Source organism: Acidovorax soli, assembly GCF_014207955.1.
Classification (GTDB): domain Bacteria; phylum Pseudomonadota; class Gammaproteobacteria; order Burkholderiales; family Burkholderiaceae_C; genus Acidovorax; species Acidovorax soli_A.
In genome coordinates this window covers 281,490-380,466 of sequence record NZ_JACHLK010000006.1, presented here as the reverse complement: position 1 = coordinate 380,466, position 98,977 = coordinate 281,490, and the positions used below count along the sequence as shown (strand labels likewise).

The following is a 98,977-nucleotide window of genomic DNA, read 5'->3' as shown; positions in this document are numbered from 1 at the left end:
GACGACACCCCCATCGTGCGCGGCTCGGCCAAGCTGGCCCTGGAAGGCGACAAGGGCAAGCTGGGCGAAGAAGCCATCATGAAGCTGGCTGAAGCCCTGGACACCTACATCCCCACGCCAGAGCGCGCAGTGGACGGCTCCTTCCTGATGCCTGTGGAAGACGTGTTCTCGATCTCCGGCCGCGGCACCGTGGTGACCGGCCGTATCGAGCGCGGCGTGATCAAGGTCGGCGAAGAAATCGAAATCGTCGGTATCAAGGACACCGCCAAGACCACCTGCACGGGCGTGGAAATGTTCCGCAAGCTGTTGGACCAAGGCCAGGCTGGCGACAACGTCGGTCTGCTGCTGCGCGGCACCAAGCGCGAAGACGTGGAACGCGGCCAAGTGCTGTGCAAGCCCGGCTCGATCAAGCCCCACACCCACTTCACGGCTGAAGTGTATGTGCTGAGCAAGGACGAAGGCGGCCGCCACACGCCGTTCTTCAACAACTACCGTCCTCAGTTCTACTTCCGCACGACCGACGTCACCGGCGCGATCGAGCTGCCAGCGGACAAGGAAATGGTCATGCCAGGCGACAACGTGTCGATCACCGTCAAGCTGATCAACCCCATCGCCATGGAAGAAGGTCTGCGCTTCGCCATCCGTGAAGGCGGTCGTACCGTCGGCGCCGGCGTCGTGGCCAAGATCATCGCCTAATAGCGTTACAGGGGTATAGCTCAATTGGCAGAGCGTCGGTCTCCAAAACCGAAGGTTGTAGGTTCGATTCCTACTGCCCCTGCCACCTGAAAAGTGGCACCCAGCAAGCCCGCCAGAACCTGGCGGGCTTCGGCGTCTTGGGCGACGCCGCGAATCGGATCAGGAAACAATACACATGGCCACTTCCCAGGTTGAAACCGTCAATACCGGTGCAGACAAAGCCAAGCTTGCCGCTGTGGCCGCATTGGTCATTGCATCGGTGGCTGGCTTTTACCTGCTGAGCAAGCAGGGTGCGATCGCCCAATGGGCGGCATTGATCGTTGGACTGGTTGCCGCGGCTGCCGTGTTCCTGGTGTCCGAGCCAGGCCGGCAGTTTGTCGCGTTTGCACGCGAAGCCTGGCGCGAAGTGAAGAAGGTCGTCTGGCCCACGCGCAAGGAAACCTTGCAGATGACGGCCTACGTGTTTGCGTTCGTTGTCATCATGGCGCTCTTCCTGTGGTTCACCGACAAGACCCTCGAGTGGGTTCTGTACGATCTGATCTTGGGCTGGAGGAAGTAAGTGATGACTGACAATTCTGTGGACACCTCCGGATCCGAAGCCCTGGCCCCCGCTGCATCGGGCAATCCCGATCTGCGCTGGTACATCGTCCATGCCTACTCGGGCATGGAGAAGGCGGTCGAGCGCAACATCGTGGAGCGCATCAGCCGCTCGGGCATGGAGTCCAAGTTCGGCCGCATCCTGGTGCCGACCGAAGAAGTCGTGGAAATGAAGAACGGCCAGCGCAAGACCACCGAGCGCCGCCTGTTCCCCGGCTATGTCTTCGTCGAAATGGTCATGGACGACGATACCTGGCACCTGGTGAAGCACACCAACAAGGTCACGGGTTTCGTGGGCGGTGCCAAGAACCGTCCCGCCCCCATCTCGGAAGACGAAGTCCAGAAGATCGTCAGCCAGATGCAGGAAGGCACGGACAAGCCGCGCCACAAGATCGAATTCATGGTGGGCGAGCTGGTCCGCGTGAAGGAAGGCCCGTTCACCGACTTCAACGGCTCCGTCGAAGAGGTGAACTACGAGAAGAGCCGTGTGCGGGTGTCCGTCATGATCTTCGGCCGCTCCACCCCGGTGGAACTCGAATTCGGCCAGGTCGAGAAGACCTGAGCCTGCCATTTGTTTTTGGATGCCGCACCTTTCGGCTCGGTGCGGATGAAAGTGTTGTGAGTCGTTAACCCCGGGGAGCTCAAGCCGCAAGGCCTGGGCGTCATCACCCGCAAGGAGTAAAGCATGGCGAAGAAAATCGTCGGCTTCATCAAGCTGCAAGTTCCAGCTGGTAAGGCCAATCCATCCCCACCAATCGGTCCCGCACTGGGCCAGCGTGGCCTCAACATCATGGAGTTCTGCAAGGCATTCAATGCGCAGACCCAGGGTGTCGAGCCAGGCCTGCCACTGCCCGTGGTCATCACGGCTTTTGCAGACAAGAGCTTCACCTTCATCATCAAGACGCCGCCCGCGACGACCCTGATCAAGAAGGCCATCAAGCTCGAGAAGGGTTCCTCGAACGCTCTCAAGACCAAGGTCGGCAAGATCACGCGCGAACAGCTCGAAGAAATCGCCAAGACCAAGCTGAAGGACATGAACGCTGCCAACGTCGACGCCGCTGTGCGCACGCTGGCTGGCTCCGCCCGCTCGATGGGCGTGACGGTGGAGGGTTTGTAAGATGGCCAAGCTGACCAAGAAGCAAAAAGCCCTGCAAGGCAAGGTTGACAGCACCAAGCTGTACGCATTCGCCGAAGCAGTTGCGATCGTGAAGGAAGCCGCTACGGCCAAGTTCGACGAATCCATCGACGTGGCCGTTCAGCTGGGCATCGATGCCAAGAAGTCCGACCAGGTGGTTCGTGGCGCCGTGGTGCTGCCCAACGGTACCGGCAAGACGACCCGCGTGGCCGTGTTCGCCCAAGGCGCCAAGGCAGAAGAAGCCAAGGCTGCTGGCGCCGACGTGGTGGGTATGGACGACCTGGCCGCACAGGTCAAGGCCGGTGACATGCCTTTCGACGTGGTGATCGCTGCCCCTGACGCGATGCGCGTCGTCGGTACGCTGGGCCAGATCCTGGGCCCACGCGGCCTGATGCCCAACCCCAAGGTGGGCACCGTGACGCCTGACGTCGCTACGGCTGTGAAGAACGCCAAGGCAGGTCAAGTGCAGTTCCGCGTGGACAAGGCCGGTATCGTGCACAGCACGATCGGTCGCCGTTCGTTCGACAACGAGAAGCTGCAAGGCAACCTGGCTGCACTGATCGAAGCCCTGAACAAGGCCAAGCCTGCTACCAGCAAGGGCCTGTACCTGCGCAAGGTGGCTGTGTCCTCCACGATGGGCCTGGGCGTCCGCGTGGACACGCAAACCATCGCAGCGTAATTGCAAGAAATCTTCGGGCCGGCCTTCGGGTGGGCCCGATGTGGTGGGCTGGGGCTGCTTCGGCAGACCTGGGCCATCCAAGACCGTTGGTGTGCGAGCCGGTCGCACTTAAAGCCAGACAAGGTGCCAACGCAGATGGCGATCCCGCTGCAGATGGAAAATTTTCCTAAACAGTTGGTCGCTGCAACAAGAGCGCGCACGAGGCCATCGCCGAGTGCGCATTTTAAGGAGTAGACCTTGAGTCTTAATCGCAGTGAGAAAGAAGCGGTCATCAATGAAGTGACCAGCCTCGCCGCAAAAGCTCAAACGCTTGTGATCGCGGAATACCGCGGCATCACGGTCGCCGACATGACCAAACTGCGCGTCGAAGCCCGCAGCAAGGGTGTGAGCCTGAGTGTTCTGAAGAACACCCTGGCCCGCCGTGCTGTGGCAGGCAGCGCGTTTGACGTGGTGGCTGACCAGATGACCGGTCCGCTGATCTATGGCTTCTCCGAAGACGCTGTGGCCGCCGCCAAGGTGGTGGCCGATTTCGCGAAGACCAACGACAAGCTGGTCATTCGCGGTGGCGCTTTCGGTGGCAAGGCCCTGGATGTCAACGGCGTGAAGCAACTGGCCAACATTCCTTCCAAGGAAGTGCTGCTGGCCCAGATTTGTGGCTTGCTTATGTCCCCCATGTCGCGTACGGCCGTTGTGCTGGGCGCACTGGCGGCGAAAAAAGGCGAAGGCGCAGCCCCTGTGGCCGCCGAACCTGCAGCGGCTTGATGGCCGGGCAGATAACCAACACAATTGTTAGGAAATAAAAATGGCATTCGATAAAGACGCATTTTTGACCGCTCTGGACAGCATGACGGTTCTGGAACTCAATGACCTGGTGAAGGCCATTGAAGAGAAGTTTGGCGTGAGCGCTGCAGCCATGGCTGCTCCTGCTGCCGGCGGCGGCGGTGGCGCTGCTGCAGCTGCTGAAGAGAAGACGGAATTCAACGTGGTGCTGACCGATGCCGGCGCCAACAAGGTGTCCGTCATCAAGGCAGTGCGCGAAATCACCGGCCTGGGCCTGAAGGAAGCCAAGGACCTGGTGGACGGCGCTCCAAAGAACGTCAAGGAAGGCATTGCCAAGGCCGACGCCGAAGCTGCCGTCAAGAAGCTGGTGGAAGCCGGTGCCAAGGCTGAACTGAAGTAATTCGGTCCCTTGCAAGGGCTGGAGCGCTCCTCGCGGGCCTCCAGCCTTTGGCGCTTTCAGAGCGCACCCGAAAGCCGCATTCCCGTAGCGGTTTTCGAGTGTCTTCTGACAACCCCGACAGCAGAAGATACCTTGGTTCGGGTGATGTGCAACGCATCGCCGTCCGCCATGGTTGGTAGTGGCCAACCGCCAAGCCCGCAAGGAGGAGAGCCTTTGCGGGTCAGTCGTCGAAGACCCAGGACTCATGTCTTTGCCCGGAGATCTCATGGCCTATTCCTATACCGAACGCAAGCGAATCCGCAAAAGTTTCGGCAGCCGCGACAGCGTGCTGGAAGTCCCTTATCTGCTGCAGATGCAGAAGGACGCATACACCGCTTTCCTGCAGGCAGACAAAGCACCCCAGAAACGGACCATCGAAGGCCTGCAGGCGGCCTTTGACGCAGCTTTCCCCATCGTCTCCCACAACGGCTTTGTGGAGATGAAGTTCATCGAGTACAACCTGGCCAAGCCCGCCTTCGACGTGCGCGAGTGCCAGACCCGGGGCCTGACCTTCGCCTCGGCCGTGCGCGCCAAGGTGCAGCTGATCATCTATGACCGCGAGTCCTCCACTTCGCAGTCCAAGGTGGTCAAGGAAGTGAAGGAACAAGAGGTCTACATGGGCGAAGTGCCCCTGATGACCGAGAAGGGCTCCTTCATCATCAACGGCACGGAGCGCGTGATCGTTTCGCAGCTGCACCGCTCGCCTGGCGTGTTCTTCGAGCACGACAAGGGCAAGACGCACAGCTCGGGCAAGCTGCTGTTCTCCGCACGCATCATCCCCTACCGTGGCTCCTGGCTGGACTTCGAATTCGACCCGAAGGACATCCTGTACTTCCGCGTGGACCGTCGCCGCAAGATGCCGGTCACGATCCTGCTCAAGGCCATCGGCCTGAACCCCGAGTCCATCCTCGCGAACTTCTTCGTGAACGACAACTTCCGCATCATGGACAGTGGTGCGCAGATGGAGTTCGTGCCTGAGCGCCTGCGCGGCGAAGTGGCGCGTTTCGACATCACCGACAAGTCGGGCAAGGTCGTGGTCGCCAAGGACAAGCGCGTCACCGCGCGCCACACCCGTGAACTAGAGCAGTCGGGCACCACGCACATCAGCGTGCCCGAAGACTTCCTGATCGGCCGCGTCGTGGCCCGCAACATCGTCGACACGGACACCGGCGAGATCATCGCCAAGGCCAACGACGAGCTGACCGAAGCGCTGCTCAAGAAGCTGCGCGTGGCCGGCATCCAGGACGTGCAGTGCATCTACACCAACGAACTCGACCAGGGCGCGTACATGTCGCAGACCCTGCGCATCGACGAAACGGTGGACGAGTTCGCTGCGCGCGTGGCCATCTACCGCATGATGCGCCCCGGCGAGCCGCCAACGGAAGACGCTGTGCAGGCCCTGTTCCAGCGCCTGTTCTACAACCCCGACACGTACGACCTGTCGCGCGTGGGCCGCATGAAGTTCAACGCCAAGATCGGCCGCGACGAATCCACCGGCCCGATGGTGCTGTCCAACGAAGACATCCTGGCCGTGGTCAAGATCCTGGTGGACCTGCGCAACGGCAACGGCGAAGTCGATGACATCGACCACCTGGGCAACCGCCGCGTGCGCTGCGTGGGCGAACTGGCCGAAAACCAGTACCGCACCGGCCTGGCACGTATCGAGAAGGCCGTGAAGGAACGTCTGGGCCAGGCCGAGCAAGAGCCGCTCATGCCCCATGACTTGATCAACAGCAAGCCGATCTCGGCCGCCCTGAAGGAATTCTTCGGCGCCTCGCAGCTGTCGCAGTTCATGGACCAGACCAACCCGCTGGCCGAAATCACGCACAAACGCCGTGTGTCCGCACTGGGCCCGGGCGGTCTGACCCGCGAACGCGCCGGCTTCGAAGTGCGTGACGTGCACGTGACCCACTACGGCCGCGTCTGCCCTATCGAAACGCCTGAAGGCCCGAACATCGGCCTGATCAACTCGCTGGCCCTGTACGCCCGCCTGAACGAGTACGGTTTCATCGAAACCCCGTACCGCCGCGTGGTGGACGGCCAGGTGACGAACGATATCGACTACCTGTCGGCCATCGAAGAAGGCAAGTACGTGATCGCGCAGGCCAACGCCGTGCTCGACAAGGACGGCCGCCTGTCCGGTGACCTGGTGTCGGCCCGTGAAAAGGGTGAATCCATCCTGTGCGGTGCCGATCGCGTGCAGTACATGGACGTGTCGCCCGCGCAGATCGTGTCGGTCGCTGCCTCGCTGGTTCCGTTCCTGGAGCACGACGATGCGAACCGCGCACTGATGGGCGCCAACATGTCGCGCCAGGCCGTGCCCGTGCTGCGTCCCGAGAAGCCCCTGGTGGGCACGGGCATCGAGCGCGTGGCCGCTGTCGACTCCGGCACCGTGGTCACGGCCAACCGTGGCGGCGTGGTGGACTATGTCGACGCGACCCGCATCGTGGTGCGCGTGAACGACGCCGAAGCCGTTGCCGGTGAAGTGGGTGTGGACATCTACAACCTCATCAAGTACCAGCGTTCCAACCAGAACACCAACATCCACCAGCGCCCCATCGTCAAGAAGGGCGACATGCTGGTCAAGGGTGACGTGATCGCCGACGGCGCATCGACGGACTTTGGCGAAATCGCCATCGGCCAGAACATGCTGATCGCCTTCATGCCCTGGAACGGCTACAACTTCGAAGACTCGATCCTGATCTCCGAACGCGTGGTGGCCGAAGACCGCTACACCTCGATCCACATCGAGGAACTGGTGGTGATGGCCCGCGACACGAAGCTGGGCGCCGAAGAAATCACGCGCGACATCCCGAACCTGTCGGAGCAGCAGCTGAACCGCCTGGACGAGTCCGGCATCATCTACGTGGGTGCCGAAGTGCAGCCCGGCGATACGCTGGTCGGCAAGGTCACGCCCAAGGGCGAGACCACCCTCACGCCTGAAGAGAAGCTGCTGCGCGCCATCTTCGGCGAGAAGGCTTCCGACGTGAAGGACACCTCGCTGCGTGTGGACCAGGGCTCGCAAGGCACCGTGATCGACGTGCAGGTGTTCACCCGCGAAGGCATCCAGCGCGACAAGCGCGCCCAGCAGATCATCGACGATGAACTCAAGCGCTTCCGCCTGGACCTGAACGACCAGCTGCGCATTGTCGAGGCCGACGCCTTCGACCGTATCGAGAAGCTGCTCAACGGCCGCGTGGCCAATGGCGGCCCGCAGAAGCTGGCCAAGGGCACGAAGATCGACAAGGCCTACCTGGCCTCGGTGGAGAAGTTCCACTGGTTCGACATCCGCCCCGCGGAAGACGAAGTCGCGACCCAGCTCGAATCCATCAAGAACGCCCTGGAGCAGACGCGCCACAGCTTCGACCTGGCTTTCGAGGAAAAGCGCAAGAAGCTCACGCAAGGCGACGAACTGCCAGCCGGCGTGCTCAAGATGGTCAAGGTCTACCTGGCCGTCAAGCGCCGCCTGCAGCCTGGTGACAAGATGGCCGGCCGCCACGGCAACAAGGGTGTGGTGTCCAAGATCGTTCCGGTCGAAGACATGCCCTACATGGCCGACGGCACCCCTGCCGACATCGTGCTCAACCCGCTGGGCGTGCCTTCGCGGATGAACATCGGCCAGGTGCTGGAAGTCCACCTGGGCTGGGCCGGCAAGGGCATTGGCCAGCGCATCGGCGACATGCTGCAGCAGGAAGCCAAGGCGAGCGAGCTGCGCACCTTCTTCGAAGAGGTGTACAACTCGCGCGGCCGCAAGGAAGACCTGTCGCAGCTGACGGACGACGACCTGATGTCCATGGCGCAGCACCTGACGGCCGGCGTGCCGTACGCGACCCCCGTGTTCGATGGTGCTTCGGAAGAAGAAATCATGGACATGCTCAAGCTGGCCTACCCGGACGACCTGGCCGCACGCAAGGGCCTCACGCCCACGCGCACCCAGGCCTACCTGCACGATGGCCGCACCGGTGACCGCTTCGAGCGCCCCACCACCATCGGCTACATGCACTACCTGAAGCTGCACCATTTGGTGGACGACAAGATGCACGCGCGCTCCACGGGTCCGTACTCCCTGGTCACGCAGCAGCCGCTGGGCGGCAAGGCCCAGTTCGGTGGCCAGCGTTTCGGGGAAATGGAAGTCTGGGCGCTGGAGGCCTACGGCGCCGCCTATGTGCTGCAGGAAATGCTTACCGTCAAGTCCGACGACGTGGTGGGCCGTACCAAGGTGTACGAGTCCATCGTCAAGGGCGAACACGCCATCGAAGCCGGCATGCCGGAATCGTTCAATGTGCTGGTCAAGGAAATCCGTTCGCTGGGCCTGGACATCGAGCTGGAACGCTCCTAAGCGGAAAAGGAAAGAGTCACTATGAAATCGCTACTCGACCTGTTCAAGCAATTCACGCCGGATGAGCACTTCGATGCCATCCGCATCGGCATGGCTTCGCCCGAGAAGATCCGTTCGTGGTCTTTCGGCGAGGTGAAGAAGCCCGAGACCATCAACTACCGCACGTTCAAGCCCGAGCGCGACGGCCTGTTCTGCGCCAAGATCTTCGGCCCCATCAAGGACTACGAATGCCTGTGCGGCAAGTACAAGCGCTTGAAGCACCGCGGCGTGATCTGCGAGAAGTGCGGCGTTGAAGTCACGCAGACCAAGGTGCGCCGCGAGCGCATGGGCCACATCGACCTGGCTGCTCCCTGCGCGCACATCTGGTTCCTGAAGTCGCTGCCATCGCGCCTGGGCCTGGTGCTGGACATGACGCTGCGCGACATCGAGCGCGTGCTGTACTTCGAAGCCTACGTGGTGACCGACCCCGGCATGACTCCGCTGAAGAAGTTCAGCATCATGTCCGAGGACGACTACGACGCCAAGCGCAAGGAATACGGCGATGAGTTCATCGCCAAGATGGGCGCCGAAGGCATCAAGGACCTGCTCGAATCCATCGACATCGACCTGTCGATCGAGAAGCTGCGCGGCGACCTGACCGGCTCCGAAGTCAAGGTCAAGAAGAACGCCAAGCGCCTGAAGGTGCTGGAAGCGTTCAAGAAGTCGGGCATCAAGCCCGAGTGGATGGTGCTGGAAGTGCTGCCCGTGCTGCCACCGGACCTGCGTCCGCTGGTGCCGCTGGACGGCGGCCGCTTCGCGACCTCCGACCTGAACGATCTGTACCGCCGCGTCATCAACCGCAACTCGCGTCTGCGCCGCCTGCTGGAGCTCAAGGCCCCTGAAATCATCGCGCGCAACGAAAAGCGCATGCTGCAGGAAGCCGTCGACTCGCTGCTGGACAACGGCCGCCGTGGCAAGGCCATGACGGGCGCCAACAAGCGCGCCCTGAAGTCGCTGGCCGACATGATCAAGGGCAAGTCCGGCCGTTTCCGCCAGAACCTGCTGGGCAAGCGCGTGGACTACTCGGGTCGTTCCGTGATCACCGTGGGCCCTACGCTCAAGCTGCACCAGTGCGGCCTGCCCAAGCTGATGGCCCTGGAGCTGTTCAAGCCCTTCATCTTCTCGCGCCTGGAAGCCATGGGCATCGCGACGACGATCAAGGCTGCCAAGAAGGAAGTCGAATCCGGCACGCCGGTGGTGTGGGACATCCTGGAAGAGGTCATCAAGGAACACCCGGTGATGCTCAACCGTGCGCCTACGCTGCACCGCCTGGGCATCCAGGCGTTCGAGCCCATCCTGATCGAAGGCAAGGCCATCCAGCTGCACCCCCTCGTCTGCGCGGCCTTCAACGCCGACTTCGACGGTGACCAGATGGCTGTCCACGTCCCGCTGTCGGTGGAAGCGCAGATGGAAGCCCGCACGCTGATGCTGGCCTCCAACAACGTGCTGTTCCCCGCCTCGGGCGAGCCCTCCATCGTTCCTTCGCAGGACGTGGTGCTGGGTCTGTACTACGCCACCCGCGATCGCATCAACGGCAAGGGCGAAGGCCTGATCTTCGCCGACACCGGCGAAGTGCAGCGCGCCTTCGACGCGGGCGAAGTCGAGCTGGCCACGCGCATCAACGTGCGCCTGACCGAGTGGACCAAGAACAAGGAAACCGGCGAGTTCGTGCCCGAGACCAAGATGGTGGAAACCACCACCGGCCGTGCCCTGCTGTCCGAGATCCTGCCCAAGGGCCTTCCGTTCGCCAACATCAACAAGGCGCTCAAGAAGAAGGAAATCTCCAAGCTCATCAACGTTTCCTTCCGCAAGTGCGGTCTCAAGGAAACGGTGGTGTTCGCCGACAAGCTGCTGCAAAACGGTTTCCGCCTGGCCACGCGCGCCGGCATCTCCATCTGCATCGACGACATGCTGGTGCCACCGCAGAAGGTCGGCATCATCGAGCGCTCCGAGAAGGAAGTGAAGGAGATCGAGCAGCAGTACGTCTCGGGTCTGGTGACCTCGGGCGAGCGCTACAACAAGGTGGTGGACATCTGGGGCAAGGCCGGCGACGAAGTGTCCAAGGTGATGATGGCCCAGCTGTCCAAGCAGAAGGTCACGGACCGCCACGGCAAGGAAGTGGACCAGGAGTCCTTCAACTCCATCTACATGATGGCCGACTCCGGTGCCCGCGGCTCTGCCGCCCAGATCCGCCAGGTGGCCGGCATGCGCGGCCTGATGGCCAAGCCAGACGGCTCGATCATCGAGACGCCCATTACCGCGAACTTCCGCGAAGGCCTGAACGTGCTGGAGTACTTCATCTCCACCCACGGTGCCCGTAAGGGTCTGGCCGACACGGCGCTGAAGACGGCCAACTCCGGCTACCTGACGCGCCGCCTGGTGGACGTGACGCAGGATCTGGTCGTGACCGAAGAGGATTGCAACACCGCCAATGGTTCGCTGATGCGCGCCATCGTCGAAGGCGGTGAAGTGATCGAATCGCTGCGCGACCGTATCCTGGGCCGCACCGCTGCCGAAGACGTGCTGCACCCCGAAACCCGCAAGGTGCTGGTGCCTGCCGGCGTGATGCTGGAAGAAGACCTCATCGAGGAAATCGAAGCCGCTGGCGTGGACGAAGTGAAGGTGCGCACCGCCCTGACCTGCGAGACCCGCTACGGCCTGTGCGCCAAGTGCTATGGCCGCGACCTGGGCCGCGGTGGCCTGATCAACCTCGGCGAAGCCGTGGGTGTGATCGCCGCCCAGTCCATCGGCGAACCCGGCACGCAGCTGACCATGCGTACTTTCCACATCGGTGGTGCCGCATCGCGCGCCGCCATCGCCTCGAGCGTGGAAGCCAAGTCCAACGGCGTGATCGGCTTCAACGCCACGATGCGCTACGTGAGCAACACCAAGGGCGAGCTGGTGGTGATTGCACGTTCGGGTGAAATCATCATCCACGACGAGCATGGCCGCGAGCGCGAGCGCCACAAGGTGCCGTACGGTGCCCTGCTGACGGTGAAGGCCGACCAGTCCATCAAGGCTGGCACCATCCTGGCCAACTGGGATCCGCTGACCCGCCCGATCATCACCGAGTTCGCCGGCCAGGTGAAGTTCGAGAACGTCGAGGAAGGCCTCACGGTTGCCAAGCAGCTGGACGAAGTGACCGGTCTGTCCACCCTGGTGGTGATCGACCCCAAGCGCCGCGGCGCTGCCAAGGTCGTGCGCCCGCAGGTCAAGCTGATCGATGCGCAGAACAATGAAGTGAAGATCCCTGGTACCGACCACTCGGTGACCATCGGCTTCCAGATCGGCTCGCTGATCCAGGTGCGTGATGGCCAGGACGTGGGCCCCGGCGAAGTGCTGGCGCGTATTCCGGTCGAAGGCCAGAAGACCCGCGACATTACCGGCGGTCTGCCCCGCGTGGCCGAGCTGTTCGAGGCCCGTACCCCGAAGGACAAGGGCACGCTGGCCGAGATGACCGGCACCGTGTCGTTCGGCAAGGAAACCAAGGGCAAGGTCCGTCTGCAGATCACCGACCCCGAAGGCCATGTGTTCGAAGAACTCGTGCCCAAGGAAAAGAACATCCTGGTGCACGAAGGCCAGGTGGTGAACAAGGGCGAGTCCATCGTCGACGGCCCGGCCGATCCGCAGGACATCCTGCGCCTGCTGGGCATCGAAGAGCTGTCGCGCTACATCGTCGATGAAGTGCAGGACGTGTACCGCTTGCAGGGCGTGAAGATCAACGACAAGCACATCGAGGTGATCGTTCGCCAGATGCTGCGCCGCGTCGTGGTCGAGAACGTCGGTGAGTCGAACTACATCGCTGGCGAGCAGGTCGAGCGCTCCGAGATCCTCAACACCAACGAGGCACTGCAGGCCGAGGGCAAGATCCCCGCGACCTACAGCAACCTGCTGCTGGGTATCACGAAGGCATCGCTGTCGACCGACTCGTTCATCTCGGCGGCGTCCTTCCAGGAAACCACCCGCGTGCTCACCGAGGCTGCCATCATGGGCAAGCGCGACGAGCTGCGTGGCCTGAAGGAAAACGTCATCGTGGGTCGCCTGATCCCTGCCGGTACCGGCCTGGCCTACCACCAGGCGCGCAAGGCCAAGGACGCCATGGACGACGCCGAGCGCCGCGCCATCGCCGAAGCCGAAGCCGCTGAAATGGCGGCCTCGTCGACGGACGATGCCACCGAGGTCGAAGGCAGCACCACCACCGCCACGGACACGTCCGCAGACTGACGCCCCCGTGGCACCGGACAAGGCCCCAGCGATGCAGCAATGCGCGGCGCATGGGGACCTGGTTCGGTGCAGGCCCGGGCCCGAAAACGCTCCCGCCCTGTCTTCGGACAGGCCGGGAGCGTTTTTATTGGAGCGCTGCCGGTGCGCTGCGCTTGTTCTCCTCCGTTTTCTTTTTCCGGCCACGGGTTGCGCCTGCAGCGCCAACCCGTGGCAATGTGTATGTGGTCTTCGCCCCTTTTCTGGATTTTTGTCGCCATCATGCTGTTCTGGGCCCTGGGGGCCTACAACCGCCTGACACGGCTGCGCTCCTCCGTGGTCCAGGCCTTCGGGGCCGTGGATGCCCACCTGGTGCGCCTGATTGCCCTGCTCGGTGAGTTCGACGCGGTCCAGGGCCACAGTGCGGCCCCTGCGGCAGCGGCGGGTGGCGCTGCGGACAGCAGCGAGCCGCCCACTCCGCTGCTGGATCCGGCCAAGGTCGCGGCCCTGCGCGGTGCCACCACCCAGATGGGGGCTTCGCTGGCCGTGGCGCGCTCGCAGCCCCTGCAGCGCGACGCCCTGGCCGCGCTGACCGCCGCGCGCAGCGTGCTCGACGCCACCTGGCGCAGCGTGGTGACCGAGGCCGATGGCCCGGGGGCCCGGGAGATGGTGGCGCCCTGGTCCATCCGCTGGGAAGAGCACCACGCGCAGATCGATCTGGCGGTGCAGGTGATCAACCATGCCGCCGAGCAGCACGATGCCGCCATCCACCAGTTTCCGGCCCGCTTGCTCGCCTGGGTCTTTGGATTCAAGGCGGCCAAGGGCTTGTGATCCCTCGCCTTTTTCCGGTTTCCTCCCACTGATAGCCAGACACCGCGCTCCGGGCGCGGCGACCCCAAGGTTCCCACCACCATGAAACCAGCACGACCCCAACCCGCTGCGCCCGACAAGCGGCGCCCTGGCGCCGACCGCAATGCCGTGCAGCCCGCTGCCAGCGGCGGCGCACCCCAGGTGGCGCTGTGGCAGCAGCTCATCGCGGTGGCCGGCGTGCTCCAGGCGATCCGCGGTGGCGCCTCGGGCACGGCGGCGCTGGACGCGGTCGGCGCGGCGCTGCGCCCAGGCGTGCAGGCCCTGCTGTTCCAGGTGCTGCGCAACCTGGGGCGCGCCGAGGCGCTGCGGCGCCAGTTGGCCAAGCGGCCGCCGCCGCCCGATGCGGACGCCCTGCTGTGCACCGCGCTGGCGCTGTGCTGGCGTGCCGACGAGGCCGCCTACGAGCCGTTCACCCTCGTCAACCAGGCGGTGGAAGCGGCCAAGCGCCACCCGGCCACGCGCGCCCAGTCTTCGTTCATCAATGCCTGCCTGCGGCGTTTTCTGCGCGAAAGCGATGCCCTGGTGGCGGCCACCGATGCCGATCCCGTGGCGCGCTGGAACCACCCGCTGTGGTGGATCAAGCGCCTGCAAAAGGACCATCCCGCGCAGTGGGAGCAGATCCTGCACGCCAACAACACCCATGCCCCGATGGCGCTGCGCGTGAACCGGCTGCGGGGGAGCCAGGCGCAGTACCACCAGGAACTGGCCGAGATGGGCGCTGCTGCCGAGCTGGCCGGCGCCGACGGCCTGGTGCTGCAGCGGCCGCTGCCGGTGCAGGCGCTGCCTGGTTTTGCACAGGGCCGGGTGTCGGTGCAGGACATGGCGGCCCAGCAGGCGGCCCCGCTGCTGCTGCAGGGCATGGACCGCACGCGCAGCCTCAGGGTGCTGGATGCCTGCGCCGCGCCCGGCGGCAAGACCGCCCACCTGCTGGAGATGGCCGGGGAGGGCGCCCCCCTGCAGGTGACCGCCCTGGAGATCGACCCCTCGCGGGCTGAGCGCATCCACCAGACCCTTTCGCGCCTGGGCCTGTCTGCCCAGGTGCTGGTGGCCGACGCCGCCCGGCCCGAGACCTGGTGGCCCACGGCCAGCGGCGGGGCGCTGTTCGATGCCATTCTGCTCGATGCGCCCTGCACCGCCTCCGGCATCGTGCGCCGCCACCCGGACGTGCGCTGGCTGCGCCGCGAGACCGACATCGCCCAACTGGCGGCCCTGCAAAAGCAGCTCTTGGCCACCCTGTGGCCACTGCTTGTGCCCGGCGGGCGGCTGCTGTACTGCACCTGCTCCGTCTTCCGTGCGGAGGGCGACGCGCAGGTGCAAACGTTTCTTGCACACAACACCGATGCACATTTGCTCCCCTCGCCCGGGCATTTAATCCCCCGCGCAGCGGACAAGCAGGGGGCTGTCCCGGACAATCGAATCGGTGATCACGACGGATTTTTTTACGCACTGTTGCAAAAATCGGCCGACTGAGCGCTTGGCAGCTCGTTGGGTGTGGATTGGTGCGCTTTTGATGCTGATCACCCTGCTGGCATGGCCGGTGGCGGCCCGATCAGAGACCAGCCGGGGCGAAGTGGCCGAATTGCGGCTGCAGCGCCTGGACGACGGGATCTACCTGAGCACCAGCCTGGAGTTCGACCTGCCCGAGCTGGCCGAGGACGCACTGCGCAAGGGCATTCCCATGTACTTCGTGATGGAGGCGCAGGTGATGCGTGACCGCTGGTACTGGTCCGACCGCCTGGTTGCCGAGGCCACGCGCTACCTGCGGCTGAGCTACCAGCCCCTGACCCGGCGCTGGCGCCTGAGCACCTCGGCATCGCCCATCACCAACACCGGCGTGGGCGTGGCCCTGGTGGGCCAGAATTTCGACGACCTGGAGGATGCGCTGTCTGCAATGCAGCGCGTTTCGCGCTGGAAGATCGCAGAAGCCGCCGCAATCGATACCGATGCAGGCCATTCGATACAGTTTCGTTTCAGGCTCGACATGTCGCAGCTGCCCCGCCCGTTCCAGATCGGCGCGGTGGGTCGCTCGGGCTGGAACCTGCTGGTCTCGCGCTCCGGGCGCCTCGCCCTGCCGGAAGGCGCCAAGTGAGCCCCTCGGGCCCGGCGGCGCCTACGTCGGCTTCGGCCCATCTGGCGGCGCGCCAGTCCCGCGCCGTGCGCTGGGCCGTGGGGGTGGGCGCGGCCATCATGTCCGCCATCGGGCTGGTGCTGCTCTTTTTGCTGACCCTGGCCACCAACAACCGCGCGCTCTACGAGCGCAACTACGCCTGGCTGTTCGGCGTGAACGTGCTGGTGGCCCTGCTGCTGCTCGCGGTGCTGGGCTGGGTGGCGGTGCGCCTGTGGCTGCGCCTGCGCCGGGGCCGCTTCGGCAGCCGCCTGCTGGTGAAGTTGGCGGCCATCTTTGCGCTGGTCGGCCTGGTGCCTGGCGTGCTGATCTATGTGGTGTCCTATCAGTTCGTGACCCGTTCCATCGAAAGCTGGTTCGACGTGAAGGTCGAGGGGGCACTGTCCGCCGGGGTGAACCTGGCGCGCGTCTCGCTCGATGCCCTGGCGACCGACATGGCCTCCAAGACTCGCGCCGCCAGTGCCCAGGTGGCGCAGGTCCCTGACGCTTCCGCCGGGGTGGTGCTCGAGCGCATCCGCGACCAGTTGGGGGCCACCGACGTCATCTTGTGGAACGGTGCTGGGCAGGCGGTGGCCAGCGCCGGCCAGTCGCGCTTCAGCCTGAACCCCGAGCGACCCGGCGTGCCGCTGCTGCGCACCGTGCGCCAGCAGCGTGCGCTGGCGCAGATCGAGGGACTGGACGATATTGCCGACCCTGTCGCCGTGCAGAACGCACGGGTGAAGATCATCGCCCTGGTCAGCAGCCCCACCGTGGGCCTGCTGGCCGAGCCGCGCTACCTGCAGGCCACGCTGATGCTGCCGCCGGCCCTGGTGGAGAACGCCATCGCCGTGCAGGAAGCCAACCGCGAGTACCAGGAGCGCGCCCTGGCGCGCGGTGGCCTGCGGCGCATGTATGTGGGCACGCTCACGCTGAGCCTGTTCCTGGCCGTCTTCGGCGCCGTGCTGCTCGCCGTGCTGCTGGGCAACCAGTTGGTGCGACCGCTGCTGGTGCTGGCCGAGGGGGTGCGTGAGGTGGCTGCCGGCAACCTGAGCCCCAAGGCCGCCCTGCAGGGCAAGGACGAGCTCGGGGGCCTGACGCGTTCGTTCGCGCTCATGACCCAGCAGTTGGCCGATGCCCGGGGCGCCGTGGAGCAGAGCATGAGCGAGGTGGACGCGGCGCGCGCCAACCTGCAGACCATCCTGGACAACCTCACCGCTGGCGTGATGGTGCTCGACGGGGCGGGCACGATCCGCTCATCCAACCCCGGGGCCACACGCATCCTGCGCGCGCCCATGGCTGCATACGAAGGGCAGGCCTTGGCCGAGGTGCCGGGCCTGGCGGACTTTGCCGCCGCTGTGCAAAAGCAGTTTGCCGCCTTTCTGGGCGAGCGTGACCACCATGGCCTGGACCACTGGCAGCATCCGTTCGAGCTGCACGCCTCGCTTGCCGGGGCCGGACAGCACGCGACCAGCATCATTGCGCGGGGCGCCGAGCTCCCGGATTCGACCCGACTGTTGGTTTTTGACGACATTTCCGAGATCGTTTCTGCGCAGCGTGCGCAGGCCTGGGGAGAGGTCGCGCGCCGCCTTGCGCATGAGATCAAGAACCCCCTGACGCCCATCCAGCTGTCGGCCGAACGGTTGGAAATGAAGCTCACCGGCAAGGTCGGCGCGACCGAACAGGCGGTGCTCGCCAAGTCGGTCCGGACCATCGTCGAGCAGGTCGATGCCATGAAGCGCCTGGTCAACGAATTCCGTGATTACGCCCGCCTGCCGGCGGCCGAGTTGCACGCGCTGGACATCAATGCACTGGTGGCCGATGTACTCCATCTGTATGGCGAGGAAAATGCCACGGTCCCCGTGAAAGCTGAGCTGGACGCGCGTTGCCCGGCGATTGCAGGCGATGCGCAGCAACTGCGCCAGGTGGTGCACAACCTGCTGCAAAACGCACAGGACGCGACCGAACAGGCGCGCGCAGCCGGTGGCGAGAACCTGTCGCCCGTGCGCATCACCACCCGCTGGAGCGAGTCGTCGGGGCGTGTGCGGCTCACGGTTTCGGACAGCGGCAGCGGCTTTCCCGCACACATCCTGCAGCGCGCTTTCGAGCCCTATGTCACCACCAAACCGCGTGGCACCGGCCTGGGTCTGGCAGTGGTGAAAAAGATCGCGGACGAGCACGGAGCCCGCATCGACCTGTCCAACCGTGTGGAAGATGGCGTGGTGCGGGGCGCCCAAGTGTCGTTATCATTCGCCACTGAACCAGCGGTGGCGGCATAACAACACCGCCCCGCAGTACCTCCCAAGGCGTTTTCACACACATGGCAAACATTCTGGTGGTCGACGATGAGCTCGGCATTCGCGACCTGCTGTCCGAAATCCTGAACGACGAAGGCCACAGCGTGGACCTCGCAGAGAACGCGACGCAAGCCCGTGCTGCGCGTGCAGGCAGCAGCTATGACCTGGTGCTGCTCGACATCTGGATGCCCGATACCGATGGTGTGTCGCTGCTCAAGGAGTGGGCCACCGGCGGTGTGCTGACCATGCCCGTCATCATGATGAGCGGCCACGCCACCATCGACACGGCGGTGGAGGCCACCCGCATCGGCGCCTTCTCGTTTCTGGAAAAGCCCATCACCCTGCAAAAGCTGCTCAAGGCGGTGGAGCAGGGCCTGGCGCGCAACGCCGCACACCATGCTGCACCCGTGGCCGCCGTGCAGGCGCCGGCCGCTGCGCCAGCCGACGCTCCGTTCACCCAGGTGCCCGTGATCACGGCCCTGTCCGGCGTGGAAACCGGCCCGCATTCGCACCAGGGTTTCGATCTGGACCGCCCGCTGCGCGAGGCGCGCGACGGTTTCGAGAAAGCCTACTTCGAATTCCACCTGGCCCGCGAAGGCGGCTCCATGACCCGCGTGGCCGAAAAGACCGGCCTGGAGCGCACCCACCTGTACCGCAAGCTGCGCCAGCTGGGCGTGGACCTGGGCCGCGGCAAGCGCGCCTGAAAAAAATTGATCCACAATCTTTTTAGGGCCAATTTTCTGGCTATAATTTGAGGCTCAGGCCCGGTAGCTCAGTCGGTAGAGCAGAGGATTGAAAATCCTTGTGTCGGTGGTTCGATTCCGCCCCAGGCCACCAAATCGCAATGCCCCAGTATCTTCAACGGTGCTGGGGCGTTTTGCATTCAGGGGGCGGTTCCACTGGACGGCTGGGTGGCCCATTTCCTAAGATGGCTGCTGTGCACACACCGCCATCCTCCGATCTATCCCCCTTTCCGCAGCCTCTGGCTGCTGCCTTGGCGCAGGCGCTCGGACTGCCGCTGTTCGAATCTCCCTGGCACATGCCCCAGTACCCCGAAGGTGCCGTGGGGCGATGGCGCATGCAGCGTGGCCGCGTGGGCCTGGACCGCGGCTACCACAGTGGTTCCTGTGTCTCCGCGGATTCCGCCGTGCTGCTGCGCCAAGGCGTCGGCGATCGCTGGGAGACCTGGATGTCGCTCTCCCCCTTTGAAATCGAGAGCCAGGAACTGGCCTGCCGCCACGCGCATGGGAGCACGGTCGTGATGGGCCTGGGCCTGGGCATGGGCTGGACGACGGCCAACATGGCGCTGCAGCCTGCCGTGTGCAAGGTCACGGTGGTGGAGCGCGACGCCGAGGTGCTGGAGCTCTTCGACCAGTGCCAGGTGCTCGCGGGCCTGCCGGAGTCGGCTGCCAGCAAGGTCGATCTCGTGCAGGCCGATGCCCTGGAATGGAAGCCGCCGATGGGCGCGCCAGCAATCGATTTCCTGTTTGCCGACATCTGGCTGGATATCGCCGAGCCACGCACGCTGGCCGACGTGCAGCGCATGCAGTCGAACGTGCAGGCCAAACAGGTGTACTTCTGGGGGCAGGAGCTGGTGCTGGGCGCCTTGGCGCGCCAACAGGCGCAGCCGTCCGATGGCCTGTGCTGGACGCAGGCGCTGGAGTGGGCGGTACGTGGCACGGGCCTGCCGTTGCTGCAGCAACCGGCCGCGGGCCATGCAGACTTTGTCGCCCGGGTGCTGCAGTGGCGCGAAAGGTCCGCGCCTTTGCCTTGAGGGCGGGGGGCCTTCGAAAAAATTCTCTTCAGGCAGTTGACGAAATAGTAAAGACTATTTACATTCACTTCCATCGCGGTTGGAACCGCAGCCTGCTTATTCAGACCGACTGACCTTCTCACCAGGATTGACCATGAACGCCATCGCCACCCTCACCAGCCGCCGACCCGCACCGGGCCGCGCGCTCGTGCGCGTCGCTGCGATGGCCCCGTGTGCGGTCTTGCGCCTGCTGCCCTGTCTGGCGGCTGATTTGTGTGCACATGACCACGATGAGGATCGTTGGCCACCGGGTGGAGGGCGCGCCGCATAGGCGCATTGATTCCCTTCCAAGCTCTCTTCGCAGAGGCCCGGGCACCGCAAGGTTCCGGGCCTTTTTGTTTTGTTTTTGGTTTTTCAGTGTCTGCGGTGATCGTGCTGCAGGCCATCGATGTTCTTTCACAAGCTGCTGCGGGGCCTTGCCGGACATGACACCGGCGCAGTGCCCCCCGCTTGAGCAGAAAAACCATTTCGGGTGTGTCTTCGCGCCACCGCCAGGGAAGGGCCGCGTGGACGGTCTGGCGGGATGTGCAGGGGATCGCGATCCCCCTGTGCAGCGATGTCGACGGGGCGAGCGCAGGCCGCGCGTGGCCCATCGCGTGAGGGCACAACCGAAATGGAGGACTGTTTGTTTTCTTGGTGATCCAAGCCCCGGTGACGGAACTGGCATACGTGTCTGCCTTAGAAGCGGAATTCTGGGAGTTCGGCTCTCCCCTGGGGCACCAACTAATTTTTGCTGGGTGTACTGTCAATCTGGTAGACGGCCTGCCTTGGACGCAGGAGGCTGCAGGTTCAAATCCTGCCACCCAGACCAGCATTTTTGTTCCGCTAACTCAGTGGCCAGAGTGTCTCCCTGTCAGGGCGAACAGGCCCCAGGAAGCCAGGGGTTCGACTCCCCTGCGGAACGCCATTTTCATTTCCCGCGTTAGCTCAATGGATCAGAGCACTTGCCTACGAAGCAAGGGGTTGCACGTTCGAGTCGTGCACGTGGGGCCAGTTTCCAGTGCCTGCTTTGCAGGCACCCCAGGGTGCGGTAGCAAAGCGACCATGCAGCGGATTGCAAATCCGCAGACACCGGTTTGAATCCGGTCCGCACCTCCAGTTCGTTGTGTTCCTTTTCTCTCATGGTGCGCGTAGCTCAATGGCAGAGCTGCGGGTTGTGATCCCGCCGACGACGGTTCGATTCCGTTCGTGCACCCCATTTCCTTTGCCTCTCTCCATGGCGCAATGGGCAGACGCACCAGTCTCAAACCCTGGGGCCTTCGGGCATGTCCGTTCGAGTCGGACTGGAGAGACCACCATGGCCGCGGCAAAGACACCCTGCCGCGAGTCCGGTGAAAAAGCGGCGCCTGGGCAGCGACGTGGGCGCTGCTCTACGATGGCCGCTGTTCACCCCGCGACACTCCGGTGAACGATGGCGCCTCTGCCGTGGTCCCATGCCCCGGCGCCAGCCAGCCCCCTGGATCCATGGTCCCCGGCACCGCCCGGGCCCATGGCCTCCAGGCTGCCCGCCACCGATCTTTGCTGCCATCGCTCAGGCGCCCCCGCTGGCGCCGGAGTGTCCTCTTCGCCTTGTTTGCAAAAGGACACCATGCCAGTTTCTGTGCCTTCCCATCCGGTCTTGTCCCATCCCCCGATGTCGCCCGAGCAGCGCCATGCCATGGACCTGCTGCTCACCCGGCACTCGCCCTGGCCGCTGGTCGAGCCGGCGCCCGATGCCGCGGCGTTGGACCTGGTGTTCGCGGCCGCCATGCGGGCGCCCGACCATGGGCAACTGCGGCCCTGGCGCTTCGTCCTTGTGCGCGGCGATGCGCGCCTGGTGCTGGGCCAGGTGTTTGCACGGGCGGCCCGGGCGCGCGACCCCTACGACGATGGTGAGCGCTTTCGCGCCAAGGCCGTGGCGGCGCCCCTGCTGGTGGCGCTGGTCGCGCAGGTCAAGGCGCCGCACAAGGTGCCCGAGAGCGAGCAGGTGTTGGCCACGGGGGCTGCCGTGATGAACATGCTCAACGCCCTGCACATCCTCGGGTATGGCGGCTTCTGGGCCACCGGGGTCAATGCATACGACGACAACGTGAAGGCAGCTCTCGGCCTGGGTGCGGGCGACCGCCTGCTGGGATTCCTTTACATGGGTACCCCCAAGGACCGCTTGCAGCCACCCGAGCGGCAGGACGCTGCGGGCTTTGTCCGGGAGTGGGTGCCGCAGTCCTGAGCCAGGGATCAGGTTCTTCCTGCCTCCGACGCCTCAGGCTGCGGCCATGCAGGCTGAGCCTCGGCGCGTGGCCATGCGCACGGCGAGCGCGGCCAGGCTGGTGGTCGTCGCCAGCAGCGTGACGGCCATCCAGCCCCAAGCGGCCAGCAGCAGGCTGCCCAGGGCGGCACCGGTTGCCATGCCGATGAACATGCCCGTCATCAACACGGCGTTGAGCCGGCTGCGCGCACCCGGATCGATGCCGTAGACCATGGTCTGGTGGGAGATCAGCGCCGCCTGCACGCCCAGGTCGAAGCCGATGGTGCACAGCACCAGCAGGCACAGCTGGGCGGTGGGGGGGATCCAGGGGGCTGCGGCCATGGCAGCGAAGGACAAGGCGGCCACGCCGGCGCCCCAACGGACCACCCGCTCCGGGCCTGTGCGGTCGGCCAGCCGGCCGGCAAGGGGCGCAGCCAGTGCGCCGGCCGCGCCGGCCAGGCCAAACGCGCCCGCTGCGGTACTGCCCAGGTGGAAGGGCGCGCCGTGCAGCATGACGGCCAGGGTGGACCAGAAGGCGCTGAAGCCCACCGACAGCAGGCCCTGGGCCAGGGCAGCTCGCCGCAGCGTGGCATGCTGCCGCCACAGTGTGGCCAGCGAAGCCAGGAGCTGGCCATAGGGCAGGGTGGTGGTGGCAGGAAAGCGCGGCAGGCTGCGCCAGGTGGCCACCGCGATGGCCGATACCGCCACGGCCGCGGCCAGGAACATGCCGCGCCAGCTGAAGTGCTCGGCCACGAAACCGCTCACCACGCGCGACAGCAAAATGCCCAGCAGCAGGCCGGTCATCACCATGCCCACCACCTTGCCGCGGTGTGCTGTGGGTGCCAGCGTGGCGGCGGCGGGCACGATGTCCTGCGCCATGGTGGCTGTGATGCCGATGGCCAGGCTGGCGGCCAGCAGCACGCCGATGGAGGGCGCCAGTGCCGCCAGCAGCAAGGCGGCCACCAAGGCCGCGGCCTTGGCCACGATGATGCGGCGCCGGTCAAAGCGGTCCCCCAGGGGCGCCAGCAGCAGGATGCCCAGCGCATAACCCAGCTGCGTCAGGGTGGGAACCTGGCCCACGGCCTGGGCAGAGGCGCCGAGGTCCGCGCCCAGCACGCCCAGCATGGGCTGGCTGTAGTACAGCGACGCCACCCCGAGGCCGGCCCCGGTGGCGAGCAGCAGCACCCGCGATGTGGGGAGTTGCACCTCCCCCGAAGAAAATCTTGCGATATCCGCTTCATGTATGACAGACATGGTGTTAACCCTTGGTTGAAAGCATGGCTGCCAGTGTGATCCGGCATCTATTGGCTTGGTAGTACCATCAGATGCAGATTAAATATGCGTCAAACGTATGATCGGTGATCCATCCAACGAGGCGGCTTCCTTCCGGGCTGATGAGTCTCTGCCCGTGGAGGGGCTCGGGCGCGCGCCGGGAAACCGGCTCCAGCTCATGGAGACCTTTGTCCACATCGTCGAGGCCGGCAGCCTTTCGGCTGCTGCAGCGCAGATGCATGCCACCCAGCCCACGGTGAGCCGCCGGCTGCAGGCGCTGGAGCAGTCGCTGGGGGTGCGCCTGCTGCAGCGTTCCACCCACACCATGCGCCTCACGGTGGACGGGGAGCGCTGCTACCGCCGTGCCAAGGAGCTGCTGGCCAGTTGGGCCGCGTTCGAGGCCGACCTGCGCGGTGCGCAGCAGGAGCCCGAGGGGACGCTGCGTGTGGCCATGCCCCATGCCTTCGGGCAGGAGATGTTCGTCGGGGCGCTGGCGCAGTTTCTGCGCAGCAACCCGCGCGTCTCGGTGGAGTGGCTGCTGCAGGACGATGTGCGCGACTTCATCGGTGCCGGCATCGACTGCGCCATCCAGGTGGGCGAGCCCGCCGACCCGGCCGTGGTGGCCATCCGCCTGGCCGAGGTGCCGCGCATCGTGGTCGGGGCGGCCTCTCTGCCCGGGGCGGGCAGCGCCGAAGATCCCGAGGATCTGGCCGCACTGCCCTGGCTGGCACTGCAAACCTACTACCGCAACGAGCTGGTGCTCACCCACCGGGTGACAGGTGAAGCGCGCCGCATCGCCCTGCGCCCGCGCATGGCCACCGACAGCCTGTATGCCTTGCGCAGCGCGGCCCGGCTGGGGCTGGGCGCCGGAGCCGGTTCGGCCTGGCTGCTCTCGCAGGATGTGGCCGAGGGGCACCTGGTGCACCTGGCCCCCCAATGGCAGCCTGCGCCGCTGCCGGTGTACCTGATCTATCCGTACGCAAGCTTCTACCCTGTGCGCCTGCTGCGCTTTGTCGCCACCATGCGCGAGGCCGTGCCGGCCATGGTGGCGTCGGGGCCGTTGGCCTGAAAGCTGGAGGCCTTCCGGTCCGTGGCACAATCCCGCTCCCCTTGCGCGGGCGCAGCCCCTTCACGGTGGCCTGCCCGGCCTGCCGATCCCCTTCGCGCTGCCTGCCGGCGCCCGTTGTTTTCTTCTTTCCCTCGCTCCCTGATCTTCCCCATGCCCCTCCTGCAGGACACCACGCTTGGCATCGACTTCGGCACCTCCAACTCGGCCATGGGCGTGCGCGAGGGGCGCGGGCCCGCGCGCATGATCGCCCTGGAGGGCACGGGGGTGACCTTGCCCACGGCGCTGTTCTTCAACGCCGAGGACCACAGCACCCATTTCGGCCGTGATGCCGTGGGCCAGTACCTGGCCGGTACCGAGGGGCGCCTGATGCGCTCGCTCAAGAGCCTGCTGGGCAGTGCCTTGCTGGAGGAAAAGACGGCCGTGCATGGCCAGCTCGTCAGCTACCAGGACATCATCGGCCTGTTCCTGCGCATGCTGGCGAGCAAGGCCACGGCCGACCTGGGTGGCATGCCTGGCCGTGTGGTGATGGGTCGGCCCGTGCATTTCGTCGACGGTGATCCGGAGCGTGACCAGTTGGCCGAAGACTCGCTGCGCAAGGCGGCGCTCGATGCGGGTTTCGAGCAGGTGTCCTTCCAGTTCGAGCCCATGGCGGCCGCCCTCGACTACGAACAGCGCATCACCCAGGAATCGCTGGTGCTGGTGGTGGACATCGGCGGCGGCACCTCGGACTTCACCCTGGTGCGCCTGGGCCCCGAGCGCCTGGCGCGCGGCGGCGACCGCGCGGCCGATGTGCTGGCCACGACCGGCGTGCATGTGGGTGGCACCGATTTCGACCGCCGCCTGAGCCTGGAGCTGCTGATGCCCATGCTGGGCTTTCGCCACATCGGGCCGAGCGGGCGCGAGGTCCCCAACCGGGTGTTCTTCGACCTGTCGACCTGGCACCTGATCCAGTGGCTGTATGCGCCCAAGGCGCTGCGCGATGCGCAGAACCTGCGCACCGACTACGCCGACCAGCGCCTGCATGCGCGGCTGATGACCGTGCTTCAGGAGCGCCTGGGCCACCGCATGGCCAACACCGTGGAGCAGGCCAAGATTGCGGCATCCCTGTCGCAGGCCCCTGCGTCCATGGACCTGGGCTGGATCGAACCTGCGCTGGAATCGGCCGTCACGCCCGAAGGGCTTTCTCAGCACCTGGCCGGACCGCTCGAACAGGTCGTGGCTTGCGCGCAGGAGTGCGTGCAGCTGGCTGGTTTGGCATCGCGCGGGCCGGACGCCATCTACCTCACGGGGGGCTCTTCGGCATTGCGACCCCTGCGGGAAGCGCTGCGCCGGGCTTTTCCCGACACGCCCCAGGTCGAGGGTGATCTGTTCGGTGGCGTGGCGGCAGGGCTGGCTGTTTCGGGGCGCTGAACAAGCGGGCGTCAGTCGCCCTGCGGCTCGCCCTTTTTCCAGGCCAGGGCCGTGTCGTACAGCACATTGCGCGATGCACCGGTGATCTCTGCCGCCAGGCGCACGGCGGTCTTGAGCGGCAGTTCGGCCAGCAGCAGGCGCAGCACGCGCAGGCTCTCGCCATCGTCGCCCGCCACGGGCACCGGGTGCAGCAGCACCACGAATTCACCGCGTGAGCGCTGGGGCGCGCCCTCCAGCCAGGCGGTGAGCGCCTGCGCGGGCTGGGTCACCACCTCTTCAAACTGCTTGGTCAGCTCGCGCGCCAGGGTCACCGGGCGCTCGCCCAGCACCGCCAGGGCCTGTGCGAGCTCGCCAATGCGGTGGGGGGCTTCCAGAAGCACCACGCAGCGCGGCTCGCCGGCCAGCTGGCCGATGGCGCTGGCCCGCTCGGCATTCTTCACCGGCAGGAAGCCCGCGAAGACGAAGCCGCCATGCTCGGCGCTGTGCGCCACCGCGCCCGCTGCACTCAGTGCGGTGGTGATGCTGCTGGCGCCCGGCAGGGGCAGGGTGCGCAGGCCGGCGGCCTGCACCGTGGCCACGAGGCGGGCGCCGGGGTCGCTCACGCCGGGGGTGCCGGCATCGCTCACGTAGGCCACACGCTGGCCTTCGTGCAGGCGCTGCACCACGTTCTGCGCCGCCTCGGCCTCGTTGTGCTGGTGCACGGCCAGCAGCTGCGAAGCGTTCTTGTCGATGCCATAGGCGCGCAGCAGCGACTGGGTGTGGCGCGTGTCCTCGCAGGCCACGGTGTCGGCCTGCTGCAGCACGTGCAGGGCGCGCAGCGTGATGTCGGCCAGGTTGCCGATGGGCGTGGCCACCACGTACAAGGCCCCCTGCGGATAATGCTGCGCAGACGCCGCATCGCGTGCGGCATCGAGGGCGGAAGCGAAAGAGGCGCTCAATGAAATTCCTTGGAAGATGGCTGGCCGCGGACAAGCCCACGCCCGCCGCAGTGGGCAACAACACCACCCGGCAGCAGGGTGCACTGGCGGAAGACCGTGCGCTGGCGCACCTGCAGGCTGCCGGATTGCGCCTGCTCACGCGCAATTATCGGACGCCTGGGCGCGGCGGGGGCGAGATCGACCTGGTGATGTGCGAGCGCGATGGCACCACCGTTTTCGTGGAGGTGCGCAGCCGTGCCAGCCAGGCCTTTGGCGGGGCTGGGGCGAGCATCGGCGCTGCCAAGCAGCAGCGCATCGTGCTGGCGGCACGGCACTACCTGATGCGCCTGGCCTCACCGCCACCGTGCCGCTTTGACGTCGTGCTGGTCGAGGAGGCCCAGGTGCAGTGGCTCAAGGCAGCCTTCGACGCGCAATGATCTGCAAAGTTCAAACCCACCCCCGGGGCGCAACCCTCGGTGCAGCCTAAACCCTTTGCTACAAAATTCGGGGCAAAAGCTGTAACACGCGGCGGGTATCATCGGACCTCCATGCTTGAGCAACGCATCCAACAGCACTTCATCGACAGCGCCGACCTGAAATACCAGGCGGCCCAGACCCTGAGCACCCCCATTGCCGCGGCAGTGCAGGCCATGCTGGCCTGCGTCACCAGCGGCGGCAAGGTACTGGCCTGCGGCAATGGCGCCTCGGCCGCCGAGGCGCAGCAGTTCGCCGCCTTCTGCGTGGCCGGCTTCGAGCGCGAACGCCCCGAACTGGCCGCCATGGCCCTCACGGCCGACAGCACCCTGCTGACGGCGGGGCCAGGGGGCGCCCAGGACCCCGGTTCCCAGCAATTTGCCCGCCAGGTGCGGGCCTTGGGCCAGGCGGGCGACCTGCTGCTGGCCCTGTCGGTCAGCGGCAACGATGCCAACCTGCTGGCCGCGACCGAGGCAGCGCACGAGCGCGACATGACCGTGGTGGTGCTCACCGGCCGCAACGGGGGGCAGCTGGGTGCCGTGCTGCGCGAAACCGATGTGCTGATCAGCGTGCCGCATGACCGCGCCGCCCGCGTGCGCGAAGTCCACGCCCTGGTGCTGCATTGCCTGTGCGACGGCGTGGATGCCCAGTTACTTGGTGAACAGGAGATACCGCTATGAAGCAAACCGTGAACCGCACCCTCTGCACGGCCCTGGCCGCTGCCGCCCTGGCAACCGGCCTGTCGGCCTGCGCCCCGCTGATCGTCGGGGGGGCCGTGGTGGGCAGCATGATGGCCGTGGACCGCCGCACGGCGGGCACCCAGGTCGAGGACGAAGGCATCGAGCTGCGCGCCGCCAACCGCATCCGTGAAGCGCTGGGCGACCGCGCCCATGTGAACGTGACCAGCTACAACCGCCAGGCCCTGCTGACCGGCGAGGTGGCCAATGCCCAGGACCGCGAGACCATCGAACGCATCGTGACCGGTGTGGAAAACGTGCGCTCGGTGGTCAACGACCTGGCCGTCATGCCCGCCACCTCCCTGGGCCAGCGCTCCAACGACACCGTGATCACCGGCAAGGTGCGCGCCAGCTTCGTGGACGCGGCCGATATCTCGGCCAATGCCTTCAAGGTCGTGACCGAGCGCAACATCGTCTACCTCATGGGCCGCGTCACCCAGCGCGAAGCCGGCCGCGCCACCGAGATCTCGCGCGGCGTGAGCGGCGTGAGCAAAGTCGTGCGCGTCTTCGAGATCGTCACCGAAGAGGAACTGCGCCGCATCGCCCCCACCCCGGCGCCCGTCACCACCGACGCCGCCCCCGCCCGCAGCCTTTGAAACTGGCGCTGCCCAAACCAGCGCCCCCGTGCAAGGGCCGCCCCGCCGCACCGGGGGCGTCCCCCCTCAGGGGGGATGGCGCGAAGCGCCTCAGGGGGGAGCCTATTTCAAGCGTTTGATAAGGCTGGAAGTATCCCAGCGATTGCCGCCCATGCGTTGCACATCGGCATAGAACTGGTCCACCAGTGCGGTGACGGGCACGCGCGAGCCGTTGCGGCGGGCCTCGTCGAGCACCAGGCCCAGGTCCTTGCGCATCCAGTCCACGGCAAAGCCGAAGTCGAAATGGTCCTCGACCATGGTCTTGCCGCGGTTGTCCATCTGCCAGCTCTGCGCGGCGCCCTTGCCGATCACCTCCAGCACCTGCTTCATGTCCAGGCCCGCGTTCTGGCCAAAGGCCACGGCCTCGGACAGGCCTTGCACCAGACCGGCGATGCAGATCTGGTTGACCATCTTGGCCAACTGGCCGGCACCGCTGGCGCCCAGCAGGGTGAAGGCGCGCGAGAACGCCAGGGCCACGGGCCGGGCCGCGTCGAAGGCCGCGGCATCGCCACCGCACATCACCGTGAGCTGGCCGTTCTGCGCACCGGCCTGGCCACCGGAGACGGGGGCATCGACAAAGTGCAGGCCGGCGGCCTGCGCCGCGGCGTAGAGCTCGCGCGCCACTTCGGCCGATGCCGTGGTGTGGTCCACGAACACCGCGCCGGCCTTCATACCTGCGAAGGCGCCGTCGGCACCGAGGGTGACCGAGCGCAGGTCGTCATCATTGCCCACGCAGCAGAAAACGAAGTCAGCGCCCGCTGCGGCCTCGCGCGGTGTGGCCGCGTGGCGCGGTGCCTTGCTGGCGGCAAACTCCTCGCACCAGGCGGCGGACTTGGCGGCCGTGCGGTTGTAGACGGTGACCTCGTGGCCAGCCAGGGCCAGGTGGCCGGCCATGGGGTAGCCCATGACGCCCAGGCCCAGGAAGGCGACCTTGCGCGAGGGGGTGGCGTCGTAGCTGCGGGGATTGGTGTTTGGCATGTCGGTGTCTTCCCAAAGAAAAAAAGCCCGCCCAGAAGGGCGGGCGAGAGTGTGTGCAGTGTGCGCGGTCGGTGCGGGGCTCAGACGATCGCGAAGTGCTCGGTGCCCTGGGCCAGATCGGGCGACTTGGCGCGTTGGCTGTTGAGCTTGATCTGCAGGCGCAGGTCGTTGAGCGAGTCGGCGTTGCGCAGCGCGTCTTCGTAGCTGATCAGGTTGGCCTCGTAGGCATCGAACAGCGCCTGGTCGAAGGTCTGCATGCCCAGGTTGCGGCTCTTCTTCATGATTTCCTTGATCTCATGGACATCGCCCTTGAAGATCAGGTCCGAGATCAGCGGGGTGTTGAGCATGATCTCCACGGCCGCCGCGCGGCCCTTGCCGTCCTGCTTGGGGATCAGGCGCTGCGAGACCAGCGCGCGCAGGTTCAGCGACAGGTCCATCAGCAGCTGGGCGCGGCGCTCCTCGGGGAAGAAGTTGATGATGCGGTCCAGCGCCTGGTTGGCACTGTTGGCGTGCAGCGTGGCCAGGCACAAGTGGCCGGTCTCGGCAAAGGCCACAGCATGTTCCATGGTCTCGCGGTCGCGGATTTCCCCCATCAGGATGACGTCGGGCGCCTGGCGCAGTGTGTTCTTGAGGGCGGCTTCCCAGGTGTCGGTATCGAGGCCCACCTCGCGCTGCGTGACCACGCAGTTCTTGTGCGGGTGCACGAATTCGATCGGGTCTTCCACCGTGATGATGTGGCCGAAGGAATTTTCGTTGCGCCAGTCCACCATGGCGGCCAGCGTGGTCGACTTGCCCGAACCCGTGGCACCCACCAGGATGCACAGGCCGCGCTTGGTCATGGTGACCTCCTTGAGCACCTGGGGGACCCCCAGGCCGTCGATGGTGGGCAGGGTGAGCGGAATCGTCCGCAGCACCATGCCGACCTTGCCCTGCTGCACGAAGGCATTCACCCGGAAGCGGCCGATGCCGGCGGGCGAGATCGCGAAGTTGCACTCCTTGGTGCGCTCGAAGTCCGCCACCTGCTTGTCGCTCATCACCGCGCGCGCCAGCGTGAGCGTGTGGGTGGTGGTCAGCGGTTGCGGCGACACCTTGGTCACCTTGCCATCGACCTTGATGGCGGGTGGAAAGTCTGCCGTGATGAACAAGTCGCTGCCATTGCGGCTGACCATCAGCTTGAGCAGGTCGTTGATGAATTTACTGGCCTGATCGCGTTCCATCAGAATTTCTCCCTTGCGGTCCTTGTCTGCCGGACGGTCATTGTCATTTCTGGTTGCCGTCGCTCAGGCGGGCACTCACCACGCGCAGGCGCAACGACAGTTTGCGGGCCAGCAGCGCAATCAGGCTGGCGGCGAGCTGCGGGTCCTTGGACATCATGTCGTCCATGGCTTCGGCGCTCAGCACCGCAATCTCGCAGTCGGTGAGCGTGGTGCAGGCGGAAAAGCGGATACCGCTGTCCAGCAGCGACATTTCTCCCAGGATGTCCCCGGGCCGCGTTTCGGCCAGGCGCAGGTGTTCGCCCCAGGGCTGCACGCGGTCCACGGCGATGGTGCCGGTGAGCAGCACCACCATGAAGTTGCCGTATTCGTCCTGGCGGATCACGTCGCGGTTGGAGGGAATCGCGGCAAATTCGAAAAAGCGCTCCATGCGCTCCACGGCGTCCTTGTCCAGGTGAGCCATGTACTTGTCCTTGGCCCACAGCCCCTGCAGCAGCTTGCCGCCGCGGCTCGTGGGCAGGCGCTTGGCCCCCACCTCCACGGCGCGGGCCTCCCAGGGCACCAGCATGGAGTCGTCGACGCCCTGGCCGGCAAAGGCCGTGGAGAACAGTACGGAATCGCTGCTCTCCTCGGCCGGCTTGTTGCCGATCGACTTCATGCGCAGAAGGCCGAGAATGCCTTTCATAGTTTGCTCCGAGTGCGGCGCATTGCGCCGCCGTATCTTCTAGTTCAGTGTGTTCGCCCGTGCTGCCGTCAGCCGGGGAAGTTTTCGGGGATCTTGGCCTTGGCACGGGCCTCGGCGGGGCTGATGACGTTGCGGCGCACCAGGTCCGTGAGGTTCTGGTCCAGGGTCTGCATGCCCACGCTGTTGCTGGTCTGGATGGTGGAGTACATCTGCGCCACCTTGGCCTCGCGGATCAGGTTGCGGATGGCGCTGGTGCCCAGCATGATCTCGTGCGCCGCCACGCGGCCCGAGCCGTCCTTGGTCTTGCACAGGGTCTGCGAGATCACGGCCTGCAGCGATTCGGAGAGCATCGCGCGGACCATTTCCTTTTCTTCGGCCGGGAACACGTCGATGATCCGGTCGATGGTCTTGGCGGCGCTCGAGGTGTGCAGCGTGCCGAAGACCAAGTGGCCGGTTTCCGCGGCCGTCATGGCCAGGCGGATGGTTTCCAGGTCGCGCATTTCGCCCACGAGGATGGCGTCCGGGTCTTCGCGCAGCGCGGATTTCAGCGCGGCGGCGAAGGACAGCGTCATGGGGCCGACTTCGCGCTGGTTGATCAGGCACTTCTTGGACTCGTGCACGAACTCGATCGGGTCTTCCACCGTGAGGATGTGGCCGTACTCGGTTTCATTGAGGTAGTTCACCATGGCCGCGAGCGTGGTGGACTTGCCCGAGCCCGTGGGGCCGGTCACCAGCACCAGGCCGCGCGGCTTCAGGGCCAGGTCGCCAAAGATCTTGGGCGCGTTGAGCTGCTCCAGGGTCAGGATCTTGCTCGGAATGGTCCGGAACACGGCGGCCGCGCCGCGGTTCTGGTTGAAGGCGTTGACGCGGAAACGCGCCAGGCCTTCGATCTCGAACGAGAAGTCGACTTCCAGGAATTCCTCATAGGTCTTTCGCTGGGAGTCGCTCATGATGTCGTACACCATGCCGTGGACCGTCTTGTGGTCCAGTGCGTCCACATTGATGCGGCGCACGTCGCCATGGACCCGGATCATGGGTGGCAGGCCTGCAGAGAGGTGCAGGTCGGAAGCCTTGTTCTTGACGCTGAACGCCAGCAGCTGGGTAATGTCCACGGGATCCCCTCAATCGTTTGGTACGCTTGCCAATCATTATGACCACGATTGACAACAACCTCCAACAGGTTATGGGCAGGATTGCACAGGCGTGCAAGGCGGCCGGGCGCGATCCTGCGGGGGTGTCGCTGCTGGCGGTTTCCAAGACCTTCGGCGCCGACGCGGTGGCCGAGGCCGTGGCCGCGGGCCAGCGGGCTTTTGGCGAAAACTACATCCAGGAGGGGGTGGAGAAGGTGGCGGCCCTGCGCCTGCTGTCGCCCGCCAGCCTGCAGTGGCATTGCATCGGGCCCATCCAGAGCAACAAGACACGCCTGGTGGCCGAGCATTTCGACTGGGTGCACACGGTGGACCGGCTGAAGATCGCCGAGCGCCTGTCGGCCCAGCGCCCCGAGCACCTGGGGCCACTGCAGGTGTGCATCCAGGTCAATGTGGACGGGGGGGAAACCAAGTCCGGCGTCCCTCCCGAAGAAGCCCTGGCGCTGGCCCAGGCTGTGGCAAAACTGCCACGGCTCACGGTGCGCGGGCTCATGAGCATCCCTGACCACGCGCCCGATTTCGAGGCGCAGAAGGAACTCCATCTGCGCGCCCAGCGTCTTTTCCTGCAGATCCAGGCCAGCGGTGTGCCCGGTTTGGCGCATTTCGACACCCTGTCGATGGGCATGACGGCCGATCTGGAGGCCGCCATCCATGCCGGCAGCACCCTGGTGCGGGTCGGCACCGGCATCTTCGGCGGCCGCAGCTACCCCGCCGCCTGAAACCCGGGATTCAGCCCCCGGTGAAGATGGCCACGCAGTCCAGCGCGGCCTTGATGTCGGCGTCGCTCACGTCCAGGTGGGTCACCCAGCGCAGCCGGGTCTGGCCCGCGTACAGGCCGCTGGTCACACGCACGCCGTGCTGGGCCAGCCAGGCGGTGAAGGCGGGCGCCACGTCCGTGTGCAGGTCGGTGAACAGGATGTTGGTCTGCCAGGGGTGGACGGTGATCTTGCCCTTCAGGGCCGGGTGGCTGCGGTTGGCCTCGGCCAGGCCTTCGGCCAGTTGCGCCAGGCGGGCGTGGTCGTCGGCCATGCGGCGCACATGGTGTTCCAGCGCATAGCGGCCGGCCGCTGCCAGCACCCCGGCCTGGCGCATGCCGCCGCCCAGGATCTTGCGTGTGCGCCGCGCCTGGCGGATGAAGTCGTGGCTGCCCAGCACCAGCGAGCCGATGGGCGCGCCCAGCCCTTTGCTCAGGCACAGCGAGGCCGAGTCGAACTGGCTGCACAGCGTGCGGGCCTCGTCGTACACATCGGTGCCCGCCTTGGCCGCATTGGCGGCCGCGGCATTGAACATGCGGGCGCCGTCCAGGTGCATGGCCAGACCACGCTGGCGCGCCAGGGCGGAGACTTCGGCCACGTAGGCGGGCGGCAGCACCTGGCCGCCCGTGGTGTTCTCCAGCACCACCAGGCGGGTGCGCGCGAAGTGCGGGTCGTCGGGCTTGATGGCGGCCGCGATGTCGGTGATGCGCAGCGTGCCGTCGGGCTGGGTTTCCACGGGCTGGGGCTGGATGGAGCCCAGCACCGCCATGCCACCGGCCTCCCAGCGGTAGGTGTGCCAGCTCTGGCCCACGATGGCCTCGTCGCCGCGCTGGCAATGGCCCCACAGGGCAATCAGGTTGGTCTGCGTGCCCGAGGGCGCGAACAGCGCGGCCTCGAAGCCCAGCAGTTGCGCCGCATACTCCTGCAGCGCGTTGACGGACGGGTCGTCGCCGAACACATCGTCGCCCAGCGGGGCATCGAACATGGCCGCGCGCATGGCGGGCGTGGGCTGGGTGACGGTGTCGCTGCGAAAGTCGGGCATGGGGCGGTTTCCTCGGGTTCTGGTCGGTGGCCGCCATGGTAGCCGCGGCCCATGGCTGTCGTTGCCGAAGGGGAAAGCCCGTGCCCGAATCCGTGCTCAGGGCCTAGCCATCTTGCACTCCGTGCCCTGGGCCAGTTCGTTGCCGGTGTAGACGGCGTCGGTGCGAAAGCCGTAGTTCGTGCCTTCCCAGCCGGCTTTCACGCCCTTGCCGTCCACCGGCGCGATGGTGTTGACCACCTGGGGCAGCAGCAGCTGGTGGTCTTCGCCGCGCATGCGCACCGGGCCGACCACGGTGTCCAGGCTCAGGTCTTCGAGCGCGCGGGCGATCTTCACCGGGTCGGTGGACTGCGCCTTGTTGATCGCCGCGGCCAGAAAGCGCGGCGTCATGTCGATGCGCGGTGCGAGGAAGTCCTTGCCGGTCCTGGCCTTGTACGCCTTGGCCAGGGCATCGGTTTTCGCGCTGTCGGCCTGGCCCGGGTGCCATTCGGCCACCCAGGTGAGTTGGCCGAGCTGGGCCTGCGAGACGGCCAGCACCGTGCCGGGCACGGAGCCGGCGCTGTGGTTGAAATAGCGCAGCTTGTAGCCCGCATCGCCTGCGGCCTTGAGCAGCAGCACCATGTCCTGGCCCCAGTTGCCGGTGATGACCGAATCGGCCTCGGTGCTCTTGACCTTGGACACGTAGGGCGAGAAGTCCTTCACCCGGCCGATGGGGTGCAGGGTCTCGCCCACGAACTGGATGTCGGGCCGCGCCAGGCCGACCATCTCGCGGCCGTAGTGCGCCCACTGCTTGCCGTGCGCATAGTCCTGGTTGAGCAGGTAGACCTTCTGGATGTCGGGCTGCTTCTTGATGTAGTTGGCGATGGCCTTCATCTTCATGGCCGTGTTCGCATCGAACTGGAAGTGCCAGAAGCTGCAAGCCTTGCCGGTGAGCTCGGGGTCGATGGAGGAGTGGTTGAGCACCAGGATCTCCTTGCCCGGGTTGCGCTGGTTGTGGCGCGCCGCGGCCTGCACCAGCGCCGTGACCACCGACGAGCCCGAGCCGCCCGTGACGATGGCGCGCGCGCCCTGGTCGATGGCCGCCTGCAGGGCGCTCTGGCTTTCCTGCGCCGAGAGCTTGCTGTCGAACTGCAGCAACTGCAGCTTGACCCCCTTGAGCACGCCGCCCTTGGCGTTGATGTCCTCGATGGCGTACTGCGTGTGCGTGAGCATGAGCTCACCCACGTTGGCGAACGGCCCCGAGAGCGGGTCGATGTAGGCGACCTTGAAGGTCTCCTGCGCCAGGGCGGGGGCTGCCGCGCACAGCAGGGCGGCGCCAGCCGCAACGGGGGTTGCCAGGGAACGCAAAAGGCGGTGCATGCTTGTCTCGCTTTCTTGTGCTGTTGGAAAAACGGTGGGCCACACCTGGTCAACGTGCCGGCGGCCTGCGGCGCGTGCGCAAACCCAGCACCCGCCAGGCCAGGGTGGCCAGTTCGCGTGCCACTTCGTCGGCCGGCAGGCGGCCATCGGGCCGGTACCAGTTGTAGAGAAAGCCCGGCAGGCTGCAGGCCGCCAGGGCGGTGATCTTGGTGTCGTTGAACTCGAACATGCCGTCCCGGCGGCCCTCTTCGAGCAGGGCGCAGAGCCGGTCGTAGAAATGGTTGGCCAGTTGCTTTTGCGCGGCCAGGTACTCGGGGCGGTAGACCTGGGGCTCGCGGTAGGGAAAGAAGGCGGCGGGGTGGTGCGCGAGCGTGGCGCGGATCAGGCGCTCGATGCCTTCGGCCACCTTCTCGTGCGCGGGGCGCTTGTCGCCGTCTGCGAAATCCATGGCCGTGAAGCAGGCCACGGCGGGTGTCCAGCACAGGGTCTCGAAGATCTCCTGCTTGTTGCGAAAGTAGTAGTAGACGAAGGGTTTGGTCACCCCGAGCTGCTGCACGATCTGCTCGATGGTGGTGTTGGCATAGCCCTGGGCGTCGAACAGCGCCTCGGCGGCACGCAGGATGCGCTCGCGCTTCTCGTCCGAGCCGGCCGTGGCGGCCTTCTGCCGGCCGCGGGCCTGTACGGGGGGCTGCTCATTCATGGGGGCTGTCCTTTGTGCGACGTCGATTTATACCAATGGGTAGCAATGTTCTACCCATGGGTATATATTGGCAAGACGCTGGCGGGCGCAGGGACCTATCGCAAACCCTGAAAGGCTGCCAAGAACCAGCGATTCCAGACACCTTGGAGACAACGCATGCCCGATACCGCCACGCCGCTGCTGCCGCTGCACGAACACCTGCGCCGCCATGCGCGCGACACCCCTGATCGCACCGCCTACCTCTGGTATGGCCAGCCCATCACCTGGGCCGAGATCGATGCGGCCAGCGATGCCTTCGCGGCGCGGCTGCAGGCGCTGGGCGTGCAGCCGGGCGAACCGGTGGCGCTGTTCATGAACAACTGCCCGCAGTACGTGATGGCGCACTACGGCATCCAGAAGATCGGCGCCATCGTTTGCCCCTGCGGGCCGCTCAACAAGGAGCACGAGCTGCAGTACCAGCTGTCGGACCTGAAGGCCCGCGTGATCGTGGCGGCCGATGTGCTGCTGCCCGTGGTCGACAAGGTGCGTGCGACCACCGACCTGGCCCATGTCTTTGCCGTGCGCTATGGCGACCTGCTTCCCGAGACGCCCAGCATCGATGTGCCGGCCGAGCTGCAGGCCATACGCGCCGCGGCATCGCCGGTGCCCGCGGGCTGCGAGGACTTCCTGGCCGTGGTGCGTGCGGGCGGCGCGCCCACTCCCGTGGCCATCGGCATGGACGACGTGGCGCTGATGACCTACACCTCGGGCACCACCGGCCTGCCCAAGGGCGCCATGCTGAGCTACGGCAATGCCAGCTTCAAGACCGCTGCATCGGCCGAATGCAATGGCGCGCGCAGCGACGATGTGCTGCTGGCCGTGGCGCCGCTGTACCACATTGCCGGCATGGTGATGGGCGTGAACCTGCCCATCTACACCGGCGCCACCACGGTACTGCTCTACCGCTTCGACCCCCTGGGCGTTGCGCAGGCGCTGGAGCGCCACCGCGTGAGCTGGTGGTACAGCATCGCACCCATGAACGGCGCGCTCATGCAGGTGCCCGGTGCGCGCGCCATGGACTGGAGCGCGCTGCGCAGGAACCCGGTCACGAGCTTCGGCATCACCTTCACCGAGGCGCTGGCGCAGCAATGGCAGGGGTTTGCCCCGAACTGCACCTCGTTCGAGGCGTCCTACGGCCTGTCGGAGACGCACACGGTGGACACCTACATGCCGCACGATGCCATCCGCTGGGGTGCGCACGGCAAGCCCGTGCCGGGCAACACCATCCGCATCATCGACCCCGAGTCCGGTGTGCCGCTGCCGGTGGGAGAGGTCGGCGAGATCACCATCCAGGGCCCCGGCAACTTCAAGGGCTACTGGAACAAGCCCGAGGCCACGGCGCAGACCCTGCGCAATGGCTGGGTGCACACCGGCGACATGGGCCGCATGGATGCCGATGGCTACCTCACCTTCATCGGCCGCTTCAAGGAGATGATCAAGGTCTCGGGCTACAGCGTGTTCCCCGAAGAGGTCGAGACCCTGCTCATCAAGCACCCCGCCGTGGCGCAGGCCGCCGTGATCGGCGTGGCCGACGCCGAAAAGGGCGAGGTGGTGCGCGCCTTCATCGTGAAGAGGCCCGGCCAGGAGGTGGACGCCGCCGCCCTGGTGGCCTGGGCGCGCGAGAACATGGCGCCCTACAAGACGCCGCGCGAGGTGCGCTTCATCGACGCGCTGCCCGCCACGGGTGCCGGCAAGGTGCTACGGCGCCTGCTGCGTGATCTTCCCTGAAACCGCCTGCAAAAACGACACCGATGAATTCACCGCTGTTCCATAAAGTCCTGATCGCCAACCGGGGTGAGATCGCGCTGCGCATTGCGCGGGCACTGCAGGACCTGTCCATCGCCAGCGTGGCGGTGCATGCCGACGACGATGCCGGCGCGCCCCATGTGCGTTCAGCCGATGCGGCGGTGGCCCTGTCGGCCACCGGGCCTGCGGCGTACCTGGATGGCGCGAATCTGATCGCCATCGCGCGTGCCCAGGGCTGCGATGCCGTGCACCCGGGCTATGGCTTTCTCAGCGAGCGCGCAGACTTCGCGCGTGCCTGCGCCGAGGCAGGGCTGCGCTTCATCGGCCCCACGCCGACGCAGCTTGCACTGTTCGGCGACAAGGCACAGGCACGTGCACTGGCGCTGCGCTGCGGCGTGCCGCTGATGCCGGGCACGCAGACCGCCGTCACGCTGGAGGAGGCGCAGGCCTTCTGGCAGGCGCAGGGCGGTGCCGGCATCCTTGTCAAAGCCATTGGCGGTGGTGGCGGGCGCGGCATGCGTGCCGTGCAGACGGCCGATGAATTGCCGGCCGCCTATGCGCGCTGCCGCAGCGAGGCACTGGCTGCCTTTGGCGTTGAGGGTGTCTACGTCGAGCGGCTGATGAGCGGTGCGCGCCACATCGAGGTGCAGGTGCTGGGCGACGGGCGCGAGGTGCTGGCCCTGGGCGAGCGCGAGTGCACGCTGCAGCGGCGCTTCCAGAAGCTGGTGGAGGTAGCGCCCAGCCCCTCGCTGCCCGCGCCGCTGCGCGAGCGCATCGTGGCCGCCGCGCTGGCCATGGCGCGCGAGGTGGCCTACGAAGGCCTGGGCACCTTCGAGTTCCTGGTGGACCTGGCGTCCGATGCGCTGCCCTTTGTCTTCATCGAGGCCAACCCGCGCCTGCAGGTGGAGCACACCATTACCGAAGAGGTCACGGGCGTGGACCTGGTGCAGGCGCAGGTGGCGCTGGCCGCGGGCCGCAGCCTGCGCGAGCTGGGGCTCGACCCCGCTGTGCCGCCCGCCGTACAGGGCTTTGCGGTGCAGTGGCGCATCAATGCCGAGACGCTGGACGCGCAGGGCAGTGCTGTGCCCGGTAGCGGCACGCTCACGCGCTTTGACCTGCCTGCGGGACCAGGCATCCGCGTGGACACGCACGGCGTAGCAGGTATCTCCCCTTCGCCGCACTACGACACGCTGCTGGCCAAGCTCATCGTGCACACGCGCACCCCCCGCTTCAGCGACGTGCTGCGGCGTTCGCAGCGCGCGCTGGCCGAATGCCGCATCGCCGGCGTGGCGACCAATGTGGCGTTGCTGCGCGCACTGGCCGCGCGGCCCGAAATGGAGAGCCAGCAGGTGCACACGCGCTGGCTGGAGTCGGTGCTGCCCGCGCTGCTGGATGCAGCGGGCCCACTGGTCGACGAACCCTTGCCTGCAGGCCAGGAGCCCGCCCCGCTGGACTCCGCCCCGGAAGGCGCGGTGTTGGCGCCCATGCCTGCCAGGCTGGTGCAGCTGGCTGTGGCCGAGGGGGATGTGGTCGCGGCCGGTGCGGAACTGGCCGTGCTCGAAGCCATGAAGATGGAGCATGTGCTGCTGGCGCCGCACGCGGGCCGGGTGCGCACGCTGCTGGCCGTGCCGGGCGGCTACCTGGTGCAGGGCCAGCCGCTGCTGGTGCTCGACCCGGTGGATGGCGCACAGGCCGCCGCGCACGCAGGCGCAGAGGCGCCGGACGCGGACCACATCCGCCCCGACCTGCAGCGGGTGCGGGACCGCCATGCCTTCACGCACGACACCGCCCGGCCCGAGGCCATGGCCAAGCGCCATGCCCAGGGCGGGCGCAGCGCGCGCGAGAACATCGCCGACCTGTGCGACGAAGGCAGCTTCATCGAATACGGCGCGCTGGCGATCGCCGCGCAGACGCGTCGGCGCAGCCTGGAAGATCTGGTTGCCAACACGCCGGCCGATGGCATGGTCACGGGCATTGGCGGCATCAACGGTGCCGATTTCGGCCCGGAACAATCGCGCGCGGTCGTCATGTCCTACGACGCCACGGTGCTGGCGGGCACGCAGGGCGCGCGCAACCACGCCAAGACCGACCGCATGCTGGGCATTGCCCTGGCGCAGAAGCTGCCCGTGGTGCTGTTCGCCGAAGGCGGCGGCGGGCGGCCTGGAGATACCGACATGCCCGTGGTTGCGGGCTTGCATGTGCACAGCTTTGCCAGCTATGCCGCGCTGTCGGGCCAGGTGCCCGTGGTGGGCATTGCGGCGGGGCGCTGCTTTGCGGGCAATGCGGCGCTGCTGGGCTGCAGCGACGTGATCATTGCCACACGGGGCAGCCACATCGGCATGGGCGGGCCGGCCATGATCGAGGGCGGGGGGCTTGGCGTGTTCAAGCCCGAGCAGATCGGCCCGAGCCGCGTGCAGCACGCCAATGGCGTGATCGATGTGCTGGTGGATGACGAAGCGGGCGCCGTGCGTGCGGCGCGGCACTACCTGTCGTTCTTCCAGGGGCGCCTGGCGCAATGGGCGGCGCCGGACCAGCGCCTGCTGCGCGGCGTGGTGCCCGAGAACCGGCTGCGCGTGTACGACACGCGCGCCGCCATGGCGGGGCTGGTGGACGAAGGCAGCCTGCTCCTGCTGCGCACGGGTTTCGGCGCGGGCATCCACACAGCCCTGGCGCGCATCGAGGGGCGGCCCGTCGGCATCCTGGCCAACAACCCGCTGCACCTGGGCGGCGCCATCGATGCCGATGCCGCCGACAAGGGCGCGCGCTTCATGCAGCTGTGCAATGCGCATGGCCTGCCGCTGGTGAGCCTGGTGGACACGCCCGGCTTCATGGTCGGCCCCGAGGTGGAGGCCACGGCCCAGGTGCGCCATGTGAGCCGCCTGTTCGTGACGGCGGCCAGCCTGCGTGTGCCCTTCTTCAGCGTGGTGCTGCGCAAGGGCTATGGCCTGGGGGCCATGGGCATGGCGGCGGGGGGCTTCCATGCGCCCGTGTTCACCGTGGCCTGGCCCACCGGGGAGTTCGGTGCCATGGGGCTCGAAGGTGCCGTGCGACTGGGCTTTCGCAAGGAACTGGAGGCCGTGCCCGAGGGCGCGGAGCGCGACGCCTTGTTCCAGAAGCTGGTGGCACGCCAGTACGCCAATGGCGAAGCCCTGCACATGGCCACCACGCTGGAGATCGATGCCGTGATCGACCCGGCGGAGACGCGCGCCTGGCTGGCGCGCGGGCTGGCATCGGCCCAGGTGGCGCCCCTGGGGCATCGCTTTGTGGATACCTGGTGAGCACACGGGTGAGAAAGGGCCATGCTAAGCTGGCCGGCTGACTGAATGAGGCGCCTGCGGCCGGACGGCCGCGCGCGCCCTGTGCCCCCATCCAAGACGGAGACCTTCCCCATGCCCGGACTGCTGCCCGATATCGATCCCGATGGCCTGCTCGAATTCTCGGTGGTCTACACCGACCGCGCGCTCAACCACATGTCCAAGCGCTTCACCGGCGTGATGCAGGACATTCTGGCCACGCTCAAGCAGGTCTACAACGCCCACACGGCCGTGCTGGTGCCCGGCAGCGGCACCTTCGGCATGGAGGCCGTGGCGCGCCAGTTCGCCAACAACGAGAAGGTGCTCATCGTGCGCAACGGCTGGTTCAGCTACCGCTGGAGCCAGATCTTCGACGCGGCCGGCGGCCTGGGTGGCGGTGCCGTGGTGTGCAAGGCGCGCAAGCAGGGCGATGGCCCGCAGGCCCCCTGGGCACCGTGCCCGGCCGACGAGGTGGCGGCCGCCATCCGCGCCGAGCGGCCCAAGGTGGTGTTCGCGCCCCATGTGGAAACCGCCAGCGGCATCATCCTGCCCGACGACTACCTGCGCACGCTGACCGCGGCCGCGCACGAGGTGGGCGCGCTGTTCGTGCTGGACTGCGTGGCCTCGGGCGCGATGTGGGTGGACATGCAGGCCACCGGCGTGGACGTGCTGATCTCGGCCCCGCAAAAGGGCTGGAGCGGCTCGCCCTGCTGCGCCATGGTGATGCTCAGCGAGCGTGCGCGCCAGGCCATCGAGGGCACGACCAGCAGCAGCTTCTCGTGCGACCTCAAGAAATGGATGCAGATCGCCGAGGGCTACGAAAAGGGCCAGCACGCCTACCACACGACCATGCCCACCGACGCCCTGGTGCGCCTGCGCGAGGTGATGCTGGAGACGCGCGAGTACGGCTTCGACAAGGTGCGCGCCGAGCAGATCGAGCTGGGCGCCAAGGTGCGTGCGCTGCTCGAATCCAAGGGCTTCCCCAGCGCGGCGGCCGAGGGCTACAAGGCCCCGGGCGTGGTGGTGAGCTACACCACCGACCCCGGCATCCAGAACGGCAAGAAGTTCATGGAGGTGGGCCTGCAGACCGCTGCCGGCGTGCCGCTGCAGTGCGACGAGGGGCCGGACTTCAAGACCTTCCGCATCGGCCTGTTCGGCCTGGAGAAGTGGCACAACGTGGACCGCACCGTGGGCCACCTGTCCAAGGCGCTCGACCAGATCGCAGCGGCAGCCTGAGCGGCGCTGCTGCGCCGCCCGATGGCCTCTTCCACCGACGCGGACGCTGCCCACGCGGCGCTGCGCAGGGCCCAGCGGCAGGCCCTGGCCCTGCTGCTGCTGGCCACCGCGGTGTTCGTCGGTACCAGCCTGGTGGAGCGGGGCCTGGCCCTGAACTGCCTGAAGGCCGTGGCCGAGGCGGCCATGGTGGGCGCGCTGGCCGACTGGTTTGCCGTGGTGGCCCTGTTCCGCCATCCGCTGGGCCTGCCGATCCCGCACACGGCCATCATTCCGCGCAACAAGGACCGCATCGGCCGCAACCTGGCCGGTTTCGTGCGCGACAAGTTCCTCGATGCGCCCTCGCTGGTGGCGCTGATCCGCCGGCACGACCCGGTGGCGCGCGTGGCCGACTGGCTGGTGGCGCCGGGCAACACCGCCTTGCTGGGCCAGCAGGCCGTGCGCCTGGTTGCTGCGGGGCTCGATGCCGTGCAGGATGCGCAGGTAGAGCGCTTCATCCAGCGCGCCGCGCGCACGCTGATCGGGCAGATCGACCTGTCGCAGACCATGGCCACGGTGCTGGGCGCACTGACACACAACGGCCGCCACCAGGCGCTGCTCGACGATGGGTTGGCCCGGCTCATTGCCGTGTTGCAAAGCGAGGAGACGCGCGACCTGATTGCGCGCACCATCGTGCAGTGGCTCAAGAAAGACCACCCGGTCAAGGAAAAGGTGCTCCCCACCGACTGGCTGGGCGACAAGGGCTCGGCCATGGTGGCCAACGCGCTCGCCGGCCTGCTGGCCGAGGTGGCCGCCAACCCGCAGCACCAGTTGCGTGAGCGCTTCGACGAGGCCGTGCAGCGGCTCATCACACGCCTGCAGACCGACCCCGACTGGCAGCGCCGGGCCGACGAGATACGCCAGTACCTGCAGACCGACGCCACCCTGGGCCGCTATGTGCAGGAGCTGTGGCAGGGCATGCGCACGGCATTGCGCCGGGACTTGGCCCAGCCCGATTCGGCCGTGGCGCGCAACGTGCAGGCCATGGGCGCCTGGCTCGGCCAGTCTCTGGCGGGTGATCCTGCCCTGCGTGAGTCGCTCAGCGCGCGGCTCGAGCGCTGGGCCGAAGGGCTGGCACCCGAGGTGTCGGCCTTCATCGCACAGCACATCGAGGACACCGTTCAGCGCTGGGATGCCCGGGAGATGTCCGAGCTCATCGAGCTGCAGGTCGGCCGGGACCTGCAGTACATCCGCATCAACGGCACGGTGGTGGGCGGGCTGATCGGGCTGGTGTTGTTCGGCGTCTCGCATGCCGGTGAGATCGTGCGCGCCCTGCGTTAGAAGAGTTTCACCACCAGCGGCACGAGTAGCGCGGCCAGCACCACCTGCAGGCCCAGCGCCAGGCCGGCGTAGGCGCCCGCATCGGCATCGTCCTGCAGCGCCTGCGCGGCGCCGATGCCATGCGAAGCCGTGCCCAGTGCAAAGCCCCGGGCCACCATGCCCGGTGCATCCGTGCCCACGCGCAGCCAGCCAAACAGGGTGCGGCCCGAAAGCGCGCCCACCATGCCGGTGAGCACCGCGAACAGGGCCGCCAGCGCCGGCACGCCACCGATCTGCGCGGCCACGCCCATGGCCACCGGCGCGGTGACCGACTTGGGTGCCAGCGACATCAGCATGTCCAGCGGCAGGCCCATGGCCCAGCCCAGGCCCACGGCACTGCTGGCTGCCGCCGTGCCGCCGGCCAGCGCGGCCAGCAGCAGGCGGCCCCAGCGCTGGCGCAGCTCGGCCCGGCGCAGCCACAGCGGCCAGCCCAGGGCCACCACGGCGGGCCCGAGCAGGAAGTGGATGAATTGCGCCCCGGCAAAGAAGGTGGGGTAGGCCGTGCCAGTGGCCAGCAGCGCACCGGCGAGCACCACCACCGACCACAGCACCGGGTTGGCCCATGCCGCATGGCCCATGCGCGCGGAAAACGCCTGCGCCAGCACGTACACCGCGAGCGTGGCCGTGAGGCCGAACAGCGGCGCTTGCGAAAGGTAGAGCCAGAGCTCAACGAAGTTGGCCATCGCCTGCCTCCCGGGTATCGGGCCGGGGCCTGAACAGGCGCAGCACCAGCACCGTGGCCGCCATTCCGGCCCAGGTGGACAGCACGATCACCACCACCAGGCGCAGCCCATAGGCGCCCAGCAGATCGAGGTGCGTCATGACACCCACACCCACCGGCACGAACAGCAGCGACAGGTGGGTGAGCAGAAAGCCCGCCGCCGGCGCCACGGCCCGCTGTACCGGGCCCCACTGCAGTGCCAGGAGCAGCAGCACCATGCCGACCACCGGGCCGGGAACGGGCAGGTGCAGAAAATGCGACAGCGCCTCGCCGGCCGACTGCATGAGCAGCAGAAAGGCCAGGCCTTGCAGGCCTTTCATGGGGCCGGGGGCAGGTGGCGTAGCGGTAGGCGGCTGTTGCGGCACGTCAGAAGCGGGGAAGATCGGGGTGCTTGATCTGGCCGGCCCGCACCAGCATCTTGCCGTACTCCGCACAGCGGTGCAGCGTGGGGATCACCTTGCCAGGGTTGAGCAGGCCGGCCGGGTCGAAGGCGTGCTTGAGGCCGGCCATCTGTGCGTTTTCCTCGGCGCTGAACTGCACGCACATGCTGTTGAGCTTCTCCACGCCCACGCCGTGCTCGCCGGTCACCGTGCCGCCCATGGCCACGCTGGTCTCCAGGATGTCGGCGCCGAAGAGTTCGCAGCGGTGCAGCTGGTCGGGGTCGTTGGCATCGAACAGGATCAGCGGGTGCAGGTTGCCGTCGCCCGCGTGGAACACGTTGGCGCAGCGCAGCTGGTATTTCTTCTCCATCTCGGCAATGGCGAGCAGGATGTCGGCCAGGCGCTTGCGCGGGATGGTCGAATCCATGCACATGTAGTCGGGGCTGATGCGACCGCTGGCCGGGAAGGCGTTCTTGCGCCCACTCCAGAAGCGCAGGCGCTCGGCCTCGTCGCGGCTCACCGAGATGGCCACGGCGCCCGCGGCGCGCAGCACCTCGGTCATGCGGCCGATCTCTTCTTCCACCTCTTCGGGGGTGCCGTCGCTCTCGCACAGCAGGATGGCCTCGGCAGTGAGGTCATAGCCCGCGTGCACGAAGTCTTCGACCGCGGCGGTCATGGGCTTGTCCATCATCTCCAGGCCCGCGGGGATGATGCCGGCGGCGATGACTGCCGCCACCGCCGCTCCGGCCTTGCGCACATCGTCGAAGCTGGCCATGATGCAGCGCGCCAGCTGCGGCTTGGGCACCAGGCGCACCGTGACCTCGGTGGTCACGGCCAGCATGCCCTCGCTGCCGATCACGGCGGCCAGCAGATCGTAGCCCGGGGCGTCGAGCGCTTCGCTGCCGAATTCCACGGCCTCGCCCTCGATGGTGAAGCCACGCACCTGCAGCACGTTGTGCACCGTGAGGCCGTATTTCAGGCAGTGCACGCCGCCCGAGTTCTCGGCCACATTGCCGCCGATGGTGCAGGCGATCTGGCTGCTCGGGTCGGGCGCGTAGTACAGGCCGTAGGGCGCGGCCGCCTCGCTGATCGCCAGGTTGCGCACGCCGCATTGCACCAGCGCCGTGCGGCCCACCGGGTCGACGTTGAGGATGCGGTTGAACTTGGCCAGCGACAGCGTCACGCCCATGGCGTCGGGCATGGCCCCGCCCGACAGGCCCGTGCCCGCGCCGCGCGCCACCACGGGCACATGCAGCCGGTGGCAGGCCTGCAGCACGGCCTGCACCTGTTCATAGGTCTCGGGCAGGCAGACCACCAGCGGGCGCTGGCGGTAGGCGGTGAGGCCATCGCACTCGTAGGGCGTGGTGTCCTCGGCGTTCCACAGCAGGGCATGGGCGGGTACGGCGCGCGACAGGGCCTGCACCACCTCGGCCTGGCGCGCATTGCGCTCGGCGGGCGTGGGTCCGGTGGGGGCCTTGGCTGCGAGGGGTGGAGAGGCGGTCGACTGCATGCCGTCACTGTAGGCCATCGGGGGGCGCCGCGCCGTGAGATTTTTTGGGGGCGGGGCGTGAAATACGCTGCCCTAGCCCAGAGGGCAGACCTGGCGCACTTCTTCCAGGGGCGCTCCGGCCACGGTGATGGTTCTGTCACTCCCTGAGTCGGGAGCGAAGCCCTGCGCGGCATAGAAGCGGATCGCGCGCAGGTTGGCGGCCAGCACCCACAGGCTGACCTCGGTGCGGCCCTGGGCAGTCAGACGTGCCCGCGCATGCTGCCAGAGCAGGCGGCCCGCTCCCTGGCCCCAGCGGGCCGGGTCCACATAGATCGCCCAGATCTCGCCCCGGGTGGCCGGTGCGCCAGCGTCGCGGCAGTCGCCCAGTGCGACCCAGCCGGCCAGGACACCGTCCTCTCCGTGTGCGACCAGCAATTCCGGGCTGCCCTTGGCAATCGCCCCAGACCACCAGGCCTCGCGCTGGGCCACGGACAGGGCGGCCAGAAAGGCGGCATCGATGAGGCCCGCGTACGCGGCCTGCCAGGCCGCGACATGGATGCGGGCGATGGCGGCGGCGTCCCCGGGCAGGGCCGCGCGCACGCTCAGACCATGGTCTTGCGCAACCATTCGGCAAAGGCCGCGCATTCCCAGCGGTCCATGGTGCCCGTGCGCCAGCACAGGTAGTGGGCATGGGGGCTGGCGCTGTCGGTCTCGAACAGGCGCACCAGCGTGCCATTTTCCAGCCAGGGCGCGCCCAGTTTCAGGCGCACCAGGGCCACGCCCATGCCGGCGGCGGCGGCGTCGCACATCAGGCCGATGTCGTTGAACTGCGAGCCCTCGCTGGGCTCGGCCCAGTCCAGCTGGGTGGCGGCGAACCAGGTGCGCCAGGGCTCCAGCGGGCTGCGCAGCAGGGGCACGCCCTCCAGGTCCTCGGGGCGGTCAAAGGGGCCGTGCTCGCGCACGAAGGCCGGCGAGGCCAGGGGCGTGACCACGTCGCGCGCCAGCTCCACATGCTCCACATCGGCATAGTGGCCGGGGCCGAAGCGCACCATCAGGTCGGCGTCCTCGGCCACCACATCGAGCAGCGGGATGGAGACCTGCAGCGCCAGGTCGATCTCGGGGTAGGCCTCGGTGAACTGGCGCAGGCGCGGGATCAGGATGGTGCGCGCAAAGGTCGGCGTCACGGCCAGCTTGAGCCGGCGCCGGCCCGGGGCGGCGGCCGCGCCCGGAAAGCGCTGCAGCGCGCCCAGGCCCTCGCGCACGTGGGCCAGGTAGGCGCTGCCCTCGGTGGTCAGCGAAAAATCGGCCCGACCGAAGAGGCGCACGCCCAGGATCTGCTCGAGCTGCTTGACGCGGTGGCTCACCGCACTGGGCGTGACGCAGAGCTCGTCGGCCGTCTGCGTCACGCTGCGCAGGCGCGCCAGCGCCTCGAAGGTCAGCAGGCACTGGATGGGCGGAATGCGCCGTGCCGCGCTGCTGAGAAACGAGGAGGGGTTTGCCATGGGGCGGAGGAAAGCGGGCGCTCGCTCAGCGGAAGACGACCGTCTTGTGGCCGTTGAGCAGCACGCGGTGCTCGCTGTGCCACTTCACGGCGCGGGCCAGCACCTGGCTTTCGGTGTCGCGGCCGCGGGCCGTGAGGTCTTCCACCGTGTCGGTGTGGTCGGCGCGGGCCACGTCCTGCTCGATAATCGGGCCTTCGTCGAGGTCGGCGGTGACGTAGTGGGCCGTGGCGCCAATGAGCTTCACGCCCCGGTCATGGGCCTGGTAGTAGGGCTTGGCGCCCTTGAAGCTGGGCAAAAAGCTGTGGTGGATGTTGATCGCACGGCCAGCGAGCTTCTTGCACAGGTCGTCCGACAGCACTTGCATGTAGCGCGCGAGCACCACCAGCTCGGCCCCTTCGGCCTCGATGATCTCGTACTGCTTGGCTTCGGCCTGGGCCTTGGTGGCGGCCGTGACCGGAATGTGGTGGAAGGGCACGTTGTAGCTGGCCGCCAGCTGGTAGAAGTCGCGGTGGTTGCTGATGATGGCGCGGATGTCCACGGGCAGCAGGCCGGATTTCCAGCGGAACAGCAGGTCGTTGAGGCAGTGGCCTTCCTTGCTGACCATGAGCACGGTCTTGACCGGCGCTGCCGTGGCGTGCAGGCTCCAGCGCATCTGGTTGGGCTCGGCGAAGGCGGTCAGGCGCTCCTTGAGCGTGGCATGGTCGTGCTGGTCGCAGGCGAACTGCACGCGCATGAAGAACAGGCCGGTGGCGTGGTCGTTGTACTGGGCGGCTTCTTCGATGTTGCCGCCATGCTCCAGCAGGAAGCCGGAGACTGCGTGCACCAGCCCCAGGCGGTCGGGGCAGGACAGGGTAAGGATGTAGGCTTGGGTCGTCATAGCTGCGCCATTGTCGCAGCAAGGCCCGGAACAGGTGGGGAAGAAGGATTTCATGCAAGACTTGGCGGGCCCGAGGCCACTGGTTCCCTGGCGCGTGGCGGCGCTGTACCTGGTGCTGGGCGTGGCGTGGGTGCTGGTGGGCGATCTGCTGCTGGCCCACTGGGTCACGGAGCCGGGTGCGCTGACGCGCTACCAGACCTGGAAGGGCTGGCTCTACGTGCTGCTCACCGGGGCACTGGCCGGCTGGCTGGCCCACAAGGCGCGCGAGGCCGAGCGAGCGCGGATCCGCGCGCTGCAGGAGCGGGGCGACATCGCGGCCGTGCGGGCGGCCCTGGCCACCAGCGAGGAGCGCCAGCGCCTGGCCAGCACCGTGGTGGACAACACCATCGAAGGCGTGGTGGTGACCGATGCCCAGGGCCGCATCCTCTCGGTCAATGCGGCCTTCACCCGGCTTCTGGGCTATACCGAAACCGAGTTGCTGGGCCAGAACCCGCGCGTCTTCAAGTCGGGCCGCCACGACAAGGCCTTCTACGACGCCATGTGGGGGGCGCTGCACAGCACGGGCCACTGGCAGGGCGAGATCTGGAACCGGCGCAAGAATGGCGAGGTCTTTCCCGAGCACATGTCGCTGAGCGCGGTGCGCGACCCTGCCGGGGCGGTGACCCACTACGTCTGCATGTTCTCCGACATCTCCGAAGAGAAGGCGCAGCAGCAGCGTCTGGAGTTCCTGGCGCACAACGATGCGCTCACCGGCCTGTCCAACCGCCTGCGTTTCGGTACCGAACTGGCCGAGGCCGTGGGCGAGGCGCGGCTGAGCGGTGAGCACCTGGCGGTGCTGCTGATCAACCTGGACCGCTTCAAGGACGTGAACGACAGCTACGGCCATGCCACCGGCGACCAGGTGCTGCAGCACATCGCGCGCCAGGTGCAGTCCGCCCTGCGCCCGGGCGACCTGCTGGGCCGCATGGCGGGCGACGAACTGGCCGTGGTGGCGCGCCACATGCGCAACTCCGAGGGCGCGGCCGCCGTGGCGCGCCAGCTGATCGCTGCCGTGGCCGAACCCTGGCGCTCGCCCGATGGCCTGGAGGTGGTGGCCGGCGCCAGCGTGGGCATCTGCATGTTCCCCACCCATGCCGACACGGTGGAGGGCCTGCAGCAGGGCGCGCACGCCGCCGTCTATGGCGCCAAGGCACGCGGGCGTGGTGCCTGGTGCTTCTTCCACGAGACCATGACCCAGGCCGCGCGCGAGCGCCTGGCGCTGGAGTCGCGCCTGCGCCTGGCGCTGGCCCAGGGCCACATGGAGGTGTACTACCAGCCCCAGGTGGACATTGCCACGGGCCGCATCGCCGGGGCCGAAGCCCTGGTGCGCTGGAACGACCCCGACGAGGGGCTCATCTCGCCCGCGCGCTTCATCCCCGTGGCCGAGACTTCGGGCGTCATCGGGCCGCTGGGCGAGTGGGTGCTGCGCGAAGTCTGCCGCCAGGGCCGGCAGTGGCGCGACGAGGGCCTGCCCGAGGTGACGCTGGCCGTGAATGTCTCGCCGCGCCAGTTCCACCTGACCGACGTGGCCGGTTGCACGGCGGCGGCGCTGGCCGATGCGGGCTTTCCGGCCGCGCTGCTGGAGCTGGAGATCACCGAATCCGCCCTGGCCGAGCGTGCCGAGGAGGCGCTGCAGGTGCTGCTGGGCCTGCGCGGCCTGGGCGTGCGCATCGCGGTCGACGATTTCGGCACCGGCTATTCATCGCTCGCCCAGCTCAAGCGCTTTCCCATCGACGTGCTCAAGATCGATCAGGGCTTCACCCGCGACATCCCGCAGAGCGCCGACGACATGGCCATCAGCGCGGCCATCATCGCCATGGGCCACAGCATGGGCCTGTCGGTGCTGGCCGAGGGCGTGGAGACCCCTGCGCAACTGGAATTTTTGCAGGAGCGGGGCTGCGATGCCTACCAGGGCTACCTGTGCAGCCGGCCCTTGCGCGCGCCGGCGTTTGCCGCGCTGCTCAGGGCGCAACGCCCGTAGTCAGGGCTGGCGCGGCGCGGCCTTCCACTGCTCGCGCAGTTCGGCGCAGGCATCGCGGGGCGGCAGTGCGGGCGTGGGGGCCAGCAGGTCGGCATCGGCATGCGTGGTGGCCGGCGCGCCGCCGGCACGTGCCACCACCACCTGGGCCTTCACGCCGCCGCCCAGGTGGGTGGGCACACCCAGGCTGCGCCAGACATGGCCGGCCCCGGCGATGAGCAGCACCGTCTTGCCCGGCTGCAGGGCCGCGGTGGCGGTCTGCGCCATGCTGGCATCGCGGGCGATCTGGATACGCGCCATGGGCGCAATCTGCGCTTCGGGCAACAGGCCGCAGTGGCCATCACGGATCTCGGTGTATTGGCGCTGCAGCGCGGGCGCGGGCAGGTGCGCATCCCACTGCGCCTGGCCCATGGTGGCGCGCATCTGGCTGCGCGGCAGGTTGCCGCCCAGCACCGGCACGCCGGCCTCCACGGCCGCCATGACCACCGGACCGTACTTGGCCCAGGGCCAGGCCTTGTCCTGCCAGTTCAGGGCGGCCTGGGCCTGGGCCTCGGTCGCACCGCGCGGCAGGCCGGCGGTGCTGCCGCCCTGCTCGGCCATCTCCATCACCACGGCGGCGAGTGTGCCGCGCGCGGCCAGCCATTGCACGGCCTCGCGCTGCAGGCGCTGGTGCTCGGCGGCATCGTGCTGTTCGCCCAGCAGCAGCACATCGGCAGGCAGCACCTGCTGCAGGCGGGCGGGCCAGGAGGCCGGCATTTCGGGGGGCTGGTTGGCGCAGCCGGCCAGCGCCAGGGCCGCCACCAGGGGCAGGGCCCGGCGGGCCATGGAGGGGAGGGTAAAGAGCGTAATGATTCGCATGCCGCAATGCTAACGGCACGCCAAAGGCCACCCGAACGGGGCGGAGGCCACGGTGGCAGTGTGGCTATAGGGCCGATGTATGGTGCTGCTTTCGCCTCCCCGGCCGGCTTGCAGTGCGCGGGGGATCCCCGTCTTGTTTGATGGAGCGCAAGGACCTTCAGCCATGAAACGCGAAACATCCAGTGCTTTGACCGGCGCCACCTCCATGCAAGCCATCAGCCTCGACGTCCTGCGCGAGAAATACCTCAAGAACGGCGAAACCAGCGCCGACGACCTCTACCGGCGCGTGGCCCGCGCCCTGGCCTCGGTCGAAGCGCCTGCGCTGCGCGACAAGTACGAGGCGCTGTTCCTTCAGAACCTGCAGGCCGGCGCCATCGGCGCCGGGCGCATCATGAGCGCGGCGGGCACCGACATCCAGGCCACGCTGATCAACTGCTTCGTGCAGCCCGTGGGCGACTGCATCCAGGGCGTGGACGAAGGCGGCTACCCCGGCATCTACGAAGCCCTGCGCGAGGCGGCCGAGACCATGCGCCGCGGCGGCGGTGTGGGCTATGACTTTTCGCGCATCCGCCCCAAGGGCGCGCGTGTGGTGGGCACGGCGTCCACGGCCTCGGGGCCATGCAGCTACATGAATGTGTTCGACCAGTCCTGCTCCACGGTGGAGAGCGCGGGTGCGCGGCGCGGCGCGCAGATGGGCGTGCTGCGCATCGACCACCCCGACGTGCAGGAGTTCATCACCGCCAAGCGCACACCCGGACGCTGGAACAACTTCAACGTTTCGGTCGGCGTGCCCGATGCCTTCATCCAGGCCGTGGAAAAGGACGCGCCCTGGGAACTGGTGCACCGCGCCCGCCCCGGCGAGCCGCTGATCGCCCAGGGCGCGCACCAGCGCGCCGACGGCCAATGGGTCTATGCCACGGTGCCGGCGCGCACGCTGTGGGACACCATCATGCAGTCGGCCTACGATTTCGCCGAGCCGGGCATCCTGTTCCTCGACCACATCAACGAGGACAACAACCTGCATTACTGCGAGGACATCGCCGCCACCAACCCCTGTGTCACGGCCGATACCTGGGTGCTCACCACCGAAGGGCCGCGCCAGGTGGCAGACCTCATCGGCCGGCCTTTCAGCGCCGTGGTCGACGGGCGCGCCTACCGTGTGCAGAGCCAGGGCTTCTTCCAGACGGGCACGCGGCCCGTGCTGTGCCTGCAGACGCGCGAGGGCCATGCGCTGCGTCTGACGGCCGAGCACCGCGTGCGCCGCGTGGCGCGCAAGACGCGCTACTGCCTGGAGGTGGAGTGGACCGAGGCGGCGCAGCTGTTGCCCGGCGACGAGATCGTGCTGCACGACCACCGGGCCCTGCAGGGCTGGGCCGGTGCGGGCAGCGAGGCCGAGGGCTACCTGCTGGGTCTGCTCATCGGCGATGGCACGCTCAAGGCCGACAAGGCCGTGCTGTCGGTCTGGGCGCCCGAGCTCAAGGCCGTGGGGCAGGGCACCGTGGCCTATGCCGCCACGGGCGCGGCAGGCATCGTGCAGGCGGCCGAGGCCGCCGCAGCCCCCCTGGCCCACCGCGCCGATTTCGGCGGCTTCCAGCGGCCAGTGGCGGGGAGGGGCGAGGCGCGCATGGCCAGCGCGGCGCTGCGCGACCTGGCGTTCGGTCTGGGCATGGCGCCGGGCCGCAAGGCCATCACGCCCGCCATGGAGCGGCGGTCTTCGGACTTCGCACGCGGCCTGTTGCGTGGCCTGTTCGACGCGGATGGCTCAGTACAGGGCAACCAGGACAAGGGCGTGAGCGTGCGGCTCGCGCAGAGCGATGCAGCACTGCTGCAGACCGTGCAGCGCATGCTGCTGCGCCTGGGCATGGCTTCTACCCTCTACCGTGACCGGCGCCCTGCGGCCGAGCGCGCCCTGCCTGACGGCAAAGGCGGCCTGCGGCTGTATGGCACGCGGGCCCAGCATGAACTGGTGCTCAGCGGCGACAACATCGCGGTGTTTGCCGAGGCCATCGGCTTTGCGGACACCGACAAGGCCGAGCGGCTCGACAGTGCCTTGGCAGGTTACCGCCGCGCGCTGCACCGCGAGCGTTTCACGGCAACCGTGCAGGCGCTGGTGGACGATGGCGTGGAGGACGTCTACGACGTGACCGTGGCCGACGTGCATGCCTTCGATGCCAACGGCATCGTGGCGCACAACTGCGGAGAGCAGCCGCTGCCCTCCTACGGCTGCTGCGATCTGGGCCCCATCATCCTCACGCGCTTCGTGCGCAATCCCTTTGGCTTCGGCGGTGTGGCAGCGTTCGACTTCGAGGCCTTTGCCCAAACGGTGGCGCTGCAGGTGCGCGCGCTCGACAACGTGCTTGACGTGACCTTCTGGCCGCTGCCGCAGCAGCGCGACGAGGCCATGGCCAAGCGGCGCATCGGTGTGGGCTTCACGGGCATGGGCAATACGCTGGCCTTGCTGTGCCTGCGCTACGACCTGCCCGAGGGGCGCGAGATGGCGGTGCGCATTGCCGCGGCGATGCGCGATGCGGCCTACCTGGCCTCGGTGGACCTGGCGCGCGAGAAAGGTGCGTTCCCGAAATTCGAGGCGGGGCCTTACCTGTCGCAGGGCACCTTCGCCAGCCGGCTGCCTGAACCGATCAAGGATGCCATCCGCACGCACGGCATCCGCAACAGCCACCTGCTGTCCATCGCGCCGACGGGCACGGTGAGCCTGGCCTTTGCCGACAATGCCTCCAACGGCATCGAGCCGCCGTTCTCCTGGACCTACAAGCGCAAGAAGCGCGAGGCCGATGGCAGCACCAGCGAGTACGCGGTGGAAGACCATGCCTGGCGCCTGTACCGCGAACTCGGCGGCAACGTGCTGCAACTGCCCGAATATTTCGTCTCGGCCCTGGCCATGCCGGCCGAGGGCCACATCGCGATGATGGAGGCCGTGCAGCCGTATGTGGACACGGCCATCTCCAAAACCGTGAACATCCCGGCCGACTACCCGTACGAGGGCTTCAAGGACCTGTACCTGCAGGCCTGGCGCGCGCGCCTCAAGGGCCTGGCGACCTACCGGCCCAATACCATCCTGGGATCGGTGCTCGAAACGCACAGCGCCCCCGCAGCGGCCCCCGCCCCGGCGGCGCCGCCCGTGGACCCCATGCGCACCGTGATCGAGAGCCGCCCCAAGGGCGGCCTCTCGGCCGTGGCCGAGAAGGTCGAGTATTGGACACAGGAGGGCCGCAAGACCCTGTACCTGCTGGTCTCTTTCCTGCCCGTGCCCACGGGGGTGGGCCATGCCACGGTGGACCGGGCCATCGAGTTCTTCATGCCCGTGGGCCAGAGCGGCGAGTCGCAGCAGTGGATCACCTCCAGCATGCGCATGCTCTCGCTGGCGGCACGCGGCGGTTTCCTGGAGCGTGCGCTCAGCGACATGCGCAAGGTGGCCTGGGACCGTGGCCCCGTGCGCCTGGGCACGCACCGCAAGGAAGACGGCACGCAGGTGCCCATGTGGCACGACTCCGAGGTCGCGGCCATGGCCTATGCCATCCAGAACATCCTGGCGCGCCGAGTGGCCGACCCGGTGCAGCAGCAACTGCCGCTGGAAGAGCCCGCAGCGCCACCCGTGGCGGTGCCCCAGGCCATGGCCGGCAAGAAATGCGTGGAATGCGGGGCGCATGCCGTGATCCGCAAAGACGGCTGCGACTACTGCACGCAGTGCGGGCACATGGGGTCTTGCGGATGAGCGGCGGCCTGCCCCCCGGGGGCTGCCCATGGCGGTGATCCCCTGGCCCCTGCGGCCCGTGCCGCATGGCGATTCCCCCGTGGCGCCGGGCAAGGACGCCGTGGCGGCCAGCGCCTGGGCGCTGGTGCGCTCCCGCCGCACTGTGCTGCCCAAGCGCCTGGTGGCGCCGGGCCCCAGTGGCGCCGAACTCTCTGCCATCCTCGATGCGGCAGCCCATGCGCCCGACCACGGGCAACTGCTGCCCTGGCGCTTTGTGCTGGTGCCCGAGGCCGCGCGTGCGGCGCTGGCCGAGGTGTTCGCCCAGGCACTGACCGAGCGCGATGCCGCCGCCGCGCCGGAGCAGCTGGCACTGGCGCGCGAGAAGGCCTACCGCGCACCGCTGCTGCTGCTGGCGGTGGTGGACACCGGCCGCGGCGATCCGCGCATCGACCTGCCGGAGCGCCTGGTGTCCGCCGGCTGTGCGCTGCAGAACATGCTGCTCATGGCCACGGCGCAAGGCTATGGCTCGGCCCTGACCAGTGGCCGGGCCCTCAAGTCGGCGGGGCTGCGGGCACTCTTCGGCCTGGGGCCGCAGGAACTGGCCCTGTGCTTCCTGAGCATCGGCACGGTGCAGGCGCGCAAGGCCGCGGCCCGCGTGCGGCCCGGGGCGGGCGCCTATGTGAGCACCCTGGGTGCCGATGGCGTGGTACAGCCCTTCGACCCGGCCGAGGGGCGGGGCTGATGGGCTTGCCTCCAGGCTTCAATACCCCGGCCGTGGGCTTCGAGCAACCCTTTGCCATGCTGGAGGCCTGCCACGAGCGCGTGCAGCGCACGCTGGCATTGCTGGGCCGGTTGCGCGAACACGTCCGGGAGCAGGGCAGCGACGACTCCGCCCGCCAGGCGGCGCGCGACGTGTTGCGCTACTTCGACATCGCGGCGCCCCTGCACCACCAGGACGAGGAGCTGCATGTGTTCCCGCCGCTGCTGGCCCAGGGGGCGCCCGCGGTGGTCGCGCTGGTGCGGCGCCTGCTGCAGGACCATGGGGACATGGTGGCCGATTGGGCCGCGGCACGGCAGCCACTGCAGGCCCTGGTGGATGGGCAGATCCGCGCCTTCGGCGCGGCGGACGAGGCCGCGCTCGATCGCTTTGCCGGGCGCTATGCACGCCACATCGCGGATGAGGAAGGCGTGGCCTACCCGTCCGTGCTGCAATTGCTGCGGCCCGACGCCCTGGCGCCGATGGGGCGCGAGATGGCCGCCAGGCGGCAGTCCCCGCGCCCCGAGGGGGTCAGGCCCCCGCAGCCGCGCGCAGTGCCGTGAGCGATGCGCGCTGCTGGCCCTGGGCATCGAAATTGTCTGCGGCCAGCCAGCGCTCGAAGCCGGCCTTGAGTGCCGGCCACTCGCTGTCGACGATGGAGAACCAGGCCGTGTCGCGGCTGCGGCCCTTGTAGACGATGGCCTGGCGGAAGATGCCTTCGAAGCTGAAGCCCAGGCGCGCGGCCGCCTGGCGCGAGGGCCCGTTGAGGCTGTCGCATTTCCATTCGTAGCGCCGGTAGCCCAGATCGGCAAACACGTACTTCATCAGCAGGTACTGCGCCTCGGTGGAGATCGGGGTGCGCTGCAGCAGCGGCGAGAACATCACATGCCCCACCTCGACCACGCCGTTGGCGGGATCGATGCGCATCAGCGACAGCGTGCCCACGGCCTTGTCGGTGCGCTGGTCGATCACCGCATAGTGCAGCGGGTCGGCGCTGGCGGCTGCCTGCTCGCAATGGGCACGGTAGCTGGCCTCGTCGGCAAACGGGCCCACCGTCATGTAGGTCCAGTGGCGGCCGTCCGTGGCCTTCACATAGGCAGCATGCAGTTGGGCGGCGTGGCGTGCCGCATCCAGGGGCTCCAGGCGGCAGTAGCGGCCTTCGATCGTGTCGCGTGCGGGGCGCGGGCGCGCGCTCCAGCCGGGCAGGGCGGAGCCGACGGGTTGCTGGTAGGCGTTCAGGGTGGATGCCATGCGGGGAAGGTCCTTGGTTGCAGGGAGTGAAAAGAAAACCGGGGGCGGGTCATGGGCCCGACCGAGCCTTCACGGTAAACTGGGCGTGGCATTGCGAAAAGTGCCAGAAGCAGATGATTTTCAGGTGCCACGCATGCGCAACGTTCTCCCGGAAGACACCCTTCCGGTCCCCCAGACCCTGCTGGAGCAGGCACTGGACCACCGCCCGGGGGGCGAACCGCTGCGGCGCCAGCTGTTCCAGCGGCTGCGCCAAGCCATCCTGGACGGTCGGCTGGCCGCCGGCAGCCCGCTGCCCGGCTCGCGTGCCTTGGCCGAGGCCCTGGCCCTCTCGCGCAACACGGTGACGGCCGCCTATGAACACCTGCTGGCCGAGGGCTATGTGCACTCCGACCGGCAGGGCACGCGGGTGGCGTCGCTGCTGCCCTCGGTGCCCGGCGTGGTGCCCGGGCGGGCCGCACCGCTGCCCGCGACGGCAGCGCGCCTGGCACGGATCCAGCCGAGGGCGCCACGCCCGGCGGCGGCCCACTGGCTGAGCCCGGGCATGCCCGCCCTGTCGCAGTTTCCGCTGGCCGCATGGCGCCGCGCGCTCGATCGGGCGCTGCGCGATGGCGGCCCCGCTGCCCTGGGCTATGGCGACCCGCTGGGCGAAATGGCACTGCGCACCGCCATTGCACGCCACCTGGCGCTGGCCCGAGGCGTGCGCTGCGCGCCGGAGCAGGTGGTGATCACCGAAGGCGCGCAGGAGGCCCTGGTGCTGTGCGTGCGCCTGCTCAGCAACCCCGGCGACACGGCCTGGGTGGAGGACCCAGGCTACCGGGGCGCCCAGTCGGCCCTGCATGCGGGCGACCTGCACACCGTGCCCATGCGGGTGGACGCGCAGGGCCTGGTGGCCGATGAGGCCGACTGGCGCGCGCACACGCCGCGCCTGGTCTACACCTCGCCCTCGCACCAGTACCCGGGCGGGGCCGTGCTGTCGGTGGCGCGGCGCCTGGCGCTCATGGAGCAGGCGCGGCGCCATGGCGCCTGGATCATCGAGGACGACTACGACAGCGAGTTCCGCCATGGTGGCGAGCCCATCGCCGCCATGCAGGGCCTGGCCGATGGGGCACCGGTGCTCTATGTGGGCACCTTCAGCAAGACCATGTTCCCCGCGCTGCGCATCGGCTTTCTGGTGCTGCCCGAGGCGGTGCTTGCCGCGGTGCGCCAGCCCCTGGCCGAAATGCTGCGCGGCGGCCAGCGCCATGCCCAGCTGGCGCTGGCGGACTTCATCGACAGCGGCCAGTTCGGCCGCCACCTGGGCCGCATGCGCCGCCTCTACCGCGAGCGCCAGCAGCAGCTGCGCAGCGCGCTGGCGCAGCACCTTCTGGTGCCGCATGGCATCGAAGGGGGGCACTGCGGCATGCACCTCATGGTGCGCCTGCCGCCCGCCTACCCGGACCGGGCCATCGCCAGCGCCGCACGCGAGCACGGCATGGCGCCTGCGCCGCTGTCGGCCTTCGCGTTGCAGCCCCGGCCCGAGGACAACGGCCTGGTGCTGGGCTATGGCCACACGCCGGTGGAGCTGTTCGCGCCGCTGGTGCAGCGCCTGTCGCTGCTGGCGCAGGCCGCCAGCAGCGATCCGGGGCCGGGTCCTCGGTCCGCGTAGCTGGCGATGCCTGCCATGCCCGACGGGCAGTGCAGGGCTTTCGGGGGCATCTGCGGGCGCGGGCGATACTCGCAGGTCCCGCCTTTCGTATGCGTACTTATTTCCAATTCGCCACCCGCGTGCTGCTCACCCTGGCCGTGGCCTGGGCGGCCGCCGCCGCCTGCGTGGCCCTCCAAACCCCGCTGCCCTGGATGATCGGCCCGCTGCTGGCCACCTCGCTGCTGTCCATCGCCGGTGCGCCCACCGAAAGCTGGGGGCCGTTGCGCAATGCCGGGCAATGGACCATCGGCGCGGCGCTGGGCCTGTATTTCACGCCCCAGGTCATGGCCCTGGTGGCCGGCCTGTGGTGGGCCATCGCGCTGGGCATCGCCTGGGCGCTGGTGCTGGGTTGGCTGTTCGGCGCCTGGCTGTACCGCGTGCATGCGCCGCGCATGCATGGCGTGCCGGCCAGCATGATGCGCGCGACCAGCTATTTCTCGGGCGCCATCGGCGCGGCGTCGGAAATGACCCTGCTGGCCGAGCGCGAGAACGCGCGCACCGACCTCGTCGCGGCGAGCCACAGCCTGCGCCTGCTCATCGTCACCGTGACCATTCCCTTTGCACTGCAGTGGAGCGGGCTGCACGGCCTCGACATCCTGCCCCCGGCCACGCGCGTGGTGGACTGGCCGGGCCTGGCGCTACTGGCTGTGCTCACGGGGGCAGGTGCCCTGGCCATGGACAAACTGGGCCGGGCCAATCCGTGGTTCATGGGGGCGCTGGTGGTGTCCATGGGCTTTGCCATGGCGGGCATCGGCTTTTCGGCCGTGCCGCAGGGGCTGTCCAACGCGGCCCAGCTCGTCATCGGGGTCAGCCTGGGGGTGCGTTTCCGTGCCGACTTCCTGCGCACCGCGCCGCGCTGGCTGGGCACGGTGGCACTGGGTACCTTCGGGCTCATGGGCATCTGCGCGCTGTTCGCGGGCCTGCTCGCCTGGGGCACGGGCCTGCCCTGGGTAACCTTGCTGCTGGGCACCTCGCCGGGCGGCATCACCGAGATGGCCATCACGGCCAAGGTGCTGCAGCTGGGCGTGCCGGTGGTCACGGCCTTCCAGGTGTGCCGGCTGATTGCCGTGCTGATCCTGGTGGAGCCGTTGTTCCGGCGGATCTATCCAGCGGAGTGATCTGCCGCCGGCCGTGCGTCAGTGGACCACGACGGGGTTCTGCGCCAGGCCTGCGTAGCGGTCCAGGGCGTCTTCCACTTCTTCCTGCGTCGGGGTGTCGCGCTGCCAGGCCAGGATCTGCTGCTGGAACATCTCGGCCCACGACCCGTCCAGGTAGACCTCCTTGCCCGAACGCTTGTCCACGATCTCGAAGCCGTGGCGTGCGAGCTGGGGCTTGGGCGGTGCCGTGTCGTTGAGCGCCTGGCCAGCGGACTCCCGGGCGTCGGGCAGCATATGGACCACCACAAAGGATTCGGAGTCGTAGAGCATGTGCATCGTGTTCCCTTTGTCGATATGAATGTCAGATGACAGCGGGTCGGCAGAGTTCAAGCCCCGGGGGCCGGCTCTGCGTGGTAACAGTATTTCACGAATTGTGCGCTGCGGCAGTTTCGCAGGGGGATTTCGCCCCGGGTGGGAAGAATGCAACACCGCTCGCGCCACTCTCCTACAACGCATCCACCGCACCGGCGGTGCACAGCGCCGCGACCGTGGGCCGCCGATCAGGGTTTGTCGCTACCGCGCAGCAGCAGGTCGGCGAAGTCGCCGTTGGACTGGGTGAGCTTGATGCGCACGGGCAGGTAGCCCAGCGCTGGCGCCAGCCACAGCTCGGCCTTCTGGTCGTAGTCGCGCCGGGGCAGGCGCAGCAGCTTCAGGGCGGGCGTGGCACCCACAGGCAGGTGCAGGGTTTCGGGGGCTTCGACGCTGAAGGTCCAGCGGTCGGCATTGCGGGCGCTCACGGTGGTCAGCGTGATCTGCGTGCCCGGCGTGTAGCGTGCCGGGTCGGCCGCCAGCATGGCCGCCAGCTGGATGAACATGCTCAGCCGGTCCTGCGCGCCGGGGCCGATGGGTGCCTGGGGCGTGTTGGCGCTGAAGGTCACCAGCCCCTTGCCATAGTCGAAATGCGCGGCCTGCTCGCTGCGCGAGCGGTCGCCGAACCGCTCGGGCTGCAGGCCCTGGGCGGTGACCAGGCCGGCGCTGCGCTGGGTGCGTGAACCGATAAGGAAGGCGGTCACCTCCTGGCGCGCCTCGTAGCGGCTGCCATCGTGCTGCCACAGCAGTTCGGCCCGTGCGGTGTAGTCGAACTTCTTGGCCTGTCCCTTGACCTCGTAGGTCAGGCGCACCGGGGCCGGAATCTGCACCGGCGGCGCTGCGGCGCTGGCGTTCTGGCCCGTGCCGCTGCCGGGAGGGGCGATGTCGATGCCGGCGGCCGTGGGATTCACCTCCACCGGTGTGGAAGCGGGAGCGGCCGGCGCGGATGCAGCCGCCACGGCGGCAGAGGCCGCGGGCTCCGGTGCGGCAGGAGGGGGCTCGACCACGGCCGTGGGCGTTGCCGCCTCCATGGCCGGTTCGGGCGGGGGCACGGGATCTGGCAGGGCTGCGGGCTGCTCGGCGGGCGCCGCTTCGGCGGCCGGTGGGGGACGTGGCGTGCGCTTGCGCGGTGCGGGCGCCGGCGCTGCGGGCGGCGGGGCAGGCGCCGCCGAAGGTGCGGGGGCAGGTGCTGCCACGGGCGCGGGCGCCGCCGCGATGGTGCGCGTGCTGAACACCTGGCCCGTGGGGGCCGCCGGGCTGTCCCAGGCCAGCGGCACGCCGCGCAGCAGCAGCCAGTGCAGGGCCAGCACCAGTGCGGTGAGGGCGATCAGCGCGCGCCGGGGCATCAGCGGGATGGCCCCGGCATCATGCGGCGCCTGCGCCCAGGTCGTGCGAGAGCTGGGCCGCGGCTGCGCGCAGCGGGGTGTCGATGGCGCCGCCCCATTCGGGGTCGAAGGTGGCGACCGAGCCCAGCGTGGTGATGCCCAGCTCCAGGTGGCCATCGGCGTCGAACACCGGCGCGCAAAAGCCCACGATGCCGGGCAGCAGCGTGTCCACCACGCGCGCCGCGCCGCGCGCGCGCACGTCGGCCAGCAGGGTCTGCACCTCGTCCATGGTGGTGGGCAGGTCGGTGCGGCGCATTTTGGTGGCGCGGGCCAGTTCTTCCTGGAGCAGCGGTGCGGCCACCTCGGGTGCCAGGTGGGCGGCAAAGCAGCGGCCCGTGGCCGAAGACAGCAGGGGCATCACATCCCCCAGGCGCAGGTTGGCGGTCACGGCCTGGGGCGACTCCTCCCAGTGCACGATGGTGGGCCCATGGTTGCCCCAGACCGCCAGCGCCAGCGTGTGGCCGATCTGCTCCATCAGCGCCGGCATGCGCTCGCGCGCCAGGCGCACCGCGTCGAGCCGCGCCAGCGAGGCCAGGCCGAGCTTCAGCGCCCCTGGGCCCAGGTCATAGCGTGCGGTGCGGCTGTCCTGCGTGACCAGGCCCAGGCGCTGGAAGCTCACCAGGTAGCGGTGGGCCTTGGCCGCGCTCATGCCGGCCGAGGCCGCCAGGTCCTTGAGCATGAGCGGCCCGCGGGCGCGCGTGAGTCCTTCCAGCAGGGCAAAGCCGACCTCCACGGACTGGATACCTGCACGTTCTTTGTCCATGTGCACTAAAATTTGATGGTTTTGTTTAGTTAAATCAATTTACCCAAGCGTAATTTGCGCTGCGGGTTGCACCGTCCAGAGACAAAGGATCCTGCCTCCATGAAACTCGCCACCTACAAAGACGGCTCGCGCGACGGCCAACTGGTCGTCGTCTCGCGCGACCTGGGCACGGCCCATTATGCGACCGGCATCGCCAGCAAGCTGCAGCAGGTGCTCGATGACTGGGGCTTCCTCTCGCCCCAGCTGCAGGACCTGTACGACCAGCTCAACGCCGGCCGCGCACGCCATGCCTTCCCGTTCGATGCGGCCCAGTGCATGGCCCCGCTGCCGCGCGCCTACCAGTGGGCCGACGGCTCGGCTTACATCAACCACGTGGAACTGGTGCGCAAGGCGCGCAATGCCGAGGTGCCAGAGAGCTTCTACACCGACCCGCTGATGTACCAGGGCGGCAGTGACGACTTCATCGGCCCCTGCGACGACGTGGTCGTGCCCAGCGAGGCCATGGGCATCGATTTCGAGGCCGAGATCGCTGTGATCACTGGCGACGTGAAGATGGGCAGCACGCCCGAGCAGGCGCTGGACGGCATCCGCCTGGTCACCATCGCCAACGACGTGAGCCTGCGCAACCTGATCCCGGCCGAGCTGGCCAAGGGCTTCGGCTTCTTCCAGAGCAAGCCGGCCACCGCCTTCGGCCCCGTGGCCGTGACGCTCGATGAACTGGGTGACGCCTGGAACCACGGCCGCCTGGACCTGGTGGTGCAGTCCACCTGGAACGGCCGCAAGGTCGGCATGTGCGATGCCGGCCCCGAAATGACCTTCCATTTCGGCCAGCTCATCGCCCACGTGGCCAAGACGCGCAATGTGCGCGCCGGCTCCATCATCGGCAGCGGCACCGTGAGCAACAAGGGCGTGGAGCAGGGCGGCCGCACCGAATGGCCCAAGGGCTACAGCTGCATCGCCGAGAAGCGCTGCATCGAGACCATCCAGGATGGCAAGCCCAGCACCGAGTTCATGAAGTTCGGCGACACCATCCGCATCGAGGTCAAGGGCAAGGATGGCGCGAGCATCTTCGGCGCCATCGACCAAACGATCACGGAGCCGGCCTGATGCCCTGGGGCCTGACGCAGCGCCTGCGTGCCGGCGCGGCCTGGTTGGCCCTGCTGCTGCCCGCCTGGGCGGTGCAAGCCCAGGCCCCAGCGGAACCGGCCCGCGCCTGCCCGCCCGCCGCCACACCCATTGGCCCCGCCGATGCCGAGGCGGCCCGGCGCGACGACCGTGACCGCGGCCTGCTCTGGCGCATCGAGAAGGACGGCCGCACCAGCTGGCTCTACGGCACCATCCACGCCGCCGAGCGCGGCTGGGTGCTGCCCGGGCCGTCGGTGCGCGAGGCTTTGCGCCGTGCCGACCGCATCGCGCTCGAAGTGGACCTGATGGACCCGGCGGTGGCCGGCGGGCTGGCCACCGCCGTGCTGCCCGGGCCCCAGACACCCCCGCTGCCCGAATCTCTGGCACGGCGCCTGCGCGCGCAGCGCGAAGCCCTGTGTGCCGATGCGGGCCTGGTGCGCCTGCGGCCCGAGATCCAGCTCATGTCACTGGTCGGGCTGGCGGCGCGCACGGTGGGGATCGACCCGGCCTATGGCATCGACCTGTTCCTCGCAGGCCTGGCGCGCGCCATGGACAAGAAGGTGGTCTCGCTGGAATCCGCCGAGGCGCAGATCGCGCTGCTGGTCTCGGACGACCCGGCTAAGGTCGCCCGCACGCTGGAAGAGGGTCTGCGCCAGCTCGAAGGCGGCCAGGCGCGCACCATCATCACCACCCTCACACGGGCCTGGGCCGAAGGGCAACTCGACACCCTGCGCGACTATGGCGACTGGTGCGATTGCCTCAAGACCGCCGAAGACCGCGCCGACTACGCCCGCATCGTGCAAGGCCGCAACCCTGCGCTGGCCGATGGCATCGCCGCCCAGCACGCAGCCGGCCATGCGGTGTTCGCTGCGGTGGGCGTGCTGCACATGGTGGGCGCCGAGGGCCTGCCCGCCTTGATGGCCGCCAAGGGCTTTCGCGTCACGCGCGTGCCGCATGCGCCGCCGGGCACGCGCCAGGGCCCGGCGCCCAAGGCGCAGCGCTAGCCCGCCGGCCACCCGATTCCTCGCTTTTTTCACATCACGGAGACAACCATGACCCTGCAACGCCGTACTGTTCTTTCCGCCCTGGCGGCCGCCGGTGCTTCTGCTGCCGCCCCCTGGGCCCAGGCCCAGGCCACTTGGCCCGACCAGCCCCTGCGCTGGGTGGTGCCCTACCCGGCCGGCGGCGGCACCGACGTGCTGGCCCGCACCGTGGCCGAGGCCATGCGCCAGACCCTGGGCCAGCAGATCGTGGTGGACAACCGCCCCGGCGCGGCCACCAACATCGGCGCCCAGCTCGTGGCCACGGCCAAGCCCGATGGCAACACCTTCATGTCGGCCGACAACGCCGTGCTGGCCTTCAACGAGCACCTGTTCACCAAGCTGCCGTTCAACCCCGAGAAAGACTTCACCTATCTGGGCGGCATCAGCCGTTTCCCGCTGGCGCTGGTGGTGCACCCGTCCTTCGAGGCCAAGACGCTCAAGGAATTCCTGGCCTATGCGCGGGCCAACCCCGGCAAGCTCAACTACGCCTCGCCCGGCAACGGCTCGCCGCACCACCTGGCGATGGAGATGTTCAAGAACCGCACCAAGACCTTCCTCACGCACATCCCCTACCGCGGCGCTGCGCCTGCGCTGCAGGATGTGATGGGCGGCCAGGTGCCCTGCATGTTCCTGGACCTGGCGGCAGGACTGCCGGTCATCACCAGCGGCAAGGTGCGTGCCTTGGCCATCGGCTCGGCCAAGCGCGTCTCGGCCCTGCCCGATGTACCCACCCTGGCCGAGGCCGGCGTGCCCAACACCGAGGTCTATGCCTTCCAGGGCATCCTCGGCCCCGCGGGTCTGCCGGCCGCCATCACGGCGCGCCTGAACGGCGACCTCAACAAGGCGCTGGCCAACCCTGCCGTGCTCAAGCGCATGAGCGACTTCGGCATGGAGCCCCTGCCCGGCACGCCCGAGCAGTTCCGCACCATGGCCCGTGCCGAGTCCAAGCGCTGGGGCGAGATCATCAAGGCAGCTGGCGTCAAGCTGGATTGAGCGGTATCCGCCGGGGCTATCCGCCCCTCTGCCAAAGGGTTGCCATCGCCAGATGCTCGGGCGATAGTGGCCCTTTTTTCATGGCGCCCGCCTGTTTGCCCCTATGCCCGAAGAAGTCGTCTGCGCCCGCATCCTGCTGGAGCCTGGTTCCCTGCCCCGGGTGCGCGAATGGGCGGAGCACCTGCGCAGCCACAGGGAAGACGCCCTGGCCACCCTGGCTGCCGAGGGGGTGACGGTGGAGTCGGTTTTCCTCGATGCAGGCGCCGAGGGCGACTTTCTCGTCTACTACATGCGCTCCCGTTCGCAGGAGGCCGCCCAGGCCGTCGCGGAGCGCTCCACCGCCGCCATCGACGCCTACCACCGTGCCTTCAAGCGCGAGACCTGGAAGGCCGTGCGGCGGCTGGACCTGCTGGTAGACCTTTCGCGCAGCGATTCCGAAAAATAAGGGATTACCCTGGGGTGCTCGGTGTCGATCTGGGCCATGGTCGCACGTCGTAGTTACCAGAGGGCCGTCCTCTGCTTCTTCACAGGCATCCCACCATGAGCACTGCTACCACCGGCACCGTCCGTCTCCACCGCGTGATCCGTTCCACGCCCGACCGCATCTACCGCGCCTTCCTCACGCCGCAGGCGCTGGTCAAGTGGCTGCCGCCGCACGGCTTCACGGCCGAGGTGCATGCGCTTGACGCCCGTGTCGGTGGCGCCTACCGCATGTCCTTCACCAACCATGGCGCGGGCGGCAGCCATTCGTTTGGTGGCACCTACCTGGAGCTGGTGCCCGGCGAGCGCCTGCGCTACAGCGCACGCTTCGACGATGCCAACCTGCCCGGCGAGATGACCACCACCGTCACGCTGACCCCCGTGTCCTGCGGCACCGAGATGAGCGTGGTGCAGGAAGGCATCCCCGCCGTGATCCCTGCCGAGTCCTGCTACCTGGGCTGGCAGGAGTCGCTGACCCTGTTGCTCCAGCTGGTCGAGCCGGACATCCCAGCGGGCTACTAAACGCGGTGGCGGGGGACGCCGTCGGAGGGTCCTGCGCACAGCGGCTGGTTTTGACATACTGGCGGGCTGCGGGCCCTTGCCCCGCGCAGGAGCACCTTCCATGTCCCTCGAAATCTGGTTCGCCTTTGTCGCCGCCTGCGCGGTGATGCTCGTCATTCCCGGCCCCACCATCCTCACGGTGATCAGCTATTCCATGGCCCATGGCCGCCGCGCCAATGTGCCGCTGGTCGCGGCCGTGGCGCTCGGTGACTCGACGGCGCTCGCGGTGTCGCTGCTGGGCCTGGGCACGCTGCTGGCCACGTCGGCCTTCTGGTTCACGGTCATCAAGTGGGCCGGCGGCCTGTACCTGCTCTACCTGGCGTTCAAGATGCTGCGCGCCGGCGTGGGCGTGGCGGAGATCACCGCACCCAAGGCCCCGGGCTCGCGCTGGAAGCTGTTCGCCAACACCTACCTGGTCACGGCGCTCAACCCCAAGGGCATTGTGTTCTTCGTGGCCTTTATGCCGCAGTTCATCCGCCCGGGCGCCCCCATCGCGCAGCAGATGTGGATATTGGCTGCCACCTTCGTCACGCTGGCCGCGCTCAATGCCACGGCCTATGCGGTGTTCGCCGGCTCGGCCAGCCGGCTGCTGGCTTCGCCGCGCGCGCAGCGCCGCTTCAACCTGGCTGGGGGCTCGCTGCTGGGGGCTGCTGGCCTGTGGGCGCTGATGGCCCGGCGGCCGGCCTGAGCGCAGGGAGTGCAGTGACCGGCTTTCGCTTTGATCTGCTGCGCGCGCAGGACCTGCCCTTGCTGCGCGGTTGGCTGCTGCGGCCCCATGTGGCGCAGTGGTGGGGGCCGGCCGAGAGTGTCGAGGAGTTGCATGCGGACCTGGTGGCCGACCAGGGCACCCCGGGCGCCACGCTGGCCTATATCGCCTCGCTTGGCGGAGCGCCCATCGGCTTCATCCAGTCCTATACCGCGATGGGCTCGGGCGGTGGCTGGTGGGAGGACGTGACCGACCCCGGGGTGCGCGGCATCGACCAGTTCCTTGCCCATGCCGACCAGTTGAACCAGGGCATGGGCCGTGCCATGGTGCGGGCCTTTGTTCAGCAACTGCTGGCCGACCCGGCCGTGACCCTGGTGCAGACCGACCCGCGCCCGGACAATGCGCGCGCCATCCGCTGCTATACCTATGCGGGTTTTCACCCCGTGCGCGAGGTCGTGACGCCGGACGGGCCCGCGCTGCTGATGCACTGCACGCGGTAGGCGCGTACCCACCGCGCTGCCCTCAGAACCGTACCACCACCTTGCCGAAGGCACCGCGCTCCAGGTGCGCAAAGGCCTCGGGCACCTGGTCGAAGGCGTACTCGGCGGCGATCACCGGCGCCAGGGCATTCACGTCGATGGCGCGCACCATATCCTCCAGCGCGCGCCGGTGGCCCACGCTCAGGCCCTGCAGGGTCGCGCGGCTGCGGATGGTGTCGTAGGCCGATCCGCGGATCTCCCCGCCCGCGAGCACGCCGATCACCGACAGCCGGCCGCCTTGCGCCAGCGCCTCCAGCGAACGCCCCAGGTTGGCGCCGCCCACGGTCTCCAGCACCTGGTCGGCGCCGCGCCCCCCCGTGAGCTCGCGCACCGCGGCGGGCCAGTCGGCGTCGCGTGCCAGCACATGGCTGGCGCCCAGTGCCAGGGCCCGTTCGCGCTTGTCCTGTGCGCCCGATACCACGATGGCCTGGGCCCCGTGCATGCGCGCGAACTGCAGGCCGAACAGCGCCACACCGCCCGTGCCGTGGATCAGCACCGTCTGGCCCGCGCGCAGCACGCCCTGTTCGGCCAGCGCGAACCAGGCCGTGAGCGCGGCGCAGGGCAGGGTGCTGGCCTGGGCTGCGTCGAGTGTGCGGGGCGCGGCCACGGCCCATTGGGCATCGAGCAGCACATGCGAGGCCAGCGTGCCGGGGCCGGGGCCGCCCAATGCGAAGGCCTCGGGCGGCATTACGCCGTCGATCCAGCCCGCCATGAAGCTGCTGACCACGCGCTCGCCGCCGTGCCAGCGGGTCACGCCCTCGCCCACGGCCTGCACCGTGCCCGCGAGGTCGGAGCCGGGCACAAAGGGCAGTGGCGGCGTCCAGCCATAGGCGTTGTCGGTCAGCATCAGGTCGCGGTAGTTGAGCGAGGCGGCTTCCACGCGCACCAGGATCTGGCCGGGGCCGGGCTGGGGCACGGGCACCTCGGCGCTTTGCAGGTGCTGGCGGCCAAAGCCGGTGATCTGCCAGCGGCGGGAAAGAAGGGGGGCGGACATGTCGGGTTCCTTGCGGTTCGTGAAAAGATGGGCCATGCTATTGGCTCTATCCACTCTGCAGTGAAGCCATTTCCTCCCATAAATGGCGACTGAAAAGAACCAATGAGCGAACGCCTCGCAGGCATCGAAGCCTTTGTCGCGGCCGTCGAGGCCGGCAATTTCGCGCTGGCCGCGCAGCGCCTGCAGCGCACGCGCTCGGCCGTGGGCAAGAGCGTGGCGCGGCTCGAAGAGCGCCTGGGCACCCGGCTGTTCCAGCGCACCACGCGCAGCCAGAGCCTGACCGAGAACGGCCAGGCCTACTACGAGCGCTGCCGCCGTGCGCTCGATGAGCTCGATGCCGCCGACGCCGCGCTCGAAGCCGGGCGCCTCGTGCCCAGCGGGCGCGTGCGCATCACCGCGCCCGAGCTGATCGGCCGCGTGCGCCTGGCGCCGCTGCTCATGGAGCTGGGCCAGCGCCACCCCGAGCTGGCCTTCGAGCTGGCGTTCAGCGACCGGCGCATCGACCTCATCGAAGAGGGCATCGACCTGGCCGTGCGCAGCGGCCCGCTGGGCGACAGCGCGGTGCTCGCGGCGCGGCTGCTCGGCCACCAGTGGATGGGCGTGTACGCCTCGCCGGCCTACCTGGCCGCGCATGGGCGTCCGGCCGACATGCAGGCACTGCTCGCCGAACCGGGGGCGCACAGCTTTGTCGGCTATGCGCGCGAGACCGGGCCGCACCCCTGGCAGTTCCACGGTGCAGCGGGGCGCGTGGTCGATTTCATCGCGCCCTCGCGCTTTCACTTCAGCTGCAACAGCCTGGAGGTTGCCGCCATGGCGGCTGTGCAGGGCGTGGGTCTGGCACGCCTGCCCGCCTGGCTGGTGGCCGACGCGGTGGCCGAGGGCCGGCTGCAGAAGGTGTTCGAGGAGCCCGAGCCCTTCGGTTACGCCTTGAGCGCCGTGTGGCCGCAGTCGCGGGCGCTGCCGCTCAAGACGCGCGTGGTGATCGACCTGCTGGCCGAGCGCCTGCCGCCCCTGCTGGCTGCAGGCTGAGCAGGCTGGACGGGGTCAATAGGGCAGGATCCCCGGCAGCAGCGGCCGGTCCAGCCGCTGGCGCCACCACTTGAGCGCTTCGCCCATGTGCTCGGGCTTCCAGGCCAGCCAGAAGGTCTCGTCGGCGCGCGGCTCCTGCACCGCCAGCTCGACCAAAATGCCGCTCTCCAGCTCGTGGCGCACGCAGGCGCGCGGTACGAAGCCGTGGCCCAGGCCCGCGCTCTGGCAGGCGATCTTGGCCGCCATCGAGGGCACGGTGATGCGCCGCTGCCCTGCCAGCAGGCCCACGGTGCGGTCGGACAATGAGCGCGCGCCATCGCCCACCACCACGGCCGTGTGCTCCAGCAGGTCGTTGCGCGCCAGTGGGCGTTTGAGTTGCGCGAGCGGGTGCGTGGCCGTCACGCAGAACGCGAACGCGAGGCTGCCCACGGCCACGGCCTTGTAGCCGCCGCCGGCCGGGCCCTCGCCGGCCGCCACGATGATGTCGGCCCGGCCTTCGCGCAGCGCCTCCCAGGTGCCGGTGAGCGCCTCGCAGCCGATGCGCAGGCGCGTGCCGCAGTTCAGGTCCTCGAAGGCGCAGATGTCGTCGTTGAAGGCGCTGGTGGGGATCAGCGAGTCGTGCACCAGGCGCAGCTCCGACTCGAAGCCCGTGGCGATCTGGCGCATGCGCGATTCCAGGTGGCCGGCGGCCACCAGCAGCCAGCGGCCTTCCTTCAGCATCTCCTGCCCCGCAGGCGTGAGGGTCACGCGCGGCCCGTTGCGCGTGAACAGCGCGAAGCCCAATTGCTCTTCGAGCTTGCCCACGGCGTAGGAGATGGTGGACGGCACCTTGTGCAGTTGTTCGGACGCGCCCGCAAAGGAGCCGTGCCGCGCGATGGCGTCCACGAGTTCGATGGCTTCGAGGGTCAGTTTCAGCATGGCGAAAAGCGGGGAATTTCCATCATCGAAATTATCGATCATAGGGTGCTTGATGTTTCAACCTACGGCCCCCTCTGCAGCGAGATACTTTCTTCATCCGAGCACTGCAGCTCTCTGAAAACTACCCGATGACAGGTCCAGGTGCCCAGTGTGAATCACATCGAATCTGAAGAAAGGACATCACCATGCTCGACATCCGCAAAGCCCACCAACGCGGCAACGCCAATCACGGCTGGCTGCACTCCCGCCACACCTTCTCGTTCGGCCACTACCGTGACCTCAAGCAGCAAGGCTTCTCGGACCTGCTGGTGATCAATGACGACCGCGTGGCCCCTTCCAAGGGTTTTGGCACCCACGGCCACCGCGACATGGAAATCTTTTCCTACGTGCTCGAAGGCGCGCTGGAGCACAAGGACTCCATGGGCACGGGCTCGGTCATCCGCCCCGGTGACGTGCAGATGATGAGCGCCGGCACCGGCGTGGAGCACAGCGAGTTCAACCACTCGGGCGACGAGCCCGTGCACTTCCTGCAGATCTGGCTCGTGCCCGGTGTGCGCGGTGCAAGCCCCCGCTACCAGCAGGTGCACTTCAGCGAGGCCGACAAGCGCGGCCGCCTGCGCCAGATCATCTCGCCCGAGGGCGCCGACGGCTCCCTGGCCGTGAACCAGGACGCCCGGGTCTATGCCGGCCTGTTCGACGGTGCTGAGTCCGCCACGCTGGACGTCGGTGCCGACCGCCATGTGTATGTGCATGTGGCCCGCGGCAGCCTCACGGTCAACGGCGAGCGCCTGTCCGAAGGCGACGGCGCCCGCATCCGCGAACCCGAGGCGCTGCGCTTTGCCGACGGCGAGCAGGCCGAGGTGCTGGTGTTCGACCTGCGCCCCAACGAACTGCCCACGATGCCCCGCTGAGTTCCGCTTTCCCTCAACCCAATTTTTCCCAACGTTCCAAGGAGATTCCCATGACACCTATCGCCAAGCCCACCGCCGGTTCCACGCTGCTGACCCCCAACGACCACACCCTGGTGATGATCGACTTCCAGTCGCAGATGGCCTTTGCCACGCATTCCATCGACGCGATCACGCTGCGCTCCAACGCCGGCCTGGTGGCCAGCGCCGCCGCGGGCTTCAAGGTGCCGACCATCCTCACCACGGTGGCCGAGAAGAGCTTCTCGGGCCCCATGTTCGAGGAAGTCACGGCCCCGTTCCCCGGTCAGGCGCTGCTGGACCGCACCTCCATGAACACCTGGGAGGATGCGGCCGTGATCGAGCGCATCAACGCCATCGGCAAGCCACGCATCGTGCTGGCCGGCCTGTGGACCAGCGTCTGTATCGTGGGGCCGGCCCTGTCGGCGCTGGACCAGGGCTTCGAGGTCTACGTGATCGCCGACGCCAGCGGCGATATCTCCACCGAGGCCCACAACCGCGCCATGGAGCGCATGGTGCAGGCCGGTGCACGGCCCATCACGTCCCTGCAGTACCTGCTGGAGCTGCAGCGCGACTGGGCGCGCGGTGAGACCTACGACATGACGACCGGCATCGCCAAGAAGTTCGGCGGCGGTTACGGTCTGGGCATTACCTACGCCAAGACCATGTTCAACGCCCACGAAGGCTGACGGCAGGGGCGCCGGCCCTGCGTTTTGATCGCGATGACCCGGCAGGTGCCCGATACTGCGGCGCCTGTCTTCCCCCTCCCGTCCCTGAAAGAACCCCTCCCATGGCCCAGACCAGCACGCCCGACCTGATCCTGCACCACGGCCGCTTCACCACGCTCAACCGGGCCCAGCCCACGGCCAGCGCCGTGGCCATCACCGGTGGCCGCTTCACAGCAGTCGGCACGGACCGCGAGATCCTGCCGCTGGCCGGCCCCGGCACGCGCGCCATCGACCTGCAGGGCCGCTCCGTCCTGCCCGGCCTCATCGACAACCACCTGCACATCATCCGCGGCGGCCTGAACTTCAACATGGAGCTGCGCTGGGACGGCGTGCGCAGCCTGGCCGATGCCATGGCCATGCTGCGCCGCCAGGTGGCGGTGACGCCCGCGCCGCAATGGGTGCGCGTGGTGGGCGGCTTCACCGAGCACCAGTTCGCCGAGAAGCGCCTGCCCACGATTGCCGAGCTCAACGCCGTGGCGCCCGACACGCCGGTGTTCATCCTGCACCTGTATGACCGCGCCCTGCTCAACGCCGCCGCGCTGCGCGCCGTGGGCTACACGCGCGAAACACCCGCGCCCCCGGGCGGCGAGATCGTGCGCGACAGCGCGGGCAACCCCACGGGCCTGTTGCTGGCCAAGCCCAACGCCGCCATCCTGTACGCCACGCTGGCCAAGGGCCCCAAGCTGCCGCACGACTACCAGGTCAATTCCACGCGCCACTTCATGCGCGAACTCAACCGCCTGGGCGTGACGGGCGCCATCGATGCGGGCGGGGGCTTCCAGGCCTACCCGGACGACTATGCGGTGATCCAGGAACTGGCCGATGCCGACCAGCTCACCATCCGCCTGGCCTACAACCTGTTCACGCAAAAGCCCAAGCAGGAGAAAGAGGATTTCCTGCACTGGACGGCCACCTCGCAGTACAAGCAGGGCACGGACTACTTCCGCCACAACGGCGCGGGCGAGATGCTGGTGTTCTCGGCCGCCGACTTCGAGGACTTCCGCCAGCCGCGGCCCGAGATGGGCCCGGAGATGGAGGACGACCTCGAAGAGGTGGTGCGCATCCTCGCGCAGAACCGCTGGCCCTGGCGCATGCACGCCACCTACGACGAAACCATCACACGTGCGCTCGACGTGTTCGAGAAGGTGAACCGCGACACGCCGCTGGCCGGCCTGAACTGGTTCTTCGACCATGCCGAGACCATTTCCGAGCGCTCCATCGACCGCATCGCCGCGCTGGGCGGCGGCGTGGCCGTGCAGCACCGCATGGCCTACCAGGGCGAGTACTTCGTCGAGCGCTACGGCGCTGGCGCGGCCGAGGCCACGCCGCCCGTCAAGCGCATGCTGGAAAAAGGCGTCAAGGTCTCCGCCGGCACCGACGCTACGCGCGTGGCCTCGTACAACCCCTGGGTCTCGCTGTCCTGGCTGGTCACGGGCAAGACCGTGGGCGGCCTGCAGCTGACCCCGCAGCGCAACTGCCTAGACCGCGAGGCCGCATTGCGCATGTGGACCGAGAACGTGACCTGGTTCAGCAATGAAGAGGGCAAGAAGGGCCGCATTGAGGTGGGCCAGCTCGCCGACCTGGTGGTGCCCGACCGCGACTTCTTCGCCTGCCCCGAGTCCGACATCGCCGACACCACGGCCCTGCTCACCGTGGTGGGCGGCAAGGTGGTCTATGGCGCGGGCGATTTCGCCGCGCACGATGGCGCCGCGCCGCCGCCGGCCATGCCCGACTGGTCGCCCGTGCGCACCTTCGGCGGCTATGGCGCCTGGGGCGACCAGGAAGGCGCGCCGCTGCAGGCCGTGATGCGCCGCGCGGCGGCGGCCTGTGCCTGCGCCAACGACTGCAATGTGCACGGCCACCAGCACGCCACGGCGTGGAGCAGCCAGTTGCCGATTGCCGACCTCAAGGGCTTCTGGGGGGCGCTCGGCTGCGCCTGCTGGGCGGTGTAATGGCAGAGACTCTTCATTCCGCAGCGACCGCCCCCTGGGTGCAGTCGCTGGCCCTGCTGTGCCTGTGTGCCGCCTACCTGCAGGGCGGTATCACCAAGGCGCGCGACTTTGGCGGTGCCGTGGCCGAGATGCGGCACTTTGGCCTGGCGCCGGCCGCACCGATCGCGCTGGCCACCATCGCGCTGCAACTGGGTGCCTCGGCCCTCGTGGTCTCGGGCTGGTACCGGTGGCTGGGGGCACTGGCCCTGGCGGGCTTCACGGTGCTGGCCGCCTTCGTGGCCGACCGCTTCTGGCAGGCCGCCCCGGCAGAGCGCCGGGCCACGGCCAACGCATTCTTCGAACATTGGGGCCTGGCGGGCGGATTCGTCCTCGTGGCCTGGCACGACCTGGGAGGCCTGCATGGCGCATGAACACCAACACCCCTCCGCGCAATCGGCTGCTGCAGCCGGCGGCGGCGCGTTTGCCCCGCTGCGCCTGCCGGTGTTCGCGGTGCTCTGGGCTGCCACGGTGCTGGGCAATATCGGCAGCTTCATGCGCGACGTGGCCAGCGCCTGGATGGTGACCGAGCTCTCCACCAGCCCCACGGCCGTGGCCCTGGTGCAGACGGCGGCCACGCTGCCTGTCTTTCTGCTGGCACTGCCGGCGGGCGTGCTGTCGGACATCCTGGACCGGCGGCGCTTCCTGATCGCCGTGCAGATACTGCTGGCCGGGGTCAGCGGTGCCCTGCTGCTGCTGGCCCACACCCACACGCTCACGGTGGAGTACCTGATCGCGCTGACCTTCCTGGGCGGCGTGGGGGCCGCGCTCATGGGGCCCACCTGGCAGTCCATCGTGCCCGAACTGGTGCCGCGCAGCGAGCTGCGCAATGCCGTGGCGCTTAACTCCCTGGGCATCAACATCGCGCGCGCCGTGGGCCCGGCGGTGGGCGGCCTGCTGCTGGCCAGCTTTGGTGCGGCCGCGGCCTATGGCCTGGATGTGCTGAGCTATGTGTTCGTGATCGCGGCCCTGCTGTGGTGGCGCCGGCCGGCGGCGGTGGACACCGGGCGCGGCGAGCAGTTCTTCGGCGCCTTCCGCGCCGGCGTGCGCTATGCCCGCGCCAGCCGCGAGCTGCACGTGGTGCTGCTGCGCGCGGCGGTGTTCTTCCTGTTCGCCAGCTCCGTATGGGCGCTGCTGCCCCTGGTGGCCCGGCGCATGCTGGGTGGCTCGGCCGGGTTCTATGGCGTGCTGCTGGGGGCGGTGGGCGCGGGTGCCATCCTGGGCGCGGTGCTGCTGCCCAAGCTGCGCCGCAAGCTCGACACCGATGGCCTGGTGCTCACCGCCTCGCTGCTCACGGCCGGGGTGATGGCTGTGCTCACCCTGGCTCCACCGCAGTGGGCCGCCGTGGCCCTGATGCTGGTGCTGGGCCTGGGCTGGATCATTGCGCTGACCACGCTCAACGGCGTGGCCCAGGCGGTTCTGCCCAACTGGGTGCGTGGGCGCGGCCTGGCCATCTACCTCATGGTGTTCAACGGCGCCATGGCGGCCGGCAGCCTGGGCTGGGGCCTGGTGGCGGGGCAACTCGGAGTGGCGGCCACGCTGCTCATCGGCGCAGCCGGGCTGGTGGTGGTGGCCTTCGTGTTCCACCGCGTCAAGCTGCCCACGGGCGAGGCCGACCTGCAGCCCTCGCGCCACTGGCCCGAGCCCCTGCTGGCGGAGCCGGTGGCGCACGACCGCGGCCCGGTCATGGTGCAGGTCGAATACCGCATCCGCAAGGAGGACCAGCCGGCCTTTCTGCAGGCCATGCAACGGGTGGCCGCGGAGCGCCGTCGCGACGGGGCCTATGCCTGGGGGGTGGCCGAGCACACGGGCGAGCCCGGGCGCGTGATCGAATGGTTCCTGGTCGAATCCTGGGCCGAGCACCTGCGCCAGCACGACCGGGTCTCCCAGGCCGATGCCGATCTGCAGGCGCAGGCGCTGCGTTTCCACCAGGGCCCGGACAAGCCCGCGGTGCACCACTACCTGGCGCTGGCGCCCGGGGCGTGAGGGTTCAGGCCGTTTCGTTCACCGCCTCCACCTCCACCAGGCAATCGTAGAAGGTGGGGGCGCGGCCCAGGTCGGTCAGGGCCTGGCTGGTGATCTCGTTGACGTTGGTGCCGTCCAGGCCCAGCTTGCGCCACCAGATGCCCATGCCGTTGACCACGCCGGGCCGGGCGCGGCGCGACACGCTGGCGTGACAGCGGTAGCTGCCCCGGGCGTTGAACACGCGCACGATGCTGTCGTTGGCGATGCCGCGTGCCTCGGCGTCGTCGGGGTGGATTTCCAGCAGCGGCCGGCCCTCGATGTCGCGCAGGGTCTTCACGTTGACGAAGGTCGAGTTGAGGAAGTTGCGCGCGGGCGGCGAGATCATGGCCAGCGGGTACTGGGCCGAGCTGCCCTGCAGCTCGTAGTTGGGCAGGTGGTCGGGCAGGCCGTCCAGGCCCTGAGCGGCCAGGCGCGCGCTGTAGAACTCGCACTTGCCCGAGGGCGAGGGGAACTGCCCCTCGGCAAACGGCGCATCGGGCATGGCCAGCGTGGCAAAGCCCTGCGATTCGAGCAGCGCAAAGTCCACGGCATCGCCAAAGGCCTGGCGGCACAGGGTGGCGTCATCGTCGGCAAAGCAGGGGTCGGTGTAGCCCATGTGCGCGGCCAGGTCGCGGAAGATCTGCGCGTTGGAGCGCGCATCGCCCAGCGGTGCGATGGCGGGGCGGTTGAGCACCACGTCGGTGTGGCCGTACGAGAGGTGCACGTCCCAGTGCTCGAGTTGCGTGGTGGCCGGCAGGATGTAGTCGGCATAGTCGGCCGTGTCGGTGTGGAAATGCTCCAGCACCACGGTGAACAAATCCTCGCGCGCAAAGCCCTGCACCACCTTGCCCGAATCGGGCGCCACGGCCACGGGGTTGCTGTTGTAGACCACCACGGCCTGCACCTGGGGCCCGAAGCTGGGCGAGGCCGGGCGCAGCAGGTCGTCGCCGATGGTGGACATGTTGATGGTGCGCGGCCGGCGGCCGGCCAGCAGGTCGGGGCGCTGCAGCACGGCGCGCTGCACCGGGTACTGGCCCGAGCTCGACAGCAGCATGCCGCCCGCGCGGTGGCGCCAGGCGCCCGTGAGCGCGGGCAGGCAGGTGACGGCGCGCACGGCATTGCCGCCGCCGCGCACGCGCTGCATGCCGTAGTTCAGGCGGATGGCGGCGGGCTTCGTGGTGCCGTAGTCCTTTGCCAGCTGGCGGATCTGCTCCACGGGGATGCCGCAGACTTCGGCCGCGCGCTCGGGTGGCCACTGCAGGGCGCGCTCGCGCAGGCCTTCCCAGCCCAGGGTGTGGCGGGCGATGTAGTCATGGTCCAGCCAGTCGTGCACGATGAGTTCGTGCATCAGCGCCAGGGCCAGGGCGGCATCGGTGCCGGGGCGCAGGGCGATGTGCTCGTGGCACTTGTCGGCCGTCTCGGTCTTGCGCGGGTCGATGCAGACCAGCTTGGCGCCGTTGCGCTTGGCCTGCTGCGCATAGCGCCAGAAGTGCAGGTTGCTGCCGATGGAGTTGCTGCCCCAGATCAGGATGAGCTGCGCCTCGGCGAAGAACTCCACCTTCATGCCCACCTTGCCGCCCAGGGTCTGCACCAGGGCCTCGGCACCGGCCGAGGCGCAGATGGTGCGGTCCAGCAGCGAGGCGCCCAACTGGGCGAAGAAGCGCCGGTCCATGCTCTCGCCCTGCACCATGCCCATGGTGCCCGCGTAGCTGTAGGGCAGGATGGCCTCGGGGTCGTGCGCGGCGATGGTGGTCAGGCGCTGCGCAATGTCGGCCAGGGCTTCGTCCCAGCTGACGGGGGTGAACTGGCCGCTGCCCTTGGGGCCGCTGCGCTTGAGCGGGGTGAGCACACGCTCGGGGTGGTAGCTGCGCTCGGTGTAGCGCGAGACCTTGGCGCACAGCACGCCATCGGTGTGGGCGTGCTCAGGGTTGCCCTGCACGCGCGTGGCCACGCCATCGACCACGGTGGTGATCAGCGCGCAGGTGTCGGGGCAGTCGTGGGGGCAGGCGCCGCGCACCACCAGGGGGGCAGAATCTGCAGAAACAGGGGCCGAAATCGTGGGCATGGGTGGGGCTGGTCGTTAAACTGGCTGGCAGGGTTGGTGGCGCGCTTGTGGCGCGGCCCGTCCGGGCGCACCAAAGGCGTACCGCCCTTGGATTTTCTTATTGGAACCGGGATTTCACCATGAACCACATTGTCTGGGGGCGCAGGCAGTTTTCTGCCGGCTTGGGCGCCGTGGCGCTCGCCGGTTTTCAGACCGCCAGGGCGCAGGGCGACGGGCGCATCGTGCTGGGCCAGTCGGCCCCGTTCAGCGGGCCGGCGGCGCAACTGGGCATCCAGTTCCACCAGGGGGCCAAGCTGTTCTTCGACCAGCTCAATGCCCAGGGCGGCGTGGGCAAGCGGCAGATCGAGATCCGCACGCTCGACGACGGCTACGAGCCCGACCGCTGTGCCGAGAACACGAGGAAGCTCATGGCCGACGACGTGTTCGCGCTGTTCGGCTACATCGGCACCCCCACCAGCCTGGCGGCGCTGCCGCTGTTCACCAAGGAGAAGGTGCCGTTCTTCGGCCCGTTCACCGGGGCCGAGGCCTTGCGCCAGCCGTTCAACCGGCTGGTGTTCCATGTGCGTGCGTCCTACTACGACGAAACCGCGCTCATCGTGCGCCAGCTCACCAACCTGGGGCTCAAGAAGATCGCGGTCTTCCACCAGAACGATGCCTATGGCAAGGCCGGGCTCGATGGCGTGGTGCGTGCGCTGACCGAGCAGAAGCTGGCGCCCGTGGCCACGGCGACGGTGGAGCGCAATTCGGTGGACGTGAGGTCCGCCGTCGAGAAGCTGGTGGCCGCCAAGCCCGATGCGGTGGTGCAGATCGCCGCCTATGCGGGCAGCGCCGCTTTTGTGCGCGCGGCGCGCAAGGCGGGTTTTGGCGGCACGTTCTACAACGTGTCCTTCGTGGGCACGCAGGCCCTGGCCGACGAACTGGGCAAGGACGGTGCCGGCGTGGTGGTCTCGCAGGTCATGCCCTCGCCCTACCAGCCCTCGCGCCAGATCACGCGCGAGTTCCTGGAGGCCATCAAGAAGGGCGGCGACAAGGTGCAGGCCAACTACTCCAGCATGGAGGGTTTCGTGGCGGCGCGCGTCTTTGCCGAGGGGCTGCGCCAGGCCAACGGCAGCGGCAGGGCCATCACCCGCGAGGGCCTGATCGCCGGGCTCGAAGGCCTGGGCAGCCAGACCATCTCGGGCTTCCAGGTGTCGTACAGCGCCACCGACCATGCGGCCTCGAGCTTCGTCGAGATGTCGATGCTGACCGGCGACGGGCGCGTGAGAACCTGACGGCCCCTAGGGGCCTCAGCCGAAGGCCTTGGTCGATGCCAGGCCCTGCATGAAGGCCTCGCAGCGGCCGAGCTGCTCCAGGCTCACGTACTCGTCGGGCTGGTGGGCCTGCTGGATGCTGCCGGGGCCGCAGACCACGGTGGGGATGCCGGCGTTCTTGAACAGCCCGGCCTCGGTGCCGAAGGCCACCAGGGTGGTGCCCTTTTCGCCGCTCAGTTCCTGTGCCAGGCGGGTCACGGCGTCGTCCTTGCTGCCCAGGAAGCTCGGGATCTCGCAGATGGTCTCGAAACTGAAGCCGGTCTGGGGCGCCACCTTCTGCATCGCGGGTTCGAGCGAGCGGGCGTAGGCCACGACCTCCGACTGCATCTGCGCGGCATTGGCCGTGGGCAGGTCGCGGAATTCGTAGCGGAACTCGGCGTCGCGCGGCACCACGTTGTCGGCAATGCCGCCGTGGAACTGGCCCACGCTGGCGGTGGAGAACGGCACGTCGAAGCCCTCGAAACGCGGCTCGTCGCGCTCGAAGCCCTCGGCCATGTCGCGCACCCGGCCCACCACGCGCGCTGCCATCTCGATGGCGTTCACCGAATGCGGGGTGAGCGAGGAATGCGCTTCCTTGCCGCGCACGCAGCACTTGTAGCGGTACACGCCCTTGTGCGCGATGGCCGGCACCATGCTCGTGGGCTCGCCCACGATGCAGGCCAGCGGGCGGATGTTCGCATCGCGCAGGTCGGCGATCAGCTCCTTCACGCCAAAGCAGCCCACCTCCTCGTCGTAGCTGAAGGCGAAGTGCACGGCAAACGGCGCGTCGCTGGCCAGGAACTGCTCGGCGTGCGAGACGGCGATGCCGATGAAGGCCTTCATGTCGGCGCTGCCGCGGCCGTACAGATTGCCGTCCTTGACGAGCGCGCTCAGCGGGTCCATCGTCCAATCCTGGCCGTCCCAGGGCACGGTGTCGGTGTGGCCCGAGAGGATGATGCCGCTGGCCTTGCCCTCGCCCAGCGTGGCGAACAGGTTGGCCTTGGTCTTGTCGGCGTTGTAGGTCAGGCGGCTCTTGACGCCGAGCTTGGCAAGGTGGTCGCGGATGAAGTGGATCAGCTCCAGGTTGGAGTTCTGGCTCACGGTGTTCATGCGCACCAGGGTCTGCGCAAGGTCGAGGGCGTGGGAGGAAATCATGGGCGTGGACTGGTGATTAACCCGGGTTGGCACACAGGTTGCTGTGAGAACGTATTTACGGCTTTTCCGGGGTCGCGTTGAGGTGCAATCGGGATGAGTGCGGTGCCAATGTTGCGCCGCATGGGCTTGTGCCCATGCAAGCGACTTGGCCCCGCAAACGCCCGATTTCACCTCAACCCGAAGGGCAAGTGCCTTGTCGGGTGGTCTGCGGCGTTGCGGCGCTCGCCAATAGCTGGGCTATTGGCAGCACACCGCGCCTAGCATCCCATCCCGGCAAGGAACTTGCGCGATCCCCGGAAAAGCCGTAAATACGTTCTCGCGCTAGACTGTGAAATCGTAAGGACACATATCATGAACGTTATTGACTCCATCGTCACCCAGGCAGCCAGTATTGCAGCGGTGCGCCGGGACATTCACGCCCACCCCGAGCTGTGCTTCGAAGAGGTGCGCACGGCCGATGTGGTGGCTGCCAAGCTCACGGAATGGGGCATTCCCATCCACCGGGGCATGGGCACCACGGGCGTGGTGGGCATTGTCAAGGGGCGCGACGGCGGAGCCAATGGCCGCGGCATCGGCCTGCGCGCCGACATCGACGCCCTGCCCATGCAGGAGTTCAACACCTTCGCCCATGCCAGCAAGCACGCTGGCAAGATGCACGCCTGCGGCCACGACGGTCACACGGCCATGCTGCTTGCTGCGGCGCAGCATTTTGCCAAGCACCGCAATTTCGACGGCACCGTGTACCTGATCTTCCAGCCCGCGGAAGAGGGCGGCGGCGGCGCGCGCGAGATGATCAAGGACGGCTTGTTCGAGCAGTTCCCCATGGAGGCCGTGTACGGCATGCACAACTGGCCCGGCATGCCCGTGGGCCAGTTCGCGGTGAGCCCCGGCCCCGTGATGGCGTCGAGCAACGAGTTCAAGATCACCATCCGCGGCAAGGGCAGCCATGCGGCGCTGCCGCACAACGGCATCGATCCGGTGCCGATTGCCTGCCAGATGGTGCAGGCCTTCCAGACCATCATCAGCCGCAACAAGAAGCCCGTGGATGCGGGCGTGATCTCGGTGACGATGGTGCATGCGGGTGAGGCCACCAACGTGGTGCCCGACAGCTGCGAGCTGCAGGGCACGGTGCGCACCTTCTCCATCGAGGTGCTGGATCTGATCGAAAAGCGCATGCAGCAGGTGGCCGAGCACACCTGCGCCGCGCACGACGCCACCTGCGAGTTCCACTTCCACCGCAACTACCCGCCCACCGTGAACTCGCCGGCCGAGGCCGACTTTGCGCGCAAGGTGATGGCCGGCATCGTGGGCGAGGCCAATGTGCTGGTGCAGGAGCCCACCATGGGCGCCGAGGACTTTGCCTTCATGCTGCAGGCCAAGCCCGGTGCCTACTGTTTCATCGCCAACGGCGACGGCGCACACCGCGAGATGGGCCATGGCGGTGGCCCCTGCACGTTGCACAACCCGAGCTACGACTTCAACGACGACCTGATCCCGCTGGGCGCGACCTACTGGGTCAAGCTCGCCGAGGAGTGGCTGGCCCAGCCGGCCGCCTGAGGTCTTTTCCGGGGGGGCTCCCTCTGCCCCCAGCCGAGCCCGCCGCTGCGCGGGCCCGCGTTCCTTGTTTGCATTCCCTCCCAACCCCACCCACGAAAGCAACCGCCCCATGATCGGCATCGTCGACGCCTTTTCGCCCAGCTACGCCCAGGCCCGCAGGAAGTTTCTGGAGGGCGCGGCCGCGGCCGGCTTGCCCATCGAGTCGCATGCCCACCCGCTCAAGGGCCGCGATGGCGAAGACCTGGCCATGGACGTGGTGCGCGATGGCCCGGCCGACGCGAAGAAGCTGCTCATCGTGAGCAGCGCTTGCCACGGCGTGGAGGGTTACTGCGGCACGGGCGTGCAGGTGTTCGCATTGCACGACCAGGAGTGGCGCGACAAGGCGCGCGCGGCCGGCGTGGCCACGCTGTATATCCATGCGCTCAACCCCTATGGCTTCTCGCATGTGCGCCGCTTCACCCACGAGAACGTGGACCTGAACCGCAACTTCCAGGATTTCAGCAAACCTCTGCCCGCGAACGAGGCCTACCGCGAGGTGCAGCCCCTGCTGCTGCCCGAGCAATGGCCTCCCGGCCCGGAGGACCTGGCCGCCGTGCAGCAGTACATCGACACCAAGGGCGAAGCCGCCTGGCAGGCCGCCATCTCGCGCGGCCAGCACGAGTTTCCGCAGGGCCTGTTCTTCGGCGGCACCGAGCCGACCTGGAGCAACCGTACGCTGCGCCAGGTGCTGCGCCAGCATGGCGCCAGCGCCTCGCAGATTGCCTGGATCGACCTGCACACCGGCCTGGGCCCGAACGGCCATGGCGAGCGCATCTATGCGGGCAAGGACGATGCCGCCTCGGTGGCGCGTGCCCGCGCCTGGTGGGATGGCGGCGGTGCCACGCCGGTCACGTCGATCTACGATGGCTCGTCAACCTCGGCCTTCCTCACGGGGCTGATGTGGAACGCCATCTACGACGAATGCCCGCACGCCGAGAGCACGGGCATTGCGATGGAGTACGGCACCGTGCCCGTGCTTGACGTGATGAACGCGATCCGCGCCGAGCAGTGGCTCAACCTGCACCCCGATGCGCCGGCCGAGCAGGCGAAACAGATCAAGGCGCAGATGATGGAGGCCTTCTACACCGATACGGACGCCTGGAAGGGGCAGATCGTGAGCCAGGCACGACAGTCGATGTTCCAGGCTGTGGACGGCTTGAGCCGCTGATCACAGGCCCAGCTCGGTCAGCCCCGGATGGTCGTCCGGGCGCCGGCCCTGGGGCCAGTGGAACAGGCGGTCCGCCGCCTGGATCGGCTGGTCGTTGATGCTGGCATGGCGCACGGCCATGAGCCCGGCGTCGTTGAATTCCCAGTTCTCGTTGCCGTGGCTGCGGTACCAGTTGCCAGCGTCGTCATGCCACTCGTAGGCAAAGCGCACCCCGATGCGGTGCGAGCTGAAGGCCCAGATCTCCTTGATGAGCCGGTAGTCGAGCTCGCGCGCCCACTTGCGTTCGAGGAACTGCTGCGCCTCCGCGCGCCCGACCGGGAACTCGGCGCGGTTGCGCCAGCGCGTGTCCTCGGTATAGGCCAGCACCACGCGGGCCGGGTCGCGGGAGTTCCAGCCGTCTTCGGCCAGGCGGACTTTCTGGATGGCGGTTTCAAGCGAAAACGGGGGCAGGGGCGGGCGGGATTCCATGGGCGGTACCTCGGTAGGGGCAGGTCAATCGAAAGTAGACAGGTCTGTCTACGTCGCAATCATAAACGCATGTAGACAGACTTGTCTACAATAGTGCCATGCTGCTCGCCATTCCCACCGACGTCCAGGACCTGCCCGCGCGCGAGCGCCTGCTGCACACGGCGCACCGGCTGTTCTACCGCGAGGGCATCCGCGCGACCGGCATCGACAAGGTGATCGCCGAATCGGGCGTGACCAAGGTGACCTTCTACCGACACTTTCCAAGCAAGAACGACCTCGTCTGCGCCTACCTGGAGATGCGGCACACGCTGTGGATGGCCTGGTTCGCCGATGCGCTGGCGCGCCATGGCAAGGCCGGCGCTGGCTTGGCCGCCCTGGCACCTGCGCTGGGCGAGTGGTTCACGCGCGAGGACTTCCGGGGCTGCGCTTTCATCAACAGCGTGAGCGAGCTGGGCGATACCGTGCCCGAGGTGAACAACATTGCCCGCCGCCACAAGCAGGACATGGTGGACCTGCTGGCCACGACCTTGCTGCCGCCATCGCCCTCGCAGGCGCAGGATGCCCAGGCGCTGGCCCTGGTGGTCGAGGGCGCCATCGTGCGCGCACAGCTCGGCGAGCCTGTGCCTGCGGTGCTGGCCAGCGTGTCGCGCCTGCTGTCCGCCCTGGGGACCGAGTAACCGCCCTCAGTTATCCAGAGGGCTGCGCCCCGCCCGCAACGCATGAAACTGGCGCGGCCAAGATCAGTGCCCCCGTGCAAGGGCCGCCCCGCCGCACTGGGGGCGTCCCCCTCCCAAATTGCGTAGCAATTTGAGAGAGGGGGAAGGCGCGAAGCGACTCAGGGGGTGTTCCATTTCAGTCCAGGCGCGCTCCCTGTGATGTGCCGTGGCCGGTGTCGCGGTCGTACTGCCTTTCGCGTTCCACATGCTCCTGCAGCAGGCGGCGGCCCAGCGCGTCGGCCTGGCGCTCCAGCGTGGCGCAATCGGCGGCTGCCGGCAGGCGGGCAATGCCCTGGTCGACGGCCTGGGCAGCATCGCGCCCCACTTGCACGTGGCCCTGCTCATGTTGCGACAGCGCGCGCAGGTAGCGGTCGAAGGTGGCCTGCTGCGCTGGCGTCGCGCCGTGCAGCTCGGGCAGCTGCACCTCGGTGGTCAGGCGCGTGGTGACTTCGGTGATGGCGCAGCGGCCCGAGGCCTCGCGCCACCAGCGGTAGTTCCAGCGCACATTCCAGCGTGTGTAGCCATGGAAGCGGCGTCCATCCACCACGATGGGCGTGGAGGCCTGCAGCGCCTGGCGCAGCGTCTGCCCGGGTGCGATCTGAACGGGATAGGGGCGCTGTGCATGCTCCTCGCGCACCGTGGCGCTGGCAGGCACATGCGGCAGCAAGGCCAGCGCCGACGCGGCAAGCCAGCGCAAGGGATCAGTCCCCCCAGGGCAGCATGAGCGTGAGCAGCGACAACTGGTCGAACTCCGGCGCGAAGGCGTCGATGATGCGCTGGGGCTCGGGGCACAGCGTGGTGTCGGTGATCACGCCGAACTGCACGCCACCGCCATAGCTCAGGATCGAAACGCCGAGGCCGATGTCACCCGACTGCGGCACCCAGAACATGCACTGCGTGACGCGCGCACCGCACAGGGTCAGCTGCTCCTTGGGGCCGGGCACATTGGTCATCACGGCCGTGGTCTTGCGGCCGAAGAGATTGAGCAGCGCATCCTGCGCGGGCTTGATCATCAGGCCGGCTACGGCCAGCATGGCAAAGGCCAAGATGGGCTGGGTACTGCCCTTGAGCGCCGCCATGCGCCGGCGCACCTCGTACACCCGCTCCACCGGGTTGGCGACGCCGATGGGCAGCACCAGCGGCACCAGGCCGAAGCGGTTGCCCAGCTTCCAGGCCTCTTCCATGGGGCGCAGGTTCACCGGGATCATGGCGCGGATCTCCTGGCCCGTGGGGTCGTCGCCCTGGCTGCGCAGGTAGCCGCCGATGGCGCCGGCCACGCAGGACAGCAGCACATCGTTGATCGAGCAGTTGAGCGCCTTGCCGATGGCCTTGACTTCCTCCAGCGGGATCGGCGGGCACCAGGCCACGCGCTTGGCCTGGCCGGGCTGGCCCTTCAGGCGCGTGGGCGAATCGTCGGGCATCAGCGCCAGGGCCGCCGCGTCGCTCACCAGTTGGTAGGCCACGCGCGCCATGTCCATGGTGCCGGCCAGCCCGTGCTGCATGGCCTTCTCGGGGTCGCCCAGCACCTTGAGCGAGCGCGCCGCGCCATCACCGGCCAGGTCCAGCGCTTTCACGGTGAGGCCGGTGAAGGGCTTGATCAGCGCGTCGGCGATCCAGTCCTCGGCCGTGGTTGCGGCCTCGCGCTCCTTGCGGCTGCGCTTGGGCGGTTCCGAGCCGCCGTCCACGATGGACATGGTGACCGAGATCAGCGCGATGCCGTCGGCGATGCAGTGGTGGATGCGCACAATGAGCGCGCTGCCCTGCTGGCCATCGTCGCCCTTGAAATTCTCGACCAAGTGCATCTGCCACAGCGGGCGGCGCGGGTCCAGCGGCTGCATGGCGAGTTCGCCCACGCGGTCTTGCAGGGCGCGCTGCATGCTCTGGCCGGGCTTGTGGGGCAGGGTTTCGCGCAGCACATGGGCGGCGATGTCGAAATGGCGGTCTTCCACCCAGGTGGCGCCGGCCGCGTCCTCGACCACACGCTGGCGAAAGCGCGGGTACTGCAGCAGGCGTTGCTGCACACGCTCGCACAGCGCTTCCCAGGTGATGCCGGGGGCCAGCGTCCACACGCCGTTGATCATCATCAGGTTGCTGTCCGAGTCCATGCGCAGCCAGGCCGTGTCGACCTTGCTCATGCGCTCGCCCGACAGGCCCAGCATGCCGGTGGCCGCGCGGCGCACGTTCTTCTGCACCGCGCCGGCGGCCTTGCGCGCGGCCGGTGGCAGGGCCTGGGCGCCCGCGCGGGCCGCGGCCGCGGTGGTGTCCCGGGCCCTGCGGGCCACCTGGGAGGCGGTGTTCAGCGGATTGGCCAGGCCCTCGGAGCGGGTGGCGTCGGAAGCAGCAATGCGGGTCACCATCGGATGTACACCTGTTGTGGTTGTTTTGGGGGCTTGCCTCTATGGATTGCACGGCCTCTCACCGCACACAGCCCGTAAGATACAACGCCGCAAAGAATTGCAGACACCGTTCTTTCCCTCCCCTATTTTTCGAACCCAAGGAGCAACCCCATGGCCGACCTGAACGCCGCCTTCGAAGCCGCCAAAGCCAATTCCGAGAACCTGAGCGAGCGCCCCAACAACGCCACGCTGCTCAAGATCTATGCGCTGTACAAGCAGGCCACGGTGGGCGACAACACCGAGAAGAAGCCCAGCTTCTCCGACATGGTGGGCCGCGCCAAGTGGGACGCCTGGAACGCGCTCAAGGGCACGGAATCCGATGCGGCCAAGCAGCAGTACATCGACCTGATCACCGAGCTCAGCTGAGCCGGGTGATTCCCTTGCAGAAAAGCGGCTCCGGCCGCTTTTTTTCATGGACGGTGCGGGATTGTGGTGTTTCAATACACGGAACTGCGTTCTTTTGTACGTTGTATGCCCCGCAAAGCCGTTTCCGAATCCGTCGCCGATGCCGATGCCGCCCCGGGTGGTGCGGCGGCCGTGGACCGTGCCCTGAGCCTGATGGCCGCCTTCCGCCAGGGCGACGGGCCCCTGGCCCTGACCGAACTGGCCACGCGCACGCGGCTGTACAAGAGCACGGCGCTGCGCCTCTTGGCCTCGCTGGAGCATGCGCGCTGGGTGCAGCGGCTGGACGACGGCCGCTATGCCATCGGGTCCGAGGTGGGGCGGCTGCATGCGCTGTATGCGGCCTCGTTCTCGCTGGACCGCGTGGTCATGCCCGTGCTGCGCCAGCTGGTGGCCGCCACGGGCGAGAGCGCGGCCTACCATGTGCGCCAGGGCGACGCGCGGCTGTGCCAGTTCCGCGTGGATTCGCCGCACCCCATCCGCGACCATATCCGCGCGGGCGACCTGCTGCCGCTGGACCGGGGCACGGGTGGGCGCGTGCTGGTGGCCTTCGATGCCGCGCTGTCCAACTCGCTGGGCCGGCATGACCGGGCGCTGTACGCGCGCATCCGCGCCGATGGCTATGTGGCCAGCGTGGGCGACCGGCTCAGCGAGGTGGCCGGCATCTCGGCGCCGGTGTTCGCGGCCGACGGCACGGTGGCCGCCGCCGTCACACTGACCATGCCGGCCCACCGCTACGACGAGCGCTATGTGAAGAGCGTGCTCGAAGCGGCGCGCAGCCTGGGCGGGCAAGTCGGCTGAACTGGCGGATCACCGGTAGGTGGTCAGGTGGATATTGGTCTCGGTGCCGCGGATGCCCGAGACCAGCCGCACGCGCTCCAGCACCTGGGCCAGTTCGGCCATGCTGCGTGCCTCCAGCTCGGCCAGCAGGTCCCAGCGGCCGTTGGTGTCGTGCAGGCTGGACACACCGGGTTCGCCCAGCAGGGCAACGACCACCTGGCGCGACTGGTTGCCTTCGACCAGCACGCCCATCCATGCGCGGATGCGGTCGGGCTCGGCCTCGGGTCGCAGCTTGACGGTGTAGCCCACGATCACTTGGCTGTCTTCGAGTTTGCGGATGCGGTTGGTCACCGTGCCGCGCGAGACGCCGAGCTTGTGCGCCAGGTCAGCCACGTTCATGCGCGCGTTGCCGCGCAGCAAGGCGATCAGGGAACGGTCGAGTTCGTCCATGGCGGGCCCCGGTGATTCATCAAAATGGAAATCAACGCTGCCATTGTGGCAACAAAGCCTGCAAATCGGCACATTCTTGCCGATTCACATTGCCTTGCGCCCGCCAGACACTGGATGCCACCGATCTGGAGACATACCATGCCAACCCAAACCACCGCCCCGCACGCCCACGCATCCACCCTCTACCTGAGCGCACCCGAAGCGGTGGAACTGGTGCGCCGCAAGGGCCTGGCCGCCTGCCTGGGCGGCATTGCGGACTGCATCACCGAAGACTTCCTGCGCTGGGAGCAGTTCGACAAGTCGGCACGGGTGGCCAGCTATTCGCGCGACGGCGCCATCGAGCTCATGCCGATTGCTGACGATGCGACCTACACCTTCAAGTACGTCAACGGCCACCCCAGGAACACGCAGCTGGGCCTGTCCACCGTGATGGCCTTTGGCGTGTTGGCCGACGTGGCCACGGGTGCGCCGCAACTGCTCAGCGAACTGACGCTGACCACCGCCATGCGCACGGCCGCTATGTCGGCCGTGGCGGCCAAGGCGCTGGCGCGGCCGGACAGCCGGGTGATGGCGATCATCGGCAATGGCGCGCAAAGCGAGTTCCAGGCCCTGGCCTTCCAGCACCTGCTGGGCATCACCGAGGTGCGCCTGTACGACACCGACCCGGCCGCCACGGCCAAGCTGCAGGCCAACCTGCACACCTCGGGCCTGGTGGTGACCGTGTGCGCCAGCACGGCCGAGGCGGTGCGCGGGGCCGACATTGTCACGACCATCACGGCCGACAAGGCGCGCGCCACGATCATCACCGCAGAGATGGTCGAGCCCGGCATGCACATCAATGCCGTGGGCGGCGACTGCCCCGGCAAGACCGAGCTGCAGGCCGAGGTGCTCACGCGCGGCCGGGTGTTCGTGGAATACCCGCCGCAGACCCGCATCGAGGGCGAGATCCAGCAGATGCCAGCCGACTTCGTGGTGACGGAGCTGTGGCAGGTGCTGGTCGGCCGCCAGCCGGGCCGCCGCAGCGATGCCGAGGTGACGGTCTTCGACTCCGTGGGCTTTGCGCTGGAGGACTTCTCGGCCCTGCGCTTCATGCGTGCGGCCGCGCTGGAGCTTGGCGTGGGCGAGCGCATCCAGCTGATCCCGGAACTGGCCGATCCCAAGGACCTGTTCGGCACCTTGCGGCAGACCACGGCGCCTGCCATGCGGCTGCAGGCGGTGGCCTGAACCTCAGGTGATTGCGGCCAGATCGGACGCGGCAATCAACAGGCTGTTGGGCACAGGGTTGTGGCCGGCCAGGCCCAGCGCCGCGACGTCCTCGTCGAAACGCACCAGCACGCGCCCCTGGGCATTGGCGGGCTCCAGCACCACCCCGGTGCTGCCGATCAGGCGCCAGTAGTCGTCCGAGGGCGCTCTGTCCTGTGGGCCCTCGGTGGTGCCGTTGAAGCACTGCAGCACCACGCAGGTGCCCGGGGAGGGCATGCTCAATCGCGCCAGACCACGCTGCTGGCCGGATCGGCGCGCGTGGTGCGGAACTGGTTGGCCGGGTGCGCCGGGTCGGCCAGGCCGAAGGAGATACCGCAGACGATGGTGCGGTCCTCGCCGATGCCCAGCACCTCGCGCAGCACGCCAGGGTAGGAGGCCAGCGCCGCCTGCGGCACCGTGGCCACGCCCAGGCTATGCGCAGCCAGCAGGAAGTTGCCCACGTAGGCGCCGCAGTCCACCGCGCCATAGACGCCCAGGGCCTCGTCGCTGCTCACGATGGCCACGTGGGGTGCGCCGAACATGCTGAAGTTCTCGGCCGCCTGGCGCGCCGATGCGGCGCGGTCGCCCTTGGCGATGCCCAGCGCTTCGTACAGGCCGTAACCGCACTCGCGCCGGCGCTCCTGGTACACGCCGCGGTACTCGCGCGGCCAGGGCAGGTCGGGTGCGGGTGGTGTGCTGGCAATGGCCTGCTGGAAGGCGGCGCGCAGCCGGGCCAGGGTTGTTCCGCTGGCGATGTGCACCTGCCAGGGCTGGGCGTTGCACCACGAGGCCGTGCGCTGCGCCGTGGCCAGGATGCGCTCGATGGTGGCGCGCGGCAGGGCCTCGGGCAGGAAGGAGCGGCAGCTGTAGCGTGTGTGCAGCAGCCCGGAGAGGGTGTCGTGCGCAGGCGTTGCCATGGCCATCGTCAGGCCTTTTTGGCTTTGGCCGGCGCCTTGGCAGCGGGCTTGGCCGGGGCGTCGTCGGCCGCTTTTTTCTTGGGCGCGGCTTTCTTGCCGGCTGCGGGGGCATTGAGCAGCGCGTCGAGTTGCTCGCCGATCTCGGCTTCGATGCGGTCCTTGAAGGCGCCGAACAGGAAGCCGAGCTGCGCCTTCATCTCGAAGCGCTGGGCGTCGACCAGCAGCGTGCCCTTGACGCCGGAGCGCGTGAAGTACAGCGTGTCTTCGGTGTCGCCCTCTTCGTAGGTGCATTCCATGTCGAATTTCTCCTCGGCCTTTTCGGCCCAGGAGAAAGCGACCTTGCGGGCTTCCTTGAAGCCCAGGTGGTGTTCGCGGTGGATGTGGATGTCAGGCACCAGGGGTCTCCTCTTTGGGGTGCAGGGCGCGCAGCACCTCGTGGCGCTGCGCCTGCGGTTGTTCGCTCAGGGCGCGTACGGCATCATAAAACCGGCGCCAGTCGCGGCCCTCGCGCTCGAAGAGCGCCTCGAAGGCGGGCACGAATTCGTTGTAGGCCGCCTGGGCGCCGAAACTCGCGTTGTTGGCACTGGCCACCCAGCGGTCATAGCCCGCCGTCTGGGCCGGTGTGGCCTGCCAGCGCTCGCGCAGGGCTGCGTAGTCGGCGCGAAAGGCCTGCATGGCCCCGGCCTTCTGTGCCTCCTTGTCCGGCAGGGCTTCCTGGGCGTAAATTTTCGCGAGGCGTTCGCGCGTGGCCTGGGCCAGGGCGCGGAAGTCGCGGCGCCGCGCCTCGCTCGCGGCAAAGGCCGCACTGGCCTGGGGCGTGGCCTGCTGGGCCAGCCAGCGTGCACTGCCCAGGCGTTCCACCGCGGTGGCAAACGATTCATTGAACAGCGTGTCACCCTTGGCGTAGACCACCTGGTGCGCCAGCTCGTGGAACAAGAGGCGCACGAACTCGCCCTCGGGCCAGCCGATGAAGGTGTTGAGCAGCGGGTCGCCCCCGGCCCAGTTCATATAGCCCAGTGTCGAATAGGCGGGCACTCCGTAGACCTCGACCTCCAGACCCTGCTGTGCAAGCTGGGCTGCTTCGGCTTTGGCATCCGCCTCGTCGAAGTAGCCGCGGTAGCCGATGCAGCCCGTGACCGGAAAGCACCAGGTGTGCAAGGTGAGCGAGTAGGGCGGTGCGGCCACCACGTTCCAGACGGCTGCCGTGCGTTTCAGGTCCGCATAGCGACGGTAGCTGGGGTTGTCAGGCAGGCCGAGCTCCGCCACCGCGAAGGTGCGTGCGCGCTGGGCCAGTTGCAGACGCTCGCGCAGAGGTACGGAGATGTCGCTGCGCGCGATCCAGTCCTCCAGCGGCTCGGCGGCACCCATCAGCTGCACATGGCCGCGCACCGACTGCCAGTAGTAGCCCAGGGTGCTGCCAGCGCAGCCCGACAGAAGCAGGCTGGTCGCGGCCAGGAGCGCCAGGCCGGTGGAGCGGGAGCGGAAACGGAGGGCGATGGGCATGTTGGGTTGACCAGTGTAGACACATGGCGTTCTCTGCGGAACCCAGAGGGCTTGTCAGCAGCGTGGCGTGGCGGCTTCCTAGAATGGCGGCCATGACCGATGCCGCCACCACCACCCTTCCCGATGGCCTGTTCGCCGACGAAGCCGGCTGCCCGCGCTGCACCTGGTGCCAGGCCACGCCGCTGTACCGCCACTACCATGACCAGGAGTGGGGTTTCCCCGTGGCAGACGACAGGCGCCTGTTCGAGAAGCTGTGCCTGGAGGGCTTCCAATCGGGACTGAGCTGGCTCACCATCCTGAACAAGCGCGAGGGCTTCCGGGCCGCGTTCGCACAGTTCGATGCCGAGCTGGTGGCCCGCTTCACCGAGAAGGATGTGGAGCGCCTGGTGCAGGACGCGGCCATCGTGCGCCACCGGGGCAAGATCGCCTCGACCATCAACAACGCCAACCGTGTGCTGGAATTGCGCCAGGAGTTCGGCTCGCTCGCCAACTACGCCTGGCGCTATGAGCCGCCGGCCGGCGAGCGGCCCGAACGCATCACGCGCGAGGTGGCGCGCACCTTCATCACTTCGCCCGGTTCGGTGGCCATGTCCAAGGACCTCAAGAAGCGCGGCTGGAGCTTTGTCGGCCCGACCACGGTGTATGCCTTCATGCAGGCCATGGGCCTGGTCAACGACCACCTCGAAGGCTGCCATGCGCGCGCGAAGGCGCTCAAGGCGCGGGCGGACTTCAGCGTGCCGGGGCGCTGACCGGGTTCGGCCAGCCGGGCAGCTGTTCCAGGGCCTGCAGCAACTGGCGGCCCGCGGCGTCCAGGCTGGTGTCGTTGCGCACCTCGATCCCGGCCGCGCCCGCGGGCGCCTGGAACTGCAGGGCACGCTGCACGCGCTGTTCGGCCTGCTCTGGGCTTTCGCGCCCGCGCGACAGGATGCGCTGGCGCAGCACCTCGGGGCTGGCGGTGATGTGCACGGCCACCAGGGCCGGGTAGCGCTGCAGCGCTTCGGGCAGGTAGGCGCGTGAGCCGTTCACCAGCAGCCAGCGGCCCCGGGCCAGCGGTTCCAGTTCGCCATGGCGCACGCCATAGGCCAGGCCATTGGCTTCCCAGTGCAGGGCAAACGCGTCGGCGGCGCGCAGCGCAGCGTGGTCGCCGGGCGTAGTGCTTTCGTGCAGTTCGCCGCCGGGGACGGCCGGGCGGCTGATGGTGCGCCGCGCCCACTGCACGGGCAGGCCGGCGGGCAGGTGCTGGCGCAGCCAGTCGAGCAGGCTGTCCTTGCCCGCACCCGAGGGGCCCATGAAATACAGCAGCCGGCCCGGCGCGCTGCCGCTCATGCGCCCAGCTCCAGGTGGTCCAGCAGCACGAAGTCGGCGCCCGGCGTCGGTTCGGCGAACAGGGCCAGGCTGCCGAAGCGCAGCGGCGGCAGGTCGGCAAAGAACTGGTCCGCCGCATCCTGCACCAGCTCCACGGTGGCGTCATCGGCGCCCGACAGCGACCCGGTCAGCGACATGTGGAAGCGGAACTCATCGAGCACGAAGGGGTAGCCCCACCGCTGCAGCAGTTCGTCCTGCCGTGGCGTGAGCCCTGCCGCACGGCGGCGTGTCAGGTCGTGTTCGGCGAGCGGTGCGGCCAGCGGGTGCAGTTGCGCCACGCAGGCGGCCGCAGCCGCCTGGATCTCTGTGTTGGCCGGGTGCGCGGGCGTGGGCACCAGCGCCAGGAAGTCGCCGATGCGCTCCACCACCATGGGCGGCATGGCAAAGGGACGCAGTCCCTGGGCCAGGGTCTGTACGGCGTGGTGCAGGGTGAGCCAGTCCACGCCCGGGGCCAGGGCGAACGGGGCCTTGAGCGTGGCATGCCAGCCGTAGCGGCGCGGTGCGGCGGTCAGGCGCTCCAGCTCGTCCTTGGCCACGCCGTGGATGTCCAGCTGCGGCAGGGGCTGCAACTGGGCGGCGCAGCGGCCCAGCCAGTGGCTGCCGGCCAGCCAGGCCAGGGTACCGGGGTGGGGTGCGAAATAGACCGCATAGCGGTGGGCGGTGGTGGCGTTATTCGTCATGGCTGACCGTGAGTTTGACGCGGTCGCCCGCGAACCAGGCGCGCGCCCATTCGACGGGTGTGCCTTCGAGGTCGACGTTCAGGCTCTCCACCAGCAGCACGGGCCGCGTTGCGGGCTGGCGCAATTCGGCCGCCACGGCGGCATCGGGCAGCTCGGCGGTGATGCGGCTTTCGCGCCGCGTGTAGTCGGCCACGCCGTGCGCGGAAAAGCCGGCGGTGATGGAGCCGGTCTCGCGCACCACGGCGGCCAGGCCTTCGAAGCGCGGCAAGGGGAAGTAGCGCTCGCTCACGTGCAGGGGCTGGCCCTCGGCCTGGCCGATCACGCGCAGCGCCAGCAGCGGGCTGCGCGCGGGCACCTGCAGCGCCTTGGCCAGGGCGGCCGTGGCGCGCACCGTCTGCTCCTGCAGCACCACCAGGCTGCCGCGCAGGCCGGCCTGGGCCAGGCCCTGCTGGTGGCGCACGCGCTTGCCCAGTGCCAGGTCCACCGCGAAGTCCTCCACATAGGTACCGCTGCCCTGGGTGATGCGCACCAGCCCCTGGCTGCACAGGCTGGCCAGCGAGCGGCGGATGGTGTGGCGGTTCACACCGAACTGCTCGGCCAGCGCATGTTCCGACGGCAGGCGCTGGCCCGGCGGGTAGACGCCGCTGCCGATGGCCTCGGCCAGCTCGGCCGCAATGCGGGTCCAGAAGCTGTCGCGGGCGGGGCGGGTGGGGGGCTCGGCAAGAAAAGAAGTGCTGGTGGTCGCTGTCATGAAACCTACATGCGCGCTGTCTAAGCTGGCGCCAGTTGTTCAATTTGTCTATACAACTTTAAGGGTACCACCTTCATGTTTCAAGCCTTTGACAACCCCGGCCCGGGCCGGCCGCTGGCGCGGGCGCACTGGATGGCGCTGCTCGCCAGGGCGCCGCTTGGCCTGCTGGAGCCCGCGCTGCAGGCCCATGCCGAGCTCCCCGCGCGCTGGCTGCGCGCCCCCGAGACCGGCCTGATGATGGTGCAGGGCCGTGCCGGCGGCACGGGCGAGCGCTTCAACCTGGGCGAGGTCACGGTCACCCGCTGCGCACTGCGCGTGCAGCCCTCCGACGACTGCGAGGCCACCGTGGGCGTGGCCTATGTGCTGGGCCGCTCGCACCGCCAGGTGCAACTCGCGGCGCTGGCCGACGCGCTGCTGCAGGACCCGGCGCACCAGGCCACGCTCGACACGGGCCTGCTCGACCCGATTCGCCGCCATTTGGCCCAGCAGCAGGCCGAGCGCCAGGCGCGCGCCGCGAGCACGCGGGTGGATTTCTTCACCGTGGCGCGCGAAAGCGGCAGCGCCCACTGCGACAGCGAGGAGGACATGGAATGAGCACTGCCCCCACCACCCCCGAGGCGCGGTTGTCCACACTGGGCGCGGGCTTTTCCAGCGAGGCCCTGGGCAGCCAGGGCGTGTTCCGCGCGGTGCTGCAGGCGCTGTCGCAGCCGGGCAGCCCGGTCGCCGTGGTTCACGATGCCGAGGTGCCCGCCACCGGCCATGCCGCATCGGCCGCGGTGCTGCTGGCCCTGCTCGACAGCGAATGCACGCTGTGGCTGTCGCCCACACTGGCGGCCAGCCAGGCCGGCACCTGGCTGCGCTTTCACACCGGCTGCGTGCTGGTGGATGCGCCCGCACAGGCGCGCTTTGCCTGGGTCGGCGCGGGCGATGCGCTGCCGGCCCTGGACCGTCTGGCGTGCGGCAGCGACGAGTACCCCGACCAGTCCGCCACCTGCGTGGTCGACGTGCAGGTGCTGGCCCCGGCCGTGGAAGGCGCTGGCGCCTGGCGCCTGACAGGCCCCGGTATCCCATCGGCGCAGCACCTGCGCGTGGCCGGCCTGCCGGAGGATTTCGAGCGCCAGTGGGCCGCGAACCACGGCGCCTTTCCACGCGGGGTGGACCTGGTGCTGGCCACGGCCACGCACATCGCCGGCCTGCCGCGCACTACCTGCATCGATCCTGCCACCGTGGAGGCCTGACACCATGTACGTTGCCGTCAAGGGCGGGGAAACCGCCATCCTCAACAGCTACCGCCTGCTGGCCGAGCAGCGCCGGGGCGACACGGCCGAGCCCGAACTCTCGGTGGCGCAGATCCGTGACCAGCTCAAGCTGGCCGTGGATCGCGTGATGACCGAAGGCTCGGTCTACGACCCCGAACTTGCGGCCCTGGCCATCAAGCAGGCCGCGGGCGACCTGGTCGAGGCGATCTTCTTGCTGCGCGCCTACCGCGCCACGCTGCCGCGCCTGGGCACGAGCTTGCCGCTGGACACCGCGCGCATGGCGCTGACCCGCCGCATCTCGGCCACCTTCAAGGACCTGCCCGGCGGCCAGGTGCTGGGCCCCACCTACGACTACACCCAGCGCCTGCTCGACTTCACGCTGCTGGCGCAGGGCCAGCCGCCGGTGGCTCCCGCAGCGCCCACGCCGCTGACCGACGCACCGGCCGTGACGCCGCGCGTGGTGGATCTGCTCAACCAGGAAGGTCTGATCGAGACGCGCCCTGTGCCGCCAGGCGACCCGGCGCCCGCCGACCTCACGCGCGAGCCGCTGCGCTTTCCGGCCAACCGCGCCACGCGGCTGCAGAACCTGGCGCGCGGCGACGAGGGCTTTCTGCTCGCCATGGCGTATTCGACCCAGCGCGGCTATGCGCACTTGCATCCCTTCGTGGGCGAGCTGCGCCTGGGCACGGTGGCCGTGGAGATTGCACCCGAAGAGCTGGGCTTTGCCATTTCCATCGGCGACCTGGAGATCACCGAGTGCGAGATGGTCAACCAGTTCGCGGGCAGCAAGAGCACACCGCCGCAGTTCACGCGTGGCTACGGCCTGGCCTTTGGCCACAGCGAGCGCAAGGCCATGGCCATGGGCCTGGTGGACCGCGCGTTGCGCGCCGACGAGCTGGGCGAGCCCGTCGAATCGCCCGCGCAGATGCAGGAGTTCGTGCTCTCGCACAGCGACAGCCTGGAAGCTTCGGGTTTCGTGCAGCACCTGAAGCTGCCGCACTACGTGGACTTCCAGTCCGAGCTGGAGCTGGTGCGCCGCATGCGCGCCACGGCGTCGGACACCCCCCCGCCAGGAGACGACGCATGAACGCCCCCCATGAGCCCGGGCTGATGGACCTGCCCGCCGACGCCGCTGCCACCGGCGGCGACTTCAACTTCGCCTACCTGGACGAGCGCACCAAGCGCATGATCCGCCGGGCCATCCTCAAGGCCGTGGCCATCCCGGGCTACCAGGTGCCCTTCGGCTCGCGCGAGATGCCACTGCCCTACGGCTGGGGCACGGGCGGCATCCAGGTCACGGCGGCCATCATCGGGCCCGAAGACCGGCTCAAGGTCATCGACCAGGGCTCGGACGACACGGTCAACGCGGTCAACATCCGCCGCTTCTTTCAGCGCACCACGGGCGTGGCCACCACCACGCGCACGGCCGAGGCCACGCTCATCCAGACGCGCCACCGCATCCCCGAGACGCCGCTGGCCGAAGGCCAGGTGCTCGTCTACCAGGTGCCGGTGCCCGAGCCCATGCAGCGCCTGGAGCCGCGCGAGACCGAGACGCGCACCCTGCACGGCCTGGCCGAATACGGGCTCATGCACGTCAAGCTCTACGAG

The 98,977-nt window shown here is 68.3% G+C and carries 91 protein-coding genes, 8 tRNA genes and 2 pseudogenes (1 of these 101 running past the window's edge); 66 read left to right on the top strand and 35 right to left on the bottom strand.

Annotated features, from left to right (window positions below; all coding sequences use genetic code 11):
* From HNP48_RS17585 to HNP48_RS17465, 25 genes and pseudogenes are all read left to right on the top strand, one after another.
* Positions 1-696, top strand: a 696-nt coding sequence (locus HNP48_RS17585; protein ID WP_260420262.1) for an EF-Tu/IF-2/RF-3 family GTPase, incomplete at its 5' end; no start/stop codon positions are given.
* 9 nt (positions 697-705) lie between these two features.
* Positions 706-781: transfer RNA gene (locus HNP48_RS17580), tRNA-Trp, on the top strand.
* Positions 782-871: 90 nt separating this feature from the next.
* Complete coding sequence (secE, locus tag HNP48_RS17575) at positions 872-1,255, top strand: preprotein translocase subunit SecE (protein ID WP_184859298.1); 384 nt, start codon at positions 872-874, stop codon at positions 1,253-1,255.
* A gap of 3 nt (positions 1,256-1,258) precedes the next feature.
* Entirely contained in the window at positions 1,259-1,855 is a 597-nt protein-coding gene (gene nusG / locus HNP48_RS17570; protein WP_184859296.1) for a transcription termination/antitermination protein NusG, read from the top strand.
* 123 nt (positions 1,856-1,978) lie between these two features.
* A complete protein-coding gene (gene rplK, locus HNP48_RS17565) occupies positions 1,979-2,410 on the top strand; it encodes a 50S ribosomal protein L11 (protein WP_142149034.1) in 432 nt (143 codons plus the stop codon).
* A gap of 1 nt (position 2,411) precedes the next feature.
* The gene (gene rplA, locus HNP48_RS17560; protein WP_184859294.1) at positions 2,412-3,107 is read left to right on the top strand and encodes a 50S ribosomal protein L1; all 696 of its coding nucleotides are present in this window, start codon (positions 2,412-2,414) and stop codon (positions 3,105-3,107) included.
* 237 nt (positions 3,108-3,344) lie between these two features.
* On the top strand, positions 3,345-3,869 hold the full coding sequence (gene rplJ, locus HNP48_RS17555; protein ID WP_184859292.1) for a 50S ribosomal protein L10: 525 nt from the start codon (positions 3,345-3,347) through the stop codon (positions 3,867-3,869).
* Positions 3,870-3,909: 40 nt separating this feature from the next.
* Positions 3,910-4,287 carry a 50S ribosomal protein L7/L12 gene (rplL, locus tag HNP48_RS17550; protein ID WP_184859290.1) on the top strand — a complete coding sequence of 126 codons (378 nt, stop codon included), beginning with the start codon at positions 3,910-3,912 and terminating at the stop codon, positions 4,285-4,287.
* A gap of 265 nt (positions 4,288-4,552) precedes the next feature.
* Positions 4,553-8,665 carry a DNA-directed RNA polymerase subunit beta gene (gene rpoB, locus HNP48_RS17545; protein ID WP_184859288.1) on the top strand — a complete coding sequence of 1,371 codons (4,113 nt, stop codon included), beginning with the start codon at positions 4,553-4,555 and terminating at the stop codon, positions 8,663-8,665.
* A gap of 21 nt (positions 8,666-8,686) precedes the next feature.
* Positions 8,687-12,928 (top strand): DNA-directed RNA polymerase subunit beta', encoded by a 4,242-nt coding sequence (gene rpoC, locus HNP48_RS17540; RefSeq protein ID WP_184859286.1) that lies wholly within the window; start codon positions 8,687-8,689, stop codon positions 12,926-12,928.
* A 258-nt stretch (positions 12,929-13,186) separates the two neighbouring features.
* Complete coding sequence (locus HNP48_RS17535) at positions 13,187-13,735, top strand: LemA family protein (RefSeq protein WP_260420261.1); 549 nt, start codon at positions 13,187-13,189, stop codon at positions 13,733-13,735.
* An 81-nt stretch (positions 13,736-13,816) separates the two neighbouring features.
* Entirely contained in the window at positions 13,817-15,244 is a 1,428-nt protein-coding gene (gene rsmB / locus HNP48_RS17530) for a 16S rRNA (cytosine(967)-C(5))-methyltransferase RsmB (RefSeq protein WP_221480242.1), read from the top strand.
* A 40-nt stretch (positions 15,245-15,284) separates the two neighbouring features.
* On the top strand, positions 15,285-15,863 hold the full coding sequence (locus HNP48_RS17525) for a DUF4390 domain-containing protein (RefSeq protein WP_184859282.1): 579 nt from the start codon (positions 15,285-15,287) through the stop codon (positions 15,861-15,863).
* Positions 15,860-18,154 carry an ATP-binding protein gene (locus HNP48_RS17520; protein ID WP_184859278.1) on the top strand — a complete coding sequence of 765 codons (2,295 nt, stop codon included), beginning with the start codon at positions 15,860-15,862 and terminating at the stop codon, positions 18,152-18,154. The genes HNP48_RS17525 and HNP48_RS17520 overlap by 4 nt, the downstream gene beginning before the upstream one ends.
* A gap of 41 nt (positions 18,155-18,195) precedes the next feature.
* The gene (locus HNP48_RS17515) at positions 18,196-18,876 is read left to right on the top strand and encodes a response regulator (protein ID WP_184859276.1); all 681 of its coding nucleotides are present in this window, start codon (positions 18,196-18,198) and stop codon (positions 18,874-18,876) included.
* Between the two features lie 57 nt (positions 18,877-18,933).
* Positions 18,934-19,009 (top strand) — tRNA-Phe (locus HNP48_RS17510).
* 202 nt (positions 19,010-19,211) lie between these two features.
* The gene (locus HNP48_RS17505) at positions 19,212-19,946 is read left to right on the top strand and encodes a hypothetical protein (RefSeq protein ID WP_184859274.1); all 735 of its coding nucleotides are present in this window, start codon (positions 19,212-19,214) and stop codon (positions 19,944-19,946) included.
* 684 nt (positions 19,947-20,630) lie between these two features.
* Positions 20,631-20,707: transfer RNA gene (locus HNP48_RS17500), tRNA-Leu, on the top strand.
* A gap of 11 nt (positions 20,708-20,718) precedes the next feature.
* Positions 20,719-20,796, top strand: a tRNA-Pro gene (locus HNP48_RS17495).
* 8 nt (positions 20,797-20,804) lie between these two features.
* A pseudogene (locus HNP48_RS17490) lies at positions 20,805-20,892 on the top strand.
* A 9-nt stretch (positions 20,893-20,901) separates the two neighbouring features.
* Positions 20,902-20,978, top strand: a tRNA-Arg gene (locus HNP48_RS17485).
* Between the two features lie 31 nt (positions 20,979-21,009).
* A tRNA-Cys gene (locus tag HNP48_RS17480) sits at positions 21,010-21,083 on the top strand.
* 26 nt (positions 21,084-21,109) lie between these two features.
* Positions 21,110-21,183, top strand: a tRNA-His gene (locus HNP48_RS17475).
* Between the two features lie 12 nt (positions 21,184-21,195).
* Positions 21,196-21,280 (top strand) — tRNA-Leu (locus HNP48_RS17470).
* A gap of 293 nt (positions 21,281-21,573) precedes the next feature.
* Complete coding sequence (locus HNP48_RS17465; protein WP_184859272.1) at positions 21,574-22,191, top strand: nitroreductase; 618 nt, start codon at positions 21,574-21,576, stop codon at positions 22,189-22,191.
* A 33-nt stretch (positions 22,192-22,224) separates the two neighbouring features.
* Here the strand turns inward: HNP48_RS17465 and HNP48_RS17460 are convergent, their stop codons facing one another.
* Positions 22,225-23,463: an MFS transporter gene (locus HNP48_RS17460; RefSeq protein WP_184859270.1), complete on the bottom strand. Its 1,239-nt coding sequence runs from the start codon at positions 23,461-23,463 to the stop codon at positions 22,225-22,227.
* Positions 23,464-23,659: 196 nt separating this feature from the next.
* Between HNP48_RS17460 and HNP48_RS17455 the strand changes: the two genes are divergently transcribed.
* Positions 23,660-24,550, top strand: a complete 891-nt coding sequence (locus tag HNP48_RS17455; RefSeq protein WP_409362562.1) for a LysR family transcriptional regulator — start codon at positions 23,660-23,662, stop codon at positions 24,548-24,550.
* Between the two features lie 150 nt (positions 24,551-24,700).
* A complete protein-coding gene (locus tag HNP48_RS17450; RefSeq protein WP_184859266.1) occupies positions 24,701-25,960 on the top strand; it encodes an Hsp70 family protein in 1,260 nt (419 codons plus the stop codon).
* 11 nt (positions 25,961-25,971) lie between these two features.
* Here the strand turns inward: HNP48_RS17450 and rsmI are convergent, their stop codons facing one another.
* Positions 25,972-26,898 (bottom strand): 16S rRNA (cytidine(1402)-2'-O)-methyltransferase, encoded by a 927-nt coding sequence (rsmI, locus tag HNP48_RS17445; protein WP_184859264.1) that lies wholly within the window; start codon positions 26,896-26,898, stop codon positions 25,972-25,974.
* On the opposite strand from rsmI, the gene HNP48_RS17440 reads away from it, so the two are divergent.
* From HNP48_RS17440 to HNP48_RS17430, 3 genes are all read left to right on the top strand, one after another.
* Positions 26,898-27,314: a YraN family protein gene (locus HNP48_RS17440; protein WP_260420260.1), complete on the top strand. Its 417-nt coding sequence runs from the start codon at positions 26,898-26,900 to the stop codon at positions 27,312-27,314. The two genes, rsmI and HNP48_RS17440, sit on opposite strands and share 1 nt — an antisense overlap.
* Positions 27,315-27,425: 111 nt before the next feature.
* The gene (locus tag HNP48_RS17435) at positions 27,426-28,031 is read left to right on the top strand and encodes an SIS domain-containing protein (RefSeq protein ID WP_184859262.1); all 606 of its coding nucleotides are present in this window, start codon (positions 27,426-27,428) and stop codon (positions 28,029-28,031) included.
* A complete protein-coding gene (locus tag HNP48_RS17430; protein WP_184859260.1) occupies positions 28,028-28,684 on the top strand; it encodes a BON domain-containing protein in 657 nt (218 codons plus the stop codon). Before HNP48_RS17435 ends, HNP48_RS17430 begins: the two co-directional genes overlap by 4 nt.
* A 102-nt stretch (positions 28,685-28,786) precedes the next feature.
* Here HNP48_RS17430 and HNP48_RS17425 read toward each other — a convergent pair whose 3' ends face one another.
* From HNP48_RS17425 to HNP48_RS17410, 4 genes are all read right to left on the bottom strand, one after another.
* Positions 28,787-29,701 (bottom strand): NAD(P)-dependent oxidoreductase, encoded by a 915-nt coding sequence (locus tag HNP48_RS17425; RefSeq protein ID WP_184859258.1) that lies wholly within the window; start codon positions 29,699-29,701, stop codon positions 28,787-28,789.
* A gap of 80 nt (positions 29,702-29,781) precedes the next feature.
* Positions 29,782-30,918 (bottom strand): PilT/PilU family type 4a pilus ATPase, encoded by a 1,137-nt coding sequence (locus HNP48_RS17420; RefSeq protein ID WP_184859256.1) that lies wholly within the window; start codon positions 30,916-30,918, stop codon positions 29,782-29,784.
* A 43-nt stretch (positions 30,919-30,961) separates the two neighbouring features.
* The gene (locus HNP48_RS17415) at positions 30,962-31,600 is read right to left on the bottom strand and encodes a cyclic nucleotide-binding domain-containing protein (RefSeq protein WP_184859254.1); all 639 of its coding nucleotides are present in this window, start codon (positions 31,598-31,600) and stop codon (positions 30,962-30,964) included.
* A 68-nt stretch (positions 31,601-31,668) separates the two neighbouring features.
* Positions 31,669-32,712 (bottom strand): type IV pilus twitching motility protein PilT, encoded by a 1,044-nt coding sequence (locus HNP48_RS17410; RefSeq protein ID WP_184859252.1) that lies wholly within the window; start codon positions 32,710-32,712, stop codon positions 31,669-31,671.
* 38 nt (positions 32,713-32,750) lie between these two features.
* Here HNP48_RS17410 and HNP48_RS17405 point away from each other — a divergent pair, with 38 nt between their 5' ends.
* Positions 32,751-33,467 carry a YggS family pyridoxal phosphate-dependent enzyme gene (locus tag HNP48_RS17405; RefSeq protein ID WP_184859250.1) on the top strand — a complete coding sequence of 239 codons (717 nt, stop codon included), beginning with the start codon at positions 32,751-32,753 and terminating at the stop codon, positions 33,465-33,467.
* Between the two features lie 10 nt (positions 33,468-33,477).
* Here the strand turns inward: HNP48_RS17405 and ltaE are convergent, their stop codons facing one another.
* From ltaE to HNP48_RS17390, 3 genes are all read right to left on the bottom strand, one after another.
* Positions 33,478-34,545, bottom strand: a complete 1,068-nt coding sequence (ltaE, locus tag HNP48_RS17400) for a low-specificity L-threonine aldolase (protein WP_184859248.1) — start codon at positions 34,543-34,545, stop codon at positions 33,478-33,480.
* 96 nt (positions 34,546-34,641) lie between these two features.
* Entirely contained in the window at positions 34,642-35,901 is a 1,260-nt protein-coding gene (locus HNP48_RS17395; RefSeq protein ID WP_184859246.1) for a branched-chain amino acid ABC transporter substrate-binding protein, read from the bottom strand.
* 49 nt (positions 35,902-35,950) lie between these two features.
* Positions 35,951-36,601 carry a TetR/AcrR family transcriptional regulator gene (locus HNP48_RS17390; RefSeq protein WP_184859244.1) on the bottom strand — a complete coding sequence of 217 codons (651 nt, stop codon included), beginning with the start codon at positions 36,599-36,601 and terminating at the stop codon, positions 35,951-35,953.
* Between the two features lie 156 nt (positions 36,602-36,757).
* On the opposite strand from HNP48_RS17390, the gene HNP48_RS17385 reads away from it, so the two are divergent.
* From HNP48_RS17385 to HNP48_RS17370, 4 genes are all read left to right on the top strand, one after another.
* Positions 36,758-38,368 carry an AMP-binding protein gene (locus HNP48_RS17385; RefSeq protein ID WP_184859242.1) on the top strand — a complete coding sequence of 537 codons (1,611 nt, stop codon included), beginning with the start codon at positions 36,758-36,760 and terminating at the stop codon, positions 38,366-38,368.
* Positions 38,369-38,403: 35 nt separating this feature from the next.
* Positions 38,404-41,664, top strand: coding sequence for a carboxyl transferase domain-containing protein (locus HNP48_RS17380; protein WP_184859326.1), 3,261 nt, complete (start codon positions 38,404-38,406; stop codon positions 41,662-41,664).
* 111 nt (positions 41,665-41,775) lie between these two features.
* On the top strand, positions 41,776-42,915 hold the full coding sequence (locus HNP48_RS17375; protein ID WP_184859240.1) for an aminotransferase class V-fold PLP-dependent enzyme: 1,140 nt from the start codon (positions 41,776-41,778) through the stop codon (positions 42,913-42,915).
* Positions 42,916-42,936: 21 nt separating this feature from the next.
* Positions 42,937-44,232, top strand: a complete 1,296-nt coding sequence (locus HNP48_RS17370; protein WP_184859238.1) for a DUF445 domain-containing protein — start codon at positions 42,937-42,939, stop codon at positions 44,230-44,232.
* Here the strand turns inward: HNP48_RS17370 and HNP48_RS17365 are convergent.
* The 6 genes from HNP48_RS17365 to purU form a co-directional block, all read right to left on the bottom strand.
* Positions 44,229-44,954 carry an LrgB family protein gene (locus tag HNP48_RS17365; RefSeq protein ID WP_184859236.1) on the bottom strand — a complete coding sequence of 242 codons (726 nt, stop codon included), beginning with the start codon at positions 44,952-44,954 and terminating at the stop codon, positions 44,229-44,231. The genes HNP48_RS17370 and HNP48_RS17365 overlap by 4 nt on opposite strands.
* Positions 44,938-45,312: a CidA/LrgA family protein gene (locus tag HNP48_RS17360; RefSeq protein WP_184859234.1), complete on the bottom strand. Its 375-nt coding sequence runs from the start codon at positions 45,310-45,312 to the stop codon at positions 44,938-44,940. The genes HNP48_RS17365 and HNP48_RS17360 overlap by 17 nt, the downstream gene beginning before the upstream one ends.
* A gap of 46 nt (positions 45,313-45,358) precedes the next feature.
* Positions 45,359-46,882 carry an FAD-linked oxidase C-terminal domain-containing protein gene (locus tag HNP48_RS17355; protein WP_184859232.1) on the bottom strand — a complete coding sequence of 508 codons (1,524 nt, stop codon included), beginning with the start codon at positions 46,880-46,882 and terminating at the stop codon, positions 45,359-45,361.
* A gap of 72 nt (positions 46,883-46,954) precedes the next feature.
* Positions 46,955-47,488, bottom strand: coding sequence for a GNAT family N-acetyltransferase (locus HNP48_RS17350; RefSeq protein ID WP_184859230.1), 534 nt, complete (start codon positions 47,486-47,488; stop codon positions 46,955-46,957).
* Complete coding sequence (locus HNP48_RS17345) at positions 47,464-48,363, bottom strand: LysR substrate-binding domain-containing protein (RefSeq protein ID WP_184859229.1); 900 nt, start codon at positions 48,361-48,363, stop codon at positions 47,464-47,466. The genes HNP48_RS17350 and HNP48_RS17345 overlap by 25 nt, the downstream gene beginning before the upstream one ends.
* 25 nt (positions 48,364-48,388) lie before the next feature.
* The gene (gene purU, locus HNP48_RS17340; protein WP_184859227.1) at positions 48,389-49,240 is read right to left on the bottom strand and encodes a formyltetrahydrofolate deformylase; all 852 of its coding nucleotides are present in this window, start codon (positions 49,238-49,240) and stop codon (positions 48,389-48,391) included.
* Positions 49,241-49,292: 52 nt separating this feature from the next.
* On the opposite strand from purU, the gene HNP48_RS17335 reads away from it, so the two are divergent.
* Positions 49,293-51,260, top strand: a complete 1,968-nt coding sequence (locus HNP48_RS17335) for a bifunctional diguanylate cyclase/phosphodiesterase (RefSeq protein ID WP_184859224.1) — start codon at positions 49,293-49,295, stop codon at positions 51,258-51,260.
* Here the strand turns inward: HNP48_RS17335 and HNP48_RS17330 are convergent, their stop codons facing one another.
* Positions 51,261-52,082 carry a ChaN family lipoprotein gene (locus tag HNP48_RS17330; protein ID WP_184859222.1) on the bottom strand — a complete coding sequence of 274 codons (822 nt, stop codon included), beginning with the start codon at positions 52,080-52,082 and terminating at the stop codon, positions 51,261-51,263. It lies immediately after the preceding gene.
* Positions 52,083-52,278: 196 nt separating this feature from the next.
* Here HNP48_RS17330 and HNP48_RS17325 point away from each other — a divergent pair, with 196 nt between their 5' ends.
* Genes HNP48_RS17325 through HNP48_RS17315 form a run of 3 tightly spaced genes read left to right on the top strand, consistent with a single transcriptional unit; the run spans position 52,279 to position 57,147 of the window.
* On the top strand, positions 52,279-55,848 hold the full coding sequence (locus tag HNP48_RS17325; protein ID WP_184859220.1) for an LAGLIDADG family homing endonuclease: 3,570 nt from the start codon (positions 52,279-52,281) through the stop codon (positions 55,846-55,848).
* Positions 55,849-55,876: 28 nt separating this feature from the next.
* A complete protein-coding gene (locus HNP48_RS17320) occupies positions 55,877-56,569 on the top strand; it encodes a nitroreductase (protein WP_184859218.1) in 693 nt (230 codons plus the stop codon).
* On the top strand, positions 56,569-57,147 hold the full coding sequence (locus HNP48_RS17315) for a hemerythrin domain-containing protein (RefSeq protein ID WP_260420259.1): 579 nt from the start codon (positions 56,569-56,571) through the stop codon (positions 57,145-57,147). Before HNP48_RS17320 ends, HNP48_RS17315 begins: the two co-directional genes overlap by 1 nt.
* On the opposite strand, the pseudogene HNP48_RS17310 reads toward HNP48_RS17315, so the two are convergent.
* Positions 57,128-57,835: pseudogene (locus tag HNP48_RS17310) on the bottom strand (GNAT family N-acetyltransferase); the annotation flags it as partial. The gene HNP48_RS17315 and the pseudogene HNP48_RS17310 sit on opposite strands and share 20 nt — an antisense overlap.
* A gap of 133 nt (positions 57,836-57,968) precedes the next feature.
* Here HNP48_RS17310 and HNP48_RS17305 point away from each other — a divergent pair.
* The gene (locus tag HNP48_RS17305) at positions 57,969-59,480 is read left to right on the top strand and encodes a PLP-dependent aminotransferase family protein (RefSeq protein ID WP_184859199.1); all 1,512 of its coding nucleotides are present in this window, start codon (positions 57,969-57,971) and stop codon (positions 59,478-59,480) included.
* An 89-nt stretch (positions 59,481-59,569) separates the two neighbouring features.
* A complete protein-coding gene (locus tag HNP48_RS17300; protein WP_184859197.1) occupies positions 59,570-60,637 on the top strand; it encodes an AbrB family transcriptional regulator in 1,068 nt (355 codons plus the stop codon).
* Between the two features lie 18 nt (positions 60,638-60,655).
* On the opposite strand, the gene HNP48_RS17295 is transcribed toward HNP48_RS17300, so the two are convergent.
* From HNP48_RS17295 to HNP48_RS17285, 3 genes are all read right to left on the bottom strand, one after another.
* Complete coding sequence (locus tag HNP48_RS17295) at positions 60,656-60,952, bottom strand: DUF3567 domain-containing protein (RefSeq protein WP_184859195.1); 297 nt, start codon at positions 60,950-60,952, stop codon at positions 60,656-60,658.
* 224 nt (positions 60,953-61,176) lie between these two features.
* Positions 61,177-62,331 carry a DUF3108 domain-containing protein gene (locus tag HNP48_RS17290; RefSeq protein WP_184859193.1) on the bottom strand — a complete coding sequence of 385 codons (1,155 nt, stop codon included), beginning with the start codon at positions 62,329-62,331 and terminating at the stop codon, positions 61,177-61,179.
* Between the two features lie 19 nt (positions 62,332-62,350).
* Positions 62,351-63,133, bottom strand: coding sequence for an IclR family transcriptional regulator (locus tag HNP48_RS17285; RefSeq protein WP_184859191.1), 783 nt, complete (start codon positions 63,131-63,133; stop codon positions 62,351-62,353).
* A gap of 99 nt (positions 63,134-63,232) precedes the next feature.
* On the opposite strand from HNP48_RS17285, the gene HNP48_RS17280 reads away from it, so the two are divergent.
* The 7 genes from HNP48_RS17280 to HNP48_RS17250 all read left to right on the top strand — a co-directional run bounded on the left by HNP48_RS17280 (position 63,233) and on the right by HNP48_RS17250 (position 68,541).
* Positions 63,233-64,240, top strand: a complete 1,008-nt coding sequence (locus HNP48_RS17280; RefSeq protein WP_184859189.1) for a fumarylacetoacetate hydrolase family protein — start codon at positions 63,233-63,235, stop codon at positions 64,238-64,240.
* Positions 64,240-65,262 (top strand): TraB/GumN family protein, encoded by a 1,023-nt coding sequence (locus HNP48_RS17275; protein WP_184859187.1) that lies wholly within the window; start codon positions 64,240-64,242, stop codon positions 65,260-65,262. The genes HNP48_RS17280 and HNP48_RS17275 overlap by 1 nt, the downstream gene beginning before the upstream one ends.
* Before the next feature lie 54 nt (positions 65,263-65,316).
* The gene (locus HNP48_RS17270; protein ID WP_184859322.1) at positions 65,317-66,294 is read left to right on the top strand and encodes a tripartite tricarboxylate transporter substrate binding protein; all 978 of its coding nucleotides are present in this window, start codon (positions 65,317-65,319) and stop codon (positions 66,292-66,294) included.
* A 103-nt stretch (positions 66,295-66,397) separates the two neighbouring features.
* Complete coding sequence (locus tag HNP48_RS17265) at positions 66,398-66,739, top strand: DUF6176 family protein (protein WP_184859185.1); 342 nt, start codon at positions 66,398-66,400, stop codon at positions 66,737-66,739.
* Positions 66,740-66,834: 95 nt separating this feature from the next.
* The gene (locus HNP48_RS17260) at positions 66,835-67,296 is read left to right on the top strand and encodes an SRPBCC family protein (protein WP_184859183.1); all 462 of its coding nucleotides are present in this window, start codon (positions 66,835-66,837) and stop codon (positions 67,294-67,296) included.
* Between the two features lie 100 nt (positions 67,297-67,396).
* A complete protein-coding gene (locus tag HNP48_RS17255; RefSeq protein WP_184859181.1) occupies positions 67,397-68,023 on the top strand; it encodes a LysE family translocator in 627 nt (208 codons plus the stop codon).
* Positions 68,020-68,541, top strand: a complete 522-nt coding sequence (locus HNP48_RS17250; RefSeq protein ID WP_409362565.1) for a GNAT family N-acetyltransferase — start codon at positions 68,020-68,022, stop codon at positions 68,539-68,541. Before HNP48_RS17255 ends, HNP48_RS17250 begins: the two co-directional genes overlap by 4 nt.
* Before the next feature lie 22 nt (positions 68,542-68,563).
* Here the strand turns inward: HNP48_RS17250 and HNP48_RS17245 are convergent, their stop codons facing one another.
* Positions 68,564-69,574, bottom strand: coding sequence for an NAD(P)-dependent alcohol dehydrogenase (locus HNP48_RS17245; RefSeq protein WP_184859177.1), 1,011 nt, complete (start codon positions 69,572-69,574; stop codon positions 68,564-68,566).
* 102 nt (positions 69,575-69,676) lie between these two features.
* Here HNP48_RS17245 and HNP48_RS17240 point away from each other — a divergent pair, with 102 nt between their 5' ends.
* On the top strand, positions 69,677-70,603 hold the full coding sequence (locus tag HNP48_RS17240; RefSeq protein WP_184859174.1) for a LysR family transcriptional regulator: 927 nt from the start codon (positions 69,677-69,679) through the stop codon (positions 70,601-70,603).
* A 15-nt stretch (positions 70,604-70,618) separates the two neighbouring features.
* Here HNP48_RS17240 and HNP48_RS17235 read toward each other — a convergent pair whose 3' ends face one another.
* Positions 70,619-71,521 carry a LysR family transcriptional regulator gene (locus HNP48_RS17235; protein ID WP_184859173.1) on the bottom strand — a complete coding sequence of 301 codons (903 nt, stop codon included), beginning with the start codon at positions 71,519-71,521 and terminating at the stop codon, positions 70,619-70,621.
* A gap of 185 nt (positions 71,522-71,706) precedes the next feature.
* On the opposite strand from HNP48_RS17235, the gene HNP48_RS17230 reads away from it, so the two are divergent.
* The 5 genes from HNP48_RS17230 to HNP48_RS17210 all read left to right on the top strand — a co-directional run bounded on the left by HNP48_RS17230 (position 71,707) and on the right by HNP48_RS17210 (position 77,149).
* Positions 71,707-72,432: a pirin family protein gene (locus HNP48_RS17230; RefSeq protein ID WP_184859171.1), complete on the top strand. Its 726-nt coding sequence runs from the start codon at positions 71,707-71,709 to the stop codon at positions 72,430-72,432.
* A 50-nt stretch (positions 72,433-72,482) separates the two neighbouring features.
* The gene (locus HNP48_RS17225; protein WP_184859169.1) at positions 72,483-73,136 is read left to right on the top strand and encodes a hydrolase; all 654 of its coding nucleotides are present in this window, start codon (positions 72,483-72,485) and stop codon (positions 73,134-73,136) included.
* A gap of 101 nt (positions 73,137-73,237) precedes the next feature.
* Entirely contained in the window at positions 73,238-75,127 is a 1,890-nt protein-coding gene (locus tag HNP48_RS17220) for an amidohydrolase (RefSeq protein ID WP_184859167.1), read from the top strand.
* Positions 75,127-75,537: a DoxX family protein gene (locus HNP48_RS17215; protein ID WP_184859165.1), complete on the top strand. Its 411-nt coding sequence runs from the start codon at positions 75,127-75,129 to the stop codon at positions 75,535-75,537. Before HNP48_RS17220 ends, HNP48_RS17215 begins: the two co-directional genes overlap by 1 nt.
* On the top strand, positions 75,527-77,149 hold the full coding sequence (locus tag HNP48_RS17210) for an MFS transporter (RefSeq protein ID WP_184859163.1): 1,623 nt from the start codon (positions 75,527-75,529) through the stop codon (positions 77,147-77,149). The genes HNP48_RS17215 and HNP48_RS17210 overlap by 11 nt, the downstream gene beginning before the upstream one ends.
* Positions 77,150-77,153: 4 nt before the next feature.
* Here HNP48_RS17210 and HNP48_RS17205 read toward each other — a convergent pair whose 3' ends face one another.
* Complete coding sequence (locus HNP48_RS17205; RefSeq protein WP_184859160.1) at positions 77,154-79,232, bottom strand: molybdopterin-dependent oxidoreductase; 2,079 nt, start codon at positions 79,230-79,232, stop codon at positions 77,154-77,156.
* 119 nt (positions 79,233-79,351) lie between these two features.
* Here HNP48_RS17205 and HNP48_RS17200 point away from each other — a divergent pair, with 119 nt between their 5' ends.
* Positions 79,352-80,503 carry an ABC transporter substrate-binding protein gene (locus HNP48_RS17200; RefSeq protein ID WP_184859158.1) on the top strand — a complete coding sequence of 384 codons (1,152 nt, stop codon included), beginning with the start codon at positions 79,352-79,354 and terminating at the stop codon, positions 80,501-80,503.
* Between the two features lie 15 nt (positions 80,504-80,518).
* Here the strand turns inward: HNP48_RS17200 and argE are convergent, their stop codons facing one another.
* Positions 80,519-81,676, bottom strand: coding sequence for an acetylornithine deacetylase (gene argE / locus HNP48_RS17195; RefSeq protein ID WP_184859156.1), 1,158 nt, complete (start codon positions 81,674-81,676; stop codon positions 80,519-80,521).
* A gap of 351 nt (positions 81,677-82,027) precedes the next feature.
* Here argE and HNP48_RS17190 point away from each other — a divergent pair, with 351 nt between their 5' ends.
* Both HNP48_RS17190 and HNP48_RS17185 read left to right on the top strand, forming a co-directional pair.
* Positions 82,028-83,233, top strand: coding sequence for a M20 aminoacylase family protein (locus HNP48_RS17190; protein WP_184859154.1), 1,206 nt, complete (start codon positions 82,028-82,030; stop codon positions 83,231-83,233).
* A gap of 109 nt (positions 83,234-83,342) precedes the next feature.
* Complete coding sequence (locus HNP48_RS17185; RefSeq protein ID WP_184859152.1) at positions 83,343-84,440, top strand: M14 family metallopeptidase; 1,098 nt, start codon at positions 83,343-83,345, stop codon at positions 84,438-84,440.
* Here the strand turns inward: HNP48_RS17185 and HNP48_RS17180 are convergent, their stop codons facing one another.
* The gene (locus HNP48_RS17180) at positions 84,441-84,908 is read right to left on the bottom strand and encodes a nuclear transport factor 2 family protein (protein ID WP_184859150.1); all 468 of its coding nucleotides are present in this window, start codon (positions 84,906-84,908) and stop codon (positions 84,441-84,443) included.
* 98 nt (positions 84,909-85,006) lie between these two features.
* Here HNP48_RS17180 and HNP48_RS17175 point away from each other — a divergent pair, with 98 nt between their 5' ends.
* Complete coding sequence (locus tag HNP48_RS17175) at positions 85,007-85,585, top strand: TetR/AcrR family transcriptional regulator (protein WP_184859148.1); 579 nt, start codon at positions 85,007-85,009, stop codon at positions 85,583-85,585.
* A 175-nt stretch (positions 85,586-85,760) separates the two neighbouring features.
* Here HNP48_RS17175 and HNP48_RS17170 read toward each other — a convergent pair whose 3' ends face one another.
* Entirely contained in the window at positions 85,761-86,321 is a 561-nt protein-coding gene (locus HNP48_RS17170) for a DUF922 domain-containing Zn-dependent protease (RefSeq protein WP_184859146.1), read from the bottom strand.
* Between the two features lie 4 nt (positions 86,322-86,325).
* Positions 86,326-87,981, bottom strand: coding sequence for a wax ester/triacylglycerol synthase family O-acyltransferase (locus tag HNP48_RS17165; protein WP_311773830.1), 1,656 nt, complete (start codon positions 87,979-87,981; stop codon positions 86,326-86,328).
* Positions 87,982-88,131: 150 nt separating this feature from the next.
* Here HNP48_RS17165 and HNP48_RS17160 point away from each other — a divergent pair, with 150 nt between their 5' ends.
* Entirely contained in the window at positions 88,132-88,386 is a 255-nt protein-coding gene (locus tag HNP48_RS17160; RefSeq protein ID WP_179682334.1) for an acyl-CoA-binding protein, read from the top strand.
* A gap of 105 nt (positions 88,387-88,491) precedes the next feature.
* The gene (locus HNP48_RS17155; protein ID WP_184859145.1) at positions 88,492-89,223 is read left to right on the top strand and encodes an IclR family transcriptional regulator; all 732 of its coding nucleotides are present in this window, start codon (positions 88,492-88,494) and stop codon (positions 89,221-89,223) included.
* Between the two features lie 9 nt (positions 89,224-89,232).
* Here HNP48_RS17155 and HNP48_RS17150 read toward each other — a convergent pair whose 3' ends face one another.
* A complete protein-coding gene (locus tag HNP48_RS17150; RefSeq protein WP_184859144.1) occupies positions 89,233-89,652 on the bottom strand; it encodes an Lrp/AsnC family transcriptional regulator in 420 nt (139 codons plus the stop codon).
* A gap of 138 nt (positions 89,653-89,790) precedes the next feature.
* On the opposite strand from HNP48_RS17150, the gene HNP48_RS17145 reads away from it, so the two are divergent.
* On the top strand, positions 89,791-90,876 hold the full coding sequence (locus HNP48_RS17145; RefSeq protein ID WP_184859143.1) for an ornithine cyclodeaminase: 1,086 nt from the start codon (positions 89,791-89,793) through the stop codon (positions 90,874-90,876).
* Positions 90,877-90,879: 3 nt separating this feature from the next.
* On the opposite strand, the gene HNP48_RS17140 is transcribed toward HNP48_RS17145, so the two are convergent.
* From HNP48_RS17140 to HNP48_RS17125, 4 genes are read right to left on the bottom strand one after another with little or no spacing between them, the layout of a single operon-like run.
* Complete coding sequence (locus tag HNP48_RS17140) at positions 90,880-91,131, bottom strand: hypothetical protein (RefSeq protein ID WP_184859142.1); 252 nt, start codon at positions 91,129-91,131, stop codon at positions 90,880-90,882.
* Positions 91,132-91,133: 2 nt separating this feature from the next.
* Positions 91,134-91,811: a nitroreductase gene (locus HNP48_RS17135; RefSeq protein ID WP_184859141.1), complete on the bottom strand. Its 678-nt coding sequence runs from the start codon at positions 91,809-91,811 to the stop codon at positions 91,134-91,136.
* 8 nt (positions 91,812-91,819) lie between these two features.
* Complete coding sequence (locus HNP48_RS17130) at positions 91,820-92,206, bottom strand: polyhydroxyalkanoic acid system family protein (RefSeq protein WP_184859140.1); 387 nt, start codon at positions 92,204-92,206, stop codon at positions 91,820-91,822.
* The gene (locus HNP48_RS17125) at positions 92,199-93,314 is read right to left on the bottom strand and encodes an aminopeptidase (RefSeq protein WP_184859139.1); all 1,116 of its coding nucleotides are present in this window, start codon (positions 93,312-93,314) and stop codon (positions 92,199-92,201) included. Before HNP48_RS17125 ends, HNP48_RS17130 begins: the two co-directional genes overlap by 8 nt.
* Positions 93,315-93,397: 83 nt before the next feature.
* Between HNP48_RS17125 and HNP48_RS17120 the strand changes: the two genes are divergently transcribed.
* Positions 93,398-94,063 (top strand): DNA-3-methyladenine glycosylase I, encoded by a 666-nt coding sequence (locus HNP48_RS17120; RefSeq protein ID WP_184859138.1) that lies wholly within the window; start codon positions 93,398-93,400, stop codon positions 94,061-94,063.
* Here HNP48_RS17120 and phnN read toward each other — a convergent pair.
* From phnN to phnF, 3 genes are read right to left on the bottom strand one after another with little or no spacing between them, the layout of a single operon-like run.
* Complete coding sequence (phnN, locus tag HNP48_RS17115) at positions 94,044-94,640, bottom strand: phosphonate metabolism protein/1,5-bisphosphokinase (PRPP-forming) PhnN (protein ID WP_184859137.1); 597 nt, start codon at positions 94,638-94,640, stop codon at positions 94,044-94,046. The two genes, HNP48_RS17120 and phnN, sit on opposite strands and share 20 nt — an antisense overlap.
* A complete protein-coding gene (locus tag HNP48_RS17110; protein ID WP_184859136.1) occupies positions 94,637-95,359 on the bottom strand; it encodes a DUF1045 domain-containing protein in 723 nt (240 codons plus the stop codon). The genes phnN and HNP48_RS17110 overlap by 4 nt, the downstream gene beginning before the upstream one ends.
* Positions 95,349-96,110, bottom strand: a complete 762-nt coding sequence (gene phnF, locus HNP48_RS17105; protein ID WP_184859135.1) for a phosphonate metabolism transcriptional regulator PhnF — start codon at positions 96,108-96,110, stop codon at positions 95,349-95,351. Before phnF ends, HNP48_RS17110 begins: the two co-directional genes overlap by 11 nt.
* A gap of 75 nt (positions 96,111-96,185) precedes the next feature.
* Here phnF and phnG point away from each other — a divergent pair, with 75 nt between their 5' ends.
* The 4 genes in view from phnG to HNP48_RS17085 are tightly spaced (at most 4 nt apart) and all read left to right on the top strand, a layout consistent with a single transcriptional unit that may run on beyond the window.
* Positions 96,186-96,704 carry a phosphonate C-P lyase system protein PhnG gene (phnG, locus tag HNP48_RS17100; protein ID WP_184859134.1) on the top strand — a complete coding sequence of 173 codons (519 nt, stop codon included), beginning with the start codon at positions 96,186-96,188 and terminating at the stop codon, positions 96,702-96,704.
* The gene (phnH, locus tag HNP48_RS17095; RefSeq protein WP_184859133.1) at positions 96,701-97,348 is read left to right on the top strand and encodes a phosphonate C-P lyase system protein PhnH; all 648 of its coding nucleotides are present in this window, start codon (positions 96,701-96,703) and stop codon (positions 97,346-97,348) included. Before phnG ends, phnH begins: the two co-directional genes overlap by 4 nt.
* Before the next feature lie 4 nt (positions 97,349-97,352).
* A complete protein-coding gene (locus tag HNP48_RS17090) occupies positions 97,353-98,456 on the top strand; it encodes a carbon-phosphorus lyase complex subunit PhnI (RefSeq protein WP_184859132.1) in 1,104 nt (367 codons plus the stop codon).
* A protein-coding gene (locus tag HNP48_RS17085; protein ID WP_311773829.1) for an alpha-D-ribose 1-methylphosphonate 5-phosphate C-P-lyase PhnJ crosses the window boundary here: on the top strand, positions 98,453-98,977 show its 5' portion. It continues 390 nt past the right edge of the window; only the first 525 of its 915 coding nucleotides appear in the window; its start codon is at positions 98,453-98,455; its stop codon lies beyond the right edge, outside the window. The genes HNP48_RS17090 and HNP48_RS17085 overlap by 4 nt, the downstream gene beginning before the upstream one ends.

Excerpts from the sequence above, each read along its gene's own strand:
- HNP48_RS17345 (WP_184859229.1), bottom strand. The coding sequence starts at position 48,363 with ATGGCAAACCCCTCCTCGTTTCTCAGCAGCGCGGCACGGCGCATTCCG.
- HNP48_RS17240 (WP_184859174.1), top strand. The coding sequence starts at position 69,677 with ATGAGCGAACGCCTCGCAGGCATCGAAGCCTTTGTCGCGGCCGTCGAG.
- HNP48_RS17190 (WP_184859154.1), top strand. The coding sequence starts at position 82,028 with ATGAACGTTATTGACTCCATCGTCACCCAGGCAGCCAGTATTGCAGCG.
- rsmB (WP_221480242.1), top strand. The coding sequence starts at position 13,817 with ATGAAACCAGCACGACCCCAACCCGCTGCGCCCGACAAGCGGCGCCCT.
- HNP48_RS17425 (WP_184859258.1), bottom strand. The coding sequence starts at position 29,701 with ATGCCAAACACCAATCCCCGCAGCTACGACGCCACCCCCTCGCGCAAG.
- HNP48_RS17120 (WP_184859138.1), top strand. The coding sequence starts at position 93,398 with ATGGCGGCCATGACCGATGCCGCCACCACCACCCTTCCCGATGGCCTG.
- rpoB (WP_184859288.1), top strand. The coding sequence starts at position 4,553 with ATGGCCTATTCCTATACCGAACGCAAGCGAATCCGCAAAAGTTTCGGC.
- HNP48_RS17260 (WP_184859183.1), top strand. The coding sequence starts at position 66,835 with ATGAGCACTGCTACCACCGGCACCGTCCGTCTCCACCGCGTGATCCGT.
- HNP48_RS17355 (WP_184859232.1), bottom strand. The coding sequence starts at position 46,882 with ATGCAGTCGACCGCCTCTCCACCCCTCGCAGCCAAGGCCCCCACCGGA.
- HNP48_RS17265 (WP_184859185.1), top strand. The coding sequence starts at position 66,398 with ATGCCCGAAGAAGTCGTCTGCGCCCGCATCCTGCTGGAGCCTGGTTCC.
- HNP48_RS17515 (WP_184859276.1), top strand. The coding sequence starts at position 18,196 with ATGGCAAACATTCTGGTGGTCGACGATGAGCTCGGCATTCGCGACCTG.
- ltaE (WP_184859248.1), bottom strand. The coding sequence starts at position 34,545 with ATGCCCGACTTTCGCAGCGACACCGTCACCCAGCCCACGCCCGCCATG.
- HNP48_RS17460 (WP_184859270.1), bottom strand. The coding sequence starts at position 23,463 with ATGTCTGTCATACATGAAGCGGATATCGCAAGATTTTCTTCGGGGGAG.
- rpoC (WP_184859286.1), top strand. The coding sequence starts at position 8,687 with ATGAAATCGCTACTCGACCTGTTCAAGCAATTCACGCCGGATGAGCAC.
- HNP48_RS17210 (WP_184859163.1), top strand. The coding sequence starts at position 75,527 with ATGGCGCATGAACACCAACACCCCTCCGCGCAATCGGCTGCTGCAGCC.
- HNP48_RS17325 (WP_184859220.1), top strand. The coding sequence starts at position 52,279 with ATGAAACGCGAAACATCCAGTGCTTTGACCGGCGCCACCTCCATGCAA.
- HNP48_RS17160 (WP_179682334.1), top strand. The coding sequence starts at position 88,132 with ATGGCCGACCTGAACGCCGCCTTCGAAGCCGCCAAAGCCAATTCCGAG.
- HNP48_RS17205 (WP_184859160.1), bottom strand. The coding sequence starts at position 79,232 with ATGCCCACGATTTCGGCCCCTGTTTCTGCAGATTCTGCCCCCCTGGTG.
- rplA (WP_184859294.1), top strand. The coding sequence starts at position 2,412 with ATGGCCAAGCTGACCAAGAAGCAAAAAGCCCTGCAAGGCAAGGTTGAC.
- HNP48_RS17230 (WP_184859171.1), top strand. The coding sequence starts at position 71,707 with ATGCTCGACATCCGCAAAGCCCACCAACGCGGCAACGCCAATCACGGC.
- HNP48_RS17335 (WP_184859224.1), top strand. The coding sequence starts at position 49,293 with ATGCAAGACTTGGCGGGCCCGAGGCCACTGGTTCCCTGGCGCGTGGCG.
- HNP48_RS17420 (WP_184859256.1), bottom strand. The coding sequence starts at position 30,918 with ATGGAACGCGATCAGGCCAGTAAATTCATCAACGACCTGCTCAAGCTG.
- phnN (WP_184859137.1), bottom strand. The coding sequence starts at position 94,640 with ATGAGCGGCAGCGCGCCGGGCCGGCTGCTGTATTTCATGGGCCCCTCG.
- HNP48_RS17145 (WP_184859143.1), top strand. The coding sequence starts at position 89,791 with ATGCCAACCCAAACCACCGCCCCGCACGCCCACGCATCCACCCTCTAC.
- HNP48_RS17305 (WP_184859199.1), top strand. The coding sequence starts at position 57,969 with ATGCGCAACGTTCTCCCGGAAGACACCCTTCCGGTCCCCCAGACCCTG.
- HNP48_RS17280 (WP_184859189.1), top strand. The coding sequence starts at position 63,233 with ATGAAACTCGCCACCTACAAAGACGGCTCGCGCGACGGCCAACTGGTC.
- HNP48_RS17350 (WP_184859230.1), bottom strand. The coding sequence starts at position 47,488 with ATGGTTGCGCAAGACCATGGTCTGAGCGTGCGCGCGGCCCTGCCCGGG.
- HNP48_RS17450 (WP_184859266.1), top strand. The coding sequence starts at position 24,701 with ATGCCCCTCCTGCAGGACACCACGCTTGGCATCGACTTCGGCACCTCC.
- HNP48_RS17370 (WP_184859238.1), top strand. The coding sequence starts at position 42,937 with ATGGCCTCTTCCACCGACGCGGACGCTGCCCACGCGGCGCTGCGCAGG.
- HNP48_RS17155 (WP_184859145.1), top strand. The coding sequence starts at position 88,492 with ATGCCCCGCAAAGCCGTTTCCGAATCCGTCGCCGATGCCGATGCCGCC.
- HNP48_RS17390 (WP_184859244.1), bottom strand. The coding sequence starts at position 36,601 with ATGAATGAGCAGCCCCCCGTACAGGCCCGCGGCCGGCAGAAGGCCGCC.
- HNP48_RS17505 (WP_184859274.1), top strand. The coding sequence starts at position 19,212 with ATGCCCCAGTACCCCGAAGGTGCCGTGGGGCGATGGCGCATGCAGCGT.
- HNP48_RS17235 (WP_184859173.1), bottom strand. The coding sequence starts at position 71,521 with ATGCTGAAACTGACCCTCGAAGCCATCGAACTCGTGGACGCCATCGCG.
- HNP48_RS17175 (WP_184859148.1), top strand. The coding sequence starts at position 85,007 with ATGCTGCTCGCCATTCCCACCGACGTCCAGGACCTGCCCGCGCGCGAG.
- HNP48_RS17360 (WP_184859234.1), bottom strand. The coding sequence starts at position 45,312 with ATGAAAGGCCTGCAAGGCCTGGCCTTTCTGCTGCTCATGCAGTCGGCC.
- nusG (WP_184859296.1), top strand. The coding sequence starts at position 1,259 with ATGACTGACAATTCTGTGGACACCTCCGGATCCGAAGCCCTGGCCCCC.
- HNP48_RS17090 (WP_184859132.1), top strand. The coding sequence starts at position 97,353 with ATGTACGTTGCCGTCAAGGGCGGGGAAACCGCCATCCTCAACAGCTAC.
- phnG (WP_184859134.1), top strand. The coding sequence starts at position 96,186 with ATGTTTCAAGCCTTTGACAACCCCGGCCCGGGCCGGCCGCTGGCGCGG.
- HNP48_RS17150 (WP_184859144.1), bottom strand. The coding sequence starts at position 89,652 with ATGGACGAACTCGACCGTTCCCTGATCGCCTTGCTGCGCGGCAACGCG.
- HNP48_RS17315 (WP_260420259.1), top strand. The coding sequence starts at position 56,569 with ATGGGCTTGCCTCCAGGCTTCAATACCCCGGCCGTGGGCTTCGAGCAA.
- HNP48_RS17415 (WP_184859254.1), bottom strand. The coding sequence starts at position 31,600 with ATGAAAGGCATTCTCGGCCTTCTGCGCATGAAGTCGATCGGCAACAAG.
- HNP48_RS17165 (WP_311773830.1), bottom strand. The coding sequence starts at position 87,981 with ATGGTGACCCGCATTGCTGCTTCCGACGCCACCCGCTCCGAGGGCCTG.
- HNP48_RS17200 (WP_184859158.1), top strand. The coding sequence starts at position 79,352 with ATGAACCACATTGTCTGGGGGCGCAGGCAGTTTTCTGCCGGCTTGGGC.
- HNP48_RS17185 (WP_184859152.1), top strand. The coding sequence starts at position 83,343 with ATGATCGGCATCGTCGACGCCTTTTCGCCCAGCTACGCCCAGGCCCGC.
- HNP48_RS17465 (WP_184859272.1), top strand. The coding sequence starts at position 21,574 with ATGCCAGTTTCTGTGCCTTCCCATCCGGTCTTGTCCCATCCCCCGATG.
- HNP48_RS17440 (WP_260420260.1), top strand. The coding sequence starts at position 26,898 with ATGAAATTCCTTGGAAGATGGCTGGCCGCGGACAAGCCCACGCCCGCC.
- HNP48_RS17295 (WP_184859195.1), bottom strand. The coding sequence starts at position 60,952 with ATGCACATGCTCTACGACTCCGAATCCTTTGTGGTGGTCCATATGCTG.
- purU (WP_184859227.1), bottom strand. The coding sequence starts at position 49,240 with ATGACGACCCAAGCCTACATCCTTACCCTGTCCTGCCCCGACCGCCTG.
- HNP48_RS17395 (WP_184859246.1), bottom strand. The coding sequence starts at position 35,901 with ATGCACCGCCTTTTGCGTTCCCTGGCAACCCCCGTTGCGGCTGGCGCC.
- argE (WP_184859156.1), bottom strand. The coding sequence starts at position 81,676 with ATGATTTCCTCCCACGCCCTCGACCTTGCGCAGACCCTGGTGCGCATG.
- HNP48_RS17225 (WP_184859169.1), top strand. The coding sequence starts at position 72,483 with ATGACACCTATCGCCAAGCCCACCGCCGGTTCCACGCTGCTGACCCCC.
- HNP48_RS17275 (WP_184859187.1), top strand. The coding sequence starts at position 64,240 with ATGCCCTGGGGCCTGACGCAGCGCCTGCGTGCCGGCGCGGCCTGGTTG.
- HNP48_RS17320 (WP_184859218.1), top strand. The coding sequence starts at position 55,877 with ATGGCGGTGATCCCCTGGCCCCTGCGGCCCGTGCCGCATGGCGATTCC.
- HNP48_RS17290 (WP_184859193.1), bottom strand. The coding sequence starts at position 62,331 with ATGCCCCGGCGCGCGCTGATCGCCCTCACCGCACTGGTGCTGGCCCTG.
- rplL (WP_184859290.1), top strand. The coding sequence starts at position 3,910 with ATGGCATTCGATAAAGACGCATTTTTGACCGCTCTGGACAGCATGACG.
- HNP48_RS17125 (WP_184859139.1), bottom strand. The coding sequence starts at position 93,314 with ATGCCCATCGCCCTCCGTTTCCGCTCCCGCTCCACCGGCCTGGCGCTC.
- HNP48_RS17285 (WP_184859191.1), bottom strand. The coding sequence starts at position 63,133 with ATGGACAAAGAACGTGCAGGTATCCAGTCCGTGGAGGTCGGCTTTGCC.
- HNP48_RS17405 (WP_184859250.1), top strand. The coding sequence starts at position 32,751 with ATGACCACGATTGACAACAACCTCCAACAGGTTATGGGCAGGATTGCA.
- HNP48_RS17365 (WP_184859236.1), bottom strand. The coding sequence starts at position 44,954 with ATGGCCAACTTCGTTGAGCTCTGGCTCTACCTTTCGCAAGCGCCGCTG.
- HNP48_RS17215 (WP_184859165.1), top strand. The coding sequence starts at position 75,127 with ATGGCAGAGACTCTTCATTCCGCAGCGACCGCCCCCTGGGTGCAGTCG.
- HNP48_RS17220 (WP_184859167.1), top strand. The coding sequence starts at position 73,238 with ATGGCCCAGACCAGCACGCCCGACCTGATCCTGCACCACGGCCGCTTC.
- HNP48_RS17375 (WP_184859240.1), top strand. The coding sequence starts at position 41,776 with ATGCCCGGACTGCTGCCCGATATCGATCCCGATGGCCTGCTCGAATTC.
- HNP48_RS17245 (WP_184859177.1), bottom strand. The coding sequence starts at position 69,574 with ATGTCCGCCCCCCTTCTTTCCCGCCGCTGGCAGATCACCGGCTTTGGC.
- HNP48_RS17385 (WP_184859242.1), top strand. The coding sequence starts at position 36,758 with ATGCCCGATACCGCCACGCCGCTGCTGCCGCTGCACGAACACCTGCGC.
- HNP48_RS17330 (WP_184859222.1), bottom strand. The coding sequence starts at position 52,082 with ATGGCCCGCCGGGCCCTGCCCCTGGTGGCGGCCCTGGCGCTGGCCGGC.
- HNP48_RS17435 (WP_184859262.1), top strand. The coding sequence starts at position 27,426 with ATGCTTGAGCAACGCATCCAACAGCACTTCATCGACAGCGCCGACCTG.
- HNP48_RS17255 (WP_184859181.1), top strand. The coding sequence starts at position 67,397 with ATGTCCCTCGAAATCTGGTTCGCCTTTGTCGCCGCCTGCGCGGTGATG.
- HNP48_RS17455 (WP_409362562.1), top strand. The coding sequence starts at position 23,660 with ATGGAGACCTTTGTCCACATCGTCGAGGCCGGCAGCCTTTCGGCTGCT.
- HNP48_RS17535 (WP_260420261.1), top strand. The coding sequence starts at position 13,187 with ATGCTGTTCTGGGCCCTGGGGGCCTACAACCGCCTGACACGGCTGCGC.
- HNP48_RS17140 (WP_184859142.1), bottom strand. The coding sequence starts at position 91,131 with ATGCCCTCCCCGGGCACCTGCGTGGTGCTGCAGTGCTTCAACGGCACC.
- HNP48_RS17135 (WP_184859141.1), bottom strand. The coding sequence starts at position 91,811 with ATGGCAACGCCTGCGCACGACACCCTCTCCGGGCTGCTGCACACACGC.
- phnF (WP_184859135.1), bottom strand. The coding sequence starts at position 96,110 with ATGACAGCGACCACCAGCACTTCTTTTCTTGCCGAGCCCCCCACCCGC.
- HNP48_RS17180 (WP_184859150.1), bottom strand. The coding sequence starts at position 84,908 with ATGGAATCCCGCCCGCCCCTGCCCCCGTTTTCGCTTGAAACCGCCATC.
- secE (WP_184859298.1), top strand. The coding sequence starts at position 872 with ATGGCCACTTCCCAGGTTGAAACCGTCAATACCGGTGCAGACAAAGCC.
- HNP48_RS17430 (WP_184859260.1), top strand. The coding sequence starts at position 28,028 with ATGAAGCAAACCGTGAACCGCACCCTCTGCACGGCCCTGGCCGCTGCC.
- rplK (WP_142149034.1), top strand. The coding sequence starts at position 1,979 with ATGGCGAAGAAAATCGTCGGCTTCATCAAGCTGCAAGTTCCAGCTGGT.
- phnH (WP_184859133.1), top strand. The coding sequence starts at position 96,701 with ATGAGCACTGCCCCCACCACCCCCGAGGCGCGGTTGTCCACACTGGGC.
- HNP48_RS17110 (WP_184859136.1), bottom strand. The coding sequence starts at position 95,359 with ATGACGAATAACGCCACCACCGCCCACCGCTATGCGGTCTATTTCGCA.
- HNP48_RS17300 (WP_184859197.1), top strand. The coding sequence starts at position 59,570 with ATGCGTACTTATTTCCAATTCGCCACCCGCGTGCTGCTCACCCTGGCC.
- HNP48_RS17525 (WP_184859282.1), top strand. The coding sequence starts at position 15,285 with ATGCTGATCACCCTGCTGGCATGGCCGGTGGCGGCCCGATCAGAGACC.